We start from the raw sequence: 112,920 nt of genomic DNA, 5'->3' as shown, positions 1-112,920 counted from the left end.
AATGCGTAGGCATGACTGATGGCGACCCGGCCAGCAAGGCCCAGCGCCCGCGTGCGCGCGGCGATCCTCGCAATCTCTTCTACGCCCTGCTCGCCCGGCTCGTGCAGATGGATGTCTATCCTCGCGCCCAATCTTTCGGCGATGCCGAACACGCAATCGAGCTGCCCTTCTGCATCCCCGTCCAGGGTGGAAGGATCAATCCCGCCCACGACCTCGGCGCCTTCGCGCACGGCTGCTTCCAGCCATTGCGGCGTGCCGGGACAGGACATCACACCGGCCTGCGGAAACGCCACCAGTTCGATATCGACGATGCCGCGCCACTTCTCGCGCGCCGCCATAACGGCTTGCAGATTGCCCAATCCGGTGGTGGCGTCGACGTCCACGTGGCAGCGCATCGCCACCGTGCCGAACGCCGCGGCTTGCGCGATGAGCGCATCGGCGCGCCCCTCGATGGGCGGCGCGGCGGCCAGTTCCTGCTTCTCGATGGCGAGCCGTTCGCGCAGGCTGGCCGCGGGCCGGTGCGGCCGCCAGCGGTCGCCGACGAAGCTCTTGTCCAGGTGGATATGGCCATCGACAAAGCCTGGCAGCACCAGGTGTCCGCGCAGGTCGGTCACCTGCGCCGCGCCAGCGATGGGCAGTTCGCTGCTCAGCGCCAGGATGCGGCCATCGCGCACGTGCAGGGATAGGGGTTTGCCGTCCGCGCCGACGGCATTGATGTATACGCGGTCTGTCATGTTTCGCCTTGGTATTGCGCGCAACCATGCCGCCGGCATGGTCGCTTGTGTGAACCCTGCCACCTTATCGAAGCGCGCCCGCCACGGCCAATTAAGTGTTGCGATGCTTGCCAATGCGAATCGCGATAGCGCGGCCCGATGACTCGCGCCGCGTGTACGCCTGATGAACGCATGCTGGACTAGAGCGGGGTATGTCCCTATACTTGGCCGCTGTTGTAGTTCATTACGCATGCAGCCAGACGATGCACGTCGCCTGGAAGCATCCATCACAAGGCCGCGCACAGCGGCCCGGCGTGCAACGCCGAAACACCCAAACCCAGCTGTAAAGGCTGCGGAACAATTTTTCCTGCTTACCAGGCAGGACCATCGCTCGCCGCATCGGGCAACGTCTAAAACAACCAGCGTTCTGCGCAATGCGGCAGCAAGACACCTATACGGTGTGCCTTTTTGCTGTCCGTCCGAGGGCTGCGCTTGTCGCGCCCTTGCCGGGCAGGCATGCGATCGCGCCTACGGCCGCTCGCCTGGTGTTTCGGCTACGTCATCGGGGTTTGCCGCCCTGCGCATCCCGCGAAAAACGGCCTTCATGCAGCCATGACTGTCCGTCATGAACACGCTGTCAAGGAGAGAGGACGAAGACGATGCAAGAGACAGAATTCTTTCAGCTATCCGGCACCACCGCCATCCTGCTGCTCGTGGGCTTCTATGGCGCCACGTTCCTCATGTCGCTGCTGATCAGCCAGAAGAATGAGAACGTGGACGGCTACATGGTGTCGAACAACGCGGTCGGTTTCGGCCTGTCCACCGCCAGCATGATCGCCACCTGGATCTGGGCCGCATCGTTCTACGCCAGCGCCACCTCGGGCTACAAGTACGGCCTGTCGGGCCCGCTGCACTACGGCTTCTGGGGCGCGCTGATGATTCTCTTCATCTATCCCTTCGGCAAACGCTTCCGCCAGGTAGCCCCCAAGGCCCACACGCTGGCCGAGGTCATCCATGCGCGGCATGGCACCTCCAGCCAGATGATCATGGCGGTTTCCAACATCGTGGGCAGCTGCATCAGCCTGATGGTGAACTTCACCGCGGCCGGCGCGCTGGTCTCTATCCTGAGCCCGCTGACCTTCATCCAGGGCGTGCTCATCGCCGGCCTGGGCGTGCTGTCCTACACGCTGTGGTCGGGATTCCGCACCTCGGTAATGACGGACTTCGCGCAGCTGGCCGCCATGATCATCGCGGCGGTCATCATCATTCCGCTCATCTTCTTCAATGCGGGCGGACCCGACCTGCTGTCGGAAAACATGTGGCGCCTGAGCGCCGACCAGGCGGACTTCTATTCCACCCGCGCCATCCTGGAACAGGGCGCCCCCTACTTCGTGGCCGTGCTGGCCTACGCCATCGGCAACCAGACCATCGCCCAGCGCCTGTTCGCGGTGCGCGAAGACCTGATCAAACCCACCTTCCTCACCGCCACCGCCGGTTACGGCGCCGTCGTGATCGGCCTGGGCATGCTGGGACTGCTGGCGCTCTTCGTCGGCCTGGAACCCGCCAACGGCGACATGAACAACATCATCCCGCAGATGGCGTCCACCTACCTGCCGCCCTTCGGCATCGCGCTGTTCTTCCTGCTGGTGGTGGGCTCGCTGTCCTCGACCGCGGATTCCGATCTGGCCGCGCTGTCGGCCATCGTCATGACCGACGTGTACGCCAAGAACCTGGCCGGCGGCCGCCCCGATCCGCGCCGCATGCTGTGGTGGGGCCGCTGCACCATGATCGTCGCAACAATGATAGGCGTCATCTTCGCCAGCCTGCGCCTGGACATCCTGGTGATGCTGGTGTTCGTCGGCGCGCTGTGGGGCGCCATCGTCTTTCCCGTCATCGCCAGCTTCTACTGGGACCGCGTCGACAACCGCGCCTTCGTCTGCGCGGTGCTCAGCGCCGTGGTCCTGTTCACCATCGTGCGCTTCGAGCTGCTGCCCATCACCGGGGCGGTGGCTGTGTTCTTCGAAATCTGCTCGGCCATCGGCGGTGGCGTGGTGCTGGGCCTCATGACGTTCGGCTTCTTCGGCCGCACCGCGGCCCTCGCCGTGGGCGCGGCGGGCATGCTCGTCATGCTGCCCGTTTTCGTGGGCACCTTGCGCGAGTACATCGTCCTGATGGGCTCGCTGACCGCCTATGGCGTCAGCGCCACGGTCTGCGCCGGCCTGAGCCTGCTCAGCAAGCAACGCTTCGATTTCAGCTTGCTCGCGGAGCGCGTGACGTCCTTCCAGGAAGCGCAGGAAGCCATGCCGGCAGCGCCTGCCCGACAGCCCGGCATCCAGCCAGCCCAAGGCTGAACACCCCTCAAACGACAAGGAGACTGACATGTGGTTGACGTTCTACTTCCTGGTGTGGCCCGCCATTTCCGCCCTCATCCTGGCGCTGCTGTGCGCGACGTTGTGGCAGGACATGCGCGCGGCCAGACGCAGCGGAAAATCGATGGTCTGACGCTTCCTGGTCAGCGGCCGTTGCCTTTCAAGCCAGCCGCAACGGACGCTGGGCCTGCGCCAGCGCTTCCAGGTAGACCGCATGCGTGTCCGCCACGAAACGCGACAAGGCGAAGTCCCGCACAGCCTTTTCCCGGGCCGCGCGCCCCATCGGCCCCAACAGCTGCGGCTGCGCCAGGATCTCGCGCAGCACATCCGCCACGGCCTCCGGCGCCCGCGCCGGAACCACCCAGCCGTCCAATCCCGCGTGCACGTTCTCGGCCAGCCCGCCGGCATTGCTGACGATGACCGGCACGCCCATGGCCATCATCTCCCGGCAGGCGAACGAGATGGTCTCCATCTCGGAGGACAGCACGAATCCCAGGTCCAGCGCGGCCACGAACGACCGGACATCGTCCAGCAAGCCCGCGAAGATCACCTGATCTTCCATGCCCAGTTCGCGCACGCGCCGGCGTTGCGGCTCATCAGGTAGCTGTCCTGCGATCATGACGACGATGCGTTCGCGCTGGCCGGCCGGCAGCAACGACACGGCCTCGACCATGTCCATCCAGCGCTTGTAATCCGCGGTGCCGGCGTTGCTGCCGACCACCAGACGGCCCGCATGCGCGTCGGACAGCCAGCGGCGCCGGGCCTGCGCCACGGCGTCCCCTGCCTGCGGCCTGAACCTTTCCACGTCCACGCCATTGCGCACGGTGCGCAAACCGCAGCGCCCGAATGCGCTGCCCATCAGCCTGCGGCGCGTGTGCTCGCACACGCAGATGACGCGGTCCGTCGCCATGCGCGCGCGCAGCATCGCGCCGATGCTGTTGGCGGGCCGGTCATTGTGCTGCGTGTACACCACCGCGGGGCTGTCCGCCCCGAGCCCCAGGCCCGCCAGCATGCACAGGCGATGGTCGGCTGAACCGTTGACGTGCGCAACATCGAAGCGCTCCTGCTGCAGCAGCTGTCGCAGACGGCGCGCGTTGGGCCACGCGGCCAACATCCCTCCGTGGAAATCCAGTGCTTCGGCCCGCACGCCAGGCATCGCCGAGGCCGCCTTGAACAAGCGGCTTCCCGGCGGCGCCGCCACGACGATATCGTGCGCGTCGCGCAGCGCGCGCGCCAGCGACAGCACGTAGGTGGTATGCCCGCCGCCATCGCCGCGATGGAAATTGGTGTAGAGGATTCTCATCGCGGAGCACCCGTTCAGGCGCCAGACGGGCCGGCTGCATCGGCCGGCATCCGCTTGATCTGCCGCGCACATTTCGACGCGCAGGGTGCATAATGCGCCGCAACGGCGATTTCATCGTTGGCCGTTTCAAAGCTCTTCGAGATAGATTTTCGAGCACTCACGGATCGTTCCTTGTGTTTCGGCGTCGCCAAGCGGGAACTTGGCTGACACGCTGAACTCTACGCAGTCGGTAATTACAGAAGCCGGACCGACTCATTACATTTGTGCAAGGAAAGCGAGGCGCCCCATGCGTATCCTCTTGATCGAAGATGAAAGAAAGCTCGCGGACTACGTCCGCAAAGGACTGACCGAACACAACTACGTGGTCGACATCGCCCGCGACGGCATAGACGGGCGGCACGCCGCCATCGAAGGCGACTACGACGTAGTGGTGCTGGACGTGATGCTGCCCGGCGTCGACGGCTTCGGCGTGCTGGCGGACCTGCGCAAGCACAAGCAGACGCCCGTCCTGATGCTGACCGCCCGCGACAAGGTGGAAGACCGGGTCCGCGGCCTGGAGGGCGGCGCGGACGACTACCTCGTCAAGCCCTTCGCCTTCTCCGAACTGCTGGCGCGGATCCAGGCGCTGCTGCGCCGCGGCCGCGGGCAGGAATCCACGCTGCTCAAACTCGCCGACCTGGAGATGGACCTGGCGCGGCGCAAGGCGCAAAGAGGCGGCATGCGCCTGGACCTGACCGCCAAGGAGTTCACGCTGCTGACGCTGATGCTGCGGCGCCATGGCCAGGTATTGTCCAGGACCGTGCTTGCGGAGCAGGTCTGGGACATGAACTTCGATAGCGACACCAACGTCATCGAGGTAGCCGTGCGGCGCCTGCGGGCGAAGATCGACGACCCGTTCGAGACCAAGCTGCTGCATACCGTGCGCGGCATGGGCTATGTGCTGGAGCTGCGCGAGAAATGAGGCTGCCCCGCATCGCGTCCATCGAAATCCGGCTCACGCTGCTGCTCGGCGTCATCGCCCTGGTGGTGTCCAGCATTGCCGGATGCACCTTGTTCTGGGCGCTGAAGCGCGAGGTGCAGCGCCAGGAAATGACTGAGGTGGCAGGCAAGCTGGAGCTCATCAACCATCTCATCGGCATGCAGGCCACGCTCGCGCAGATGCAGGATCTGCGCGGCGCGCTGGACAACATCATGGTCGGCCACGGCAACCTCAAGACCTGGATCACGCTCGCCGACGGCAGCGTGTTCTACGGCGACGCGCCACCCGTGGATATTCGGCCGCTCTCCGGGAACGAGATCAGACTGCATACGCAGGACGGCTGGAACATGCGCGGACTGCGCGTGCCGCTGGAAGGCTCGCTGCTGCCCGGCGCCGAGCTCACCGTGGCCGTGAACCTGCGTCCCGGCACGCAGTTCCTGTATGCCTTCGCCACCGCGCTGGTCCTGATCTGCGCGGTCTGGGTCGGCGCCACCGTGGTGCTGTCTGCATGGGCGGTGCGGCGCTCCCTCTCGCCGATCCGCCGCCTGTCCCAACAGGCGTCCCGCATCCAGCCGGATAATCTTGCGGTGCGCCTGCCGGAACAGGGCATCGACCGGGAGCTGCGCGAGTTCACCCATACCTTCAACGGCATGCTGGGCCGGGTGCAGACGGCCTACCAGCAGATGGAGGGCTTCAACGCCGACGTGGCCCATGAACTGCGCACGCCGCTGGCGACGCTGATCAGCGGCGCCGAGGTCAGCCTGTCATCTCCGCGTTCCGAGCAAGAACTGCGCGAGGTGCTGGAATCCAATCTGGAAGAGCTGGAAGGCTTGAAGGCCCTGGTCAACGACATGCTGTTCCTGGCCCGTGCCGACGGCGGCGAACCGGCGGGAGACCTGCAAGAGGTGAACGTGCGCCAGGAGGTCGCCCGCGTGGCCGAGTACTACGAGGCCGCCTTGGACGATGCCGGCGTATCCCTGGCGGCGCACGGCGGCGCCGTCCTGATGGCCAACCCGCGGCTACTGCGGCGCGCCATCGCGAACCTGCTCAGCAACGCCATCCGGGCCACCCCTCGGGGACGCGGCATCGACCTTTATTGCGTCACCCGGCAGGATGAGATCGAAATCAGGGTGCGGAACCCCGGCGCGCCGATAGCGGCCCAGGCATTGCCGCGCATCTTCGACCGCTTCTACCGGGGCGACGATGCGCGCAGCCGGCGCACCGACGGACACGGCCTGGGCCTGGCCATCGTCCGGGCCATCGCCCGCATGCACGGCGGCAACGCGTTCGCCCGCTGCGGCGGACAGGGCACCGAAGTCGGCTTCACCCTGTCCCGGGCGCCGAACATTGCAGGAAAGTAATCCTCCCGACAGGTTGCGGTGTGGAGCGCGTCACTAAAGTGGCGCCTCCACCCCCAATTCGAGTCTAGAGGATACGCATGAAGAAACTGGTGAAACTCGCGCAGGGCGCCGTCGCCGCAGGCGCCTTTTTGCTTTCCTTCGGCGCCATGGCCGCCCCCGGCCACGGCGCGGGCCACGGCGGCGGGCATGATGCCGTCGCCGCCATCGGCAAGCCTGGCAACCCCGCCAAAGTCTCGCGCACGGTCGCCGTCGACATGACGGACGCCATGCGCTTCACCCCGGACAGGATCGACGTCAAGGCGGGCGAAACCATCCGCTTCAAGGTCACCAACTCCGGCAAGATCCGCCACGAAATGGTGCTGGGCACCCCCGCGGACCTGGACGGCCACTACCAGATGATGCTCAAGGATCCGGGCATGCGCCATGAAGAGCCGAACTCCGTGTCCCTGGAAGCAGGCAAGGCCGGCGACATCGTCTGGACCTTCGACAAGGCGGGCAGCGTCGCCTTTGCCTGCCTTGAGCCCGGACACTATCCCGCCGGCATGAAGGGCGCGGTTTCCGTCAAGTAATCCACTGCCGGGATGCCGGTCCGGCTACCGGGGAGATAGAGCATGAGTAGAGCAGTTTCGAATCCGCGCCGCCGGTTTGTGCAGGGCCTGGCCACGGGCGGCGCGCTGGCCGGCATGGGCTTGTGGAGTCCGTCGTCGTGGGCGCAGGCCGCCCCGGCGCGGCAGAGCGTGCTGTCGGGCACCGAGTTCGACCTGGAGATCGGCGAGAGCCCCGCCAACTTCACCGGCGCGCCCCGCATCGCGACCACGGTCAACGGCATGCTGCCCGCGCCCACGCTGCGCTGGCGCGAGGGCGACCGCGTCACGCTGCGCGTCACCAACCGCCTGCGCGAGGACACCTCGATCCACTGGCACGGCATCATCCTGCCCACCGGCATGGACGGCGTCCCCGGCCTGAGCTTTCCCGGCATCGCCCCCGGCGAGACCTTCACCTACCAGTTCGACGTGGGCCAGAGCGGCACGTACTGGTATCACAGCCATTCCGGCTTCCAGGAGCAGACGGGGCTGTATGGCGCCATCGTGATCGATCCCAAGCGCCCCGACCCGGTGCGGGCCGACCGCGACTATGTCGTCCTGCTGTCCGACTGGACCGACGAAGATCCCATGAGTGTGTTCCGCAAGCTCAAGGTGATGCCCGACTACTACAACTACATCCAGCCCACCGTCGGCAGCCTGATGGACGACGCGGAGAAGTCCGGCTGGAAGAACGCGCTGAACGAACGTCTCATGTGGCAGAAGATGCGCATGAACCAGACCGATCTGGCCGACGTCTCGGGCGCCACCTACACCTTCCTCACCAACGGCAAATCCCCTGCGGGCAATTGGACCGGCCTGTTCCGTCCGGGCGAACGCATCCGCCTGCGCTTCATCAACGGGTCGGCCATGACCTACTTCGATGTGCGCATCCCCGGCCTGAAGATGACGGTGGTGGCCGCCGACGGCCTGGCCGTGCGGCCCGTGGAAGTGGAAGAGTTCCGCATCGCCGTGGCCGAGACCTATGACGTCATCGTCGAACCGCAGGACGAGCGCGCCTACACCATCTTTTCGCAGGCCATGGACCGCTCCGGCTATGCCCGCGGCACGCTGGCGCCGCGCGAAGGCATGCAGGCCGAGATCCCGGCGCTGGACCCGGTGCAGGTGCTGACCATGATGGACATGGGCATGGCGCACGACATGCCCGGCATGGACATGGGCGGGGGGCAGGCAGGGGGCATGGACCACGGCGCTCAAGGCGCGATGAACCATGGCGCGCAGGGCAACATGAGTCAAGGCGCCATGGGTGGGATGAACCACGCCGGTATGGCTGGAATGGCGGGCATGAATCACGGCGGCATGGACCATGGCGCCATGCCTGGCAGCCCAGGCGGCAACGAAGGCGGCATGGTCGAGGTCAAGCATCCCTACCCCGCCGAGCGCAGTCCCGCCAACTCCATGCTGCCTGACATCGTCTCGACCCGGCTGGATGATCCCGGCGTGGGCCTGCGCAACAACGGCCGCCGCGTGCTGACCTATGCCGACCTGCACTCGATGGTCGAACCCGCCGACAACCGGCCGCCGACCCGAGAAATCGAGCTGCACCTGACCGGCAACATGGACCGCTACATGTGGTCGTTCAACGGACTGAAGTTCACCGAGGCCAAGCCCATCGTGCTCAAGTACGGCGAGCGCGTGCGCTTCGTGCTGGTCAACGACACCATGATGACGCACCCCATCCACCTGCACGGCTTGTGGAGCGACCTCGAGTCCGCCGACGGCAATTTCCAGGTGCGCAAGCACACGATCAGCCTCAACCCGGCGCAACGCCTGAGCTACCGCGTCAGCGCGGACGCGCGCGGCAACTGGGCCTATCACTGCCACTTGCTGTTCCACATGGAGGCCGGCATGTTCCGCGCGGTCGTCGTGGAATAGGGGGAATAATGAGAACAACCACATCCAGAAAGCACTGGCCCGGGCTCGTCGCGGGCGCCGCCCTCCTTTCCGCCGCATCCGGGCTGGCCCTGGCGCAAACGCCGGCCGGCACGATGAACGGCATGGACCACGGTTCGATGCCGGGGATGGATCACGGTGCCATGCAGGGAATGGATCACAGTTCGATGCCTGGCATGGATCATGGCTCGATGCAGGGCAAGGCTCCGGCCTCGCAAAAGGGCATGGACCATGGTTCCATGAAAGGCATGGATCACAGCTCCATGCCTGGCATGGACCACGGCTCGATGCCAGGCATGGACGAATCCCCGCGCAAAGGCCCGCCGGTGGGTTCCCTGCCCTCCAGCGACGGCAGCACCGAGCAGCGCTACGCCGCCTACCGCATCCATCCGCACATGATGGACAACGTCGTCACCAGCCATCTGCTGTTCGACAAGCTCGGCGTCGCTTATGACCGCAACGAACAGACCAGCCTGCAATGGGACGGCCAGTTCTGGATCGGCCGCGACCTGAACAAGCTGTGGATCAAGAGCGAGGGCGATCGCCTCAATGGCAACACGGATGCCAAGATCGAAGCCTTCTGGAGCCACACGATCTCGCCGTTCTGGGACCTGCAGCTGGGCGCGCGGCGCGATTTCGGCACCGGACCCAAACGCAACTGGGCTGCGTTCGGCGTGCAGGGCGTCGCGCCCTACGGCATCGAAACCGAGATCACCGGCTATGTCGGCGGTTCGGGCAGGACCGCGCTGGCGCTGAAGGCGGAATACGATCTGCTGCTCACGCAGCGCCTGATCCTTACGCCCGAGATCGAAGCCAGCCTGAATGGCAAGAATGACGAGGCGCGCGGCGTGGGCTCCGGCCTGTCCGACGCATCGTTCTCCTTGCGGCTGCGCTACGAGGTCACGCGCGAATTTGCGCCATATATCGGCGTGTCGTTCGGACGCAAGTTCGGCAAGACCGCGAGCTACGCCAGCGAAGCGGGTGAAAGCCGCTCCGAGCGCGCCATCCTGGCGGGCGTGCGCATCTGGTTCTGAGCCTGGCCGGCGCCCCCCTTTTTAGGGTGCCGGCCTAAGCGCGTCCCCATTTTAGAAACCACCGGCTGCAACAACTGCGGCCGCTATTTTTTCCCTTGGACGACCCGCGGCAATCAAACGCTTGACCTTGACATCATTGGAATCTTTATAGTGCAGCCATCAGCATGAAATTCCAAGTTTTCAAGGAGCGGATATGAGTGCCATCCCAGCAAACAGCGTCGCGGTCAGCCTGCCCATCGAGGGAATGACCTGCGCCTCCTGCGTGGGTCGGGTCGAAAAGGCCTTGAAGGCCGTGCCGGGCGTCAATCAGGCCAGCGTCAATCTGGCGACCGAACGCGCCGACATCACGTTTGCAGGCGCGCCGGACGTCGCCGCCGCGGTACAGGCGGTACAGAAAGCGGGTTACGCCGTCGCTGAAACCACGATAGAACTGTCGGTCTCCGGCATGACCTGCGCCTCCTGCGTGGGCCGCGTCGAGAAAGCCCTGAAGGCCGTACCCGGCGTCAGCAACGCCAGCGTCAACCTCGCCACCGAGCGCGCCAGCATCACCGCGGCCGGCGGCGTGCCCGCCAACGCCCTGATCCAGGCCGTGGCCAAGGCCGGCTATGAAGCGAAAACCCTCTCGGCCGAATCCAGCGACACCGACGCCGTGGCCGAACGCCAGGCCGCCGAACTGAAGTCGCTCAAGCGCGCCCTGACCATCGCCACGATCTTCGCGCTGCCCGTGTTCATCCTGGAAATGGGCGCCCACATCGTGCCGGCGTTCCACCACGTCATCGCTGAAACCATCGGCACGCAGAACAGCTGGTACCTGCAATTCGTGCTGGCCAGCATCGTGCTGTTCGGCCCCGGGCTGCGCTTCTTCAAGAAAGGCATCCCCGCGCTGCTGCGCGGCGCGCCCGACATGAACTCGCTGGTGGCGGTGGGTACGTCCGCCGCCTACGCTTATTCGGTGGTCGCCACCTTCGCGGCCCAACTGCTGCCCGCCGGCACCGTCAACGTCTACTACGAGGCCGCCGCGGTCATCGTGGCGCTGATCCTCCTGGGCCGCTACATGGAAGCCCGCGCCAAGGGCAACACATCCGAAGCCATCAAGCGCCTGCTCGGCCTGCAGGCCAAGACCGCGCGCGTGGTGCGCAACGGCGCAACGCTGGAACTCGCCATCGAGGAAGTCGTGGCGGGCGACCTGATCGAAGTCCGCCCGGGCGAGCGCATCCCGGTGGACGGCGAAGTCGTGGAAGGCAACAGCTACATCGACGAGTCCATGATCAGCGGCGAGCCCGTGCCGGTCGAGAAGCAGCCCGGCTCGGAAGTGGTCGGCGGCACCGTCAACCAGAACGGCGCGCTGACGTTCCGCGCCACCAAGGTCGGCGGCGACACGCTGCTGGCGCAGATCATCCGCATGGTCGAACAGGCGCAAGGATCCAAGCTGCCGATCCAGGCCATGGTGGACCGCATCACGATGTGGTTCGTGCCTGCCGTGATGGCGGCCGCGGTCGTGACCTTCATCATCTGGCTGACGTTCGGACCCGAGCCCGCCCTGACCTTCGCGCTGGTCAATGCCGTGGCTGTGTTGATCATCGCCTGCCCCTGCGCCATGGGCCTGGCCACGCCGACCTCGATCATGGTGGGCACCGGCCGCGCCGCGCAGATGGGCGTGCTGTTCCGCAAGGGCGAAGCGCTGCAGTCGCTGAAGGATGCCCAGGTCGTGGCGGTGGACAAGACCGGCACGCTGACCAAGGGCCGTCCCGAACTCACCGACCTGATCGTCGCGCCGGGCTTCGAACGCGCTGTCGTGCTGGGCAAGGTCGCCACCGTCGAAGCCAAGTCCGAACACCCGATCGCGCAAGCCATCGTGGACGCGGCGCGCGGCGAGGGCATCGCGCTGGGCACGATCTCGCAGTTCGAATCGATTACCGGCTTCGGCGTAAGCGCCCGGGTGGACGGCGATCTGGTGGAAATCGGCGCCGACCGTTACATGCGTGAGCTGGGCCTGAGCGTCGAGTCTTTCGGTTCGGACGCCGTGCGTCTGGGCGACGAGGGCAAGAGCCCGCTGTACGCCGCCATCAACGGCAAGCTGGCCGCCATGATCGCCGTGGCCGACCCCATCAAGGAAACCACTGCCGCCGCCATCCGCGCCCTGCATGACCTGGGCCTGAAGGTCGCCATGATCACCGGAGACAACCGCCGCACCGGCGAGGCCATCGCCCGCCAGCTCGGCATCGACGAAGTGGTCGCCGAAGTGCTGCCCGACGGCAAGGTCGCAGCCGTGCAACGCCTGAAGCAGCAATACGGCCCCATCGCCTACGTCGGCGACGGCATCAACGACGCGCCGGCCCTGGCCGAAGCGGACGTGGGCCTGGCCATCGGCACCGGCACGGACATCGCCATCGAGGCTGCGGACGTGGTGCTGATGTCGGGCGACCTGGGCGGCGTACCCAACGCCATCGCCCTGTCCAAGGCCACCATCCGCAACATCAAGCAGAACCTGTTCTGGGCCTTCGCCTACAACGTGGCCTTGATTCCCGTGGCGGCAGGCCTGCTGTATCCGGTCAACGGCAGCCTGCTGTCGCCGGTGTTCGCGGCGGGCGCGATGGCCCTGTCCAGCGTCTTCGTCCTGAGCAACGCGCTGCGGCTGCGCCGCTTCGCGGCGCCCTTCCCGGCCCGCGGCTGAGGTCCGCTCCGCGTTTCCGGCCCAGGCCGCAAGCACGGGCTGCCAGCGGCCTGGCGACAGGCCGCCATGACCCGGCCCCTACTGGCCCTTCTCTTTCGGCGCGCTGGCAACCAGCGCGCCGAATCTCTCGTCCAGGTCCGCCAGCGCATCGTTGATGTGGGCGCGGCGCGCCTTGATCCAGGCATCCTGTTCAGCCAGCTGCGCGCGCGCCTCCTTCAGCATGCGCTCCATTTCCGCCGGCTGCGGACCACCCGAAGTGGCGCGGTTCTTGACGATGGCGACCGGGTCCAGCGTCGAGCGGAACTCCGCCTCGCTCATCGGCAGTTCGTTGCCGTACTTCGAGTCCTTCATGGCATCGGCATAGATGCGGCGCGCCTGCTCATACGGGAAGTCCAGCGGCTTGATGTTGTTGGTCTTGGCGTAGCTCACGACCTCGGACGCGAAGTGATGCCCGTCGCGGAACGGCAGCTTGTACTTGCGCATCAGCACGTCGGCCAGTTCCTGCGACGCCGTCCAGTCGCTGTTCAGTTCTTCCAGCGCCCGGTCGGGGCTGATGACCATGGCTTTCAGCACCCGGTCCCAGCGTTTGAGCGCCGAGATGCCGGCGTCGACCATGGCGGAGTTCTGCTTCACGTCCTTGGGATCGCTCATGCCCGGCGTGATGTTGTGCGTCTGCACCACCGGCCCCATGGCCAGCGTCACGGCGGTCGACGCGTCGCTGCGGGTGTCGTTGAGCAGGCCGGGGTTGCGCTTCTGCGGCATGGCGCTGGACACGTAGGTGTTGCCGCCGCCCTCTTCCAGCAGGATCCAGGGACGCGGCTGGGCGTACTGGGTCATCACGTCCTCGACGAAGTTGCCGGTGCGCAGCGCGATGCTGGTGACGATGGATGCAACTTCCACGGGCTGGTCCATGGATGAAATCTGCGAGGCGTCATAGGCATTGTCCACCAGCGCGGCAAAGCCCAGATACTGTGCCATGCGCTTGCGGTCCAGCGGCCAGCTGGTGCCGTTGAGCACCGTGGTGCCCATCGGCGAACGGTCGATGCGCACATAGGCTTCGCGGATGCGCTGGGCGTCGCGCGCCATGCCGGCGGCCTGCCCCAGCAGATAGTGTCCGTAGCTGTTGGGCTGGGCCGCCACGCCGTTGGTGTAGTTCGGCACGATGGTCGCGGCATGCTTGCCCGCCAGTTCCACCAGGGTGGTGGACGTGGCGTTCAGCTGGGCCGCCAGATCCAGCAGCTTGTCGCGCAGGATGGCGCTGCGGTAGGTCGCGTGCATGTCCTGGCTGGAACGCCCCGCGTGCAGCAACGTCACGTCCTCGCCCGCCGCCTTGATCAACAACGGTTCGAAGGTGATGACGCTGGACGGGCGCTTGGCGCCAGGCTGGTTGCCGTCGCTGATCACCTTGGCCACGCCGGCGGCCAGGCGCGGCGCCATGGACTTGTCCAGCAACCCCTCGTCGGTGTTGATGACGGCGGTGGCCTTGTTGATCTCGCCCAGCCAGAAGAACGGATCGCGCGGCACGGAGGCCGGGGGCTGGGCTTGCTGGGCCGACGCCTGGGCGCCGAACGTGAAGGCAAGCGCGGCGCCCAGGGCGGGAAGTAGTTGTCTCATGGCTGTCTCGTTTGGATGGCGATCGGCCAGTGTATCGGCGGGCCAGGCGGCCGGAAATGGCGGATTTCACCGAGCCTGCGGCCGACCCGCGCGGGCCGGGTCTTCAGGACTTGGTCAGCCTGACCAGCATCTTGCCGGTGTTGGCGCCCTTGAACAGGCCGATGAATGCCTCCGGCGCGCGCTCCAGTCCGTCCACCACCGTTTCACGCAACTGCACCTGTCCGGCCTTGATCCACGCGCTCATGCGGGGGATGAACTCCGGCAGCACGTCGATGTGGTCGGAGGCGATCAGGCCCTGGAGCTTGATGCGCTTTTCGATAGCCGAGAACAGATTGCGCACGCCGATGGCCGGCTTGCCCTCGTTGTAGCCCGAGATCATGCCGCACAGCACGAAACGCGCATGGTCATTGGCCAACGCCAACGCGCTGTCCAGATGGTCGCCGCCGACATTGTCGAAGTAGATGTCGATGCCCTGCGGCGCGGCCTGGGCCAGCGCCGCGGTGAGATCGGGCGCGCTGCGGTAATCGATGACCGCATCCGCCCCGGCAACGTCGCGCAGCCAGCGCGCCTTGTCCTCCGAACCGGCGGACGCCACGACGCGCAACCCCATCTGCTTCGCCATCTGGACCACCACGCTGCCGACCGCGCCGCTGGCTGCGGACACGAAGATGGTTTCGCCCGCTTGCGCGTTGGCAATCCGAGTCAACCCCACGTACGCCGTCAGGCCAGGAAAGCCCAGGGCGCCCAGGTAGGTCTGCAAGGCGATGCCGTCGTCGGCGACGGCGGTGGCATGCGCGGCGTCGATCAACGCATGCTCGCGCCAGCCGGCGAAGTGCACCACTCGATCGCCCGCGGCAAAACGCGGATCGGCGCTCTGCTCGACCACGCCGACCGCCGCGCCTTCGAGCACCTGGTCCAGCGCGAAGGGCGCGATGTAGCTCTTGCGCTCATCCATGCGGCCGCGCATGTACGGATCAACCGACATCCACAGATTGCGCACCAGGATCTGCCCTGGCCGGGGCGCGGGCAGCGTGGTTTCGACCAACGCGAAGTCGTCTGACGTGGGCAGCCCCGTGGGGCGGTTTTTCAGGTGGATTTCCCGCGTGGTGATGGACATGGCGAACCTCATTGAGAAGAGTAGGGAAGGAAATGTTCAGCGCGCGGGAGGAGTCCCGGCGCCTGTCGCGGCAAGCGAAAGGCCGAACCCGTACGCATCGGACAGGTTGCGATGCCGCGCGTCCTCGTCGCCGCTCTCGACGTCGAGGAACAGGTGCGTGCGCAGGTCGCTCACGCCGCTGTAATAGAGGATTCCGTGTTCGATCTGGGTGGAAATGGCGGCGCGGTAGCCGTACTCGTCATAGGCATGCGGGCCGGCGCCGCCGGTCGCGATCAGGCGCACGCGCTTGCCGGCCAATCGACCCGGCTGTCCCCCGGCGGCGCCGAAGGCCCATCCCTTGGTGAAGACACGGTCGATCCAGCCCTTGGCCAGCGCCGGCATGGCCCACCAGTAGATCGGGAACGCCAGCACGACCAGGTCAGCAGCCTCCACGCGCAACTGTTCGCGCCGCACGTCGCCGGGCAAGGGTCCCTTGCCGCGGTAGAAATCCAGGTCGGCTTCGGTCATGCGCGGATCGAACGCCTCGGCGCGCAGATCGGCCCATATGACCCGCGCGTGGCCGCCGGACTGCACGCCGTTCACATAGCGCTCGGCAAGCGCCGCTGAGAATGTATCGGCCGGCGCGCCGGCGGTGATGACCAGGATGTTCATCTGGGTTCCTTCTGTCTTGATGACGATGAACCCATTGAATCATCTATAAAACAGATAAAATAGTTCAATATTTCGCAGAAATTTATCTAATTGATAGATATATATGCCACCCAGAATCTCGCTGGAGCAATGGCAGGCCCTGGTCGCCGTGGTGGACGCGGGCGGCTACGCCCAGGCCGCCGAGGCGCTCAGCAAGTCGCAGTCGACCATCAGCTATGCCATCCGCCAGATCGAGGAACGGCTGGGCGTGGCGGCGTTCGCCATGGACGGACGCAAGGCCCTTCTGACGGACGACGGCAAGATCCTCTACCGGCGCGGCAAGTCTCTGGTGAACGAGGCCCAGCGCCTGGAACGGGCGGCCGGCAATCTCGCCAAGGGGCGCGAACAGATGCTGACGCTGGCCGTCGAAAGCCTGTTCCCTACGGACCTGCTGCTGCGCTGCCTGGACAAGATTGCCGGCGAATTCCCCGAGACCCGCATCGAACTTCACGAATCGGTGGTCGGCGGCACCGACGAGCTGTTGCTCTCGGGCGAGGTCGACCTCGCCATCTGCGCCGACCACATCCCGGCCGGCCATGTCGGCGACGCGCTACTGCGCTACTGCGCGGTCGCCGCCGCCGCGCCCTCGCATGCCCTGCACCTGATGAACCGGCCGCTGTCGCTCGAAGACCTCAAGGCGCACCGCCATCTGGTGATCCGCGACAGCGGGCGGCAGCGCTTGCGGCCCAGCGTCTGGGACGTTACCGAGCAGCGCATCACCTTCAGCCACAAGAGCACGTCGATACGCGCCGCGTGCATGGGCATGGGCTTCGCCTGGTATCCGGAAGACTGGATCCGCGAGCAGTTGGCCTCGGGCGAATTGAAGCCGCTGCCGCTGCAGGACGGCGCGCAACGCTGGGGCGCTCTGTACCTCGTCTACCCCGATCCCGACGCGGCAGGGCCTGGCGCGCGCCGCCTGGGCCAGATACTGCGCGAGGAGAGCCAGAAATCCGCGTGAAACCGCGGCGCCGACAGTTTGCCCGCGTCCTTTAGCCTTAACATACGGCCCAAAAACCACTACATGCGCCCATGCCTCGTCCGAATCTGACCAACGCCGAAACCCTGTGCCAGATCGCCAAGCTGGGCAGCTTCCGCGCCGCGGCCGAGCGGCTGCACACCTCCCAACCCGCCGTCTCGGCGCGCATGAAGGAACTGGAGCAGTCGCTGGGTTTTCCTCTCTTCGAAAAGCGCGGCCGCCGGCTGGAACTGACGGTGCCCGCGCGCCGCTTCGTCGAGCGCGTGGAACCGCTGCTGCTGGCGGTGGAAGACGCCTTCACCGACGCGGAGGCCGTCAACAACGCGGCCGGCACGGTACGCATCGGCATGGGCGAGATTTCCATGACCTGGTTTTCACGCGTGGTGCCCGAATTGCGCCGCGCCCTGCCGCGCATCTCCTACGAGATCGAGCTGGACCTCGCGGTCAAGCTGCAGGAGCATCTGACGTCCGGCGCGCTGGACATCGCGATCATGGCCAATCATCTGCGCGACGACCAGTTCATCTGCGAATCGCTGGGCAAGACCCGCATGTCGTGGATGGTCTCGTCCCGGCTGCTGCACGACGCTGACGGCCAGCCGCGCACCATGCAATCGCTACTGCAAACAGAGCCGCTGTGGTGCGTGTCGCGCCCGTCGGGCTTCTTCGGCCCGGCGCAGGACGAACTGCGCGACATGGGCGCCAACCTGGACAATATCTGCAGCTGCAATCGCCTGAACAGCCTGATCGAAGTCGTCGAAGCCGGCGGCGGCATCGCGCAATTGCCGGAAATGATGGTGGCCGAACAAGTTCGCGCCGGCTCCCTGGCACTGGTGGACCCGACGCTGACCCCGCTGACGCTGGAGTTCACCATCGCCATCCACCGCAACCAAGGCCAGGCCATCGTCCATCAGGTCGCCGAAGCCCTGACCCGGCTGGGCAAGGCCGCCACCGGCCAGGCCTGACGACCCTCGCGGCGTTCAGGCATCTAGCAGCGCCCGTTTCTGCACCTTGCCGCTGGCGTTGCGCGGCAGCTCCGCCATGAACTGCACGTGTTCGGGCACCTTGAAGTACGCCAGCCGCTGGGCGCAAAAGGCCTTGATGGCATCCGCATCCGCCTGATGCCCGGCGCGCAGCACGATGAAGGCCTTGACCGACTGGTCCCGCACCGGATCCGGTACGCCCACCACGGCCACGTCGCGCACGGCGGGATGCCCCATCAAGGCCTCTTCCACCTCCGCGGCCGAGATGTTCTCGCCGGCCCGCTTGATCACTTCCTTCTTGCGGCCGAAGAAAAAGAAGTTGCCCTTGGCATCCTGATAGCCCAGATCTCCCGTGTGCAGCCAGCCGCCGTCAAACACGGCCTGCGTAGCCGCCGGGTCGCGATAGTAGCCCAGGGTCAGCGTGCGCCCTGGACGCCCGCGCACCACGATCTCGCCCACGGCGCCCGCGGCCACCGGCTGGTTGTCGTCGTCGACCACGAACACTTCGCGGTCGGGCGTGACGCGCCCGATGGACGGGTAGGCGGACGGCGAGGCATGCGGCTGCAAAGTGATGTAGAGCATGGTCTCGGATTGCCCGTAGCCGTTGCGCAGGGGAATGCGGAAGCGCTCGATGAACGCCGCGATCTCGGCTTCCGAAATGTTGATGGCATAACCCGCGTAGCGCACCCGGTGCGCCGTATCGAACGGCGTGGGCGGCTGGTTCAGCAAGGTGCGGCAGAGCATGCCGGACAGGCTGCATATCGTGATGCGGTGCTCGATGAGCTGGCGCAGGTAGCGCGTCGCGCTATAGCGTTCGCCGATCACCGCGGTGGCGCCTGCCGTGAGGCAGGACAGCACCGTCTCCTGGCAATTGGCGTGGAACAGCGGCTTGTTGTTGAACACGCGGTCGCTGCGGCTCAGGCCGCTGTTGGCCGCACCCGCCTGGCCGCACCAGAGCAGGTTCGCCTGTGTCAGCATCACGCCCTTGGGCCGCGCCGACGTGCCAGAGGTGTACAGGATCTGCGCCAGGTCGTCGCTACCCTGGTCGGGCGCCTGGCAATCCGCCGGCGCCCCCGCCAGCGCGCCGCTCAGGCCTTCCGGTCCCAGGCTGCCGCGCGCAACCGCCACGATGTCCGGCGGCTGCACCATGCCGGCGCAGACTTCGCGTATCAGGGCCTCGTGCGTCGGCTCCACCAGCGCCAGCGCGGGCTGGCAATGCTCAAGCTGGTAGGCCACTTCCGGCGCGGTGAGATAGATGTTGCCCGCCACGATGACGGCGCCCGCCAGCATCAGGCCCATCCACAGCGGCACATACTCCGCGGTGTTGCCCATGAACACGAACACGCGATCACCCGGCTTCACGCCGCGCGCCTGCAGGCCCGCGGCAAATCCGCGGGCCGCCTCACGCAACTGGATGTAGCTCAACTGGCTGATGTCGCCGTTCTGGTACTCATGCACAATCGCCAGCCGATGCCCGTGGCATAGCGCCTGTTCATCGAGCAAATCCGTGATCGTGCGGTTTCCTGCAGCGTCCATCCAGCCTCCAGCTTTTCTGATTTTTCAATGGCGCGCAGACTTGTTGCAGGCGCGCCCATGGGTAGGAAAATCAGTATAGGCAGCGGTTTTTCGCCGCACTAGCCAAACGTTTTTATGCATATCCATCAAGGTTTTTCATGCATGCCGGCATGGCTGAATGATTGATGGGATTTATGCGTTTCCATCAAAACGTTTGCTTAGTCGGAAGCGGTCGGAAAACCTATACTCCGGTTGAAACAGGCCACGCGGCAAAAGCGCGGGCCAGACCAAGAAGAATGCAAAACCGGAGGAGTCGCCGTGCAAGAGGCATCGATCAAGGACCAGGTTTCAGCCGGGGAATGGGCAGTGCGGGTGGACCTCGCCGCGGCCTACAACCTGGCCGTCGAGATGCGCATGACGGACCACATCTACACACATATCTCGGCCCGGGTTCCCGGCGCCGAGCCGCATTTCCTGATCAATGCCTACGGCCTGATGTTCAATGAGATCACCGCGTCCAACCTGGTCAAGGTGGACATCGATGGCGGCATCCTGCTGGACCAGACCGGCCTGGGCATCAACCCCGCCGGCTTCGTCATCCATAGCGCCATCCACCGCGTCCGCCACGACGCGGCCTGTGTCATGCACACGCACACCGCCGCCGGCATCGCCGTGTCCGCGCAAGCGGCCGGGCTGCTCATGATTTCGCAGCATGCCATGCGCTTTCACGACCGCATCGGCTATCACGACTACGAAGGCGTCGCGCTGGACATGGACGAACAGCAACGCCTGATCGCCGACCTGGGTCCGCACAGCGCGATGATCCTGCGCAATCACGGCCTGCTGGTCTGCGGCGCCAGCGTGCCTGACGCTTTCGACGCCATGTTCTACCTGGAGCGCGCCTGCCAGGCGCAGGTCGCGGCGCTGGCCGGCGGCCTGCCGCTGGTGACGCCCGCCGCCGAAGTCGCCGAGAAGGTCGGCCGCCAGTTCGACCGTCTCGACCGCCCCTCCCGCCACAAGCACTGGCCTCCCCTGCTCCGGCTGCTGCAACGCATCCGGCCCGAATACCAGGAATAGCGGCAACCGCGCCGCCCTCCCGGCGGCCCCTTTTTCGCAGAGTAGAAATGGAAGATGCTCATCAATGCCGCGTCGCGGTATATGGTGCGGGTGCGATCGGCTGTCTGCTCGCCGCGCGCCTGGCCCAGGCAGGCTGCGAGGTGACCATGATCGCCCGCGGACAGACGCTGGCCGCCTTGCGGCAGCATGGCGTCGGGTTGACGGCTGACGGCGTCACGCGCCACTACCCGGTGCGCGCCACCGACGATCCGCGCCAGGTGCGCGACGCGGACTACCTGATTCTTGCGGTCAAGCAACAGGCGCTGGACGATATCGCCGCGCACCTGGCGCCGATGCTCGCGCCGCAAGGCGCCGTGGTGCCGGCCGTGAACGGCATCCCCTGGTGGTATCTGGCCACACTGGACAACCCGCTGGGCGATGCGCCGCTGCAATCGGTCGACGGCCGCGGCATCCTCAGGCGCGCACTGCCGTTGGACCGGGTGCTGGGCGCGGTGGTGTACATCGCGGCGAATTCCACCGCGCCCGGCATCGCGGCGCAGAACGCCCGCAACCACCTCATCCTCGGCGAGCCTGACGGCCACGTGTCGGCCCGAGCCAGCAGGCTGGCTGGCCTGCTGCGGGCGTCGGGCCTGCAATGCGAGGTCAGCGCCGGGATCCACCAGGCTGTCTGGATCAAGGCGATGGGCAACGCCACCTTCAATCCCTTGAGCGTGCTTGCCAACGCCACCATGGAAGCCATGGTCCGCGATCCCTACCTCGGCAAGCTGGCGCGCGCCATGCTGGGCGAATACCTGGCGCTAGGCCAAGCGCTCGGACTTGCGCTGCCGGTAACGGTGGAGCAACGCATGCAGGCCGCCGCCAGCGCGGGGGCCGCCCAGACCTCGATGCTGCAGGACGCCCAACAAGGCAAGCCGCTGGAAATCGACGCCCTGGTCGGCGCCATGATCGAAATCGCAGCAAAGCTGAACCTGGACATGCCCTATGCCAACACGGTGTGGGGGCTGATCCGGCACCGGAACCTCAGCGCAGGCTCCACCTGAACGCCACACCTAGAAAACCACAGGAGACAAACCATGAAATGGCTATCGAACTGCCTGGCCGCAACCCTGATCTGCGCGGGTGCAACCGCTCACGCCCAGGACTATCCCAACAAGCCGATCAACATCGTGGTGCCCTTTACGCCTGGCGGCGTCACCGACGTGATGACCCGTCAGATCGCGGCCAAGCTGCAAAGCGATCTGGGCCAGCCGGTGGTGGTGGTCAACAAGCCCGGCGCCGGCACCATGATCGCCTCGGCCTATGTGGCCAAGGCGCCGGCCGATGGCTACACGCTGCTGATGGCGGCGTCGTCCCTCGGCATCGCTCCCAGCCTGTACAAGAACACCGCGAACTACGACCCGGTCAAGGACTTCCAGCCCGTGTCGCTCATCGCCAGCGTGCCGCACGTGCTGGTGACGGGCAGGCAGGTGCAGGCGTCCAACGTTAAGGACCTGATAGCCGCGCTCAAGAAAGATGGCAAGTCTGCCACCTTCGCTTCCTCCGGCAATGGCACTTCCAACCATCTGGAGGGCGAGCTGTTCGCCGCGCTGACCGGCCTGAAGATGACCCACATCCCCTACAAGGGCAGCGTACCGGCGCTGACCTCCCTGGCCGGCGGCGAAGTCGACATGCTGTTCGTGGACATCGCGGCCGCTCAGCCCTTCCTCGACAGCGGCAAGGTGCGCCCGTTGGCCGTGACCACCAAGACCCGGTCCTCGGTGCTGCCCGACCTGCCTACCGTGGAGGAATCCGGCTTGCCCGGCTACGACGCCATGCCCTGGCTGGGCATCGTGGCCCCGGCCGGTACGCCGCCCGCGGTCGTCGAGAAGCTGCAGGCAGCCTTGCAGAAAATGAAGACGGCGCCGGACGTGCAGGAGCAATTCAAGAAGATGGGCCTGGACGCCCTGTTCACCAAGCCTGCCGACTTTGGCGCTTTCATCGTCAGCGACAGCGCCAAATGGGCCGAGCTGATCAAGAAGTCCGGCGCAACCGCCGAATAGGCCGCAACCCCATACCCCACGCCATTCCTGCAAGGACCCTTACATGCATCGCGATACCCCGGCCCCGGCAAAACCGCTAGGCAACGACGTGTGGGAGACCACGCTCAAGCGTGCGCTGACCAGCGCCAACATTCCCACGCTGCTCATGGTGCTGGTGCACCTGACGGGCGACACGCAATGGCTGTCCGGGCGCTACCAGTGCTCGCGCATCCGCGGCCTCGAAGACAACGATCCCGGCGGCCTGCCCGAAACCGTGCAGGAAGAGATCCGTGAAGCCGCGTACTCGGCCATTCTGCTCAACCGCCGCGGCCAGCCGCCCAAGCTGCCCGCACCCACGCATGAAGAGTTGGTCTCCATGCTGCGCACCAGCATCGGAGAAGCGGTTCCTGACTCTTACGGCCCCATGATCGCCGCCTGGCTGGGGCTGGATCCGGACTTCGCACTGGAGCAACGCCATGCGTTCCCGGTGCCGCGAGGCTATCGGGTCCTGGTCATCGGCGCAGGCGTGGCCGGCCTGTGCGCCGCGATCCGCCTGCAAGGCGCGGGCATTCCTTATGTGGTGATCGAGAAGAACGCCGAGGTCGGCGGCACCTGGTACGAGAACCGCTACCCCGGCGCGGGCGTGGACACACCCAACCATATCTACTCATACTCCTTCGCCAAGCACGACTGGTCGCGCTACTTTGCCCTGCAGGGCGAGATCCAGGGCTATTTCGAAAGCGTCGCCGACCAGCATGGCGTGCGCGCCAACATCCGCTTCAATACGCGCGTGGAGTCCGCCCGCTACGACGAAGCCGCGCTATGCTGGAACGTACGCATGGTCAGACAGGACGGCCAGATCGAGGACTATGCGGCGGACATCGTCATCAGCGCGGTAGGCCTGCTGAACGTGCCCAAGTTGCCCCCCATACCCGGCCTGGAGAGTTTCAAGGGCCCCTGCTTCCATACGGCGAACTGGCCGGAAGGCCTGGACCTGCGCGGCAAGAACGTGGGCATCATCGGCAACGGCGCCAGCTCCATGCAGGTCGTGCCAGCCATCGCCGACGACGTCCGCTCCCTGACCGTTTTCCAGCGCTCCAAGCAATGGGCCGCGCCGTTCGAGAAATTCCAGAAGCCCGTGCCGCAGGACGTCCGCTTCCTGCTGCGCGACGTGCCGTACTACCAGGAGTGGTATCGCCAGCGCCTGGCCTGGATCTTCAACGACCGGGTCCACGCGACCCTGCAGATCGATCCCCACTGGCCGCATCCCGATCGCGCCATCAATGAGATCAACGACAAGCATCGCGAGCACTTCACCCGCTACATCAAGACGGAACTCGGCGAACGCCAGGATCTGCTGCCGGAGGTGTTGCCCGACTACCCGCCCTTCGGCAAGCGCATGTTGATGGACAACGGCTGGTTCCGCACCATGGCGCGGGACCACGTCAAGCTGGTCACGGGCGGCATCGCCCGGGTCACGGAAAGCGCGGTGGTGGGCGACAACGGCAATGCACATGAACTGGACGTGCTGGTGGTCGCGACCGGCTTCGACGCGATCAACCTGTTGTCCTCGTTCAAGCTCTACGGCCGCGGCGGACGCTCGATCCGCGAGGCCTGGGACGAAAAGGGCGCCGAAGCCTTCATGGGCGTGGCCGCCCCGGGCTTTCCCAACCTGTTCATCCTGGCCGGCCCCAACACGGCGCTGGGCCACGGCGGCAGCGTCGTCGCCCTGCTGGAGACCCAGGTACGCTACGTCATGGGCCTGTTGCGGCAAGGCCTGGAGCGGGCAGGAGGACGCTTCGAGATCGAGGTGCGCAAGGACCGCCATGACGCCTACAACGCGCGCGTCCAGGCCGCGCATGACCGCATGATCTGGACCCACAAGGGCATGAGCAACTGGTATCGCAACGCGCATGGCAAGGTGGTCGCGCCCACGCCGTTCCGCAATGACGACTACTGGCACATGCTGCGCAAGACGGACATGGGCGACTACCACTATCGTCCGGCGCCCACGGTTGGCGAGGCCGAACCGTCCGCCGCCACCCGCGTCGAGACGGCCTGAATGCCGTACGCGCAAATGAGGCGCTGCCTGGTACTGGGCTGCGGCGGCGTGACCGGGCTGGCCTGGGAGATCGGCATCCTGGCGGGCTTGGCACGCCAGGACATCGACCTCGCCGCCGCGGACCTGTTCATCGGTTGCTCCGCGGGTTCCGTCGCCAGCGCGCAACTGGCGCTGGGCGTCCCGCCCATGCAGCTGCTGGCGACGCAACTGGGCGGAACAGGCGCCGAACAATTCCGGCCTTATTCCCAACAAGCAGCCGACGACAAGAACCACGCGCTGTACGGCAAAGTGGGCGCCGACCTGCAGCTGGCACGGCGGCGCATCGGCGCCTATGCTTTGCGCAGCGCCACGCCCACGCTGGCCGAACGCCGCGCCATCATCGCCGCCCGCCTCGGCGCAAGCGATTGGCCAAGCCGCCCCTTGCGTGTCGTTGCCGTCGACGCGCATAGCGGCGAGGGGCGCAGCTTCAGCGCCGCCGACCAGGTGGATTTCATCGACGCCATCGCCGCCAGCTGCGCCGTGCCGGGCGCCTGGCCGGCCGTACCCATCGATGGCTCGGCCTACATGGACGGCGGCATCCGCTCCATGACCAACGCCGACATGGCTGCCGGCTACAGCCAAGTCGTGGTACTGGCGCCGCTGGGGTTTCGCGACGGCAATCCGGTCAGCGGGCATCTGCGGCGCGAACTGCAGGCGCTGCGCGAGGCCGGCAGCCAGGTCCGAGCCGTGCTACCGGATGAGGCCAGCGTACAGGCCATCGGCGACAACGTACTGGACCCGGTGCGCCGTGCCGAGGCCGCCCAGGCCGGGCTGCGCCAAGCCACCGCAATCGCGCAAGCGGTGCGGGAGGCGTGGCGCTGATCCTGCCCCGCATTCAAGGCAGGCACCGTGGGTCCAGCCAGAAAGCGGTCTGCCCATGACTCTCAATGTGGCAGGTATCAACATACCGCAAGCAACCTAGACTCCTCGTTCAAGCCTGGCCGCGCGGCCAGGCCCCACCATGAACGCGGAGTGATACATGAACGCATCGCCGGCAGGCCTGAGACCCGCCGATTTCTTTTCTCCCACTGTCGCCGCCCTGATTTCGGTGCTGGTGAACTACGGCGGCACCTTCGTGCTGGTGTTCCAGGCGGCTGAGCTGGCCGGACTGTCGCCGGCCCAGACCACTTCCTGGGTATGGGCGGTTTCCGTCGGAGTGGGCGTCACGGGCGCGCTGTTGAGCTGGCGCTACAAGGCGCCGATCATCACGGCCTGGTCCACGCCCGGCGTGGCGTTTCTTGCGACCGTGATGCCTTTCACACCCTACGGCGAGGTCATCGGCGCCTATATCCTGTCGGCGCTGGGCTTCATAGTGCTGGGCCTGTCCGGCGCTTTCGAAAAGCTGGTGCGCATGATTCCGGGCGGCATCGCCGCCGGCCTGCTGGCCGGCATCCTGCTGCAGTTCGGCGTCAATGCCTTCGGCGGCGCCAGCGCCGATCCGCTGCTGGTCATCGTGCTGGTCATATCCTATGCGTTACTCAAACGCTTTACCTCGCGCTTCGCGGTGGTCGGCATCCTGGTCATCGGCCTGGGGCTCCTCATCGCGCAAGGCCGAATCGACTTCTCGGCCGTCCACCTCAGCCTGGCCGCGCCGGTCTTCCAGATGCCGCAGTTCTCGCTGCAGGCCTTGCTGGGCGTGGCCCTGCCCCTCTTCATCATCACGCTGACGGGGCAGTACATGCCCGGCATGCTGGTGCTGCGCAACGACGGCTACAAGACCAGCGCGAGCCCCATCCTGACCGTGACCGGACTGGGCTCGCTTGTCATGGCGCCGTTCGGCGCGCACGCCTTCAACGTGGCGGCGATCACCGCCGCGATCTGCACCGGCCGCGACGCGCATGCGGACCCCGCCAAGCGCTACATCGCTGGCTTGGCCTGCGGCGTGTTCTACATCCTGGTCGGCACGTTCGGCGTCACACTGGCGACCTTGTTCATGGTTCTGCCCAAGGCCTTCATCACCACGCTGGCGGGACTAGCCCTGCTGGGCGCCATCGGCGGCAGCCTGGCCAATGCGATGGCCGACGCCCGCACTCGGGAGACCGCCCTCATCACCTTCCTGGCCACCGCCGCCAACGTCACCCTGCTGGGCGTGGGCGGCGCGTTCTGGGGCCTGGTTGCCGGCCTGACCGCGCACCTGCTGATCCACGGTGGCCAGCGGACCCTGGCCGCCAACGCCTGACGCTTCTCATTGCCACATCATGCTCATCCAACCAGGAACCTCCGTGACGAACATTGCCCCGCCCGACAGCCTCGCGCTGCCTGCCATCAGCGCCCTGCCCCTGTCACAAGCCGATCCCGGCATCTGGGGCGCCATCGACGCCGAACGGCGCCGCCAGATGCACTCGATCGAGCTGATCGCCTCCGAAAACTTCGTCAGCCGCGCGGTGCTGGAAGTCCAGGGCTCGGTGCTGACGAACAAGTATGCCGAGGGCTACCCAGGCCGCCGCTACTATGGCGGCTGCGTCAACGCCGACATGGCCGAGGAGATCGCCATCGAGCGCGCCACGCGCCTGTTCGGCGCCCGCTACGCCAACGTGCAGCCCCACTCCGGCAGCCAGGCGAACCAGGCAGTCTATCTGGCGCTGCTGGCGCCGGGGGACAAGATCCTCGGCCTGGACCTGAAGGCAGGCGGCCACCTGACCCACGGCTCCAAGGTCAACATGTCGGGACGCTGGCTGCAGGCGTTGAGTTATGGCGTCGATGCGGCCACGCATCTGGTGGACATGGATGAGGTCGAGCGCATTGCGCGCCAGGAAAGGCCCAAGCTCATCATCGCCGGCGGCTCGGCCTACTCGCGCACGCTGGACTTCGCGCGCTTTCGCGCCATCGCCGACGACGTGGGCGCGATCTTCATGGCGGACATGGCGCATTTTGCCGGATTGGCCGCGGCCGAAGCGTACCCCTCGCCGGTGCCGCACGCGCATGTCACCACCACCACCACGCACAAGACGCTGCGCGGCCCGCGCGGCGGCATGATCCTGACCAACGACGCCGAACTCGCCCGCAAGATCGATTCGGCAGTCTTCCCCGGTCTGCAAGGCGGTCCGCTGATGCACATCATCGCCGCCAAGGCCGTGGCCCTGGGCGAGGCGCTGCAGCCCGCGTTCCGGACCTATGCCCACGCGGTGGTCGAGAACGCCCGTGTCCTGTGCCGCCGGCTGGCGGAAGGCGGGCTTTCCATCGTGTCGGGCGGCACCGATTGCCACCTTGGTGTGGTCGACCTGAGGCCCTGGGGACTCGCCGGCAACACGGCGGAACAAGCCCTGGAACAGGTGGGCATCACCCTGAACAAGAACGCCGTTCCCAACGACGCCGCCAAGCCCGCCGTCACCTCCGGCATACGCGTGGGCAGCGCCGCCTGCACATCCCGCGGCATGGGTCCGGCTGAATTCCAGGAGATCGGCGACATGATCCTGGCCCTGCTGGGCGGCGTGCGCGCCGGGGCCGTCGACGCCCGCACGGAAAGCGCCATCCGCGAGGGCGTGGCCGGGCTGGCAAGGCGCTTCCCCCTGCCCTACTGAGGTGTTCTAGGCCCGCCTCAGCGCGTTCGACAGCCGCAGCACGGCGGCTTCGATTTCGTAGGCTGTCAGGGAGGCATAGCCCAGCAGCCAGCCCTGCTGTTTGTACTCGCCTGCGTACAGCCTGCTCAATCCGGGCAGGCGCAGCCCAGCGGCCTCGGCCTGGCGGATGGTCTTTTCCTCGGACCATCCGCGTTCGAGCAGACACGGGATCTGCAAGCCGCCGGGAGGCCTGACGGCCTGCACAATGCCATCCAGATGCCTGCCCAACGATTCCAGCAGCACCTGCCGACGGCCGGCGTACAGCTTGCGCATGGCCCGCACGTGCGAGTTGTAATGGCCGTCTTCCATGAAGCGCGCCAGCGTCAGTTGCAGGATCTGCGGAGTATGTCCGTCCATGATGCTGCGCGCGCGGGCAAAGGCCTCGACCAGACCCGGCGGCAGCGCCATGTATCCCATCCTGAGCCCTGGATACAGCGTCTTGCTGAACGTGCCCAGGTAGATGGTGCGCTGATGCAGGTCCAGACCCTGCACGCAGGCGGTGGGCACGCCGTCGTAATGGAATTCGCTGTCGTAGTCGTCCTCGATGATCCACTTGCCGTGTTCCACGGCCCAGTTGATCAGTTCCAGCCTGCGTTCGAGCGACAGCGTCACGCCCGTGGGGTACTGGTGCGACGGCGTCACGTACACGCAATTGGCGCCGCTGCGGTCCGCGCGCAGCAGGTCCATGCGCAAGCCCTGCGCGTCGACGTCGATGGGCGCGATGCGCGTCTCCGCTGCTTCAAAGGCCTTGCGGGCGCCAAAGTAGCCGGGGTTCTCCATCAGGATGGGCTTGCCGACGTCCGCCAGCAATTGCGCGCACAGGAACAGGGCCTGGCGGGTGCTGCTCAGCACCAGGACCTGTTCGGGCAAGACCTTGGCGCCGCGTTCCAGGTTCAGGTAGGCGGCGATGGCGCGGCGCAGCGGTTCGGCGCCCTGCGGGTCGCCATGCAGCAGCACATGGGCGCGGTAGTCCTTCATTACCTGGCGTTGCAGCCGTTCCCAGATATCGATGGGAAACGTGCGGGTTTCCGGCAGGCCCGTGGCGAACGCCCTGATGACTTGTTGATCGGCGACGCCGCCGCTGTCCAGGATCATGCGTCCGCGCCGGCTCAGGCCCGCCCCGGGCTGCGCCACGGCCGGCCTCTGATCCAGCTTCGCCCGCCTGCGCGCGGCGCCGCGCAGCTCGGCGCCCACCGTCTCGGACACATAGCTGCCCGAGCCCTCGCGGCGCACGATGTAGCCGTCACGATGCAACTGCACGTAGGCGTTTTCCACCGTGTCGCGCGCCACCCCCAGCGACTTCGCCAGGCCGCGGGTCGCGGGCAGCCTGAGGCCCGGCCCCAGCGCGCCGTCCAGGATCAGGGCGCGCAGCGCCCGCTGGATACGCTGATGCAGGTCCAGCCGCTGGAGTTCCGCATCGTTCATGCGCATCTTCAGCGTATCCAGCTCGAATGTCTTTGCCATGTGGTCTGCTCACAGTAGGAAAACTGGCCTGTCCGGCCCGGCCATTCTATCCGTAGACTCACTCGCTCGCCGCAGGGCCCTACCGATACACGCACTGGGAGACGACCATGGATTTCAGGCAGCTCAGACAGTTCGTCGTCCTGGCGACGGAATTGAACTATCGCAAGGCCGCCGCGCGGCTGCACATGACCCAGCCGCCGCTCAGCGTCGCCATCAAGCGGCTCGAAACCGAGATCGGCGCGGACCTGTTTGAACGCGACCGCCTGGGCGTGCGTCTCACGGTCGCCGGAGGCGCCTTCCTGGGCGAAGCCAAGCGCTTGCTGGAAGGCGCCGACGCCGCGCTGCAAACCGCGCGCGACGCGGCAGAGGGGCGCATGGGCGCCCTGCGCGTGTGCGCAGTACCCAGTGCCGCCTTGAACCTGCTGCCGCGCATCCTGCCGGAATTCGCGCAGCGTTTTCCACATATACGGCTGCGCCTGACCAGCGGCAGCACCGTCGGCATCCTGGCGGGATTGCAGCGCGGCGAACTGGACGCGGCATTCCTGGTGCCGCCCGCTTCCGGCGTGCCGGGCATCGCGATCACCGCCTTGCAGCGGGAACGGCTGGTGCTGGCCGTGCCGGCGGGCCATCGACTGGCCGGTGTGAAAAGCGCCAGGCTCTCGGACCTGACGGACGACGCCCTCGTGACCCTGGCGCATTCGGACAGCCCCGGCTTCGCCGGCGAAATCGTCGCGGCCTGCCAGCGGGCCGGATTCCATCCGCGGGTCTTGCAGGAGTCGTCCCACGCCCTCATCAGCTTGCCGCTCATCGCCGGCGGCCTGGGGGTCGCCATCGTTCCGTCGGCACTGCGCAGGATCGCCATCGACAACGTGGCCTACGTGGACCTCGCGGACGTCGCGGGCGAACCGCTGACCTATGCCATGGCGCTGGCGGCGCCCGCGCAGTCCGTGAACCCTGCCGTTCGCTGGTTCATCGAGACTGCGCGCGAGGTGCTGGGCGCGCAAGCGCCCTGAAACCCCGGACTTACTGCTGCGGACGGGAAAGAATGCCCGTCCACTTCTTCTGTTCGGCGACGACTTTCTGCTCGAACGCGGTCTGGGTGCCGTCCACGGGTTCGCTGCCCCGCGCGTAGATCTTGTCCTGCACCGACGGGCTCTTGGCGACTGCGGCGATGGCTGTGTTCAAGCGCGCGACGACATCGGCCGGCGTGCCTTTGGGAACGGCAATGCCCGACAACGAACCGCCTTCCACGTCCTTGCCCAGCACTTCCTTGACCGTGGGAATGTCGGGCAGGTTGGCCAGGCGTCGCGACGACGTCACCGCGTAGGGACGAATCTGCTTCGCCTCGACGAAACCCACCGCGGTGACAGCGGAAACGGCCGTCAAGTCCGTGTTGCGGCTCATCACCGCCGTCATGGATTCCGATCCGCTCTTATAGGGCACGTGCAACATCTTCACCCCTGTCGCCTGTTGCAGCAGCTCCAGGACCTGGTAGTTGTCGGAGCCTTCGCCCGCGGTGGAGAACGCGATCTTGTCGGCCTGGACCGACGCGGCCTTGATGATTTCCGGCAGCGACGCATATGGGCTGTCCACGCCCACGGCCAAGACCGTGGGTGTGTTCGCCAGCATGGCAACGTAGGTGAAGTCCTTGTTCGGGTCGTAGGGCAGCTTCTTGTAGATCAGCGGGTTGACGGCGACCATGCCATTGGTGATCACCAGCAGCGTGTAGCCATCGGCCGGCGACTTCGCCACCGCCCCCGCGGCGATCGAGCCGCCCGCGCCGCCGCGGTTCTCCACCACGACCGGCTGGCCCAGCTCCCGCGTGAGCCCCTCGGCGAACACCCGCGCCGTGGTGTCGGTCACGCCGCCAGCGCCGAACGGCACGATCAGGCGTATGGGTTGGTCAGGGTACGGACCCGCCCAGGACGCCGCGGCCGGCAGCATCACACCCAGCAAAGCCGCCATGCAGCGGCGCAATCCCTTGTTCATCCGGCTATCTCCATTTTCTTGAGGATTTCTAGAAGTTGTTGCTGCAGGTCCGCCGGCAACGGCGCCAAGGGCGCGCGCAAGCATCCGCTGTCGAAGCCACGCAATTGCAGGCCCGCCGCGACAGTCCTGGGCAGGCCATGGTCCATGAGGAAATTCAACAGATCGATCTGCCGGCCAAACCACTCGTCCGCGCCGCGCGCGTCCCCGGCCATGGCGCAGCGGTAGAGGTTCAGGGCGTAGGACGCGCTGACGTTGGCCGACGCCGTGCACCAACCCGCCGCGCCCTCCGCGAATCCGGTGCGCGCCATGCAGTTCAGGCCGATGTACACGGCCGTGCGGGCCGGGCAGGCCGCACGCAGCCTCGGGATCTTGGTGGGGTCGGGACTGCTTTCCTTGATCATGCTGACGTTGGGCAGCTCCGCCAGCCGGGCCAGGAACTCGACGGGCAGGTCCATGCCCGTGGTGAACGGGTTGTTGTAGACCATTACCGGCGTGGCGACCGACTCGCAGACCTCGCGGTAGTAGGCGTGGATCTCCTCCTGGGTAAGTTTCCAGTAGGTGCTGGGCAATAGCTGCAAGGCCGCGGCACCCGCGCGTTCGGCGTAGCGTGCATGGCGCACGGTGCTGGCCGTGCTCAGGCTGGACACGCCCGCCAGCACGGGCAGACGCCCGCGCGCCGCGCCGATGACGGTGTCGATGACAGCCTCGCGTTCGCCATCGTCCAGGTAGGGCAGGCAGCCGACGCTGCCCAGGGGCGCCAAGGCATGCACGCCCTCGCCGATCAGCCGTTCGACGTGCGCTTCCAACAGCGCGAGGTCCACCCGCCCGCGCTCATCGCAAGGCGTCAGCAGGTAACCGATGATTCCCTTCAAATGCATAGCTCGCTTCTCCATGACGGCTTGCAGTCTAGGGAGGCCGCGCGGGGCGGTCCAATACCTATTTCCTGGGCGCCTGATATCTCCCGCCCGCGCTGCCGCCAGGCGAATCTTGTATCCAGTAATTCGGGCGCAAGGCCGATAGACTTTCCCGGCCAATTCACCAAGGAGCAAGCCATGAGCAGCAACGTCGTGCCCGAACAGCCGCAGACCCACCACATGCCCCAATACCGCAGGCCGGAAGATATGGAATGGGAGATGGGCCGGTTCAAGAACAAGACGAAGTTCCTCTTCCACACGCGGGAAGAGCGCCCCACCGAACCCAATGCCGGCTTTCTGCGCTATGAGCCGGGCGCGGGCTTCCGCCTGCACAAGCACGATTTCGCCCAGGTCTGGTACGTGATCGACGGGGAGTTCAACATGGGCGGAAAGATGTACGGCCCGGGTACCGTGGTGTTCCATCCGGACCCGCACATCGAGGAAGCGCTCAGCACCGAGACAGGCGGCACCTTGTTCTTCGTCCAGTACCAGGGGCCCACGACCGGCGCGCGGCCGGTGTACGAAGGCCGCATGAACATCCAGGGCGAACCGCCCGCGATTACCGAGCAGGACCTCGAACACTGATACCCGCGGTTCCACGGACGGCCGCCGCCATTCGCCGCCGTCCGTGGCAGACCCGGCCCTGCCGGACCTGCACACAAAAAAATAGAAGATTCCAAGGAGACAATCATCATGCACGCCCCCTTTCTGCGCGCCTGCGTCGCGTCGTTGACGCTTTCGCTTCCGCTCACGCTGGCCAGCCCGTCCCAGGCCGCCGACGCCTGGCCCGAGCGGCCCATCACGCTGGTCGTGCCCTTCGGCGCCGGCGGCATCACCGATGTCACGGCGCGCACGGTAGCCAGGCAGCTGCAGGCCGAGCTCGGCAAGCCGGTAGTCGTGGAAAACAAGCCCGGCGCGGGCGGGAATATCGCCGCCGACATCGTGGCCCGGGCCAAGCCCGACGGCTATACGCTGATGGTGATCACCAACGGCATGGTCGCGGTCAATCCTCTCATCCACAAGCAGCTGAACTACGACGCGCTCAAGGATTTCGCCTATGTGTCCATGATCGCCAGTACGCCACTGGCCCTGGTCGTGCCCGAAGCCTCGCCGATCCGGGACCTGCCAGCGTTGGTCGCCCGGGCCCGCAGCCGGCCCGACGCGGTCTCCTTCGCCAGCTCGGGACAAGGCACCTCGATCCACCAGGTGTTCGCCCTGATGCAGCAGCAAACCAGCGCCACGCTCATGCACGTGCCCTACAAGAGCGGCGCCGAGGCGGCCACCGCCTTGCTCTCCGGCGTGGTGGACGTGACTGCGGTCGAGACCGTGGTGGTCGGCCCGTTCATCCAGTCCGGCAAGATGCGGGCGCTGGGCGTAACCTCGGCACAGCGGGTGTCGAATCTGCCGGACGTTCCCGCGGCCCGCGAGACCCTGGGCGGCGATTTCGATGTAGGCTCGATATCGGGACTGGTCGCGCCTGCCGCGACGCCCAAGGCCATACTCGACAAGCTGGAAGGCGCCATGCAGGCGGTGGCACTGAGCGAGGGCATGGCGCAGCTGTATGCGCAAGGCAGCCAGCCCATGCCCACGGGATCAGAGGTCTTCCTGGCACGCATGCTCCAGGAGCAAAAAAAGTGGCGGCTGGTATTCTCCGCGGACGCCGGAAAATAGCCGCATAACCGTCAAGGACGTGGGAGTCAGGCCATGGATCGCACATATCCCGCCGCGGAAGAACTGGTGCAACACCTGGTGGAGTCGATCTCCGCAAAGATCTTCAATGGCGCCTATGCGCCCGGGCAGAAGCTGCGGCAAGAGACGCTGGCGGAAGAATACGACGTCAGCCGCACACCGGTGCGCGAAGCGTTCCGGCAGCTGGAGACCAAGGGCCTGATCGTGCAGCAGCCGCGCTACGGCGCCACGGTGGTGGCGCCGACCATCAAGGACATCGGCGCCAACTACTGGCTGCGCGGCGAACTGGAAGGCATGGCGGCCGAGCTTGCGGCGCGCTGGATCTCCGACGCCGATCTGCAAAAGCTGCAGGCCACCCACGCCGAATGCGCGCAGGCTGTCGGCGCGCTGTACGCCGAGGTCAACGCGGGCGGCGGGGCCACGCCGCGTCAGGCTGCCGCGCCCATGCAACACTGGGTCATCAAGAACCAGGAATTCCACGCCCTGATCTTCCGCGCTGCCGGCAATGCGTCGCTGGAACGCATCATCAAGGACCTGCACACTGACTACACCAAGAACATCCTCAACATGACCGTGCTGGGCATGTACGAGGCCCGCATGAGGAAGAACATCGAACACCATGCGGCCATCGTCCAGGCGCTGACGGCGCGCGATGCCGACGCCTCGCGTGCCGCCATGCGTTCGCACATCCATGAGTCAGGAGAGTTCGTGGTGGATTGGCTGCAAAAGCGCCCGGAGGGGCGCAAGCGACCGAGATAGCGCAGTACTGCCTCAGATCCCGTCCAACCATCGCTCCATCGCCGCGCGCGCACGACGTTCGAGCTCGGGGCCGTAAAGCCGGGCATCCTCGCGGATGACGGCGGGATTGATCTGCCGCAGGCTCAACTCGCAGGCGTGACCGATGAGCCAACGTTCGATCTGCGTAGAATCCGCCTCCAGGTGGAACTGCAGGCCCAGTATCCGGCGCCCCAGCGCGTACGCCTGGTTCGGGAAACCCGGCGTTTCGGCCAGACGCGCCGCGCCCTCGGGAATGGCGAACTGGTCCCCGTGCCAATGCAGCACGGGCACGTCCTGAACCACGCTCAGCACGGAATCCTGCCCTTGCGGCGTGAGCGTCAGCGGCGCATAGCCGATCTCGGCGCGGCCGGTGGATGTCACCTCCGCGCCCAGCGCCGCCGCCATGAGCTGCGCACCCAGGCAGATGCCCAGCGTCGGCTTGTCCTGACGCAGCCGGTGCGCAATGGCGCGCAATTCCTGCTCCAGGAAGGGATAGCGCCCGGTTTCATAGACGCCTATGGGGCCGCCCAGGATCACGACGAGGTCGGCATTGCCGAGGGTGGCGGCGTCGATGGTGTCGACGCCCGCTTCCAGGTATCGCACGCTGTAGCCACGCTCTGCCAGGACCGGCGCCAGGATGCCCAGGTCTTCGAAGGGAACGTGGCGGATCGCCAATGCGCCGAGGCTCATGCCGGATACTCCTATTGCGGGCTCGGATGGCGGTCCAATCCGCCCAGCAAGCCTTCGGGGGTTGAGACGAACACGTGTTCCGCAGCCAGCAGCCGGATGCCTTGCGGTGTGCTTTCCAGCAAACGTCGCTCGCCGTCGGCGACCATCAGGCTGAGCTGAAAGCCGTCCTTGGCGGGCAGGCGCGCCGCGATATCGCGGCTGTCGTCGAGAGCCGACGCCGCGGTGGATTCGAAATGGCCGATCAGGCGGCCGTCGCGTTTGATGATGAGTCGATACACCGGCATGCGCGCTACTCCTGTCCGCCGGACTCGCGCGATTCCGCGCCGCTGTCGGCAGGCCAGTAATAGGAATCGGGCGTGTTGCGCGCGCCGAAGATGGCCTGTCCGACACGGACCACGGTGGCGCCTTCCTCGATGGCGATCTCGTAGTCGCCGGACATGCCCATGGACAGTTCATCCAGGCCTATCCCCGCGGGCGCTTCCTGGCGCAACCGATCGCGCAGCGTGCGCAGCAGGACGAAGCACTCGCGCACGCGCGCCGCTTCGGCCGAGAACAGCGCCAGGGTCATCAGGCCGCGCACCCGCAGCCCCGAAAACGCCGGCAGTTCGCGCAGGAAGGCCGCCGTCTCCTCCGGCTGCAGTCCGTACTTGCTTGCCTCGCCGGAGGTATTGACCTGCACGAACACATCCAGCTGGCGGCCTTCCGCCTGTAGCCGCCGGTCCAGCGCTTCAGCCACCCGCAGGCTGTCGAGCGCCTGGAACTCGGCCGCATAGCGGGCCACGAGCTTAGCCTTGTTGGTCTGCAGGTGGCCGATGACCGACCATCTCAAGTCGGTCAGGTCTGCCATGGCTTCCCATTTCCTGGACACTTCCTGCAGCTTGTTCTCGCCGAGGTAGCGGCAGCCGGCCTCGTAGGCCAGCCGGATGCGCGCCTCTTCCACGGTCTTGCTCACCGGCAGCAGGCGCACTGTCGCCGGATCACGGCCGGCGCGCAGGGCCGCATCGGCAATTCGCCCGTTGACCGCGGCCAGATTGCAGCGGAAATCCTCGACCGACTGCGCCTGCGGCCAGCGGCCATGCTGGTCGTGCTGTGTCTGGGTGCCGTTGTCTTGCCCTGGGCCTTGCTCGCTCATGCCTGAACCTCGCGTAGGAGTGGCGGCCGGCGTGTCCCACAACGCTTATGCCGTCCGCAGTTTTGTCATAGGTCAATATTATCATGATGGCGACGAGACTTGCCGGCTACTGCTGCTAGGCGTTGGCGGCCAGCCATTCGCGCGGTGAAACGCCCATCCGCTGCCGGAACGCCTTGGACAGCGACGAGGCACTGGAAAATCCCAATTCCGCGGCCACCAGCTTGACCGCGCGGCCAGAGCGCATCATGGACGCCGCCAGGCTCAAGCGCCAGTCGGTCAGGTAGGCCGCGGGCGTGGCGCCGGTGGCGTCCTTGAAGGCCGCCGCGAAGGCGCTGCGCGACATGCCCGCCATCGCTGCCATCCTGGCCAGGGACCAGTCTTCATAAGGCGAGCGATGCAACGCCACCAGCGCCCTGGCCAAGCGGGGATCCGACAGGCCCATCACCAGGCCGCTGGTCACGCCTACCTCCTCCGGATGGTCGAGTATCCATCTGAGCAGCTGGATCAGCACCACCTCGAACAGGCGGTCTGCCAGCAGGCGCGAGCCGCAGCGCACGTGATCGGCCTCGGCAAACAACAGATCCAGCGCGGGCCGCAAGCCTTCGACCGCGTCCAGCGGGATCCGCACCACGGACGGCAGCGACTGCACGATGGGATTGCGTTCGCCACCATCGAAATCCAGCGCCGCGCAGGTGAAGTCCGAACCGTCCCGGGGGGGATTCACGAACTCGTGATGCACCGCGCGTGGATAAAACAGCAGCGTCGGCTCGGACAGGCGCAGCCGCGGCGTGGCGGTCTCGCCTGGGCGATGCCGCACTTCCATCTCGCCCCGGCGCAACACGTGCAGAAAGCCGCGCCCCGGCACGGCTTCGAAGGCCTGGGTGCCGCATAGCGCGCCCGTGTGGAACAGCGTCGCGCGCACCCGGAAGCGGTCCAGCAGCGCCGATAGCCGGTCAACCTGACGAGGAACAGGATCACTCATATATTGGACGTAAAGACAATTTCCATGGATTAAACAACACCTTACGTCCAATCATTCTACGTACGATTTCTCCAGCCCGTCCGATATCGGCGGCCTTTTTTTCATTTCCAGGAGTTACCGACATGTCCCGAGTTCCTCTTATCGATGCCAGCAGCGCCAGCGCCGACCGCAAGGCGCTGCTTACGCAGATCCACGGCGCCTTTGGCGCCACGCCGAACATGTTCAAGGCCGTCGCCAATTCGCCGGCGGCGCTGCAAAGCATGTGGGGCGCTTTTGGCGCCTTGGGCGGTGGCGTGATCCCGGCCAAGCTCGGCGAGCAGATCGCGGTGGCGGTGGCCGACCGCAATGCTTGCGAATACTGCCTTGCGGCCCATACGGCCCTGGGCCGCAAGGCCGGCGCCAGCGCCGAAGAAATGTCGGCCGCCCAAGGCGGCGACGCCGCCGATCCCAAGACCGCCACGGCGCTGCGCTTCGCGCTGAAGCTGGTGGAAGCGCGTGGGCAAGTGAGCGAAGCCGACGTGCAGGCCGTGCGCGCGGCAGGCTATAGCGACCAGGAGATCGTCGAGATCCTGGCGCACGTCGCGCTCAACCTTTTCACCAACTATGTCAACGTGGCCTTTGCCGTGCCGGTGGACTTCCCGGGCGTGAAGCTGCGCCGGGCCGCGTAATCCAGTCCCCCCAGTGCGGGCGGGGCGAGACCGCTCCGCCCGACACGCTACAGGAGCCTTCAGATGTCCCGATCCGACGCCATTGCCGACGCATTGCCCCCACCCTTGCTGGTGGACGAATGGCTGAATGCGGACGGCCCCATCGAGCTCACCGCGCTGCGCGGCAAGGTCGTGCTGCTGCATGCGTTCCAGATGCTGTGCCCCGGGTGCCTGTCGCATGGGCTGCCGCAAGCCGAACGCGTGCACAGGCTGTTCCGCGGCAAGGATGTCGCGGTCATCGGCCTGCACACTGTTTTCGAGCACCACGACGTCATGAGTCCAGCGGCGCTGCGCGCCTTCAATCACGAGTATCGATGGAGCTTTCCCATCGGCATCGACCGCCCCGCCGCGTCCGACGCCATCCCGATGACCATGCAGGCCTACGGGCTGCGCGGCACGCCTAGCCTGGTCCTGCTGGACCGCCAGGGACGCGTGCGCCTGCAGCACTTCGGCAGCATCGACGATTTGGCCCTGGGCGCCGCCATCGGCGGGTTGCTGGCCGAGGACGATGTCCTTCCGAGCGGCGCTGCGGCGCCTGGAGAGCCCGCCCGCCAGGCCTGCGACACGGAGAGTTGTCGCGCGCCGACCCCGCGATAGGCGCATGCCATCCGCGCGCGTAGTGCAACGGCACACATTTGTCCTATGCCATAATAAATAATAATTCAGGACAATAATCACCTCACCGCCCGAGCATCGCGTCCGCGGCAACCACGAGCTTCATGTCTACGTCTCCCTCCCTGTTGTTCCAGCGCGTTGCGCCCAAGCTCTGGCTGACGCGCTGCGCCGGCCGGCTGGCCTCATGCCGCCAAGCCTGGGTGGCCCAGCCGCTGATCCGCGGCTACGCCAAGTGGTATGGCATCGATCTCGACGAAGCCCTGCTCGCCGACCCGAAGGCCTATGGCAGTTTCAATGCCTTCTTCACCCGGGCCTTGAAGCCGGGCGCCCGCAGGCTGGCCGACGCGGACTGGACTAGTCCCGCGGATGGCACCGTGAGCCAGTTCGGCCGTATCAGCCTGGGGCAACTGATACAGGCCAAGCAGCGCCAGTACAGCGCCGCCGCGCTGCTGGGCGATGCGGATCTGGCGCGGGCATTGGGCGGCGGCTGGTTCACCACGATCTATCTGAGTCCGCGCGACTACCATCGCGTGCACATGCCTTGCGAGGGCCGGCTGCTGGGCATGCGCCATGTGCCGGGGACGCTCTACTCCGTCAAGCCGGAGGTCGTGCAAGGCATGGACGGCTTACTGGCGCGCAACGAACGGCTGGTCTGCTGGTTCGAGCATCCCCGCCATGGCGTCTACGCCATGGTGCTGGTGGGAGCCGCCATCGTCGGCAGCATCGCCACTACGTGGCATGGCCAGGTGGCGCCGCATGGGCGTCGCATCCAGCAGTGGGACTACGGCAGCCTGGTGGCGCCCTTGCGCTTGCCGCAAGGTGCCGAGATGGGGCACTTCGAGTTGGGTTCGACCGTGGTAGTGCTGATGCCCGGCAGCGCCTGGCGCTTCCATCCGGACTGGAAAACGGGGCGGACGGTCAAGCTGGGACAAGCCATGGCCGACCGGCGTTGAAACCGGTGCCGGCTAACCCATGCTTTCCCGGATATCCCGCGCCAGCTTGCGGCACTGGCCGGGCTCGATCGCGGAGAGGGTGATGCGCAGGCCACGGACCGGTTCCTGGACCCCGAAGGCATCGCCATGGCGCACCAGCCAGCCGCGATGGGCCAGGGCCAGCGCGACCGCCTGGTCATCGGTATCCAACGGCACCCAGAGGTTGAGGCCGTCACCGTCCGCCGCGTACGCCACGCCCTGATCCAGCAAGGCGTTCTCCAAGGCCTTGCGACGCTGCGCGTAATCCTTGCGGGCCAGCCCCATCTGCTTGGCGACCTCGGGCCGGCCCAGCGTGACCTCGACCATGTCTTGCAGCAGATGGCTGACCCAGCTGGTACCGGAGGCCAGCCGCAGCCGCAGTTGCCGCGACGTCGCGGAATCGCTGGCCACCATCGCCAGGCGCACGTCGGGGCCCAGCGTCTTGGAGAACGAGCGCACCAGGGCCCACCGCTGCGCGCCGGACGGCAGCACCGAGTGGTACGCCTTGCCCGACAGCAAGGCGTAGTGATCGTCCACGATGACCATGGCGTGGGGATACCTGGCCAACACCCGCGCCAGCGCTTTGGCCCGCTTTTCGCTCAGGCTGCAGCCCGTCGGATTGTGGGCCCGCGGCGTCAGGATGACGGCCTGCGCGCCCTTGGCCAGCGCCGCCTCCAGGGCCGCCGCCTGCATGCCTTCGGCGTCGACGGGCACGCCCAGCGCTTGCAAGCCGGCGATGCGCAGCATGTTGATGCTGCTCAGGAAGCATGGGTTCTCGACCGCCACCTTGTCGCCGGCCACCAGGTGCGAGCTGAGCAGCCGCTCGATGGCGTCCACCGCCCCATGGGTCAGGTTGATCTCGAAGGGCGTCGGGCAGTCCGGCGCGAACCAGGCGCGGGCATAGCTTTCCAGCCCCGCATTGACGGTGGGCTCGCCGTACAGCCGCGGTTGATAGGGCCGGATGGCGAGGGCCGCGCTCAGGTCCGGCAGCCAGGCCGGGTTTGGATTGCCGCTGGCCAGGTCCGCCAGTGGCGAGTCCGACAGCGCGCCTTCCTGTTCCCCAGGGCCGGACTGGTCGCGGATGATGGTGCCCAGGCGGCCCTGGGTCAGGGCGATGCCGGCCGTCACCAGCCGCTTGTAGGCGGCGGCGACAGTATTGCGGTTGATATCCAGTTCGACCGCCAGATCCCGCACCGGCGGCAGCGCCTGGCCCGGCGGCAGCTGCCCCGACTGAGCCATCGCGCGCACGCAATCGAAGATCTCCGCGGCGGTCTTTCCTTGTATTTTCATAGAGTCCTAAGACAATCCCGTTCCTGGCACGGACAGCGGCCGGGCCGCGTCAAGTCAATGCGGGCCAACTCCTGGCCGGACCGACTACTGGCCGGGCCGACTCCTGGCCGGACCAACTCCTGGCCGAGTCAATTCCCGGCGTAAGTTTGACACGGATTCCCCGTACGCATAAAGCGGGCTCACCGCACGCAATCCACGTAGTACCGCAGGTTTCCGTCCGCGTCGCGCAGCTCCACGAAACCATGGATATCCGTGCCGAATCCCGGACATTCCCGGCTCAGTTCGCGGGAGAACTTCAGATAATCGACGATGGTCCGGTTGAATACCTCGCCCGGGACCAAAACGGGTATGCCCGGGGGATAGGGCGTGATCAGGCTGGTGGTGATGCGGCCTTCCAGATGATCGATCTCCACCCTCTCGGTGCGCCGCTGCGCGATGCAGGCGTAGGCGTCGCAGGGCTTCATCGCCGGGACGACGTCGGTCAGGTACATGTCCGTGGTCAACCGGGCAATGTCATGCCGGGCATAGGTCGCATGCACATGCTGGCACAGGTCGCGCAGGCCCATGCTCTCGTAGCGGGGGAACTTGCGGCAGAACTCCGGCAGGATCCGCCACATGGGCTGATTGCGCCCGTAGTCATCCTTGAACTGCTGCAGCGCGGTCAGCAGCGAACTCCAGCGCCCCTTGGTGATGCCTATCGTGAACATGATGAAGAAGCTGTACAGGCCGGTCTTCTCCACGATCACGCCATGTTCAGCCAGGAATTTGGTGACGATGGAAGCCGGAATGCCGCTGTCCGCGAAGTTGCCGTCCAGGTCCAGCCCGGGCGTCACGATGGTGGACTTGATCGGGTCCAGCATGTTGAAGCCGTCGGCCAGTTCCCCGAATCCGTGCCACGACGCCTCGCCGTCGCCAGCGCGGATGATCCAGTCCTCGGGCGAGCCTATGCCCTCCGGCGCCAGCGTCTCGGGTCCCCAGACCTTGAACCACCAGTCGTCGCCGGCAAAATGCGTGCCGACCTCTTGCATCGCGCGCCGGAAATCCAGCGCCTCGGCAATGCTCTCCTCCACCAGCACCGTGCCTCCCGGCGGCTCCATCATGGCCGCGGCGACGTCGCAGCTGGCGATGATGGCGTACTGCGGACTGGTGCTGGTGTGCATCAGATAGGACTCGTTGAAGAGGTGCCGGTCCAGTTGCCGCGTCATGGAGTCCTGCGCCAGCACGTGGCTGGCCTGGCTGATGCCGGCCAGCAGCTTGTGCGTGGACTGCGTGGAGAACACCAGGGATTCCCTGGGCCGAGCGCGCTGCTTGCCCATGCAGTGGTAGGCGCCATAGAACGGATGGAACACCGCGTGCGGCATCCAGGCCTCGTCGAAATGCAAGGCGTCCACATAGCCGTCCAGCGCGGCCTTGATCGTCTCGGTTTCGTAGATGATGCCGTCGTAGGTGGACTGCGTCAGCGCCATCACGCGCGGCCGGACCGCGTCGGCGTCCAAGTGCTTGAGCAGAGGATGGGCGCGGATCTTCTCGCGGATGGTCTCGACTTCGAACTCGCTGCGCGGGATCGGGCCGATGATGCCGAAATGGTTGCGCGTGGGGCGCAGGAAGACGGGGATGGCTCCGGTCATGACGATGCTGTGCAAAATCGACTTGTGGCAATTGCGGTCCACCAGCACCACATCCCCCGGCGCGACCATGTGATGCCACACGATCTTGTTGCTGGTGCTGGTTCCATTCGTCACGAAGTAGCAGTGATCCGCATTGAAGATGCGCGCCGCGTTGCGCTCGCTAGCGCCGATGGCGCCGTTGTGGTCCAGCAGCTGGCCCAACTCCTCCACCGCATTGCAGACGTCCGCGCGCAGCATGTTCTCGCCAAAGAATTGGTGGAACATCTGGCCCACCGGACTCTTCAGGAACGCCACGCCGCCGGAATGCCCCGGGCAATGCCAGGAATAGGAGCCGTCCTCGGCGTAGTCCAGCAAGGCTTTCAGGAACGGCGGCTTGACGCCTTCCAGGTAGGCCCGGGCCTCGCGGATCAGGTGCCGCGCCACGAATTCCGGCGTGTCCTCGTACATGTGGATCACGCCTTGCAGTTCGCGCAGGATGTCGTTCGGAATGTGCCGCGCGGTCTTGGTTTCGCCGTAGACGTAGATCGGCACATCGGCGTTGCGCCGCCGCACTTCGCTGATGAATTCCCGCAAGGCCAGCAACGCCGGCGCCACGCCCTCGCCATGCGCGAGTTCCTCGTCGTCGATGGACAGGATGAAGGCGCTGGCGCGGCTTTGCTGCTGCGCGAACAGGCTGAGATCGCCGTAGCTGGTCGTGCCCAGCACATCGAATCCCTCGGCCCTGATGGCCTCGGCCAATACCCGGATGCTCAGGCCGGAGGTGTTTTCCGAGCGGAAGTCCTCGTCGATGATGACGATGGGAAACTGGAACTGCATTGCTGTCCTCGATCGAATCCGGGCCGCCCCCATGGCGGCCCGGCAGCAAGGACAGCCGCGCTGCCCGTTTTACCGGTGGCCGCGCAAAACAGCAGTCCGTCCGCCCCCAGACGCTTGCAATTTATTTTGTCCTCGAACACAATTATATATGTCTTAGGACAAAAAAATTGGCGCGGTGGCAGAGTGGCTATGCAGCAGGATTGCAAATCCGCATAGGTTGGTTCGATTCCAGCCCGCGCCTCCACTCTCCTGGCTAGTGGACGGGGGCCGGCCGCGCTAGACCGCGTGATCGCGCAGGTGTTCCCGCAATGCGTCCGCGAAGGACAGCGCGATGACTGACGACGGCCAATGCTCCGGCCATACCAGGCTCAGGTCAAAAGAGGCGCCCGGTTCCAGCGGCCGCAGTTGATCCAGTCCGCCCGGGATGCGCGCGGCGGTCAGCCGGTCGACCAGCGCGATGCCCACGCCTCGCATCACCAGTTCCATCGCCACCGAGGTCCAGAACACCTGCACGCGCCGCCGCGCATAGACCTTCTGCTGCTCCAGCAGCGCTTCCAGCCAGAAGCGGGTGTGATCCAGGTTGTCGTAGATGATGAGATCGCGGCCGGCCAGTTGTTCGACGCGTATGGTGTCGAACTTTTCCAGCGGGTCGCCGGGGGGAATGGCGCAATAGAGCTGCAGGCTGACCAGCGGCTCGGCCACGACGCCCGGGTGCTGCCCCCCGTAGAAGCACACGCCCATGTCCACCTGGCGCGCGGCCACCCATTCGACGATGCGCGCCGAACTGCGCGTCTGCAAGGCCACGGAAATATTAGGCCGGTCCGCCATGAAGCTGGCCAGCACGTCCGGCATGACGGTCAGAGACAGCAGCGGCAAGGACGCGACGGTCAGGTGGCCCTGTTTTTCGCTGCCCAGGTCCTTGATGAAGCTGTCCAACTGCGAAAGACCGGAAAAAAGCCGGTCGACCTGGCCATACAGCGCCCTGCCTTCGGGCGTGGGCAGCAGACGTCCGCCCTTGCGCACGAACAGCGCCACGCCCACGCGGCGCTCCAGCTGGGCGATGTACTTGCTGGCGGCAGGCTGCGAAATCAGCAGCACCTGCGCCGCCCGCGACACCGAGCCTTCCCGCATTACCGCCCTGAAGATTTCTATCTCTCGCACGTTCATGCGCTGACTATAACTATTTAGCTATAGGCATGGCAATTATTGGTATTAGGCAGTTATGTAGATTGTTCCTAGGATGATCGCTCGACTTTCATCCAGGACCCATCGTGTCGGAAAACTATGCACCCATGGAATTGCCGTTCGGCCCGGACGTCTATGCCGCGAACCTCGCGCTGCTTGCGCGGGACATCCAAGCCCAGGGCCTGGCGGCGGCCATCCTGTTCGACCCCGAGAACATCTACTGGCTGACCGGCTACCGTTCCATCGGCTACTTCACGTTCCAGTGCCTGGTGGTCACGGCCGACGGCGGCATCGCCATGGTCTCGCGCCAGGTCAACCACGCCGTGGCAACCGGCAATCGCAACATCGCGCGCTTTATCGCCATCGATGACATCAGCGATCCGGTCGAGGTGCTGGCCGGCTATCTGCGAGACATCCTGCCCCGCGGCCGCGTAGGCCTGGAAACGGCCTCCGGCTACCTCAGCGTGTCCGCCTACAAGCAGTTGCAGGCCCGCCTGGGCGAACGTCTGGCCGACTGGCAAGGGCCGATGGAAGAGGCGCGCAAGATCAAGACCCCGGCGCAGCTGGGATTCATGCGCCAGGCCGCGGATGCGGCGGTCGCCGGCATTGATGCGGCGGTACGCGCCATCGCCGTGGGCGCCACCGAGAACGATCTCGCCGCCGCCATGCTGCACGGCGCCACCAAGGCCGGAAGCGAATACACCCGCGTGCCGCTGGTGGCCGCAGGCCGCGCCAGCGGGGTCTGCTTCACCACCTGGCAGCGCCGCGAGCTCAAGCAGGGCGATCTGGTGTTCCTGGAGGCCGCGGCCAACATCAACCGCTATCACGCCATGATCTCGCGCAACTGCGTCGTGGGACGCGCCACCGAACGGCAGCGGTTCCTGGCCGGCACCGTCATCGCCGCGCTGGACGCGGCCATCGACGCCATCCGCCCCGGCGTCACGTCCGCCCAGGTGGACCAGGCCTGCCGGGCGGTATTCGAACGCGCCGGGCTGGCGCATTACTTCGACCACCGCACCGCCTACGGCATAGGCATCGGCTTTCCGCCCAACTGGGCCGAAGGGCGCTTCCTGGCGCTACGCCCGGGAGATCCCACCGTGCTGGAACCCGGCATGACCTTTCACCTCGTGCCTTCGCTGTTCATGCCCGAAGGCGGCTTCATGGCCAGCGAAAGCGTGGCCGTCTCCGAGGACGGCTGCGAAGTGCTCACCCGCTATCCGCGAGAGCTGATCGAAATCGACACCTGACTACCAAAAGCGGCGCGCCAACAACATACAAGGGGAATTGCCGTGTTGAAGAACTGGATGTATCCAACCATCGCGGTCATCGGGGTGCTGCTGTTGTGGCACGTCTCGATACCGCTGTTCGGCCTGCCGGCCTATCTGTTGCCGCCGCCGCTGAGCGTGCTCGAACGGCTGTGGACTGACTCGGCGTTCCTGGGCCATCACAGCTGGGTCACCTCCGTCGAAACGCTGGGCGGCTTTCTGCTGAGCATCGCCGTCGGCATACCGCTGGGCATCCTGCTGGTGTGGTCGCGCCCGCTGGAGCGCGCCATCATGCCGCTGCTGGTGGTTTCGCAGGCGTTTCCCAAGGTGGCGGTCGCGCCGCTCATCATCATCTGGTTCGGCCTGGGCCTGTTCCCCAAGATCCTGATCGCCTTCTCGGTGGCCTTCTTCCCCATCGTGGTCAGCACTGTGGCGGGCATGCGTTCGGTGGACGCGGACCTGAACGACCTGGCCCGCTCGATGCGGGCCGGCGCCCTGCGGACCTTTCTGCGCATTCGGCTGCCGTATGCGCTGCCGCAGATCTTCTCCGGCCTGAAGGTCGCCATCGCCTTCGCCACCGTGGGCGCGGTGGTGGGCGAATGGGTGGGCGCGGAAAGCGGGCTGGGCTACGTGCTGCTGTCGGCCAACGCCAACCTGGACACCACGCTGCTATTCGCCGTGCTGGTCGCGCTCATGCTCATCGGCCTGGTCTTCTACTACCTGGTCGAGTTTTCCGAACGCTTCCTGATCCCCTGGCACATCAGCGTGCGCAGCGACGCCCTGCCCGCTGTCTGACCCCGCCCTCCGGAGACACCATCATGAAATTCACGACCCGACTTGGCTGGACCCTGGCCTGCCTGCTGGCCGCAGGCGCAGCCAACGCACAAGAGAAATTGAGCCTGCGCCTGGACTACAGCATCTACGGCACGCACGCGCCGCTGTACTACGGCATCGACAAAGGCCTCTACAAGGCCGAAGGCATAGACCTGAGCATCGGCGAAGGCAGCGGCTCCAGCAATACCGCCAAGCTGGTGGCGCAAGGCATCGATCCCATCGGCTTCATGGATTACGGCACCATGCTCAAGGGCGTCGCCGCGGGCATGCCGCTGAAAGCCGTTTTCGCCGTGCACCAGCGCTCCCCCATGGTCATCATCAGCCATGCGGACGCGCCGGTGCGCGCGCCCAAGGACCTGGAAGGAAAAGTGCTGGGCATGAGCGCGGCCGAATCGACGGCGCAGATGTTCCCGGTGCTGGCCGCCCTGAACGGAGTGGACCAGAAGAAGATCACCGTCATCGCGCCCGCCGTGGGCACCAAGACCGCCCTGTTCCTGCAACGGCGCGCGGACGCCATCACCGGCGTGACCTACTTCCACATCCCCCCGCTGGAAGCGCAGGGCGCCAAGGTGCATTACTTCTTCTATGCCGACTTCGGCGTCAACGCGCTGGAAGGCGGGCTGGCAGCCAATACCAAATGGCTGGCGGCCAACCCCGACACCGCGCGCCGCTTCCTGCGCGCCACGCGCAAGGCCTATGAGGCGGCCCAGGCTGATCCGGCCGCCGCGGTCGACGCCCTGGTGCGCCAGCGGCCGGAACAGGCGCGCAACCGCGATCAACTGGTGCGCCAGCTGCAGCTTTCGCTGCAAGCAGCCGGCACGCCCAACACCAAAGGGCTGCCGTTCGGCGTCTCTTCGGAAAAAGACTGGCAGGCCATGGTCGACCAGTTCGTGCAGTCGAACCAGATCGCCAGCCCGCTCCCGACCAGCGCGCTCTACACCAACGACTACAACAGGGAATAGACATGGCACACCACGCAGCCCTGGCGCTCGCCCCGGAAGCGGGCGCGCCCGATACCGCCATCGACATCCGCGGCATGGTCCAGCGTTTCGGTTCCTACGTCGCGGTCGACGGCATCGACCTTGCCATACCCGAAGGCCAGTTCCTGTCCGTGCTCGGCCCGTCCGGCTGCGGCAAGAGCACGCTGATGCGGGCGGTCGCCGGCCTGACGCCGCCCTCCGCCGGCGAGATCCGCGTGCTGGGCGAGCGCGTGACGGAACCAGGCGCCAACGTCGGCATCGTGTTCCAGCGCGCAGCGCTATTGCCGTGGCGCGACGTCGCCCGGAACATCTCGCTGCAGCTGGAGATGCGCAAGCTGCCCGCGGCGCGCTACGAGGCCCGGCTGCGCGAACTGATCAGACTCAGCGGGCTGGAAGGCTTTGAGCAATGCCTGCCGCACCAGCTGTCCGGTGGCATGCAGCAGCGCGTGGCGCTGTGCCGCGCGCTTATCCACAACCCCGACATCCTGCTGATGGACGAGCCCTTCGGCGCCCTGGACGCCATGACGCGCGAAGCCATGAACCTGGAACTGCAACGGGTCTGGCTGGAAAGCAAGAAGACCGTCATGTTCATTACCCACAGCATCTCGGAGGCGGTGTTCCTGTCCGACCGCGTGGTGGTGATGAGCAAGCGCCCGGGCCGCGTGGCGCTGTCCGTCGACATCGACCTGCCGCGGCCGCGCGACTACACCATGGTCGGCCACCCCAACTTCGTCAAGGCGACCACGACCATACGCGAGTGCTTCGATGCCGCGGGGATGACGGAATGAACCCCGTCCGCTATGACGCTGGCCCCTACCCCCGGGCACGCATCGCCTTCCTGTGCGTGGCCAACGCCGGCCTGACCGAGGGAGAAATGCACGCCATGGCGCCCAAGGGCGTGGGCCTGAGCTTCGGCCGCGTGCCGATGGCGACGGCCTGCTCCGTGCAAAGCCTGGCCGGCATGGAAGGCGGGTTGCGCCAGGCCCTGGACAGCCTGGTTCCGGGCCGCCGCGATATCGATGTGCTCTGCTACAACTGCACCGCCGGCAGCTTCGTGATCGGCAACGACAAAGTGCGCACGCTGCTGGCGCAGGCCCGGCCCGGCTCGACCGCGACCACGCTGCTGGATGGCGTCGCGGCGGCGCTGGCCGCGGTCGGCGCCCGCCGCCTGGCCATTGCGACCGCGTATGACGACGAGGTCAACGCGCTGGAGCGCGCCTGCTTCGAAGGCGCCGGCCACGAAGTCGTTTCGCTGCAGGGCCTGGCCCTGCCCGATGACGAAACCATGAACCGCGTCTCGCCCGACTATCTGTACGAATTCGCCTGCGCCGTGGACCGGCCCGATGCGGACGCCGTCTTCATCAGCTGCGGCGCGCTGCGCTCCACCGCCGTCATCGAACGCCTGGAGGCCAGGCTGGGCAAGCCCGTCATCGGCAGCAATCAGGCCAGCATGTGGCATTGCTTGCGGCTGGCGGGGATCGACGACCGGATGGACGGCTACGGCCGGCTGTTCCGGGAACATTGAAATCCGGACCTGCCATGGATGAAATCGATACCCGCCTGATCGGCATCCTGCTCCCGGCGCACCGCTGAACGCGGCCCCGCCGGCAAGACGCTACGCCGGCTCGGGAGCGCCGCGCAGCCGGATCTGTGCGACGGTTCTTTCCCCCCGCTGTTCCAGCAGAAATTCGTGCCTGTCCGGATACCTCAGCGCCAAGCGGCGGCACAGATTCCCCAGTCCGCTCCCGCCCTTGGCCAGATCGAAGGGCGCGTGCAGCCGGCCGGGATTATCCACTTCAATGAGCAACTCCTCGCCCTGCAAGCGCGTGCGTATGCCGATCGGGAAATGCCCACGCTCCGAGCGCATGCCGTGTTTGATCGCATTTTCCACCAAGCCCTGCAGCGTCATGTGCGGCAGGCTGATCGCCAGCGTGGCCGGATCGATCTGGCAGCGCAGTTCGAGCTGCTTGTCGAAACGCAGCGCCTGTATGCGTACGTAGGCCTCGGCAGCTTCGATCTCCTCTTCCAATCTGGACAGGCCGCGTCCGCGCCGGTCCAGCGAATAGCGCAGGTATTCGGCCAGGCTGCGGGTCATTTCCTCCGCGATGGCGGGACGTTCCGCGATCTCGGCCACGATGGTGTTGAGCGAGTTGAACAGGAAATGCGGCTCGATCTGCATTTGCAGATGTTCCAGTTCCAACTTCAGGGAGCGCGTTTCCGCCTTCATCTTCGACAGGCGTTCGGTACGCGCGCTCAGCTCGGCCGATACGCCGAAGTAGATCAGCGTCCAGATCGACAGCATGCCCATGTAATAGAGAAAACCCAGGCGGTACTGGTTACCCGGCAGCACCCGGATCGCGCCGGGCAGGAACAGGCCGTGAATGCCGTAGGCGATCGACGCCAGCAGGGCCGAGGCAGTCAGGCAGAACAGCACCGCGCAGACCAGGACCAGCAGGGGCGGATCGCCCTTGCCCGCACGGCGGCCGTGCAGCACGGCCGCCGCGCTGGTCAGGACGTATGCCAGCGGCTCCAGCGCCACCGTCAGCCAGAAGGCCGCATTGGCATTGGCGAATATCGCCAGCCGGATGAAAAAGCCCACCACCGCCAGAAACAGCCACCCCAAGGTCTGCGCCCGCCAGAAGCCGAGCGAGGACTCGCCGGGACTCAAGCCCTGGCTGATGGGAATGAACTTCATGGACGCGCCCTCCGGAGGGGCAAAGGGTTCTCTGGAAACTGCATAGGCCTTATATTTACCCGCGTGCCAGACCGGACGACTATACCCGCCACACCACGGCGCCAAGGAGGAAAATGCTGCGCGTGCTTGTCATTGACGATGAAGCCCCGGCGCGGCGCTACTTGCGCCGGCTGCTCGAAGCCTCGGCCGACGTTCAGGTCGCGGGCGAAGCTGCCACCCTTGAACAGGCGCGGGCCCTGATCCGCGAGCATCGCCCCGATGCCCTGTTCCTGGACATCGAACTGACTGCCGGTACCGGCTTCGATCTGCTGAACGAACTGGACGCCCCGCCCGCCGTCGTCTTCGTCACCGCGCACAGCGATTACGCGGCCCGCGCCTTCGACGTCCAGGCTGTCGACTACCTGCTCAAGCCGGTACGGCCGGACCGGCTCGAACAGACGCTGGCAAGGCTGCGCCCGCGCGCCAGCGGCCACCTGACGCTGCGCACGCGTAATGGCACCAGGCTCATCAAGGTCCAGGAACTGACCTTGGCGCAGGCCCAGGGCGACTACGTGCTGCTTTGCAGCGCCACCCACGCGAACGAGCTGATGCATATCACCTTCAAGCGCCTCGCGGCCCAGTTGCCTTGCCCGCCCTTCTGCGCCCTGTCCCGGTCCGTCATCATGAATCTGGAGCACGTCTCTCATCTGTCGCAGCTTCCCGGCGCGCAGACAGAGGTGGCGTTCAACAACGGCGTCGCTTCCGTCGTGCTGGGTAGGGTCGCTACGCAGCGGCTGCGGCGCGCGGTGGCTATGCGCTGACGCGCTCGGCGCGGCCTTCAGGCCGGCGCCGGGGTTGGGCCGCTCTGCCGCGCCGACTCAAATCGGAAACGAGCCGATTGTCGTCGGCGACTGGGGAGATATCACGCCTTTTTCGACGAAACGCGGATTTGCGTCGACCAAACGCCGGTCAAGCGGGCGGCGTCAATAGCCTGTCGGGTAGCCGTCCTTGCGATGGTCCGACGCGGCCAGATATCCCCCTTGCTCCAGCCGCATGGCCATCTGCGCGCTGCCGAACTCCAGATCGAAGCGCGGCGCAACGTCTACCTTGTGGCCGAAGGCGCGCAGCTGCTCGATGGCTTCGGGCGGGCAATTCCATTCCACCGCCACGCCGACGTTGTCGTCCTTGATGCGCCAGCGCGGCGCGTCGCTGGCAGCCTGCGGGTTCTGGCCAAAATCGGCCAGCCGGCTGGTGACTTGAAGATGACCCTGCGCCTGCATGGAACCGCCCATCAAGCCAAAGCTCATCAAGGGCTGCCCACCCTTCATCAGGAAACCGGGAATGATGGTGTGGAACGGCCGCTTGCCCGGCGCCACCACGTTGGGATGCCCAGCCTTCGTGGAAAAGCCCCAGCCCCGGTTCTGCATGGCGATGCCCGTTCCCGGCACCACCACGCCGGAACCGAATCCCTTGAAGTTGGACTGGATGAACGACACCATGGTGCCATGCCGGTCGGCAGCGGTCAGATACACCGTACCGCCGCTGTGCGGATTGCCGGGCCGCGGTTCGCCCGCCCGGCCCGGATCGATCAGCTTGGCTCTTTCGGCCAGATAGGCGGGATCCAGCAGTTGGGCGCAGGACACCTTCATGTGGGCCGGATCCCCGACGTGCTCGTACAGGTCGGCGAAGGCCAGCCGCATGGCTTCGATCTGCAAGTGCAGCGCGCGGCCGCTGTCGCGGCCGCAGGCCGCCAGGTCGAAGTGCTCCAACATGCCCAGGGCCATCAATGCGCCGATACCCTGGCCATTGGGACCGATCTCGAACAGTTCCAGGTCGCGGTAGCGCATGCCTATCGGCTCGACCCAGTCTGCCGTATGACTCGCCATGTCGGCCTCGGTGATGTAACCGCCCGTGTTGCGCGCATGGGCGGCGATCGCCGCGGCCAATTCGCCGCGATAGAAGCTTTCGCCCTTGCTGCGGGCGATGCTCTCCAGCGTGGCGGCCTGGCCCGGACTGTGGAAGCGCTCTCCCGGCAAGGGCGCGCGGCCGCCTGGCGCAAAGGACTCGGCGAAGCCCGGCTGCCCGCTCAGGCGCGGCACCTGTTTTTGCCACTGGCGATGCACCGTGGGTGAGACCAGGTAGCCGTCCCGCGCATAGCGTATGGCGGGCTCGAACAGGTCCTCGAACGGCAGTGAACCGAATTTCTCCCAGATCGCGCGCCAACCGGATACGACGCCGGGCACCGTCACGCTACCCCAGCCGATGGAGTCCATGCCATCCAGATGCGCGAACCTGGCCGTCTCCCAGGCGCCCGGCGCGCGCCCGGACGCGTTCAGCCCATGCAGGCGGCCGCCATGCCAGACGATCGCAAACATATCGCCGCCGATGCCATTCATGCACGGCTCCACGACCGTCAGCGCAATGGCGGTAGCCAGCGCCGCGTCGATGGCGTTGCCACCGCGCGCGTACATCTGCAGGCCGGCTGAACTGGCCAGCGGCTGCGACGTGCTGACCACGTTGTCCGCCAGCACCGGCATGCGTTGCGATGAGTAGGGAAGCTGCCAGAAGGGATCGTTGGGTATGGGCATGGGAGTCCGATCATTTGCCTGCGGTGATGTTCAAGGCCTTGACCTTGTCGCGCCAGAATGCCTGCTGGTCCAGGATGAACTGCGGCAGGGTCTTGGCCGGGATCTCGCTGATCTGAAAGCCCTGTGCCTCGATGGCCTTGCGGAACCCTGCATCGGCCTGCGCCCGGGCCAGCGCGCGCGCCACGACGTCCAGCCTGTCCTTGGGGGTCCCCTTGGGCGCCATCAGCGCGAACAAATTCTCGGCCTCCAGGCCCTGCACACCCAGCTCCTTGAGCGTGGGCACGTCAGGCATGACGGGCAGGCGCTTGGCGGAAGCCACCCCCAGCACGTCGATGCGGCCGCCCTGCTTGTGCGGCAGCGAGCTCGTCACGCTGTCGAACATGAATACCGACGCGCCCGAAATCACCTCGGGCAGGGCCTGGCTGCTGCCCTTGTAAGGGATCTGCAACGCATCCACCCCGGCCTGCTCCTTGAAGATCTCGCCCTCGAGGTTCGACAGCGTACCCGCGCCCATCGACGCGTAGTTGTACTTGCCCGGCGCCGCCTTCAGATAGGCCACCAGGCTGGCATAGTCCTTGATACCCAGCGTCGCCGGCGTAACCAGGATGTGCGGAGCGCTCGCTATCGCGCCCACCGCGTCGAAATCGCCGTCCAGCGACACCTGCTGCTTGCCGTTGAGGGCCTCGTAGATGGAATTGGACATCACCGACGAGATATACAGCGTGTAGCCGTCGGCCTCGGAACGCGCGGCTGCCTGCATGCCGATCAAACCGCCCGCACCGGGCCGGTTCAACACCACCACGGACTGGCCCAGCGTGTCTCCCAGCTTCTGGCTCAGCTCGCGCGCCAGGACGTCGGTGGCGCCGCCGGGCGGGAATGACAGGATCAGCTGGAGCGAACGCTGCGGAAAATCCGCCGCCCCCGCTCCCGCCGCCGCCGACAGCGCAAGCGCGGCGAAGGCACCCTTCAGAAAGCCCAGTCCTTGCGGGCGCGTGACGGCGCGGCCCGATTTGCAAACAACAGTAGCCATGCGATTCCCCTTGGTTGAAGAGCCGCCGGCCGGGTCTGTAGCCCTTGTGTCCTGGCGGCCCTGGTCGGCCCATTCTATGAATTGCTTTTGAGGCAATCAATATCAATAATTAGCACGCCAATTGTCATTTTGAGAATCCTCACATGCTCAGCGCCGCGCACCGCTATTTCCTCGAAGTCGTACGCGCAGGCAGCATCAAGGACGCCGCCGCAACCCTGCACGTAGCGCCCTCGGCAATCAGCCGGCAAGTCGCCAAACTGGAGGATGACTGCGGCGCTGCCCTGTTCGAGCGCCGCCCGCACGGCATGGAACTGACCCGGGCTGGTGAAATGCTGGCCGACCATGTGCGCCGTGTCGCCATGGATGCCGAACACGTGCTGCGCGATATCCGCAGCCTGCGTCGCGCGGAACTGACCACCATCCGCATCGGCTCCAACGAGGCCGTGGCACGCAACGTGTTGCCCGCCATCCTGGGCGCTTACCGCGCCCTATGCCCCGACGTCGCGTTCCAGGTGCACATTGCGTCGCCCGGCGTGGTAACGCAACGCCTGCGCGACGGCAGTATCGACCTGGGCCTGGCCTTCAGCCTGAACGCGGGCAGCGGCATCGCCGTGCGCTACGAAATCGTCTCGCCCGTGCGCGCCATCATGGTCCCTGGCCATCCCCTGGCCAGGCGCGCCAGCGTGTCGCTGGATGACCTGCGCCGCTACCCGATCGCGCTGACGGACTCCGGCACCACCGTGCGCCTGCTGTTCGACAACTCGGCGGCCGGCGGCGACGGGCCGCCCTTCGATATTGCCTATTCCAGCAACTCGTCATCGGTCATCCGCGCCATCGTCGAGGCTGGACACGCCGTCACGCTTGCGGGCGAGATCACGCTCGCCGAACCGCTGCGCAGCGGCGCGCTGGTGGCCGTGGCGTTGCAGCAAGCCGTGTTCGCCGAACGCACGCTGCAGGTGCAGACCGCCAGCAACGCCCGGCTGCCCGAGGCGACGGACGCCTTCATACTGCACCTGATCGAAGCGCTATCGGCAGCCCCCCACCCACGCGATTCTTGACTTGCCGCAGGCTAGCCGCAAAACTGAAGTTCCGTACGCGCGCAGGCATGGCCGGGCGCAGCAGGCCCCGATTCAATGGTCAGAGAATTATTGAAGGAGCTCCGCATTGACCCCTGCAGCGATGCCCAGACTGAAGTTGCGCCGGTTGGTCACCGTGCTGGCGCTCGCCAGCGGAATCATTGCCTTCGTCAACACGCTGTATGCGGCCTACCTGGTCCAGCGCGAACAGCTCATCGCCAACACCCTCGAGGCCAACCGGGCCTACGCGGTCAAGCTGGCCGAGGTCACCGACCTTTACATCGAATCCATACAGCGGCAGCTGATCCTCTCCGCCGAACGCGCGCCCGGCCTGCTGGGGTCCAAGTCCGCCATGGAGGACGAACTGACCCGCCTCGTCCATCAGACCGACGGGGCCATGACCGCTGCCATCGCCGACAAGAACGGCACCGTCCTGGCCACCGCCCCGGCCAATCCGGACTTCGAGGGCAAGCCGCTGGCCCGGCAGCAACTGGCAGCCGGTCCGCAAAGGCTGACGGGACAGATCTCGACGCCCTATGTGGGCATGGCGGGCAACCTGATACTGGCCTTTTCAGAACCCTACCAGGATGCCGCTGGCGCCTTTGCCGGCACCATCATCACCGCCCTGCCCCTGCGGCAAGGCAATGAGTTCGACAAGCTGGTGGGCGATCATTTCTACCGCGACGGCTCCTACCTGTATGTCATCGATGGCGACGGGAACATCATTTATCACAAGGACAAGGAACGCATCGGCACCAGCGAAAGGAGCAACCCGGCGGTCGAAGCGGTGCTGCGAGGCGAGACCGGGGCGATGCCCGTGGTCAACACCCGCGGCACGCACCTGCTGGCCGGATACGCCGCGCTCAAGCATGGCGGCTGGGGCGTAGTGGCGCAGCGCCCGCTGGACGAAACGCTGCGCCCGCTGCAGAGCCTGACCAGCAGGATCGTGCTCTACGCCCTGCCGGTGGGGCTGATCATGTTCCTGGTCATCTATCTGTTGGGTCGCTGGATCTCCAGGCCCCTGGAGGAACTGGCGCAGGTCATCGAACGGGACCAGCCCGGCGCCTCGGGTAGCGACCTCGGCAAGATCAAGGGCTGGTACTACGAGGCGGCACGGCTCAGAAACGCTGTAACCATGAGCCAGAATTCCCAGACCAGGCGCATCGACAAGCTGAGTTCCGACACCATCACCGACCCCATGACCGGCCTCATCAATCGAAGGGGCCTGGCGCTGCAGGTCGCCGCGCTGCTGCGGACACAACAGCCTTTCGCGGCGCTCGCGCTGGACCTGGACCACTTCAAGCTCGTGAACGACACCTTCGGGCATGCGGCCGGCGATCAGGTGCTGATCGCGCTGGCCGGCATCCTCAGGACCTGCATCCGGGCGGAAGACGCACCGTGCCGCGTCGGCGGCGAAGAGTTCCTGGTCCTGATGCCGGACGCCTCGCGCAATACCGCTGCAAAGGTGGCCGAACGCATCCGGTCAGCGACGGCAAGCCATGTCATGCCGCAAGGAGTGGGCCAAGTCACGGTGTCCATCGGCATCGCGCTATGGCCGTCCGATGATCCCGACATCGACAAAGTCATGGCCAAGGCCGATCAGGCCCTATACCGGGCGAAGCATTCGGGGCGCAATCGGGTGGAGGCGTGGTCGGCCGTTGAGGCCAGCCCCGAAGATACGCGGAATTGAAATTCCTATTGGTTTTCACCCGATGACGAATCTTCATCAGACGGTTTTCACCAGGCATCTACAATCCTGGCCAGGGTCAGCTCAAATAAAAAGACCGTGGAGACAAGATGAAGACAGCCATGCCTGGTGGGACCTCCTTTCTCACCCGACTCAAGTACCTGGCGCTGGCCGGCCTGTTCATGGCGGCTTCGGGCCATGCGCAGCAGCAGCCCGCCAAGCTCGTTGTCGGCCTGCCCGCCGGCGGATCGTTCGACACCATCGCCAGGATCGTGGCGGAGAAGCTACCCAGCCATGTGGACCGGCCCGTGGTGGTGGAGAACCGCCCCGGCGCACAGACGCGCATCGCCATTCAGGCGGTAAAGAGCGCGGCGCCGGACGGCAACAGCCTGCTGGTTGCGCCGGGCGTGGCCATCTTCCTCTACCCGCACCTGTTCCGCCAGCTCAGCTACGCCCCTTTCACCGACCTCAAGCCGGTCACTCAGCTGGTGAGCTGGGACATCGTGCTCGCCGTCGCGGCGGACAGTCCCATCACCTCGTTCCAGGATTTCCAAACCTGGACCAGACAGAATCCGGGCAAGACGTTCTACGGCACATCCGGCACCGGCAGCCTGCAGCATTTCCTGGGCGTATCGCTGGCCAAGCGTCTGGACACGCCGCTTGAGCACATCGCCTTCAAAGGCGGCAAGGACGCCGTCACGGCGCTGCTGGGCGGCCATATCAATGCCATTGTGATGGACGCGGGCGAAGTGGTCCCGCTGGCGCAGGCGGGCAAGCTGCGCGTCCTGGCGACTTTCAGCGCGCAGCGCGAACCGGCGCTGCCGCAAACCCCGACCATGCGCGAATTGGGGCTGGGCGAGTTGGAGACCTCGGGCTGGGCGGGGCTGTATGCGCCGGCTGGCACGCCGGAGCCGGTCATCGACAAGCTGAATTCAGCAGTCAACGAAATTCTCGCGCTCCCGGATGTGGCCAGACGTATCGCCGAGCTCGGCATGCGGCCGGCCGGCGGCACGCCTCAAGCGGTCGATACGCTGGCGCGCGAACAGCTCGACCAATGGCGCGAGACGGTGGCTCAGTCCGGCTTCGTAGTCGATTGAGCGACGCCCCCCCTCTCTCCCTTATCACCGGACCAACACCCATGTTTGCATTGACCACTCTCGACGTCGCCTCGCGTCCCGTTGCCTGCCTGGAGATCGATGGCAGCCACTATCCGCTGGCCACTTGCGCGCGGGTCCTGGACTTGCCGGCGCTGGATGCATCCGTGCGGGAACTCTTCGAGGACTGGACGCGCTCGCTGGCGCTGCTGGAACTGGCGGCCGCGCGCCGCGCCGCGCTCGCGGGCCACGAAGTCGCCGGGCCGGTCCGCCACCTGGCGCCGCTGCAGTATCCCGGCAAGGTGCTCTGCGCCGGGGCCAACTACCATGATCACCTGGCGGAAATGAATGTGCCGAATGCCGCGGACAAATCCGCGCAGCGCCTGTTTTTCTTCTTCAAGCCGCCCCGCCAGGCCGTGGTCGGCGAGGGCGCGACGGTACACATGCCCATAGGCTGCCAGCGCCTGGACTGGGAAATCGAGCTGGCGCTGGTGATAGGCAAGACCGCCAGGAACGTGAGCCTGGAAGACGCGCTCGACCATGTGGCGGCGTATACGGTAGCCGTGGACATGTCGGCCCGTGACCTCAACAAAGCGCCCGACACCTTCTACAAGCTGGACTGGGTGGCAGGAAAGGCGCATGACACCAGTTGCCCGCTCGGCCCCAGGCTGGTGCCCGCGGCGTTCATCCCCAATCCCATGGACCTGGGCATGAAGCTCAGCGTCAATGGCCAGCTCAAACAAGACGCCCGCAGCAGCGGCATGGTCTTCGACATCCGCGAACAGCTGGTGACCCTGAGCCGCATCATGACGCTGGAGCCCGGCGATCTGGTGCTGACCGGCACGCCCGCCGGCGTGGGCGCGCCACAAGGCACTTTCCTGCAGATCAGCGACGAAATCAGCGCAACGATCGAGGGCATCGGCACCCTGGTGGTGCAGATTCAGGCATCGCGCTGACATCCTGGCCGGCCACGGCCGCATCTTCCTCATGAGGCAGTTCCATGCAGTCTCTATTCTCTCCCCTGCCCGTTGCGGCCGGCGACACGATCTTCGCCCTGGTTGAAGCCTTCCAGAACGACCCCGCTCCCCACAAGGTCAGTCTCAGCATCGGCACCTACTTTGACGCGGACGGCAGTATCCCCGTCATGCGCGCCGTGCGCCAGGCGCGCGCAGCGCTCATCCAGGCGGGCAAGCCGCATCCCTACCTGCCCATTCCCGGCTCGGCGTCATACCGCAACGCCGCCAGATCGCTGGTTCTCGGCGCCGATGGCCCGTCGCCGGAGCGCGTCGTGACGGCGCAAAGTGTAGGCGGCACCGGCGCCTTGAGGCTCGGCGCCGACCTGCTGCGCCGTACCTGCCCCGACGCAGCGGTCTGGGTCAGCGATCCGACCTGGGAGAACCACGACCAGATCTTTCGCCAGGCCGGCTTCACGGTGCATGAATACCCCTACTACGACGCCGCGACCGCCACCGTGCGCTTCGCGCAGATGCATGCCGCGTTGCAGGCCCTGCCGGCCGGCGCCATCGTCGTGCTGCACGCCAGCTGCCACAACCCCACGGGCGTGGACCTGTCTCCAGATCAGTGGCAGGTACTGACCGAGCTGTTTGCGCGCCGAGGGCTGATTCCATTTTTCGACCTGGCGTACCAGGGATTCGGACTAGGCTTGGACGAGGACGCCGAGCCCATCCGGGCGATGGCGCGCGCCGGCGTGGAGTGCCTGGTCGCCAGTTCCTTCTCGAAGAACTTCTCCCTGTACGGCGAACGCTGCGGCGCGCTGAGTATCGTGTGCCACGACGAAGCCGCCGCGGATCGCGCGCTGGGCCAACTCAAACTGCTGATACGCAGCAACTACTCAACACCTCCCACTTTTGGCGCTGCTCTGGTTGCTTCCGTCCTGAACGATCCCGAGCTGCGGCAACTCTGGGCCGAAGAGCTTGAACAGATGCGCGTGCGGCTTGTGGGCCTGCGCGCGCGCCTGTCCGACACGCTGGCGCAACTGACTGGCGAACCCGATGTCTGGAACTATATCGAGCGGCAGCAAGGATTGTTCAGCTACATGCGGCTCAGCCCTCAGCAGGTGGAATCGCTGCGCCGCGAGCATGCCGTGTACCTGCTGAAGTCCGGCAGGCTATGCGTCGCCGGCCTGACCGACGGCAATATCGATCACGTCGCACGCGCCATCGCGGCCTGCGCGCGAAGCTGAGCATTCCTCCCCTCGCCCGGGTCCGAGGCGACCACTCGATTGGAGCAAGGCATGACCGTACCCTCCCGGCTTCTCGCCACCTGTTTCGGATTGACGCTAGGCATGGTCTTGGCCTCGCCCGTCTCCGCCTCCGGCGCCGACCTGCTGCAGAACGGCCTGCAACGGGCCGACCAGACCGAGCCCGACGTGATCGCATGGCGGCGCCACATCCACCAGCATCCAGAGCTGTCGTACCAGGAGACCGAAACGGCGAAGTACATCGCCGATGCCTTGCGCGCCATGCCCGGCATCACCATCGAGACCGGGATAGCGCGCACTGGAATAAAAGCGGTGCTCAAGGGCGGCAAGCCGGGGCCCGTGGTGGCGCTGCGCGCCGACATGGACGCCCTGCCCGTCGAGGAACGCAATGACCTGCCGTTCCGCTCCCAAGCCAAGGCTACCTGGCGCGGGGAGCAGGTGTCGGTGTCCCATGCCTGCGGCCACGACACACACGTGGCGATGCTGCTGGGCGCGGCCAAGGCCTTGTCGGCCATGCGCGAGGAACTGCCCGGCACCATCGTCTTCCTGTTCCAGCCGGCCGAGGAATGGGGGCCGGACAAGGAGCCCAGTGGCGCGCAGGCCATGATTGCGCAGGGCGTGCTGGAGAATCCTAAAGTGGATGTGGTCTTCGGCCAGCACATAGGCGCTGGCGCCCCCAATGGCACCATCTCCTACCGGGCCGGCCCCACCATGGCCAGCGGCGACCGCTTTGAAATCTCGCTGCATGGCAAGGGCGGTCATGGCGGCAGGCCATGGACGGCCAATCCGGCGCTTGTGCCGGCAGCCGAACTGACGCTGGCGCTGCAAGGCATCACCAGCAGCAAGGTGGACCAATCCGACGGCGTCACAGTGCTGTCCATCGGCATGCTGCAAAGCGGGCGGCGCCCGAACATCCTGCCCGAAAACGCCGAGCTGGCAGGCACCGTGCGCTCGCTGTCGTCGCGGAACCAGCGCATCGTGCACGAGGCCATCCGCGCGCGGGCCGAGCATATCGCGCAAGCCTACGGCCTGAACGCGAAGGTAAACATATACACGGGCTACGAAGTCGTGGACAACGACAAGTCCCTCACCCGCGACCTGATACCGGCATGGCAACAGGCCGCGGGGACAGACAAGGTGACGGAATTGCCAGCCCCCTCGACCGGCAGCGAGGACTTCGGCGCCTATGGCGTCAGCGGCAAGGTGCCGTCGGTCTTCTGGTTCATCAACGCTTCGCCATTCGGCGACAAGAGCGGCGCGCCCAACCATTCGCCGGAATTCGCCATTGATGAAAGCGCGCTGCGCGTTGGCGTGCGGGCACTGGTGGCGTCCGCGCTGACGTATATGGGCAAGCAGTAAGCCAAAGAGACCCCAACCCTGGACTGCCGGCTCATCACGCCAACGACCGTGCCGCGACTCAAAACCGCGGCGCGCGCTTTTCAATGAAGGCAGTGACTGCCTCGCGGTGTTCCGCAGTCTTGTGTGCCAGTGCCTGATAACTGGCGGACAGTTCCAGCAAGGATGCCAAGCTACTTTGCTGGCCTTCACGCAGCAAACGCTTGGTCATGCGCATGGCGCCGCCCGGATTGGCGGCGATCTTCGCGGCAAGCGTCTTGGCGGTCGGCAGCAGCTCCGCCGCGGGCACCACCCGGCTGACCAGACCGAAGGCCAGCGCATCCTGCGCGCTGATGGCCTCGCCCGTGTAGGCCATTTCGCTAGCCCGGGCCATGCCCACCGCGCGCGGCAGCAGCCAGGCGCCGCCATCACCCGGCACGATGCCGACGCGCACGAAGCTCTCGGCGAAGGTGGCCGTGTCGGCGGCGATGCGGATGTCGCACATGCAGGCGATATCCAGGCCAGCGCCGATGGCCGGACCGTTGACGGCGCAGATCACAGGTACGTCCAGGCCGTGCAGCGCCAGCGGAATGCGCTGGATGCCCTGGCGATATTCTTCGCAGATGCGCTCGGGCGTCAGCGCGTCGTCGAAGAAACGGCGCATGTCCTTGACGTTGCCGCCCGAACTGAAGATCGGTCCCGCGGCCGTCAGGATCAGCACCTTCACGCCCGCGTCCTGGCGTATGTCGGCGCACAGCTGCACGATCTCTTCGATGGCGGTGTTACCGGTCAGCGCATTGCGTGTCTCCGGCTGGTTCATGGTGGCGACGACGATACCGCCGTCGCGTTCTATCTGCAGGAATGCCATGCAAGAATCTCCTCTAAGCCAGCTTAAGCCGGAACGTCGGTAATCGCGCGCACCAGGTCCAGGGTCGGCCCTGCGTGCGCGAACAGCGCCTCTCCGGCCACGTCCTGCCAATACGCTTCGCTGCCTGCGGTCTGGCGCCAGGCATGCAGGCGGCGCGTGTAGAGCTGCAAATCATATTCTTCCGTAAAGCCAATCGCGCCGTGCACCGCGTGCGCCAGCTCGGCCACCACCAGCGCCGCCTCGCTGCAGCGCGCCTTGGCGACCGCGACCCGCAGCCGGTCCGGCGCCACGCCCTCGGCATGGGTGCCCAGCTGCGCCGCCATGCGCGCGGCGCAGACATGCTCACTCATGACGGCCAGTTGATGCTGGATGGCCTGGAACTTTCCGATGGGCCGGCCGAACTGCTGGCGTTCATTGGCGTACTGCAAGGTGCGTTCCAGCACGCTGCCCAGCGCGCCGGCCATCTGCGGCGCGACCACGCAGGCCTGCAAGGTCCGGACGTCGATGGCTGCGTCGATCGCCCCCAGCGACGCGGTCGCGACCTGGGCCGGCTCCCAGCGCATGGCGGCGTCCAGCGCGAGCGCGTGCGGCTCCCGGCGCGCCTGCCCGGCGTCGAGCAGGCGCCAGGCGCCATCAGCCTGCACCAAGACACTGTCTGCCACCCGGCCGCCACGCACCAGCGCACACTGCCACGCGCCGTCAGCCTGTTGCCGCCCGCTCGCCAGGCCGATGCTGCCTGCCGGCCGCTGCGTGGCAGGCAGCAGCGCTCGTGCGATCATGGTTTCACCCAGCAGCAAGGGCAGCGCGTGGGCGCCGCATTGCTCCAGCACGCCGAACACCTGTTCCAGGTTCAGCCCGGAGCCGCCGTCGTCTTCACCGAGCAGTGCATCGGCCAGGCCGGCGGCCTCCAACTGCTGCCAGAGCCGGCGGGCCGACGCTCCGCCCGCCTCGATATCGCGCACCGCCTGCGGCGTGCAATGGTCCGCCAGCACCTGGCGCGCGGCATCGGCGTACAGATCGTTATCGCTCATGTCATGCTCCTTCAACGCAGGCCCAGGCCGCGCGCGATCATGCCGCGCAGGATCTCGCGGGTGCCGCCCCGCAAGGAAAACGAGGGTGAGGCCTCCGTCACGTACTTCAGCGTCATCAGCAATTCCACCGGTATGTCCTCCGCCTCGCGCGAGTACAGGTCTTCCGCGATCCACGCCGGGATCATCTGCTCCAGCGTGGTGCCCAGTTCCTTGACCAGCGCCGCCTCCACGATGGGGCTGGCGCCGCGCGTCAGTTTCTCCTGCACCGATACCGACATGGCCCGCAGCGGCGTCAGTTGGCCCAGCACCTTGCCGGCCAGCCGCTGGGCCGAGGGCGTGCGATTGGCCGGCAGGCGCGCATAGTCCAGCCATTGATCGAACAGCACGATGCTGGAGTACAGCCGTTCCGGACCGCTGCGCTCGAACGCCAGTTCGGCCGTCACCTGCTCCCAGCCCTGCCCTTCGGCGCCCACCAGCGCATCGGCGCCCAACTGCACGTCTTCGAAGAACACTTCGCAAAAGTGGCTGTCGCCCGACAAGTCCTCGATAGGCCGGACCGTCACGCCGGGCAGGGACAGGTCGACGATGACCTGGGACAGGCCCTTGTGCCGGTCCTCCGGCCCGCCCGAGGTGCGCACCAGGGCGATCATGTATTGGCAGTGATGGGCGTTGGTGGTCCAGATCTTCTGGCCATTGAGCAGCCAGCCACGGTCGTTCGGCACGGCGCGCGTGCGCACGCTGGCCAAGTCCGACCCGGAGTTGGGTTCGCTCATGCCTATGCAGAAGAAAGACTCGCCGCGGCAGATGCGGGGAACATGGAAGCGCTTCTGCGCCTCCGTGCCGTACTTGAGAATGAGCGGTGCGCTTTGCCGGTCCGCGATCCAGTGCGACCCGACCGGCGCGCCAGCGTTGAGGAACTCTTCCACCAGCACATAGCGCGCGAAAGCGCTGCGTCCGCCGCCGCCGTACTCGCGCGGCAGGGTCAGGCCGATCCAGCCGCGTTCGCCGACGCTGCGGCTGAAGGCGGTGTCGTAGCCGCCCCAGGAACGCGCCCGGATATGCGCCGGCATATTGCGCACAGCATCCTGGAGGAAAGCGCGCACGGCGGGACGCAAGGCCTCGTCTTCGGGCGGAATCCGCGTCAGCGGCAACGCAAGTGAATTCAGACTGCTCATCCCAGGACTCCATTGATTCGATGCGTTTGGAGGGCCTCTGCGCTCAGGCCCAGCACACGGGCCAGCACGGCATCGGTATGCTGGCCCAGCTGCGGCGGCGCGTGGCGGTAGCTCACCGGCGTATCCGACAGGCGGATGGGGCTGGCGACCAGCGGCACTTCACCGGCCAGCGGGTGCTGCATGCTCATCTTCAGGCCACGCGCCTGGACCTGGGGATCCTCGAACACGTCCGCGACGGTATTGATGGGGCCGCAAGGCACGCCATGCTGTTCCAGCAGGTCGATCCACTCGCGCGTGCTGCGAGTGACGGTGATGGCGCGCAAGCCTTCGATCAACGCATCGCGATGCGCGATCCGCGCCGCATTGCGCGCAAAGCGCTCGTCCTCGGCCCATTGCGGCCGTTCGATGGCGACGCACAGCCGCGCGAATTGCCCATCGTTGCCCACGGCCAGGATCATGTGCCCGTCCGCCGTCGGGAAATCCTGATAAGGCAGGGTGTTGGGATGCGCATTGCCCATGCGACGCGGCGCCTGCTGGCTGTACAGGTAGTTCATGGCCTGGTTGCCCAGGCACGCCACGCCCACGTCCAGCAGGGCCAGATCGATATGCTGGCCGCGCCCGGTGTGCTCGCGCGCCTGCAACGCGGCCAGAATGGCGGTGCTGGCATACAACCCAGTCAGAATGTCGGTCAGCGCCACGCCCACTTTCATGGGCCCGCCACCGGGCATGCCATCGGGATGGCCGGTGATGCTCATCAGCCCGCCCATGCCTTGAATCAGGAAATCGTAGCCGGCGCGGTGCGCGTATGGACCATCCTGGCCGAAGCCCGTGACCGAGCAATACACCAGCCTGGGATTCAGCTGGCTCAGCGCGGCATAGTCCAGGCCGTACTGCGCAAGCCCGCCGGTCTTGAAGTTCTCGATCAGCACGTCGCATTGCTGCGCCAGCCGCCGCACCAGCTCCTGCCCCTCCGGCTTGGTGAAATCAATGCTGACCGACTGCTTGTTGCGGTTGGCGCACATGTAATAGGCGGACTCACCGGTGGGCTGCCCCGCCGGATCGGTCACGTAAGGCGGTCCCCAGGCGCGGGTGTCGTCGCCCGTACCCGGCCGCTCCACCTTGATCACTTCGGCGCCCAGGTCGCCCAGCGTCTGGGCGGCCCAGGGGCCGGCCAGCACGCGCGACAGATCGAGTACCTTCACATTCTGCAGGGCTGGTGCCGTCATGGCCGCCTCTTCCTTCATTGTTGGGGAACGTTCGCCTTCTTGACGATGCGCTGCCAGAGCGCGATCTCCTTCTGCTGGAACTCGCGCATCTGCGAGGGGCCTCCCGTCATCGGCGTGGCGCCCAGGCGTTCATAGAAGGCGCGGGTTTCTGGCATCTTGGAAATGCGGGTGAACAGCTCAGCCAGGCGTTCGGTCTGCTCGGCAGGCGTCTTGGCGCTGACCATCGCGCCGACCCAGGTATAGGCCTCGAACCCCGGCAAGCCGGCCTCCGCCGCCGTCGGCACGTCGGGCGAGGTCCCGACACGCTGGTCCGAGGCCACCGCCACCACCTTCACGCGGCCGTCCTTGGCCAGTTCCTGCACTGCGGTGACCTCGGCGAAGGTGTAGTCCACCGTGCCCGCGGCCACCGCCATGATGGCGTCGCCGGCGCCCTTGAAAGGCACATGGACCGTCTTCAGGCTGGCGCTGTCATTCAACAATTCGCCCATCAGCTGGTAGCCCGCCGACCCCGCGCCGAAATTCACCTTGCCCGGATTGGCCTGGGCATAGGCGATCAGGTCCTTCAGGGTGCCGTACGGCGCCTGGGGGCTGACGGCCAGCATGGCGGGCGAGCGCATCATCATGGTCAGCGGCGCGAAATCCTTGACCGGGTCATAGGGCAACGCCTTGAACAGCGCCGCATTGACCGCCAGCGTCGAATTGCTGCCGATGAAAACCGTGTACCCGTCCGCCGGTGCCGACAGCGCGTTCTTCACCGCGATGAATCCATTGGCGCCCGGCTTGTTCTCCACCACCACCGGCTGCCCGGTCAGTTCCTGCAGTTGACGAGCGAAGTAGCGGGCCGAGGTATCGGTGCCGCTGCCCGGGCCGAACGGCACCACGAACTTGATCGGCCGCGAGGGAAAAGTTTCAGCGTGCGCCACGGCCTGATGGCCGGCGGCGCCAACCAACGCGACGGCCAACATGGCCGTCAACATTTGTCTGCGGTGCAGCATGGAAGTCTCCTTGGTGGATGGCCGGCCGCTCTAGACGGCGGTCCTGGCCTTGTGGTCCAGCGGATGACTTTAGGCGTGCTTGATGGGGCTGTCCAATATTAAGAATTTGATATTTGATATCGAATACGTATCAGCAGGCCTGATATTCCGAAAGCGTCCGATGATCAATCCGCTGCCACGCCAAGCTCCTTGATCAGCCCCGGCACCACCGCATATTCCTCCCGGTACTCCCGCAGGAATTCCTCGGGAGAATTGCCCACGGCATCGAAGCCGATGTTTGCCAGATACTTGCCGAACTCCGGATCGTGCACCACCTGCTGCGCCGCCGTCGCGAGCCTTTGCACTACATCCGCGGGCATGCCTGCCGGGCCGCTCAAGCCGACCCAGGCCTTGTTCTTGAATATGAAGGCGTCGTATCCCGCTTCGACGAAGGTCTGGACCTCCGGCAGCAGCGCCGAGCGCCTGTCGCCGATGACGGCGATGGCCTTGACCTTGCCGTCCGCGATCATGGGCGCGGCAATGCTGGTGGAAGTAAAGGTAAACGCCAACTGCCCGCCCAGCAGATCGGTCAGCGCCGGCGGCGATCCCTTGTATGGGACTTCGATAAACTTTACCGAAGACTGCCTGGCCAAGCTCTCCATGATCAGCTGCGGGTACGAGCCTGGACCATACGAACCATAGGCCAGGGGAACCTCCGCGGCCCGAGCCTCCTTGAGCGCACCGGCCAGATCGCCGGCCTGCAAGTTTTTGTTCGCGATGAGCACCGGACCGGACGCGGCAATCTTGCTGATCAGCGTGAAGTCGCGCTGCGGGTCATAGGGCACCTTCATGGTGACGACCGAAGAGATGAGCGCGTCGCCCACGCTCAGCATCAAGGTATAGCCGTCCGGCTTGGCGCGCGCGACTTCGGTCGCACCGATGGTGCTGCCGGCGCCGGGCTTGTTTTCAATCACGACGGGCGCGCCGAGCCGCGCGGACATGAGTTCGCCAAGCTTGCGTCCGATGGCGTCGATAGGCGCGCCGGCCGGCGAGGGAACGATCCAGCGGATGGGCCGGTCCGGATAGCCAGCCTGCGCCATGGCGGCGAAGCTGGCCAGCGTCATGGCGCACGCCAGCCCGAGTCTCAGTGTTTTTTTGATGGCAAGCATTTGGTCTCCTCCTTGCGGAACCAGGAACTAGTTATGCGCATCCAGGAACTCAAGCACCACACGATTGAATTCGTCCGGCGTTTCGAAATACGGAGAATGGCCTGAATCTACAAAGGTGTATTCCCGGCTGTTGGGCAACAGCCTCGCGACCAGATGGTGGCTTTCCGGCGTAAGGAAATTGTCGTGGCTGCCGCCCGTCATCAAGGTCGGCACGCGGTAGCCTTCGAACTCGGCGGGATGGATCTTGACGTCGTCGGCCTGCATGGTCAGCGCCAGGAAGCCCTTGGGATTGAGCGCCTTGATGCAGCCATACAGGTGCAGCATCTCGGGCCGGGCGTCGACGTTCTTCCGGTTCCAGCCTATGCTCTTGCTGCGCAGGTCGTTGCGACCGTCATCGAAGGTCTTGCCGGCCTTGCGCAGGATTTCCCAGGTCTCGGGCGAATAGGCGGGTGTCGGCGAGCCGCTGATGAACAGCGTCTGGACGCGCTCCGGATGCTTCACGGCCAGCGGCAGGCCGGCCCATGCGCCCAGCGACTGGCACACAAGGTTGACCTTGCCTATGCCTTCCTGATCCAGTATGGCCAGCACGTCCGCGGGGTAATGGCGCGGATGGTTGCGCTCCGGCGCGCAGGGAGAGTTCTTGAACCCCCTCAGGTCCATCACGATGACCTTGTATGTGCCGGCGAAGAATGGCACTTGCTGGTACCAGCATAGGGTGTTGCCGCCGCCACCGTGGATGAACAGGACCGGCGCGCCGTCGCCATAGGTTTCGTAGTAGATGCGGGTATCGTCGGGTGCGGTTGCGTAAGGCAAGTAGGGCTCCTTGGAGGGGTCGGTTGATCTAATATTTGCGTGTTGATTTTGTTCGATCCTCTGCGGAAAGACCGCGCTCCAAACAGACATCATGGGTGCCGCTCCAGACAACTACCCTCTGCACGTGGATCTGCTGCAGCCTGCCGGCAGGCTGAATGGCCCCATCCATGCCGCGATAGATACTTTCCGCACCGCGAACGGCATCGCCCGCAGCCGTAGCGGGCAGTCCTCCGGGCATGTCGTGACCTGGCGCTGCGTTTACGAACCTTTGATGGCGGCGCGGGAACCGGAGGCAGAACACCTGTGCTTCATGCCGCCGGGCGCGCCGGATCTGGCCATGGAGCTCGCCATCTTCGTGCCGCCACTGGAAACGGTCTCGGTGCCTCAGCTGCGCGCCAGCGTGACAACCAACGAAGCCGTGCTGCGCGAAATCCGCAGCGCGGTGGCCGACAAGCGCTACGTCTGCGCTATCGGCACCGGCGTCTGGCTGGTTGCGGCGGCAGGCGTCCTGGACAAGATGCAAGCGCCGGTGCAGTGGGCGTACCAGTCGGGCTTCGCCCGCGCCCATCCGGACCTGGCCATCGCCAACGAACCAATTGTCTGGGCCAACGAGCGCATCCTGCTGGCCGGGACGCCTTCATTGGCCTATGACTGCGTGCTTGAGCTGATGGAACGCACCGGGATTGCCGGACTGGCCGGCGCGTCGCGCGACAAGCTCGTCTTCGATCCCGCGCGGCAGTTCATCGCCTCGACGCTGCCGATCGAGAAAGTCAGCGGCCTCACGCGCGACAGCCCGCTATATCGCGCCGCGCAATGGCTGCTGGCGCATGCACAGGAAGCGGTGACGATCGGCGACGCCGCGCAGCATGCGGCCGTCAGCGAAAGAACCCTGGCGCGCCTGTTCCGGCTGCACCTGGCGATCACGCCTCATGAATTTCTTACCGACATACGGATGCGGAAAAGCCAGATGTGGCTGGAGGTGACGCTGCGCTCGGTGGAGGACATTGCCAATGACTGCGGCTATCTGGATGTCGCGGCCTTCCGCCGCGCCTTCAAGCGCAAGTTCGGCCTGACGCCGGCGGATTACCGGCGCGAGTACACGCAGCGGGGACCGCGGGCGCGGTGGAAAATGGAGCGGTATGGGAGCTAGGCTGATCATCCTGCATCCATCCGCATTCCGTCCTAAAATGCGCGGTTTGCCGAAAGAACCGTCATGGCCATCGCCATGAAGGGCTTTCATCCTTTACAAATAAGTGTGGTGAAGATGAACAAGCCTTTCATTTCGCTGTGCCCGGAAATTACCCGGACACACGCGCTGACGCTGATGGATTGGTTGGAAGATGAGCGCGTAACCTGCTACCTGAGCGATTCGCGCCATGTCTCCCGCTTCATCGAGCAAGCCATCGATCGGACTCAACTGCCGATCCTGACCCATCTGTTCAACCAGGGCGGCCGGTTCTTCATGGCCTATGACCGGCATGACGTCCCGGTGGGCTTTGTCCGCCTCGTCAAGACCGGCACGGACTGCGAGATCGTCCTGGTCATCGGAGACTGCGACAACTGGGGTCGGAACCTCGGCGCCAGCACGATCCGCGAAGGCATGAAACTGGCCTTCCTCGATATGCGGGCCCAGAAGCTCATCGCCAAGATCCACCCGGACAACGCGCGCTCGCTGAAGACCTTTCTGCGCACCGGCTTTCTGCTTGAAAGCGAAACGCCGACACTGAAGTCGTTTTCCATGACCGCGGGGCGCTATCTCCGGCTCTTGCGCGAGGGCGCCGTTGGCGACTCCACCGATATCTACATCACTGAAATCGACAAGGCCCGGCTCAAGAGCCTGATAGAGCTCGAGCAAGGGCCGACTATTGTCGAACTCGAGCATGAACTTGAGCGAGCCATCGTCGTCGCGCCGCAGCAGGTGGCGCGGAACGTGGTCACGATGAACTCCCGGGCCTTGCTGCAGCTGGACGGTGAAGAAATGGAAGTGGCCCTGGTCTACCCTGACGACGCAGACAGCAGCGCCGGAAAGTTCTCCGTTTGTTCCGACGTCGGCGCCGCCATCCTGGGCTATCAGGAGGGGGATGCCATCGACTGGAGGATTTCGGACCGGACTCGCCGGATCGGGATCAGAAAAGTGCTTTACCAGCCGGAAGCCGCGGGCGATTTCCACCTGTAGATCGGCGTATGCCTGTCAGGAGTGTCCTGGATTGAGTCGGCATGCTACCTTCGGAAGCGCTCAATCGTGAGTCCCTCAAGGTCGATTTCAGGCTTGCGACCGCACACCAGATCCGCGACGACTCGGGAGGTTCCGCAAGCCTGGGTCCAGCCGTTCGAGCCATGCCCGCTATTGAGAAACAGCCCGTCCCAACCAGAGATTCCGAGTATTGGGGGACCATCCGGCGTCATGGGGCGCAGGCCCGCCCAGAAAGTGGCGTTCGCGTAGTCGATGCCATTTGGGAACAGGCTACGCACCGCTCGGACCAGCACATCCTTGCGCCCTGCCTTCAATGACAAGTCGTGGCCGACCAGTTCGGCCATGCCCGCCGCGCGGATTCTGTTGCCCAGTCGGGAAATCATTACCTTATTGTGTTCATCCATGACCGACATATTGGGCGCTTGATCAGTATCGGTCACCCGCGCGGTAATGGAATAGCCCTTGAGCGGATAGATGGGAAGCTTGATCCCCAGCGGCGCAAGCAATGCCGGAGCCTGGTTGCCCAAGGCGACAACCGTGGCATCGGCCTTCAATATGCCGCCTGAGGACTCGGCGCCCACCACCCGCCCGCCCTCATGCAGCAATCGCCGCACATCGGTATCGAAGCGGAACTTCACGCCTGCACGCTGAAGCCAAGAGGTCAATGCCTGGCAGAAAATGTGGCTATCACCAGAGGCATCGGACGGCAAATGAAGGCCGCCCGCGATCCTGGCGGTGGCGTCTCGCAAAGCTGGCTCGATCGCCAGCGCATCGCGTCCGTTCAACACACCGTGGGGAATGCCGAATTCCTTCAGCGCGCTGGCGGCAATATTGCCGTACTGGCACTCCGCTTCGGTCTGGAATAGCTGCAACACGCCGCCCGCATGAAAATCGAACGCGATCTGCGTTTCGGCCATAAGCTGTTTCAGACAAGCGAGGCTATAGTGGGCCACGCGCTGCATGCGCAGTTTGTTGATGCGAAATCGCGGCGCATTGCATTCCATCAGCCATCGCCTGGTCCAACGGAGCCTTTCAAATTCCGGCCAAAGCGAAAAGCGCACCGGAGCATCGGCCTTCAACGCCATCTTCAATACCTTGATCGGCATTCCCGGCGCGGCCCACGGCGCCGCAAAGCTCGGGCACAAGCCACCCGCATTGCCGAAGCTTGTTTCCATTCCTGCCGCCGAGTGGCGCTCTACGACTTCGACTTCGAGGCCTTCGCGGCAAAGATAGTAGGCCGTTGCGGCACCGACTACGCCGGCTCCGAGGATGAGAACTTTCATGGACGTGGTTGTCTTGGTCTATCGTGATATCTGGGCGAAATCGGAAGGGGGAGCCCGGCGGCGCCACGCCTGACCGGATTCAAGAATAAAGGGGGCCGAAGTGAAATTTATTTCATTGTTCGGACGCCAATCCGCGCGAATGGAAAAAAAATTCACCGGCGGTGTTGTTAGCATTAATGGCGCGTTGAATATCCGCAATCGGTCCCGATGCTTGAAATGCGCGAGCCTCGGGCCAGAACCTCGTCAAATCATGACTGAACAGATTCGCCGCTTCCCCTCGCTCTCACACTGGGGCGCCTTCACCGCGGTCACACAAGGCGGCCGGCTGATCGATTGCGAGCCGTTCGCCCATGACAGCGCGCCCTCGGGCATCCTGCAATCGATGCCTGCCATGGTCCACTCGCCGCTACGGGTGAATCGGCCAGCCATCCGGAAGGGATGGCTGCGCGATCGGCACTTGTGCGACGGGAGCGAGCGCGGACGTGACGACTACGTCGAGGTCAGTTGGGACGAAGCCCTTGCAGCGGTCCATTCGGAACTCCAGCGCGTGAGGACGGAGCATGGCAGCGAGGCCATCTTTGGCGGCTCATATGGCTGGTCATCGGCGGGCCGCTTGCACCATGCGCGCACCCAGACGCACCGGTTCCTGAATGCCGGCGGCGGCTTTACGAATCAGGCGGGGAACTACAGCTGGGGCACTGCGCAGTTCCTGCTGCCCCATGTGATCGGCACCTATACGCCGGTGACCGGCCGTGTGACAGACTGGAACAGTGTCACGAGCCATACGCGGCTATTGATCGCATTCGGCGGCATGCCGTTACGCAACACTCAGATCACGTCAGGCGGCGCCGGCGACCATCCCGTGCCCGGGCAGCTCGAACGGGCGGTGGCGGCGGGCATGGAGCTTGTGGTCATCAGCCCAACCAGGGGGGATGTTCCTGCCGGCATGCGCGCGCGCTGGATTCCCATTCGTCCCAACACGGACGCCGCCCTGATGCTGGCCATGATGCAGGCGCTGATCGCCGATGGCATCCAGGACGAGGAGTTCCTCCAGCTCCATTGCGTTGGATTTCCGGCCTTGCGCGACTATCTCGAAGGCAAGACAGACGGGACCCCCAAGACGCCCGAATGGGCCCAGGCGATCTGCGATGTCCCGGCCGACACGATCCGCACGCTCGCGCGCCAGGCACGCAACGTTCGCACGATGCTGACTTGCGCATGGTCATTGCAACGCGCTCATCGCGGCGAACAGCCGTACTGGGCAAGCATTGCGCTTGCCGCGGCGTTGGGGCATATCGGGCTGCCCGGCGGGGGCTTTGCATTTGGGCATGCCTCCATGAATGGCGCCGGAAACCCGCGCATGGAAATTGCGGGACCCACCATGGAATCGGGGCGCAATCCGACCGGCTCGGTGATTCCTGTTGCCCGGGTCACCGACATGCTGCTGCATCCTGGCCAGCGCTACGAATTCAATGGGCGCGAAGGCACTTATCCGGACATCAAGATGGTGTACTGGGCCGGCGGCAATCCCTTCCATCATCAGCAGGACCTGAATCGATTCAGCCGGGCATGGAGCCGGCCGCAAACGATAGTTGCTCACGAGATTTGGTGGACACCCATGGCGCGCCGCTCGGACATCGTGCTGCCGGCGACCACCACGCTGGAAAGAAATGACATCGGCGGATCGACCCGCGATCGCCACGTATTCGCCATGCACCAGGCCCTGGCGCCGATCGGCTCCAGCCGCAATGACTTCGACATATACCGGGAACTGGCGGCGCTGGGCGGCTATGAAAATGGTTTTACCGAAGGCCGTGGCGAGATGGAGTGGGTGCGGCATATCTACGAAGCCATGGCTGAGGAATGGCGCGGCAGTGGCTATATGGCCCCTGAGTTCGACGCTTTCTGGAGCCGGGGCTTCGTGGACATACCCGAGCCTGAAAGACCATTTGTGCTGTTCGAAGAGTTCCGTCGCGATCCCGGGGCAAACCCGCTGCGTACGCCGTCGGGTCGCATCGAGCTGTATTCCGAGAAAATCGCCGGATTCGGTTATGCCGACTGTCCGCCCCACCCCTGCTGGCTGACGCCGGACGAATGGCTTGGATCACCCAAGGCAGCCCGGTGGCCGCTGCACCTGCTCACCCCGCAGCCCGCGGGCAAGCTCCATTCCCAAATGGATGGCGGCAAGACATCGGTGGATCTCAAGATCAATGGCCGGGAAGCGCTGCGCATCTCGCCGTCGGATGCGCAAGCGCGGCGCATCGGCCAACATGATCTCGTCAAGGTCTACAACGACCGTGGCGCGTGCCTTGCAACCGCGGTTATCGACGCCGACCTCAAGCCTGGCGTGGTGGCCCTGCCTACGGGAGCATGGTTTGACGCTGCCGACGCGAATCTGGAGATACACGGCAACCCCAACGTGCTGACCATCGACGTGGGCACTTCCCGCTTGACTCAGGGAAGCAGCGCCCAGTCCGCGCTGGTCGAGGTAATGCGTTGGGAAGAAGCCGCGCCTTTGGTCCGGGCTCTGGAGATACCGGCAATCGTCAAATCGGATCGCGCCGCATAGCCATCTGGTCCAAGGCCGGACGCGGCGTTGGACCAGCGCTCAGAGCGCCCCTCGATGGGGCGCTCCGGTTCATGGGAAATAGCCTCAGTCCGCGGTGATATTGGCCTGCTTGATGATGGCGCTGTATTTGGCCGTCTCGGCTTGGATGTACTGCGCGAAGTCCGCGCTGTTCCTGTAGGAGCTTTCAAAGCCGAGGTTGTCGAGCTGCTCCTTCATGCTGGCGGAAGTCATGATTTTCTGCGTGGCGACCTCCAGCTTCTTGAGTATCGGCTCCGGCAGCTTGGCGGGCGCCCACAAGCCATACCAGGAATAAAACTCGAAATTCTTCAGCCCGGCTTCACGCATCGTCGGTACGTCCGGGAGCAAGGGGCTGCGCTTGTCGCCGGTTACCGCCAACGCGCGTATCTTGCCTGACTTGACCATGGGCAGCGAGGAGAGCATCGGATCGGCCAAAGCGTGAACTTGCCCGCCAATCAAATCGGTCAAGGCAGGGCCGCCGCCCTTGTAGAGCACGATCGGGATCTGCAGATCTGAAAGACCGGCTTCATATGCGAACTGCGCGATGGCGAGGTGCCCCGCCGAGCCAAAGCCCGTGGTTGCGAAATTGTATTTATTGGGGGCTGCCTTCAACGCGCCGACGAATTCCTGCACGGTCTTCGCAGGGACATCGTTATTCACGCTGAATATCAGTGCGCCCTGGGCGAGACCGCTGATGGGAGTGAAGTCCTTCACTGCATCGAAGGTCATCTTCTTCCCATAAAGCAACGGGTTGATGTTGTGGATCGAAGCATTCAGGTACAGCGTATAGCCATCCGGCCCCGCACGCGCGACCACGCCTGCACCCACCATCCCGGACGCCCCCGCCCTGTTGTCGATGATGACCGATTGCTTCAGCTCCTCGCCGAGCTTCACGGCAAATATGCGGGCGAGGCCGTCGACGGAACCGCCAGGAGGATGCGGCACCACGATGGTGATCGGGCGGCTGGGATAGGAAGCGTCCGGCTTCGACTGCGCCTGTACCGAACCCAGCACGGCCAAGCCACCGACAACAGCCGCAATACCTTTCATGCAAAAGCGGCGAGAACGAAATGGGGTATTACGCATGACGAACGATCTCATTGAAAATGGTTGGGCAACGAGTACCGCTCCCCTCCCCGGACCCGCAATCCATGAAGGAGGGGGTGTGGAAAGCGGGGATGATCGTAGGCGAATCAGTAGGTGCCTGGATAGGCGGCGCCGTCTATTAAGATATTCTGTCCGCATATATAGCCGGATTGGGCCGCACAGATGTATGCGCAAAGCGCGCCCAATTCCTCGGGCTCACCGTAGCGTCCGGCAGGATTGTTGGATCCGCGCTCCGTCCACAACTGTTCAAAACTCTTGCCGCCTGGCTCCAGCATTCCTTCTATGTGATGCCGCTGCGCATCAGTGGCGAAGACGCCCGGAAGCAGGTTGTTGATGGTGACGTTGTGCCGCACCGTCTGGCGGGCCAGGCCCGCAACAAAACCCACCAGGCAGGAGCGCGCACCGTTGGAAAGCCCGAGTTCAAGCTGCGGCGTTTTGACGCTGCGAGAAACGATATTCACAATGCGGCCGAAGCGGCGTTCCATCATGCCGTCAACGACCCGCCGGATCATGTCGATCGGCCCGAGGGCCATGGCATCAAGGGCTGCATGCCAATCAGACTGGGTCCACTGGCGAAAATCACCGGGCGGCGCCCCGTCCGCATTGTTGACCAGGATATCGGGCGCGGGGCACACCGCAAGCGCTGCCTCCCGCCCTTCATCCGTGGCGATATTGGCGACCGCATAGCGGACCCGGGTTCCCGTGGCTGCCGCAATTTCATCAGCTGCCTTGGCCAGCGTGCTTTCCGTGCGCGCCGCGATGGTCACGTTGACGCCTTCGCTCGCCAACTGATGGGCGCAGGCGCGGCCCATTCCCTTGCTGCCGCCGAAAACCAGCGCGTGGCGGCCTCGAATTCCCAAATCCATAGCGTTTCCTATTGCAAAGGCGCAGCCCGAGCCATGCCATCAAATGGCCGGAAAGGCGTTCCGTCAGCAAGAAGCCGCAGGGCGGACAATCTTCCGACGCAGGTCCTTTCCGGACTCGTCCAGCAACGGATCACGCGGCCTTCAGCTGCAGCGAATTCCAGCCGTACTTCTTGTCGAGGCCCAGCGCCTTGACCGCGCGCAGGCCCTTGAGCAAGGGCTCTCCTTCCAGTGCGCGCAGCGGCTTGCGCAGTTCGCCGGCAGGCAGGCCCACGGCCTTCATCAATGATTTGATGGCGACCGGGTTGATGGCCGAGTACGAGTAGTGCAGCAATTGCAGATTGCGCAAATAGGACTCGCGGAAGCTGAAGCTGACCTCGGGCGACGTCCAGGGCTGGGAAATCTCGGTCAACTCTGCCGGCGCAATATTGCCGGTCATATTGGCCGTGCCATGGCCGCCCAGGCTCATCGTCGGCACGACCAGGCCCAGGTTGGGCGAATCGCAGCACATCACGGATACGTCAGGCGCGCCATACAGCACCTGCGCCACCTGGCCCACGCGCGTGGTGGATTCCTTGTGGACCACGTAGTTCGGGTGCTTGAAGATGCGCAGCAGCTGGTCCCAGTGCAGGTCGCTCTTGACGCGCGGCGGATTGTTGTAGATGCCCAGCGGCAGGTCGGTGGCGTCGGCGATTTCGAGGAAATAGCTTTCGATGTCCGATTCGGAGGCGCAGATGTAGGCGGGCGCGGCCAGGATGGCGCCATCCGCGCCGTTGGCCTTCGCAAAGCGCAGGTAATCCATGGTCGCCTCGGTGTTGTTGCCGGTGCAGCCATAGAAGAGTTTCATCTTGCCGGTCTTCATCTTCGCGGTTTCCACGATGATGTCCTGACGCTCTTTTTGCGACAGCATGGAAACCTCGCCCGTGGACCCCATGATGAGCACGGCGCTGGTGCCGTTGTCTTCCTGGAATTTCAGCAGCTCGCGGAAAGCTTCGTAATCGGGGCTGCCGTCCTTGTTGAACGGGGTAATCAGGGCCACGAAGGACCCGGTGATCTTCATCTTGCTCATGTATATCTCCAATAATGGCCGAGTCAAAAATGGGTGAGGCTCAAGCCGAGCGGGCGACTTCTTTCCGATTATCTTGCTGCTGCGCCTCCTGGCAGGCAACCATCGCAGCCAAACCCTGTTTCAGGTCGGCGATCAGGTCTTCCGGATCCTCCAGCCCCACATGCATGCGTACAGCCTTGCCCTTGTGAGGCCAGCGATCGCCGTGGTGCTTACCCGGACTGAACGGTATGGCCAGGCTCTCATATCCACCCCAGGACACACCGATTCCGAAATGATGCAGCGTATCGACAAAGGCGGTCACTGATTCGTCATCGCTTGCGCGCAGGACCACTGTGAATAGGCCGCTCGCCCCTTTGAAATCGCGCTTCCAGATGGCGTGACCCGGATGCGACGGCAGCGCTGGATGCACCACGGCCTCGACCTCGGCCTGCTGCTCCAGCCATTGGGCCACGCGGATTCCCGACGCCATATGCTTTTGCAGCCGCACGCCCAAGGTGCGCAGACCGCGCAGCGCCAGGAAGATATCGTCGGGGCTGGCCGTCTGGCCCATCTCCTGTGTCGTCTCCTTGACCTTGGGCCAGGTGGCTTGGTTGCAGGTCACCACGCCTAGCATGGCATCCGAATGGCCTACGATGTACTTGGTCGCGGCGTGGATGGACACATCGACGCCATGCTCGAAGGCCTTGAAGAACAAGGGCGTGGCCCAGGTATTGTCCATGACGACGAAGGCGCCGTGCGCGTGCGCGACTGCCGCGATGGCAGGAATGTCCTGGATTTCGAGTGTTTCGGAACCCGGCGATTCGACAAATACGACGCGTGTATTGGGCCGCATGAGCGATTCAATACTCTTGCCGCAAGCAGGGTCGTAGACCTGTACGTCCACCCCGAAACGGCTAAGCACGCGATCGAGGAAAGAGCGGGTCGGGGAATAGGCGCTATATGACACCAGGATATGGTCGCCGGCCTTGAGCAATGCGGTAAGTGCCGTGGCAATGGCCGCCAGGCCCGAGGGAAAGACCAGCGAGCGGTGGCCGCCTTCCAGGGCGGCCATGGCCTCCTCGAACGCGTGGGTAGTGGCGGTTCCATAGCGGCCATAGGTGGTCGCGCCCGGCTCTTGCGCGGCGCGAGCGCGCTTCATGCCTTCCCATTCCGCCATGCTCCCCGCGAGTATCGTCGATGCCCTGCAGATGGGGGTATTCACCAGGCCACCAAAACGTTCCGGATGCCGGCCTGCGCTGACGAGTTGAGTGCTTTCCCTCATGAACTTCAATCTCCGTGGATGCACGGCCAGCGCTTCCACGGGAAGTCGATGACCACTGATGACGTGATCAAGTCTATGAGGAGAATGGGTGAAAACTCTTCGATTTTCTACCCCTTCCGGAGGCAAAAAGAGAAAAATAATCACCGCCGAATCCTGACAATCTGACGCGGGCGGACTGGCTATGCCGGGTAAGGCCCGGCACGGATGAAAAGCCTCAGCTTCGGACGGCGGAGCGCGCGCGTTTCGGCCTGCTTGCGTTGAGGGAGCTCCACCGGCCCGCGCGCTCTTCGATGGTGGTGGGAAAAATCTCCAGGCAAAGCTTGTGCAGCGTACGGACGAACGGATTCGATTTCAGGAACATGGCTTCGCCGAAATAAATGGGAATCCTCGGCGCGTTGGGAAGCGCGATGCAGTTCAAGCGCCGATCCGACTCGTCGATGCACCAGGTGGGCAGCAATGCGAATCCCAAGCCTTCATCGACGCAACGCTTGACGCTCATGCTGGTCGAGGTGGACACCGCGACCTTGGGCTGCTCGTTTCCGACCGACAAATAGTCCAGTGCGATATTGCGGAGCATCTGGCCGGGTTCATATGTCACCAGCGGCCGTCCAAGCGCCCATTCCGGAACCGCCTTTTCATCGGCTGGCGCGGGCCAGCTCGACGGGAACGCCAGCGCCGGCTGATAGTCGCAGATCACGCGCTGCGGAATCACGGCGTCGCCAAAATAGCGTTCGCTCAAACAGACATCCAGCGAGCCGTTGCGGATCAGTTCCGGCAGGGAGACGTCCTTTTCGTAGCCGACGATCTCGACGTTGGGATACATCCGCCGAAACTTCGTCAGCACCGGCGGCAGCAGGTAGTAAAAGATGGCGTGCGGCATACCGATACGGATGACCGGCCGCTCCTTATCGATCAGGCTGCCCAGGCGCGTCAGCATGACATCGAATTCCGGCGCCAGCAGCCGGTAAAGGCTGGTGCCGCGCGGCGTGAGCTTGATCGACTTGGCGCCGCGCCCAGCGATCACCAGCTTCTCGCCGACGCGCTGCTCGAGGCGCCGGATGTGATTGGCCACCGACTGGTAGGTGATGTTCAGCCGGCGCGCCGCGGCGGAATAGGTCCCCTCCTGTGCGACGAGGAAAAAAGTCTGCGTGAGAGTAAGGTCCACCTCTTGCATCGCGCCTCCTGCTTGCCGGCTCAAATATAAAATTTCTTGTAGGTTTGGCTCGATGAATTGTATCGCCCCAAGCCGGGGCGATCTATAACATCGGCCTCAGGTTTGGCCTCCGAACCGCGCGGCAGCACCGGCATCCTGGATATGCTTGCCGCGCAAGAGTGAGGGTAAGTTGAGTGAGCCATGGACAAGAAAGATCGGTGCATCCTCGCGTTGCTTCAGACAGATGCGCGCCTCTCGAACAATGAAATCGCGGAACAGGTCCACCTGTCGCCGACCGCGTGCTGGAAGCGGATTCAGCACTTGCAGGCGTCCGGCCTGATTCGCCGCCAGGTTTGCCTGTTGGACAACAACAAGGCGGGGCTGGGTGTGACGGTATTCGTCTCGATAAAGACGAATCGCCATGACCTCAATTGGCTTGAAAAATTCTCGCTCGGCGTCAAGGATATGCCGGAGGTCATGGAGTTCTATCGGATGACCGGCGACACCGACTACCTGCTCAAGGTGGTGGTGCCCGATATCGCGGGGTTCGATTTCGTCTACAAGAAGCTCATCCAGGTCGCTGAACTGTTTGACGTCAGTTCGAGTTTTGCCATGGAGGAACTCAAGTACACCACGGCGTTGCCGCTAGACCATCTTTGATTCGCAAGCGTGGCAAGTTCCATCCTGAGGGAACTACATCTCAAAAAGAGGAATTGGATGTCGCGCGGAACTGCGGTTTTCGGATAGCGCGAGCGGCCTCTGCGCCCGAAGAACAAGAGTGCCAATATTCTTACACTATTCAGCCAAAATGGATGAAATATTGGCATTATTGGTGTGCAAAAACAGCAGAAACTCGCGCCAAGCTAGTGGACCCACTCACCTTGAAGCGCTAATATTCTTACTCTTTCTATGTGAAAACGCAGGAATATTAGCGTCATGGCAAAGAAGACCGCCCCACTCATGCCCACGACGGAGAAGCTCCTTGCTGAATTTGGGGAGCGGCTCAAGCTTGCGCGTCTACGCCGCAAGATCACGGCCAAGCAAGTGGCAGAGCGCGCCGGAATGTCGCCAATGACACTGCGCTCTCTGGAATCGGGGGGAGCGGGAGTAACCATGGGCGCCTATCTTTCAGTGATGCAGGTGCTTGGCATCGAACGAGACCTCGCCTTGCTCGCAGCCGAGGATGAGCTTGGTCGCCGGCTTCAGGACTCCCGCCTGGTAAAGGCCAGCGTTCTTAAGCAGGTTCCACCCAAGACCAGCAAGAATGGGGGGGGCTGGAAATCTCGTTCACGCACGAAATCCAGCAACCCGCAGACGCACAAAACTGACGGGCAGGTGATGGCCTACGTCGACCCAACAATCGCATCTGCCAAGCCCTCTGCAACCACTTCGACAAGCCTTGCCTCACTCTTGAAGCCTTCTACTAAGAAACGCGACAAGGGCGAGAAGAAATGACGATGATCGCAGTGTACGCAGATTGGGAAGGCCTACAGCAACCTCGGCGCTTGGGCTTCCTGAACTCCCGCAGGACGCGCGCGCACGAGACATTTGAGTTTCAGTACGACCCTGCAGCGCTAGCCGACCCCGTCATTGGCCAACTAGTACTCGACCCAAAGATTTTTCTCTTCGAAGGTCCACAGTATCCGTCCGCACCTCAAGACCGGTTCGGCGTATTTTCCGATTCCAGCCCCGATCGCTGGGGCCGTCTGCTCATGGATCGCCGCCTCGAACGCGATATCCGCGCAGGTGCCAAACCGGTTGGTACACGGCTGTACGAGACGGACTACTTACTGGGCGTACACGACCTCTATCGCGTGGGTGCTTTGCGCTACAAGCGAGAAGATCAAGGAGAATTCCTCGATAATTCCAATGGGCTCGCCGCCCCACCCTTTAGCGAGATTCGGGCCTTGGAGCGAGCAAGTCGAGCACTGGAAGAAGATCCAAACAACGTGTCTCAGCAGGGCCAGCAGTGGCTCAGGATGCTTATCGCTCCGGGTGGCTCCCTTGGCGGCGCCAGGCCCAAGGCGAGCGTGGCCGATGAACAGGGACATCTGTACATCGCCAAGTTCCCGAGCTCGCGTGATGACTACGACATCGGTGGCTGGGAAATGGTCGTCAACGCCTTAGCTGTTGGTTGCGGACTGAATGTTGCTGCTGCCGAAGCGCGAAAATTTGCCAGCGACTACCACTGCTTCATGGTTCGACGGTTTGATCGCACCGATGATGGGAAACGCCTGCACTTTGCCTCAGCCATGACCATGACCGGCCATGTTGATGGTGATGACGCCTCGACGGGTGTCAGCTACCTGGAACTGGCCGAGGTGCTGATCAGGCATGGCTCGCAAACCAATGCCGATCTTCGCGAACTATGGTCGAGAATCGTCTTCAACATTCTTGTCTCCAACACGGATGATCACCTGAGAAATCACGGCTTCATCCTGGTACCCGGATCGGGTTGGCGCCTCTCGGAGGCATATGACATGAACCCAGTGCCCATTGCGGACGGCCTGAAGCTCAACATCACTGAAGCGGACAATGCCCTAGATCTGGAGCTCGCTCGCGAAGTCGCTGCATATTTCCGATTGAGTCTGGATGAGGCCGACGAAATCATCGACGAGTTCCAAGGGATTGTCCGCCAGTGGCGAACGCTAGCCAGAGAGCTGGGACTTCCAGCGCGTGAACAAGATCAGATGGCTGGAGCTTTTCATCTCGCGGACAACTAGCCCAGAAAGACGCATCTAGCACAGGGCATTAGCAACGAACGCCGCCTAATGTTTATGCTGCCTGGCGCAAAGTTGATGTCCGCTCACATCCAGCCACGCAGCCGCCTTGAGCGCCATGCTCCAGCGCCTGAGATTGGGTCAGGAACCAGATGCGATCTCAAAGAAACCAAGCGCCGAGCAACAATCCGAAAGCCGCGCTGCCCGAAAGTTTGGACAACATTCAGGACAACACATACACAGCTCAGAGTGGATTTATGCAGTGGAGCGGGTGATGGGAATCGAACCCACGCTTGAGGCTTGGGAAGCCGCCGTTCTACCATTGAACTACACCCGCTCGGGTGTCGTGCCCTCGGCGCAAAGCCGAAGCAGAGGCGGCGATTATAGCGCGCCTTTTTTCATTGCCGGATGCCTGCCGCCGCCGTACTCCGGAGGGCCTCGACCTGCACGGATTAAATACGTCCCCAATTTAGTGCATCCGGACGACAGCGGCGCGCCGGACCTGCCACTACAATCCGGGCTATGAATACGAACACCCCCGAAAACAACCCTGCGACCGCCCCGGCCCCGGCTGCCGCAAGCACCCCCGCAACGCCTGGCGGCGAGGCCGCGCCGGCCGCCGTTTCCCCGGAAACCCAAGCGGCGCTGGCCAGTACCGCGCACGCCCCCAACAGCCCCGGCGCGACCCATATCCGCAGCTTTGTGCATCGCCGCGGCCACATCACCCAGGGCCAGTTGGCCGCGCTCGAGCGCCTGATGGGCCAGTGGTCCATCGCGTATGCGCCGCGCCGCCTGGATCCCGCCGCCGCCTTCGGCCGGCAGGCGCCGACGGTGCTGGAGATCGGCTTCGGCATGGGCGAGACCACCGAGAAGATCGCGCTGGCGCGTCCGGGCGACAACTTCCTGGGCGTGGAGGTGTTCAACGCCGGCGTCGGCTCGTTGCTGCGCCGCATTGAAGACTCCAGCATTCCGAACCTGCGCATCATCCAGCACGACGCGGTGGAAGTGGTGCGCGACATGATCGCCCCGGACTCGCTGGCCGGCGTGCATATCTATTTCCCGGATCCGTGGCCCAAGAAACGCCACCACAAGCGCCGCCTGATCCAGCCCGCGTTCATTTCGCTGCTTGCCAGCCGCATCGCGCCGGGCGGCTACATCCATTGCGCCACCGACTGGGAAGACTACGCGGTGCAGATGCTGGAAGTGCTGGGCAACGAGCCGCAACTTGCCAATACCGCGGACGGCTACGCGCCGCGCCCTGATTACCGCCCTCTGACCAAATTCGAGAACCGCGGCCTGCGCCTGGGCCACGGCGTCTGGGACCTTATCTTCAAGCGAGTCGCCTGATGCTATACCCGCCCATCGAACCGTACCGCCAAGGCACGCTGGACACTGGCGACGGCCACCAGATCTATTGGGAACTCTGCGGCAATCCTCAGGGTAAGCCCGCCGTGTTTCTGCATGGCGGACCCGGCAGCGGCTGCTCGCCCGTGCATCGCCAGCTGTTCGATCCGCAGCGCTATAACGTGCTGCTGTTCGATCAACGCGGCTGCGGTCGTTCGCTGCCCCATGCCAGCCTGGAGAACAACACGACCTGGGATCTGGTGTCCGACATCGAGCGCCTGCGCTCCGAGGTCATGGGCGCGGAAAAATGGCTGGTGTTCGGCGGCTCCTGGGGGTCGACGCTGGCGCTGGCCTATGCGGAAACGCACGTGTCCCACGTCAGCGAGCTGGTGCTGCGCGGCATCTTCAGCCTGCGCCGCTCGGAGATCCACTGGTTCTATCAGGAAGGCGCGTCGTGGCTGTTCCCCGACCGCTGGGAAGAGTACCTGGCGCCGATTCCGGAAAACGAGCGCGGCGATCTGGTGGCGGCATATCACAAGCGTCTGACCGGCGACGATCCGGCGGAGCAGTTGCGCGCGGCCAAGGCCTGGAGCAAATGGGAAGACAGCACCATCACGCTGCTGCCCAGCCCGCGCCATCAGCAAAGCCATGCCGCCGACCGCGCCGCGCTGGCTTTCGCCCGCATCGAGAACCACTACTTCGTGAACCGCGGCTTCATGGAAGAAGGCCAATTGCTTCGCGACGCGCATAAGCTGCGCGGTATACCCGGCACCATCGTGCAGGGCCGCTACGACGTCTGCACGCCGGCGCGCACCGCCTGGGATCTGCACCGCGCCTGGCCCGAGGCCGAATTCCACCTGGTCCCGGACGCGGGCCATGCGTTTGACGAACCCGGCACGTTGGCGCGGCTGATCGCCGCCACCGACGGCTATGCGCGATAACTGAGGAGACCTGCATGCACATCACCCTGAACGGAGACGCACGGGAGTTCCCCCTGGACACGACCGTGAACGAACTGCTGGAGGCCCTGGGCTATGCCGGCAAGCGCGTGGCGGTGGAACGCAATGGCGAAATCGTACCCAAGAGCCAACATGAGCAGACCGCGCTGACGGACGGCGACCAGATCGAGATCGTCGTGGCCGTGGGCGGCGGCTGACACCAGCGCCGCACTGAAAAGCTGTACAGACAAGGGCCGCTGCGATAGCGGCCCTTGTCGCATGAAGCCGCGCGCCGGATGCGGTTTAGACCCGCCGCGGTGCGTTCCCTGCAAACTGACCAGCATTCTTGCGTAGTCTGCCAACAGGCTAGCAACCTGTTACACGTTAACCCCTCGTCGCGCGGGGAATGTGCGAGTCATAATCGTTCCTGCTGGTTTCGTACTCTTGTCTTGCAGTTGTTCTAGCGTTGCACATCGCCCTCATGGGCAGAGGAGGCATCATGAACACCGCAGTCATCATCAACCTGATCATCCAGCTTGTCGCCGGCGCAGCCGGGGGCAATGGCTTGGGAAAGATGCTCCAGCAGTTCAATCTGGGTCCATTGGGCAACACCATTGCGGGCGCCATCGGCGGCCTGGCGGGCGGTTCCTGGCTGGCCCCGATGATCACCGCGGGAGCCGACGCGGTTGCAGCGAGCAATACGGGACTGGATCTTTCCGCGATCGCCAGCAGCGTGGTCGGCGGCGGCGTGGGTGGCGCCGTGCTGACCTTGATCGCCGGCATCGTGCGCAAAATGTTCATGGGCCAAAAGCCCTGAAGGCACTGGTTTTCTCACCGCAACATAGATAAAGGAAACACTATGGGTCTGCTCAATTTCATCAAGGACGTTGGAGAAAAGCTCTTCGGCGCCAGCGAGGCCAAGGCCGCGACGGCGGACGAACTGAAGAAAGAGCTGGATAAGCACGGCCTGAACGCCGACGGCTTGCAGATCTCGGTCGATGGCGACAAGGTCACGGTGGCGGGCGAGGCCCTCAGCACGGAAGCGGCGGAGAAGATCACTCTGGCGCTGGGCAACACCGTGGGCGTGGCCCAGGTGGACAACCAACTGAAGGTGAAACAGGCCGCGCCGGAAGCCAAGATGTACACGGTGCAGAAGGGCGACAACCTGTGGAAGATTGCCGAAGCGCAGTATGGCAAGGGCCAGGGAGCCAAGAACAACCTGATCTTCGAAGCCAACAAGCCCATGCTGACCAGCCCCGACAAGATCTACCCGGGCCAGGTGCTGCGCATCCCGCCCCTGTCCTGATCACTGACGAAAATCGGACAAGCTGGAAAGCACCCATGCGCTTTCCGGCTTGCATCGCGGCAGGCGCCCCCTGCTAGCCGCGATTACTTGGCCAGACGCAATGTCTGGCCATTTTTTTGCGTCCATATTTCCAATGGGAAATGCCCCCATTGGGGGCATTCCGGTCACGATGCAAGCAGGCGCCCCTCGGGGGAAGGAGGCGCGCGCCGTGGGGGCATCACTTCATCAAGCGGCCCATTCCCTTCATGCCGCCCATGGCGCGCATCATCTTGGCCATGCCGCCCTTCTTCATCTGCTTCATCATGCCCTGCATCTGCTCGAACTGCGCCAGCAGGCGGTTGACCTCTTGCACCGGCACGCCGGAACCGGCCGCGATGCGGCGCTTGCGCGAGGCCTTGATGAGTTCGGGCTTGGCGCGTTCGGCCGCCGTCATGGAATTCAGGATGCCTTCGGTGCGGCGCAGCTGTTTTTCAGCCTGCCCGCCCTGCAGCTGGCCGGCGGCCTGCTGGAACTGGGCCGGCAGCTTTTCGAGCAGCGAGCCCATGTCGCCCAGCTTCTTCACCTGGCCGAGCTGGTCGCGGAAGTCGTTCAGATCGAACTTGTTGCCCGACTTGATCTTCGCGGCCAGCTTCTGGGCTTCGGCGATGTCGATGTTCTTCTGCGCTTGCTCGACCAGCGAGACGATGTCGCCCATGCCCAGCACGCGCTGCGCCATGCGCTCGGGGTAGAACGGCTCCAGGCCGTCCAGCTTTTCCGAGACGCCGACGAACTTCAGGGGCTTGCCGGTGACGTGGCGCACCGACAGGGCCGCGCCGCCGCGGGCGTCGCCGTCCAGCTTGGTCAGCACCACGCCGGTCAGCGGCAGCGCTTCCGCAAAGGCGCGCGCGGTGTTGACCGCGTCCTGGCCCTGCATGGCGTCGACCACGAACAGCGTTTCAACCGGCTTGACCAGGTCATGTAGCGCGCGGATTTCGCGCATCATGGCCTCGTCGATGCCCAGGCGGCCGGCCGTGTCCAGGATCAGCACGTCATAGTGATGGCGGCGCGCGTGGTCCACCGCGTTGCGGGCGATGTCCTCGGGCTTCTGGCTGGGGTCGGACGGCAGGAAGTCCACGCCGACCTGCGCCGCCACGCTCTTCAACTGGTCGATAGCGGCCGGGCGATACACGTCAGCCGACACCACCAGCACTTTCTTCTTGCCGGTCTTGCGGCCGTGCTGGGTATGCTGGCCTTCCGAGAGCCAGCGCGCCAGCTTGCCGGTGGTGGTGGTCTTGCCGGCGCCCTGCAGGCCGGCCATCAGGATGACGGCGGGCGGCTGCACGGCCAGCGACAGTTCGCCGGAGTCGGCGCCCAGGTCGCCGCCCATGAGGGAGGTCAGTTCCTTGTGGACCACGCCCACCAGGGCCTGGCCGGGGCTGAGGCTGCTGGCGACTTCTTCGCCCAGCGCCTTTTCCTTCACCCGCGCGACGAACTCGCGCACGACGGGCAACGCCACGTCGGCTTCCAGCAGCGCCATGCGCACTTCGCGCAGCATCTCCTGGGTGTTGGCCTCGGTCAGGCGGGCTTCCCCTCGCAGCGTCTTGACGACGCGCGACAGGCGTTGAGTTAGGTTATCGAGCATGAGAGGCGTTTCCGCTTAAACTAGTTGATTGAACGGTGGCCGCAGGCGCGGATTCTGCGCTTTCGGGCGGCATGCGCCCCAAGGCCCCATCCAGACAACGGTTTCTATGTCACTAGGCATTGTATTTCACACGGCGGCTGCCTTGGCGTACGCAGTGCTGGGAGGATCGCTTTGGATCCGCCTGGCCCGCGGCGCCGGCGTGGAACAGACCGGCAAAATCGCCCGCCTGTGCCTGCTGGGTGCCCTGGTTCTGCATGGAATCGGGCTGCAACAATCGATGCTGGGAGCCCAGCATCTGTTCATCGGGTGGGCGCTGGCCCTGTCCGCGGCCATCTGGCTGGGCATGGTGGTGTTCTGGCTGGAAAGCCTGCTGGTGCGCATAGACGGCCTGCAATTGCTGCTGCTGCCCGCCGCCACCATCGCCAGCGGCCTGGCCGCGCTCTTCCCGCAGGGGCAGTTCGTGCCCCATGCCAATGACGCCTGGCTGCGCGTCCACCTGCTGATCGCGCTGGCGGCCTATGGCCTGATTACCATCGCCGCGCTGCACGCCATGATGATGGCGCTGCTGGACCGTCACCTGCATCGCCCGCTGGAAGCTCCCGCCGAGCGCAGCATCATCGGCCGGGTGCTGGATTCCCAGCCGCCGTTGCTGGTGCAGGAACAGCTGCTGTTCCGCATCATCTGGATCGGCTTCGTCGTACTGACGCTGGCCGTGGGCACGGGTTCGGTGGCTTCCATGAAGCTGACGGGCAAGATCCTGCCATTCGACCACAAGACCGTCTTCACCCTGCTGTCCTGGCTGACCTTCGGCGTGCTGCTGGCGGGGCGCCACATCTGGGGCTGGCGCGGCCGCGTCGCCCTGCGCTGGACGCTGACGGGTTTCGGGTTCCTGATTCTGGCCTATACCGGCAGCCGGTTCGTGCTGGAAATGATTCTGCATCGAGGTTGAAGTGGGCAAGTTGCTGTTCTGGATCGTTCTGATCATCCTGGTGCTGTTCGTGGCCCGCCTGGCCGGACGCATGGCGGCCGCGCGCCAGGCCGGCGCGCAGGACGCCAAAAAGGCCAAGACTGGCGCGGGCGGACCCAAACCGCTGGAATCCATGGTGCGTTGCGCCCACTGCGGCATCCATCTGCCCCGCTCCGAGGCCTTGCAGCAGAACGGCCAGACCTGGTGCAGCGCGGAACACGCGCGCCTGGGCCCCGCCAGGCACTGAGCGCCCCCCCCGATTAGAGGCTTGCCGCCCCGCACGGCATAATGCGTGTTGGAAACCACACGCATGCTCTCTTCCCATGGCCTTGCTTCTGGATCGTCATGGCTGGCTGGCGCCGGCCCCGGGTGTTTCGCTCATGCCCTCCCCCAACCGCGACGCGCGCCCCGCCGGCGCACAGGTGTCGCTGCTGGTGCTGCACAACATCAGCCTGCCGCCCGGGCAATTCGGCGGTCCTGAAGTTGCCGGGCTGTTCCTGAATACGCTGGACTACGGTTCACACCCCTGGCTGGAACGGCTGCGCGGCCTGCGCGTGTCGGCGCATTTCTTCATCCGCCGCGACGGCAGCATCATCCAGTTCGTCGCCACCGACGAGCGCGCCTGGCACGCAGGCGTGTCGCGCCATGCCGGCCGCGAACGCTGCAACGACTTCTCCATCGGCATAGAGCTTGAAGGCACGGATACCCTGCCCTATGCCGAATCGCAGTACCTGGCGCTGCGCAAGCTGACACCGGCGCTGCGCGCGCGCTATCCCCTTGCCGCCGCCTGGGGCCACGAGCACATCGCCCCGGGGCGCAAGACCGACCCCGGCCCCGCTTTCAACTGGACGCGCTTTGCGCGCGACAGCGGCTTTGCACGGCGGCAGCTGCCGCCCGTCTGACACTACAAGGAATGGTTATGTTGAAGATTTGGGGACGCCTGACTTCCGTCAACGTTCAGAAAGTCATGCTGGCGGTGCGCGAACTGGCCCTGCCGCATTCCTTCACGCAGGCGGGCGGCCCGTTCGGCGTGGTCGACACGCCCGAGTTCGCCAAGCTGAATCCCAACCGGACGGTGCCCGTCATCGACGACGGCGGCTTCGTGCTGTGGGAATCGAACGCTATCGTGCGTTACCTGGCCGCGCGCTACGGCGCGGGCAGCCTGTGGCCGGAAGACGCGTGCATGCGCGCGGACGCCGACCGCTGGATGGACTGGCAGGCCACCGAATGGCAGGGCGTCATGGGGCCCGCCTTCCTGGGCCTGATCCGCACGCCCGAGGCCAAGCGCGATCAGGCCGCGATTGAAAACTCGGTCAAGCGTTCCAATGCGCGCGCCCTGATCCTGGACCAAGCCCTGCAAGGCCGCGAGTTCATCGCCGGGCGCCACCTGACCATGGGCGACATCGCCCTGGTCTGCTCCGCCCACCGCTGGCTGGCCTTGCCCATCGAGCGCCCCGACACGCCGGCGCTGTCGGCCTGGTATCGCCGCGTCATGATGCGTCCGGCCCCGCAGGGCGTGCTGACGCTGCCGCTGGAATAAGGCGCGGGGCCGCAGCCTCAGCCGCGGTCCACCTTCCACCCCAGTTCCGCTGAAATCCCCGCCGCCGCGCCCTGCACGACGGCGACCATGTCGCGCATGCGCTCCAGCGACATGTAGGGCACCGTGCTGGATACGCTGATCGCGGCGACGATGCCGCTGGAGGCGTCGCGCACCGGCGCCGCCACGCAGCGGATGGACGGTTCATTGTCTTCGAGGTCGAAGGCATAGCCGTTGGCGGCATAGTCGCGCATGCGGTCGCGGAAGATCTCCCAGGTCTGGCTGCCGCCGGGCGCGCGCGACGACACCGGCGCGCCGACGCGGTACAGCGCCTTCCATTGCGGCTCTTCGGTATCCAGCAGCAGCGCCTTGCCCACGCCGGTGGCGGCCAGCGGCATGCGGTGGCCCACGCGCGAGCGCATTTCCAGCCCTTTCTTGCCGGGGATCTTTTCCAGGTACAGGACCTCGTCGTTGTCGCGCACGGCGAGATGGATGGTGTCGCCCGTCTGTTCCGCCAGGCCGTCCAGGTAGGGACGCGCCAGCGTCGCCATGGGAAAGGCCTCGCGCGCCTGGAAACCCAGTTCGATCAGCTTAGGCCCCAGCACATAGCCCACGCCAGGCAAGGAACGCAGATAGCGTTCCTGCACCAGGCAGCTGGCCAAGCGGTGCGTGGTGCTGCGCGCCACGCCGATGCGGGCGCAGATTTCCTTCAGGTCGCGCGCGCCGGCTGCCACCGCCTGCACCACCGCCAGGCCGCGCATCAGCGTCTGCGTGCCTGCGGGCGCGGCAGCATCGGGATCCAGGGTGGGCGTGCGGTCAGGGGTCTGCGAGGTAATCATGAAAACGGAGCCGGGCGACAAAGAGAACGAGTGCAAGCATAACCGCCGCGATCGCGGCGGGATGAGGGGAAAAGACGCGTTTTCCGGGCGATCCGCCAGTAGGCGTGCAGAACGGCGAAGCGCGTTTCATCGTCTTAAATTCCCTCTATATGGGATTTAATTCTATATTTTGAGATTTTTCAAGCACTGATCTAGAATTTTTCCCATCGCCCGCCGCGCGCTCCCAACGTCCTGCGGGCATCAGACAACAAGGTCCGCAGAACCCTGCCCCGCGCCAGCCTCTCCGCGCGTCCGCAGCCGGATTTGCGGCCGGAAACGAGACAGCTTCTGATGACTACCGGATCTCCCGCCCGCGCGGCGCTCATCGCGCTGGATTGGGGTACTTCCTCGCTGCGCGCCTACCGGCTGGATGCCGCGGGCCGCACGCTGGACACGCGCCACCTGCCCTGGGGCATCATGCGCCTGCCGCAGCCGCTGCAGGACGGCGCCGCCACCACCGCCCTGTCGGGCTTCGAGCTGGCCTTTGAGCAGGCTTGCGGCGACTGGCTGCGGGCCGAGCCCAATCTGCCGGTGATCGCCTGCGGCATGGTCGGCAGCGCCCAGGGCTGGAAGGAAGCCGCCTACCTGGACGTGCCCGTCGACCTGCAGCGCATCGGCACGCTGCTGACCAAGGTCGAACGCGAGGCCGGCCCTTCCCTGCATATCGTGCCCGGCCTGATCCAACGCCACGGTCTGCCCAACGTGATACGCGGCGAAGAGACCCAGGTCGTCGGCGTGATGGCGGACCCGGCGACCCGCAGCGCCGACAGCGTCCTGATCGGCCTGCCCGGCACCCACTCGAAGTGGGTCAGCGCCCGCCGCGGCCGCGTCACGCACTTCGACACCTTCATGACCGGCGAGGTCTATGCCGCGCTGCGCGGCCACACCATCCTGGGCCGGACCATGGCCGACGCCGCCAGCGCCGACATGGCCGCCTTCGAGCGCGGCCTGAAAGTGGCCGGCGCACCCGCCGGCCGCGCCGGCGTGCTGTCCACCATCTTCAGCACGCGCGCGCTCGGCCTGACCGGCGAGCTGGCGCCCGAATCGCAGGCCGACTATCTGTCGGGCCTGCTCATTGGCCATGAAATCGCCGCGCTGGCCGACATGCTGCAACAGCAGGGCGAACTGCCCCGCATCGTGCTCTGCGGCGATCCCGCACTGTGCCGCCGCTACATCCAGGCCATGCAGCACTACGGCCTGGGCACGCCCGAGCAGGCGCAAAACGCCACCGAGCGCGGCCTCTGGCACCTGGCCGTCTGCGCCGGGCTGGTCGCCTCGCCCTCCAAGGAATAGGAACCGAACATGAACCATCCCGGTCTGCAAACCGCCATGGCCCACTGCGGCCTGATCGCCATCCTGCGCGGCATCACGCCCGCCGAAGCCGAAGCCATAGGGCTGGAACTCTATGCCGCGGGCTTCCGCCTGATCGAAGTGCCGCTGAATTCGCCCGACCCGCTGGACAGCATCCGCGCCATGCGCGCGGCGCTCCCTACCGACTGCCTGATCGGCGCCGGCACCGTGCTGGATCCCGCGGACTGCGCCCGGGTCCAGCAGGCAGGCGGCGAACTGATCGTCATGCCGCACAGCGACGCCGCCGTGATCCGCGCGGCCAAAGCGCTAGGCATGGCTTCCTGCCCCGGCGTGGCCACGCCCACCGAAGCCTACGCCGCCCTGGCGGCCGGCGCCGACGTGCTGAAGATGTTCCCGGCCGAACAGCTCGGCCCTGCCGTGCTGAAGGCTTGGCGCGCCGTGCTGCGCCCGCCGATCGCGCTGGCGCCGGTGGGCGGCATCACGCCCGACAACATTGCCATTTACGCCCAGGCGGGCGCCAGCGGCTTCGGCCTGGGCTCCGCCTTGTACAAACCCGGCCTGTCGGCCGCCGCAGTCGGCCAGAACGCGCGCGCATTCATCGCGGCCTGGCAACGCGCCTATCCCGCCCAGGAGACCCAAGCATGAAGATCACCAAGCTCACCACCTACATCGTGCCGCCGCGGTGGTGCTTCCTGAAGATTGAAACGGACGAAGGCATCGTCGGCTGGGGCGAGCCCGTCGTCGAAGGCCGCGCGCATTCCGTGGCCGCCGCCGTCGAGGAACTGTCCGACTACCTGATCGGCAAGGATCCCCGCAACATCGAAGACCACTGGACCGTGCTGTACCGCGGCGGCTTCTACCGCGGCGGCGCCATCCATATGAGCGCGCTGGCCGGCATCGACCAGGCCTTGTGGGACATCAAGGGCAAGCATCTGGGCGTGCCGGTATCGCAACTGCTGGGCGGCAACGTGCGCGACCGCATCCGCGTGTACTCGTGGATCGGCGGCGACCGCCCCGCCGACACCGCCGCCGCCGCCAAGAGCGCCGTGGAACGCGGCTTCACCGCCGTGAAGATGAACGGCACCGAAGAGCTGCAGTACATCGATTCCTTCGACAAGGTCGAGAAGTGCCTGGAGAACGTGGCCGCCGTGCGCGACGCGGTCGGCCCCAACGTCGGCATAGGCGTGGACTTCCACGGCCGCGTGCACAAGCCCATGGCCAAGGTGCTGATGAAGGAGCTGGACCCGTTCAAGCTCATGTTCATCGAAGAGCCGGTACTGAGCGAACACTACGAGGCGCTGAAGGAACTGGCGCCGCTGACCTCCACCCCGATCGCGCTGGGCGAACGCCTGTTCTCGCGCTGGGACTTCAAGCGCGTGCTGTCCGAAGGCTATGTGGACATCATCCAGCCCGATCCCTCGCACGCCGGCGGCATCACCGAAACCCGCAAGATCGCAGCCATGGCCGAAGCCTACGACGTGGCGCTGGCGCTGCACTGCCCGCTGGGCCCGATCGCGCTGGCCACCTGCCTGCAGATCGACGCCGGTTGCTATAACGCCTTCATCCAGGAACAGAGTCTGGGCATCCACTACAACGCCGCCAACGACCTGCTGGACTACGTCAGCAACCGCGAAGTCTTCGCCTACGAAGACGGCATGGTTGCGATTCCGCAAGGCCCCGGCCTGGGCATCGAAGTCAACGAGGAATACGTGAAGGAACGCGCCGCCGTGGGCCACCGCTGGCGCAACCCGGTCTGGCGCCACGCCGACGGCAGCTTCGCCGAATGGTAGGCCGTCCGCCATCCGTCGATAGATAAAGAGAAAGAGGAGACATCCCTTGTCCACAGCCACCCACGCCGGCCTGCAAAGCGCCCAGCGCCCCACGCGCAGCCGGTACCTCATCATGGTGATGCTGTTCATCACCGTCGTCATTAACTACCTGGACCGCAGCAACCTGTCCATCGCCGCGCCGGCGCTGAAGGACGAGTTCGGCCTGGACACCGTGCATGAAGGCCTGATCCTGTCGGCCTTCGGCTGGACCTACGCCGCCATGCAGATCCCCGGCGGCTGGCTGGTGGACCGCGTGTCGCCGCGCGTGCTGTACGCGGCCGCGCTGATCCTGTGGTCGGCAGCCACGTTCTTCATGGGTTTTGCCGGCAGCTTCGTCATCCTGTTCGTGCTGCGCCTGGCCGTGGGCGCGCTGGAAGCGCCCGCCTATCCGATCAACAACCGCGTCGTTACCACCTGGTTCCCGGAACGCGAACGCGCCACCGCCATCGGCTTCTATACCTCGGGCCAGTTCGTCGGCCTGGCGTTCCTGACGCCGGTGCTGGCCTGGCTGCAGCACCACTACGGTTGGCACATGGTGTTCGTCAGCACCGGCCTGCTGGGCATCGTGTGGGGCGTGCTCTGGTTCATGATCTACCGCGAGCCGCGCCAGTTCAAGGGCGCCAACGCGGCGGAAATCGAACTGATCCAGAAAGGTGGCGGCGTGGTCGACCTGGACCGCAACGTCAAGGAAAAGAAGGCGCCCTTCAACTGGAACGACCTGGGCCTGGTCATGAGCAAGCGCAAGCTGTGGGGCGTGTACCTGGGCCAGTTCTGCCTGACGTCCACGCTGTGGTTCTTCCTGACCTGGTTCCCCACCTACCTGGTCAAGTACCGCGGCATGGACTTCATCAAGTCCGGCTTCCTGGCGTCGGTGCCGTTCCTCGCGGCCTTCGTCGGCGTACTGTGCTCGGGCGTGCTGTCGGACTTCCTGATCCGCCGCGGCGCCACCATCGGCCTGGCGCGCAAGCTGCCCATCATCCTGGGACTCTTGATCTCCACCTCGATGATCGGCGCCAACTTCACCGATTCCACGCCCTGGGTGATCTTCTTCCTGGCGGTGGCTTTCTTCGGCAACGGGCTGGCGTCCATCACTTGGTCGCTGGTGTCGACGCTGGCGCCCGTGCGCCTCTTGGGACTGACGGGCGGCGTGTTCAACTTCGTCGGCAACCTGTCGTCGATCTGCACGCCCATCGTGATCGGCTTCCTGGTGACCAAGGACAGCTTCGCGCCGGCCATCGTCTATGTGTCATCGCTGGCCTTGCTGGGCGCGCTGTCGTACATCCTGCTGGTGGGCAAGGTGGAACGGATCGAGGCTTGATCGCTCCGGTTTCCCGGCATGGAAAAAGGGCGCCTGCATGCACAGGCGCCCTTTTTACTTGGCGTGTATCGCGGATTCAGCAGCCCTGCATCGCCAGCTTCCGCTGGCGCTGGTTGCTGGCGCGCTGGCACAGCACCAGGCCCAGGCCGGCCGCGGCGATCAGGGCGCCGACCACGGGCACCGCGGCATAGCCCATGCCCGCCGAGATCACGCCCCCGCCAGCCGCCGCGCCCACCGCGTTGCCCAGGTTGAAGGCGCCCACGTTCACCGACGAGGCCAGGCCCGGCGCGTCGGTGGCGGCGCGCATGACACGCATCTGCAGCGGCGGCACCACGGCGAACGTGCCGAAGCCGAAGATCAGCAGTGCAATGGCGGCGCCGACCGGCGTGGCCGCCAGCCACGGGAACGCCAGCAGATCCGCGATGATCAGCACCAGGAAAGCGATCAGGCTGCCGTCCAGCGAACGGTCGGCGAAGCGCCCGCCCACCGTATTGCCGATGGTGAAACCGACGCCGATCAGCACCAGCATCGCCGTGACGAAGTTGGGCGAGGCGCCCGTCAGTTCGGCCAGGGTCGGCGCCACATAGGTGTAGAGCGTGAACATCGCGCCCGCGCCCAGCACCGTGGTCAGCAAGGCCACCAGCACCACCGGGCTTTTCAGCACGGCCAGCTCGCGGCGGATGTCGGGACGGCGTCCGGCCTCGCCCGCCGGCAACGCGAACCACAGCGACAACATCGCGATCAGGCCCAGTACCGAAGTCGCGGCGAATGACATGCGCCAGCCGATGACCTGCCCGAGCCAGGTAGCCGCCGGCACCCCGCCCACGTTGGCGATGGTCAACCCCAGGAACATGGTAGCGACGGCGCTGGCCTGCTTGTGGCGCGGCACCACGCTGGCGGCCACCAGCGAACCCAGACCGAAGAACGCGCCGTGGTTCAGGCTGGTGACCAGGCGCGCCAGCAGCAGGGTCGTGTAGTTAGGCGACAGCGCGGACAGCACATTGCCCACCGTGAAGATCGCCATCAGCACCAGCAGCGCGTTGCGGCGCGACCAGCGCGACAGGGCCAGCGTCATCAGCGGCGCGCCTACCATCACGCCGATGGCGTAGGCGCTGATCAACATGCCGGCGCTGGGGATGGACACGTCCACCCCTTCGGCGATGACGGGCAACAGGCCCATGGGAGAAAACTCGGTCACGCCGATGCCGAAGGCACCGACGGCGAGCGCCAACAATGGCAGGCCGGCCTTCACCGGCTGGGAGTCCTGGGGATGCATGTGGTTTCCTTGGGTTCGATTGCGCCGACCGGGGCGTTTCGGGAGCGGGCCGGCGCGGATGGCCGGGGCGCGGGAAAGGCCCGATCGGAAGGCAGGCGCCCAGTATGCCGCTGCGATCCTTGCGGAAAAAGGCAGGAAACAGCGAAACACTTTTGACTTGGAGTCATGAATCCCGGACGCCAGCTGGCTGGGCGCCCCAGGAACGCTAGGCCAGTCCCAACAGCCGTTCCGTTTCGCGGGCCAAGGCGACCAGCCGCGGGCCGATGTCGGCCGCGCGCTCGCGGTAAGGACCGTCGCCCGCCGGCACGCCGCAATTGAAGACATACAGCAGCGACTGGTAGGGCCGCCCCAACGGCGCGGCAAAACCGTAGGCGTCCGGACGCCACTCCAGGTTATTGCCGCAATAGCCCTTGCGTTCCAGGTCGCGGCGCGCGGCCGCCAGATTGGGAACGTGGGTCTCGTAGTGGCGTGCATCCGCCACGCGCAGCTGGTTCAGCACGGTGGCCCGCTCTTCGTCCGAGACCCGCGCCAGCCACGCCTTGCCGGCGGCGCTGGACAGCAAGGGCAGCGAAGCGCCGATGTCCGGCCGGGTTTGCAAGGCCTCGTTGGACCTTGCCGTTTCCACGTACACCATCTGCAGGCGGTCGCGCACCACCAAAGACACGGCGCCTCGCGCATGGTCGGCCAACTGCTTCATCAGCGGCCGCGCCAACTGCCGGATCTGCATGCTGGCCAGCAGCGGATAGCTCAGCGCCAGCACCGACGCGCCCAGCCGGTAGCGCGCCGGGTCGCCCTCGCATTGCAAAAAGCCCAGCTCGACCAGCGTGTGGGTCAGGCGCGCCACGGCGCTGCGCGACAGGCCGGTCTGCTGCGCGAAGTCCTTATTGGCCAGCACCGGCCGGTCGGCCCGGAAACAGGCCAGGATATCGATGCCGCGCGCCAGCGTGGTGGTGAACTCGCGGTCCTGGTCACTCGTCATTCTGCCGCTCCAGCATTTTTTCGACGCGCGCCACCAGCGTCAGCAGGCGCGGCGCGATACGGCCACGCAGGTCGCCCGGGCGCAGCCGCGTGACGGGCACGCCGCAGTTGAACACCAGCGCCTGGCCATCGACGCGCGTGCGCATGGGCACGGCCACCGCATGCACGTCCGAGTGCCAATCGCCCTGCCCCACGCAATAGCCGTGCTCGGCGTAGTCGCGCCGCGCCTGCTCCCAGTCCGGCGCGTGGCGGCGCCACACGGCCGGGTCCTGGCGCCGCAGCGCCGCCAGCACGGGTTCGGCCTCGTCGGCCGGCGCCTGCGCCAGCCAGGCGCGCCCCATGGCCGAAGGCAGCAGCGGCAGCAAGGCGCCGATGTCCGGCCGGAACGACACGGCGTCATGGCCGCGGCAGGTTTCCACATACACCATGCTCAAGCCATGATGCATGCCCAGCGATGCCGAGCCGCCCGCCGCGTCAGCCAAACGCTTCATCAGCGGACGCGCCAGTTGCCGGACCTTGATACTGGCCAGAAGCGGATAGCTCAGCGACAGCACCGCGGTACCCAGCCGGTAGCGGCGCAGGCCCGCGTCGTAGCGCAGCAGGCCGCGCTGCATCAGGGTGGTGGTCAGCCGTGAAATCGTGGCCTTGGACAGGCCGGTGCGGTCCGCCAGTTCGCGGTTGCTGAGCGCGGGTTCGCCGTGCCGAAAGGCCTGCAGCACCGACAAGCCGTGCGCCAGGGTGGTGGCGAAGGCGGGGTCGGCATGGCGCTCGCCTGGGCTGGTGGTCATGGTCGCGATCCTGAGCCCGGAACACGCGGAATGCGCGGCCCGTTCCTGAGAATCATAGAGCAGCGGTCGCCCCGCCGGCACGCGTGGCGTTCAAGATATCGAAACACTTGTCTCAAATCCCGCAGCCTTTTGCTAGCCTGGATTCAACAAGGCGCGGCACGGATCAGCGCCCATGATGAAACGGAGACTAGCCATGATCAGGGACCCCGACGGTTTCCCGCAATTCCTCGAATCACTGCGCCGCTACGTGCGCGAACAACTGGCGCCGCGCGAAGCCGAGGTCGCCCGCCTGGACGAGGTGCCGCAGGACCTGGTCGCCAGCATGGCCGCGCAAGGGCTATTCGGCTACTCCATCCCGGAGCAATACGGCGGCGCGGGCATGACGACCGAAGAGCTGATCCTGGCGGCCATGGAGCTGTCGCAATGCTCGGTGGCGTTTCGCGCCCGGGTCGGCACCAATACCGGCATCGGCTCCGAAGCGCTGGTGGCCGACGGCACCGATGCACAGAAAGCCCGCTACCTGCCGTTGCTGGCGTCCGGCGAATTGACCGGCTGCTTCGCCCTGACCGAACCGCAGGCGGGATCCGACGCCACCGCCCTGCTCACCACCGCCGTGCGCGACGGCGACCATTACGTGCTGAACGGCGAGAAGTGCTTCATCACCAATGCCCCGCTGGCGGGCCTGTTCACCGTCATGGCGCGCACCGATCCGCAGGCGCCCGGCGCCAAAGGCATCACCGCCTTCATCGTGGAGCGCGGCACGCCGGGCCTGTCCACCGGCCAGCCCTACGACAAGATGGGCCAGGCCGGATCGCCTGTGTCCGCCGTGCATTTCCAGGACTGCCGCGTGCCGGCCGCCAATATCATCGGCGGCCAGGAAGGCCTGGGCTTCAAGACGGCGATGAAGGTGCTGAACAAGCAGCGCATCCATCTGGCGGCGCTGTGCATAGGCCCGGCCATGCGCATGCTGGACGACACGCTGCGCTTCGTGGCCGAGCGCCAACAGTTCGGCAAACCGCTGATGGACTTCCAGCTGATCCAGGCCATGCTGGCCGACTGCCAGACCGAGATCCAGGCCGCCCGCGCGCTGGTGCTGCAAACCGCGCGTGAACGCGACGCGGGCGCGGACGTGACGCTGAACGCATCGATCTGCAAATACTTCGCGTCGGAAATGTGCGGCCGCGTGGCTGACCGCTGCGTGCAGATGCATGGCGGCTACGGCTACATCGCCGACCATGGCATCGAACGCTTCTATCGCGATGTGCGCCTGTTCCGCCTGTACGAAGGCACCAGCCAGATCCATCAACTGAACATCGCCCGCCATACGCTGACCCAGGCGGGCTACACGCCCGGCCGCTAGGGCACTACCGGGACCGCAGCCGCAAGAAGCCGGCGGCCCATCAAACCAAAGGAGACTTCCATCATGCTGCACAAGCACCTGCCGAAGTGGATCGGCGCCATGGCCGCCGCCCTCACCTGCGCCGCGCTGCCGCCGCAAGCCGCGGCCGCCTACCCCGACAAGCCCGTGAGACTGATCGTGCCGTTCGCCCCGGGCGGCTCGACCGACATCCTGGGACGCCTGCTGGCCGAGGCCTTGCACCCCATCCTGGGCCAGCCCGTCATCGTCGAGAACAAGCCCGGCGCCGGCGGCAACATCGGCGGCGACTTCGTGGCGCGCGCGGCACCCGACGGCTACACGCTGCTGCTGGCGGCGGCTGGACCCACCGTCGTCAACCCCAGCCTGTACGCCAACATGCCGTTCAACCCGGCCAAGGACCTGGCGCCCATCACCTGCCTGGAGCGCGAGCACAACCTGATGGTGGTGACGAAATCGATGCCGGTGAAGACGCTGCAGGAGTTCCTGCAATACGCGCGCAACAACCCCGGCAAGCTGTCCTTCGGCTCGCCGGGCAACGGCTCGCCCGCCCAGCTGGCCGGGGAACTGCTGAAGCAGCAGACCGGCATCCAGGCCGAGCACGTGCCGTACAAAGGCTCGGGCCCCGCCATCACCGACCTGGTGGCCGGCCACATCGATTTCATGATCGACAACATGCCGGCCCTGCTGCCGCAGGTCAAGGCCGGCGGGTTGCGCGCGCTGGCCGTGCCCAGCGACCAGCGCGCCACGGCCGCGCCCGACATCCCCACCTTCGACGAGGCCGGCCAGAAGGGCTTCGTGGTGATGGCCTGGAAGGGCCTGATGGCGCCCGCCGGCACCGATCCGGCGGTGATCGAGCGCCTGCACGCGGCCGTGGTCAAGGCGCTGCAGGACCCGCAGCTGCGCGCCCGCTTCCAGGAGCTGGGCGCCGAACCCCTGGCCAGCACGCCGGCCGAATTCGCCAAACAGATCGCGGACGAAACCGAATGGTGGGCCAAGCTGGTGCAGTCCACCGGCACCCGCATCCAATAGTCCATCGTCCCATCGCGGAGAGATTGCCATGCCCTCCTTCATCCGAACGCTGCACGCCTTATGCGCGGCTGCCGTACTGACCACGGCCGGGAACGCGCAGGCCGCCGCCTATCCCGACAAGCCGGTGCGCCTGATCGTGCCCTACGCGGCCGGCTGCGGCACCGACACCGCGGCGCGCATGATTGCGCGCAAGCTGGCGCCCTTGTTGGGCCAGCCCGTGGTGGTCGAAAACAAGCCCGGCGGCGCCACGCAGATCGGCACCGCCTATGTCGTCAGCGCCGCGCCCGACGGCTATACCTTGCTGATGGGCACGGCCAACCTGGCGACCAATAACGTGCTATACGCCAAGTTGCCCTACGACGTGAAGAAGGATCTTGCGCCGGTCGCGTGGGCCACGGACGTGCCGGTCTACCTGCTGTTGCCGGCCGCCAGCTCCTGGCGCACGCTGGAAGACCTGAAGCGCGCCGCCGCGCAGCAACAGGGCCTGACCTACGCCACGGCCGGCACCGGCAGCATTCCGCATCTGGCGGGCGAACAGTTCGCGCACCAGACCGGCATCGCGCTGCGGCATATCCCCTACAAAGGCAGCAGCGAAGCCGCCACCGCGCTGGTCGGCGGACAGGTCCAGCTGAGCTTCGACAATCTGGCGCCGGTCCTTGCGCAGGTCAAGGCCGGCCGCCTGCGGGCCGTCGCCATTGCCGCGCAGGCGCGCAATCCCGAGATGCCCGACGTACCCACGCTGGCCGAGCTGGGCGTGCCGCTGTCGGCCTCGTCCTGGTGGGGCGTGATGGCGCCGGCGCGCACGCCGAAGGACGTTATCGCCCTGCTGAACCGGCAGATCAACAGCGTGCTGGCCGATCCTGAAGTGCGCAGCTACTTCGCCGGGCTGGGCATGCAAGCCACCGGCGGCACGCCCGAAGCCTTTGGCCAGCACATCGCCGACGAAACCGACAGATGGCGCGCCGTGGTCAAGCAGGCCGGCGTGAAGATCGAGGAATAAGCCATGCAGTCCAAGCAAGAACATGCCGGCGGCGACGCCCTGCAAGACCTGTGCGCGCGCGTGCGCCGCTTCGTGGACGAGGTCGCAATACCGGCCGAGTCCCCCGCCATCGCCCGCGACGTAAACGCACTGGACAGCTGCGTCGCCCGCTTGCGTACCCAGGCCCGCGAGGCCGGCCTGTATGCGCCGCAGTTGCCCGAGGAATGGGGCGGGCTGGGGCTGGGCTGGCGCGCGCTGGCGCAGGTGTTGGAGGAAGCGGGACGCGGATTCCTGGGGCCCGCCGCGCTGAACTGCGCCGCGCCCGACCAGCCCAACATGCTGACGCTGCTGCGCCTGGGCGACCCTGCCCAACAGGAACGCTTCCTCGCGCCGCTGGTGCGCGGCGAGCAACGGGCCTGCTTCGCCATGACCGAGCCCGCGCCCGGCGCCGGCTCCGATCCGTCCATGCTGCGCACCCGCGCCGAGCGGCGCGGCACGCGCTGGGTGCTGAACGGCCACAAGCAATTCATCAGCGGCGGCGTGGGCGCGGACTTCGCGCTGGTGCTGGCGCGCGCGGAAGCCGGCGTCACGCTGTTCCTGGTGCCCGCCGACACGCCGGGCTATCGCGTGGTGCGCGACATCGGCATGGTCACGGGCTACCAGATCGGCGGCCACGCCGAGATCTTGCTGCAGGACTGCGAGGTCGGCGACGAGGCCGTGCTGGGCGAGCCCGGCCGTGGCCTGGAATATGCACAGCTGCGGTTGGAACCCGCACGCCTGTCCCATTGCATGCGCTACATCGGCCGCGCGCGGCGCGCGCTGGAGACGGCGCAAGCCTATGTGGTGCAGCGCGACTCCTTCGGCTCGCGCCTGGCGGACCTGCAGCAGATCCAGGCCATGGTCGCGGATTCGCACATCGACCTGCACGCCGCCCGCCTCATGACGCTGGACTGCGCCGGCCGCATGGACGAAGGCCTGTCGGTGAAGCAGCACAGCGCCATGGCCAAGGTCTTCGTGTCCGAAGCCGTGAACCGCGTGGCCGACCGCGCCGTGCAGATGATGGGCGCGTCGGGCCTGTCCGACGACACGCCCGTGGCCATGGTCTGGCAGGAAATGCGCCCCTTCCGCATCTACGACGGCGCCAATGAACTGCACCGCGCCACGCTGGCGCGCCGGCTGCTGGCGCAAGCCTGAGCCCCCAAGGAGACGAATATGGAAAACCCCGAATTCCAAGCCTACCGCCTGCACGCGGGCGCAACGAGCCAGCCCCCGCAAGGCCGCTACGACACCCTGACCGCGGACCAGCTGTCTGCGGGCGACACGCTCATCAAGGTGGCTTACGCCGGCCTCAACTACAAGGACGCGCTGGCCCAGGCCGGGCGCGGCGGCATCGTCCGCGAGTATCCGCGCATCGGCGGCATCGACCTCTCGGGTACCGTGGTGCATTCCGCCGACCCGGCTCTCGCGCCCGGCCAGGAGGTCGTGGTGCACGGCTTCGGCATCGGCGTGGATTGCGACGGCGGCTATGCCGAGTACGCGCGGGTGCGCCATGACTGGGTGCTGCCGCTGCCCGCCGGCATCGGGCTGCGCGACGCCGCCGTGCTGGGCGCCGCGGGCTATACCGCCGCGCTGTCGCTGCATTGGATGGAGCACTGCGGACTGACGCCGGAGCAAGGCGAGGTGCTGGTCACCGGCGCCACCGGCGGCGTCGCCGGCGTCGCCATCGACATCCTGAGCCGGCGCGGCTACCGCGTCTGCGCCATGTCCGGCAAGCCGGATGCGGAGAACTATCTGCGCTCGCTGGGCGCGCAGGAGGTGATGGCCCCACCCGACCTGTCCGCCGGCATCAAGCCGCTCATGAGCGCACGCTGGGCCGGCGTGGTCGACTCCGTGGGCGGCCCGCTGCTGGCGCACGCCCTGGCCAGCCTGAAACCGGACGGCGTGGCCGCCGCCTTCGGCAATGCGGGCGGGGCGGAACTGCCCACCTCGGTCATCCCCTTCATCCTACGCGGCGTCAAGCTGTTGGGCATCAACGCCAACAGCCCCATGCCGCTGCGGCGCCAGGTATGGAACAAGCTTGCCGCCGAATACCGCCCCGCGCATCTCGACCTGATCGCGCGCGTCATCGAACCCCGCGAACTGCCCCAGGCGCTGGCCGCCATGCTCGAACGCGGCAGCACCGGCCGCAGCGTCGTGCGTTTCTCCTGATCCTTCATCGCCACATCATGACCGACACTTCCCTGTCCCGCCTCTTCGATCCGCAAGCGATCGCCATCGTCGGCGCCTCGGCCACGCCGGGCAAGATCGGCGCGATGCCGATCAGCCTGCTGCTGCAGCACGGCTACGGCGGCCGCATCATTCCCGTCAACCCGCGCGCGGACATCATCGCCGGGCTCCCCGCCATACCCGGCCTGGACGCGCTGGACGTGGACGTGGACCTGGCCATCCTGGCCGTGCCGGCCGCCCACGCAGCACAGGCGCTGGAGCGCGCCCGGCCCGGCCAGGTCGGCGCGGCGGTAGTGTTCACGTCCGGTTTCTCCGAGACCGGCGCGGACGGCGCTGCGCAACAGGAACGCCTCTGCGCCATCGCGCGCGAGCGCGGCATCCGGCTGCTAGGCCCCAATTGCCTGGGCTTCATGAACGTGCGGCGCAATGTCTATGCCACCTTCTCGCCCGCGCCGGCCAACGGCGTCGTCGCCCCAGGCGGCATCGGCATGGTGTCGCAGAGCGGCGCATTCGGCGCCTATGCCTACAGCATGGCGCGCGAACGCGGCCTGGGCCTGTCGCACTGGATCAGCACCGGCAACGAGGCCGACATCGACGTCGCCGACTGCATCGAATGGCTGGCGCGCGACGCCGATACCCGCGTCATCATGGCCTACATGGAAGGCTGCCGCGACGGCGCCAAGCTGCGCCGCGCGCTGGCCGCGGCGCGCGCGGCCGGCAAGCCCGTGGTGGTCACCAAGATCGGCCGCACCCTGGCTGGCGCGCAAGCCGCGGCTTCGCACACCGCTGCCCTGGCCGGCGACGACGCCGTGTACGACGCGCTATTCCGCCAGTACGGCGCTCTGCGCGCGCGCACCATCGAGGAGTTCTTCAACCTGGGCTATGCGCTGGACACCTGGAAACAGCCGCCGCAAGGCCGGCGTCTGGGGATTTTCACCATCTCCGGCGGAGTCGGCGCGTTGATGGCCGACGAAGCCGCCGACACTGGCCTGGCGCTGCCCGAGCCCGCCGCCGATGCGCAAGCGCGGCTGCTGGAGCGCGTGCCCTTCGCCAGCGGCCGCAACCCGGTGGACGTCACCGGCCAGGCGGTGTCCGAACCGGGGCTGCTGCTGGCCACCGCCGACGACATGCTGGCCGATGGCCGCTATGACGCCCTGGCCGTCTTCCTGGCCGCCGCAGGATCCTCCGAGATCCTGTGGCCCACCTTCGAAGCCTTCGCGCGGCAGATGCAGGCCCGCCATCCGGGCGTGCCGCTGGCAATCAGCGCGTTGTTCCCGCCCGCCCGCCGCCGTGAACTGGAGCAACTGGGCTGCCTGGTGTTCCCCGATCCCAGCGCCGCCATCCGCACGATAGGCGCGGTGGCCGGGCTGGCAGCCAACGCAGGCCACGACATTGCTGAAGAAGATGCCGCAACCAGGCCAGCCGACACGCCGCCACTGCTGGACGCCTATAACGAAGTTCAGGCAATGGAGCTGCTGCGCCAAGCCGGCTTGCCCGCCTCTCCCTGCACGCTGGCCACCGACGCCGACGCCGCAGTGCGCGCCGTCGCCGCCATGAGCGCAACCGGCCGCGATGCCTCGGGCGATAGCGTCCCCGTGGTGCTTAAGGTGGTCTCGCCCGACATCACGCACAAGAGCGACGTGGGCGGCGTGAAACTCAACATCCGCGGCGAAGACGCCGTGCGGCGCGCCTACGCCGACATCATGGCCTCGGTGCGTCAGCACCGGCCCGACGCCCGCATCGATGGCGTGCTCGTCGCGCCCATGGCGCCCAAAGGCGTGGAATGCATCGCCGGCGTGCATTGCGATCCGGTGTTCGGGCCGGTCGTCATGTTCGGGTTGGGTGGCGTCTTCGTCGAAGTGCTCAAGGACGTGAGCTTCCGCCTCGCGCCCTTCGGCCGCGACGAGGCCATGGCGATGATCCGCGAGATCAAGGGCTACGCGCTGCTGCAAGGCGCGCGCGGCGCGCCCCCTTGCGACATCGATGCGCTGGCCGACGCGCTGGCGGCTCTGTCCCGCTTCGCCCACGCGCGTAGCGCGGACTTCAGTTCGGTGGAGATCAATCCCTTGCTGGCCTTGCCTGAGGGGCAAGGCGCCATGGCGCTGGATGCAGTGGTGATACGGGGCGGAGGAGTTGCCCAGGCGGTCTAACCTACGCGCCCATTGCCCACCGCTTGGCATGCTTGCGGGTGTTGGCCTTGATCCAGCGCCCCAAGCGCTCGATCAGCGTGCGCTCCGCGCCCCCCGACACCTGCGCCATCAGCGCTGCCTGCACCTCGTCCAATGCAGCGGGGAGCGCAACCACCAAGGACTCCCCTACCGCTCTGACGTAGCGCAGGGCAAAGCCCAGCTCCTTGGCCATGGCCGCGATATGTTCCGCGTCGATGCTGCCCGGCTTCATTTCGCCGCCAATCGCAAACGCGAAATTGCGAGCCAGCCCGGAGTACATGCCCGTGCACATCAGGTCATAAAAGGGAGCCAGCCGGTACAGGCCATCCGACGTCTGCAGCACGGACAGGTTCTTGGCATGGCTATCGTTGTTGCCGACGCACAAGTTGAAGAATATCCATTGCAGGAAACGCTTCAAGTCCGCGGCGCCGATGCCCATGCCTCCCAACAACTCCCGACATTGCTGCAGCGATGGACCGCCGTCGGACTCATACTTCACGTCGGACGGCTTGCCGGCCAGCTGGCAGAGATCCAACTGATGAAGCCGCAGCAAACCGCCCTTGCCGTCAGGCTTGCGGTCATACCGCGTAATCAGGCATGCGTGCGTATCGGGCTGATAGCGGACTTCCGCCACGCCCAGGCCCATTCTGGCGGCCAGCTGCATGACCAGCGTCTCGTTCAAGGCCGACGACCACACTCCGTCCAGGCCGCGAATATCCGGCTTCAGAATATGCGTGGACGGCGCCGCCCCCTCGGGGATCGCCGGCGAACCATCGGGCATGACCGTCAATAGGAGCTTGTCTTGCGCCCCGGCCAGAGAAATGCGGGCGCCCTCGGCGTTCTCTGCCGCCAACGCGGGTACAACCACGTCCTGCAAGCGCACTGCCACGTCCTGCCACGTCGCAGGCCGGTGGCGCGCCGGCGCGGGCCGCTCGCCTTGCGGCAATATGGTCAACCCACTGGCGGTGTCCCCGCCCACGCTGCGCAACAGACCGAAGACCGTGGTGGCATGGCGGCTGACCTGCAAGAACTTGCGCACATGCCCTTCGGGCAACAGGTTTTCAAAGAATGCATGCACCGCATCGTCCGCATGATCGCCGCTGCGCAAAGGCACCGATGGCGAAATGGCGTGCGCGCCAGCCCAATTCAGCCAGGCGTCGTCATACACGAAGCGCAACGGCCGTTCGTCGAACAAGCGACCGACCTTGCGGTCCGCGTGATAGATGTCCAGCGCATCGGCGGCGGTCATGGCAGCCTCGGGCGCTTGGGCGCCACCTGCACTTCCAGGCCCAGCAGATCCAGCATGTCCAGCACCTTCTGCAATTGCAGCGTGGGTTTGCCGCGCTCCAGATCCACCACATAGCGGTTGCCGGTGCCGGACAGGCCGGCCAAGTCAGCTTGCAGCAACCCCTGCGAGCGCCGGACGGCCTTCACCAGCTCGCCCAGTTCGGTCGAGGTGCGGATCGTTACGCCGGCCCCGCCAGCAAGCGCGGCAGGAATATCGTTCGCGGGCATGATCGCCTCCAAAATTACCGTTCGGTAATTTTAGGACAATAATATGATCAGCGTGGCAAAAAATTACCGAGCGGGAAAAATTTACCGCAGCACGATTTTCTTAGCCCGCAAAATTACCGAACGGGAATAATTTTTTCGATCCAGGCCTGATTTTCACACAAAATTACCGATCGGTATTTTTTTTGATCGTCGTCCATGGCGCGGTGCCTCAAACGAAAAAAGGCGCCCAAGGCGCCTTTTCGTCTTCAAGCTCGCGCCCCGCTTACTTCAGCAGCAACGCATTCAACCGCTTCACAAACGCAGCCGGGTCGGCAATCTGCGCGCCTTCGGCCAGCAGCGCCTGATCCAGCAGCAGACGCGCCCACTGGTCGAACTCCCCGTCTTCGGCGGCGCGGATGCGGGCCAGCAACGGGTGCTCGGGATTGATTTCCAGCACCGGCTTGACGTTGGGGGCTTCCTGGCCGGCGGCCTTCAGCATGCGCAGCAGGTGCGGGCTGAGTTCGTTCTGGCCCACCACCACGCAAGCCGGCGAATCGACCAGACGCAGGGTCACGCGCACTTCCTTGACCTGATCTTCCAGCGTCTTCTGCAGACGCTCGACCAGCGGCTTGAAGTCCTCGGCCACTTCGGCCTGGTGCTTCTTTTCTTCCTCGTCGGCCAGCTCGGCCAGGTCCAGGCCGCCCTTGGCCACCGAGACCAGCGACTTGCCGTCGAATTCGCGCAGGTAGGACAGCATCCATTCGTCCACGCGGTCCGACAGCAGCAGGACTTCAATGCCCTTCTTGCGGAAGATTTCCAGATGCGGGCTGTTGCTGGCCGCGGCGAAGGTATCCGCCGTGACGTAGTAGATCTTGTCCTGGCCTTCCTTCATGCGCGACACGTAGTCGGCGAAGGACACGGTCTGGGCCTGGTCGCCCGTCTGCGTCGACGCAAAGCGCATGAGCTTGGCAATGCGTTCCAGGTTGGCCGAGTCCTCGCCCGCACCTTCCTTCAGCACCTGGCCGAACTCCGACCAGAACGTGGCGTAGTCTTCCGGCTTGTTCTCCGCCATGTCTTCCAGCAGCGACAGGATGCGCTTGGCCGAACCTTCGCGGATGGCGCGCACGTCGCGGCTTTCCTGCAGGATTTCACGCGACACGTTCAGCGGCAGGTCGGCGGAATCGATCACGCCGCGCACGAAGCGCAAATACGAGGGCAGCAGCTGGTCGGCATCGTCCATGATGAAGACGCGCTTCACGTACAGCTTCACGCCATGGCGGCCGTCGCGGTCCCACATGTCCATGGGCGCATGCTTGGGCACGTACAGCAACTGGGTGTATTCGCTGCGGCCTTCCACGCGGTTATGAGTCCAGGCCAGCGGGTCGTCGTAGTCGTGCGACACCGTCTTGTAGAACTCGCGGTACTGCTCTTCCGTGACGTCGGACTTGCTGCGGGCCCACAGCGCATTGGCCTGGTTCACCGTTTCCAGTTCTTCGGTCTTGACCTGCTCGCCCTTTTCCTGGTCCCACTCTTCCTTGGCCATGCGGATGGGCAGGGAGATGTGGTCCGAATAGCGGCGCAGGATCTCGCGCAGCTTCCAGCCGTTGAGCAATTCGTCTTCGTCGGCGCGCAGATGCAGCGTGACGTCCGTGCCGCGCGAGGCTTTTTCAGCGGCGGCAATGGTGAATTCGCCCTGGCCGTCGGATTCCCACTGGATCGCGTCCGTGGCGCCCGCGCGGCGGCTGACCACCGTGACCTTGTCGGCCACGATGAAGGAGGAATAGAAGCCCACGCCGAACTGGCCGATCAGCTGGGCGTCCTTTTGCTTGTCGCCGGTCAGCTGCGAGAAGAATTCCCGCGTGCCGGAACGCGCGATCGTGCCCAGGTTGGCCACGGCCTCATCGCGCGACAGGCCGATGCCGTTGTCGGAGATGGTGATGGTGCGCGCGGCCTTGTCGTAGCTGACCGTGATGGCCAGTTCGCCATTGCCTTCCAGCAGTTCGGGCTGGTCGATGGCCTCGAAGCGCAGCTTGTCGCAGGCGTCCGATGCGTTCGATACCAGCTCGCGCAGGAAGATTTCCTTGTTGCTGTACAGCGAATGGATCATCAGGTGCAGCAGCTGCTTCACCTCTGCCTGGAACCCCAGGGTTTCGGACGTGGAAGGCGTGGCGGTTTGGCTCATAGTTCTACGTGGCTAGGTAAGTAAATTGGGGACAGTGATTGGCTGCCGGGACATCTGGCCCGCGCGGCCGCCGGGAAACCCTATTGATGTGGGGGCCAATGGCGCGCTTTCAAGGGCGGGCGAAAATTCCCCCAGCCGGTCGTAGCCCCCCATTTCGGGGAGGGGCGGTGCCTCAGAAAATCGAGAACACCTTGCGGTAGCGTGTTTTCGCCTCCAGCACGGTTTCATGCTGCGGGACCGCCAGCTTGCCGGCCCGGATCAGCTTGCGGATGTCGGCGGCCGTGATCTGCCGCGTCTCTTGCGAGCGCAGCAGGAAATCCGCCGTGCTGCGGTCCAGGATCTGGTAGATCGGGTTGGAGACGAGCTGCGTGGGGCCCAGCTCGTCCAGATAGTAGAGCGTGTCCCCCTTTTGCCAGACCGTGCCGAAGCCGTGATAAACCGCGCCCAGCTTTTTCCATTCCCCGTCCGGCGCGGCCTCCAGCCGATTGATCAGCGTGGACCGGGAGACCAGCCCGCCGCCGCTGCCCCGCGAGTTGCGGGCCCAAGCTTCCTGCGCCCGCAGGAACAGCGCCTGCCTGCCATCCGTGTACACGTAGGGCGACAACTCGATGTATGCGCCCGAGGCAAAGGGGTCGTCTCCAGCCCGCTCCACCTGCCGCGTCTGCGTGTTGTAGAAATAGATACCGTCCTTGGTCGCGAACAGCGCGTGGTACACGTGCCGCCCCTGCTCGTTCAGCAGCCGGTACGGCGCATGCGCCGCATCGAAGGGCTGCGCGCCCACGTACACCATGCCGTCGCGCGGATCGCGGAGATAGGGCTGGCGGTACAGATCGCCCACCATGAAGGCGTACAGCGCCGGATCGTCCGACAGCGGCAGCAACTGCTCGTGGAAATAAACGCGGCGGCCATCGGCGAAGAAATCGTCGCTGGGCCGCACGTCTCCATCCCTGCCCGCCGGCAGACGGCGCAGCGAGGCCGGCTCCGCCTGCGGCATTTCACGGCCCCGGTAGTACACGCGCACATCGTCGGTGGCCAACTCGCGGTCCAGCAGCGGCCGGTAGGGCCGGGCGCTGGCCGGCAGCGCCACGAACGGATACAGGTAGGTCTGCGGCTTGGGGCCGGCGTCCGCCTGGTACAGGACCTTCTGCCAGAACTCGTCCAGCATGCCCAGTTCCTCGTTGCGCACACTGTGCATCGAACAGAAATACGTGACCGCGCCATCGCTGAAATAGCTGTTGCCCAGGTAGCGCGCCGGCACAGGCTTCATGTCCGGCAGGACCTGATTGCCGCAATACACGTGGCGCTGGTCCCTGGCCGCCTGCCTGCCATCGAAAGCCCCGGTATCGAAGGCCGCGAAGCTGGCCGGATCGGCCTCGCCCATGCGGTAGTAGCCGTTGCTGGGAACGGCGGCATAGACGCCGCCCTGATAATTCTTATAGATGCTGCTGCCGTAGGACTGCCCGCGATCCACCGCCGCGAAATCGTCGCCGTCCATCAGCCAGAACAACAGGAACATCGGCAGCGCGGCGATGATCAAGACCAGCGCGATCACGGCCCATTTGACGCGTTTTTGCATGGAGAGGCAGAGGCTGACGGCCCTTGATTGGCGACCAGGGATTCTAACCAGCGGCCGCGATCCCGGCCCCAATCCAGCCCCACCCCTGCGGGTCC

102 protein-coding genes and 2 tRNA genes (1 of these 104 only partly in view) are annotated in these 112,920 nt (G+C 65.6%); 62 read left to right on the top strand and 42 right to left on the bottom strand.

The window, feature by feature from the left end:
• Nucleotides 1–734, bottom strand: the 5' portion of a protein-coding gene (locus IPU70_RS19975) for an amidohydrolase family protein (protein ID WP_207469624.1). It extends 469 nt beyond the left edge of the window; the window shows 734 of its 1,203 coding nt (coding positions 1–734); its start codon is at nt 732–734; its stop codon lies beyond the left edge, outside the window.
• 638 nt (nt 735–1,372) lie between these two features.
• On the opposite strand from IPU70_RS19975, the gene IPU70_RS19970 reads away from it, so the two are divergent.
• Nucleotides 1,373–3,064, top strand: coding sequence for a sodium:solute symporter family protein (locus IPU70_RS19970; protein WP_207469623.1), 1,692 nt, complete (start codon nt 1,373–1,375; stop codon nt 3,062–3,064).
• 28 nt (nt 3,065–3,092) lie between these two features.
• Nucleotides 3,093–3,215 carry a putative transporter small subunit gene (locus IPU70_RS32830; protein WP_242702601.1) on the top strand — a complete coding sequence of 41 codons (123 nt, stop codon included), beginning with the start codon at nt 3,093–3,095 and terminating at the stop codon, nt 3,213–3,215.
• Nucleotides 3,216–3,242: 27 nt separating this feature from the next.
• Here the strand turns inward: IPU70_RS32830 and IPU70_RS19965 are convergent, their stop codons facing one another.
• Entirely contained in the window at nt 3,243–4,385 is a 1,143-nt protein-coding gene (locus IPU70_RS19965; RefSeq protein ID WP_207469622.1) for a glycosyltransferase, read from the bottom strand.
• A 286-nt stretch (nt 4,386–4,671) separates the two neighbouring features.
• On the opposite strand from IPU70_RS19965, the gene IPU70_RS19960 reads away from it, so the two are divergent.
• The 6 genes from IPU70_RS19960 (at nt 4,672) to IPU70_RS19935 (ending at nt 12,928) form a co-directional block, all read left to right on the top strand.
• Entirely contained in the window at nt 4,672–5,346 is a 675-nt protein-coding gene (locus tag IPU70_RS19960; protein ID WP_207469621.1) for a heavy metal response regulator transcription factor, read from the top strand.
• Complete coding sequence (locus IPU70_RS19955) at nt 5,343–6,725, top strand: heavy metal sensor histidine kinase (protein WP_207469620.1); 1,383 nt, start codon at nt 5,343–5,345, stop codon at nt 6,723–6,725. Before IPU70_RS19960 ends, IPU70_RS19955 begins: the two co-directional genes overlap by 4 nt.
• A gap of 77 nt (nt 6,726–6,802) precedes the next feature.
• Nucleotides 6,803–7,294 (top strand): plastocyanin/azurin family copper-binding protein, encoded by a 492-nt coding sequence (locus IPU70_RS19950; RefSeq protein ID WP_207469619.1) that lies wholly within the window; start codon nt 6,803–6,805, stop codon nt 7,292–7,294.
• A gap of 42 nt (nt 7,295–7,336) precedes the next feature.
• Complete coding sequence (locus IPU70_RS19945; protein WP_207469618.1) at nt 7,337–9,202, top strand: copper resistance system multicopper oxidase; 1,866 nt, start codon at nt 7,337–7,339, stop codon at nt 9,200–9,202.
• A gap of 8 nt (nt 9,203–9,210) precedes the next feature.
• Entirely contained in the window at nt 9,211–10,254 is a 1,044-nt protein-coding gene (locus IPU70_RS19940; RefSeq protein ID WP_371819018.1) for a copper resistance protein B, read from the top strand.
• A gap of 193 nt (nt 10,255–10,447) precedes the next feature.
• Complete coding sequence (locus tag IPU70_RS19935; protein ID WP_207469617.1) at nt 10,448–12,928, top strand: heavy metal translocating P-type ATPase; 2,481 nt, start codon at nt 10,448–10,450, stop codon at nt 12,926–12,928.
• Between the two features lie 78 nt (nt 12,929–13,006).
• Here the strand turns inward: IPU70_RS19935 and IPU70_RS19930 are convergent, their stop codons facing one another.
• The 3 genes from IPU70_RS19930 to IPU70_RS19920 form a co-directional block, all read right to left on the bottom strand.
• Nucleotides 13,007–14,542, bottom strand: coding sequence for an argininosuccinate lyase (locus tag IPU70_RS19930; RefSeq protein WP_207469616.1), 1,536 nt, complete (start codon nt 14,540–14,542; stop codon nt 13,007–13,009).
• 103 nt (nt 14,543–14,645) lie between these two features.
• The gene (locus IPU70_RS19925) at nt 14,646–15,659 is read right to left on the bottom strand and encodes an NADP-dependent oxidoreductase (RefSeq protein WP_207469614.1); all 1,014 of its coding nucleotides are present in this window, start codon (nt 15,657–15,659) and stop codon (nt 14,646–14,648) included.
• Between the two features lie 36 nt (nt 15,660–15,695).
• Nucleotides 15,696–16,310, bottom strand: coding sequence for an NAD(P)H-dependent oxidoreductase (locus IPU70_RS19920; protein ID WP_013396347.1), 615 nt, complete (start codon nt 16,308–16,310; stop codon nt 15,696–15,698).
• Nucleotides 16,311–16,413: 103 nt separating this feature from the next.
• Between IPU70_RS19920 and IPU70_RS19915 the strand changes: the two genes are divergently transcribed.
• Nucleotides 16,414–17,307 carry a LysR family transcriptional regulator gene (locus IPU70_RS19915; RefSeq protein ID WP_207469613.1) on the top strand — a complete coding sequence of 298 codons (894 nt, stop codon included), beginning with the start codon at nt 16,414–16,416 and terminating at the stop codon, nt 17,305–17,307.
• Between the two features lie 71 nt (nt 17,308–17,378).
• On the top strand, nt 17,379–18,287 hold the full coding sequence (locus IPU70_RS19910) for a LysR family transcriptional regulator (protein ID WP_207469612.1): 909 nt from the start codon (nt 17,379–17,381) through the stop codon (nt 18,285–18,287).
• Nucleotides 18,288–18,302: 15 nt separating this feature from the next.
• Here the strand turns inward: IPU70_RS19910 and IPU70_RS19905 are convergent, their stop codons facing one another.
• A complete protein-coding gene (locus tag IPU70_RS19905) occupies nt 18,303–19,841 on the bottom strand; it encodes an AMP-binding protein (protein WP_207469611.1) in 1,539 nt (512 codons plus the stop codon).
• Between the two features lie 297 nt (nt 19,842–20,138).
• On the opposite strand from IPU70_RS19905, the gene IPU70_RS19900 reads away from it, so the two are divergent.
• The 7 genes from IPU70_RS19900 (at nt 20,139) to IPU70_RS19870 (ending at nt 28,537) form a co-directional block, all read left to right on the top strand.
• A complete protein-coding gene (locus tag IPU70_RS19900) occupies nt 20,139–20,897 on the top strand; it encodes a class II aldolase/adducin family protein (RefSeq protein WP_207469610.1) in 759 nt (252 codons plus the stop codon).
• Between the two features lie 47 nt (nt 20,898–20,944).
• Nucleotides 20,945–21,937, top strand: a complete 993-nt coding sequence (locus IPU70_RS19895) for a ketopantoate reductase family protein (protein WP_207469609.1) — start codon at nt 20,945–20,947, stop codon at nt 21,935–21,937.
• 33 nt (nt 21,938–21,970) lie between these two features.
• Complete coding sequence (locus IPU70_RS19890) at nt 21,971–22,936, top strand: tripartite tricarboxylate transporter substrate binding protein (protein ID WP_207469607.1); 966 nt, start codon at nt 21,971–21,973, stop codon at nt 22,934–22,936.
• A gap of 43 nt (nt 22,937–22,979) precedes the next feature.
• Entirely contained in the window at nt 22,980–24,977 is a 1,998-nt protein-coding gene (locus tag IPU70_RS19885; protein ID WP_207469605.1) for an NAD(P)/FAD-dependent oxidoreductase, read from the top strand.
• Nucleotides 24,978–25,838, top strand: coding sequence for a patatin-like phospholipase family protein (locus tag IPU70_RS19880; protein ID WP_207469603.1), 861 nt, complete (start codon nt 24,978–24,980; stop codon nt 25,836–25,838).
• 157 nt (nt 25,839–25,995) lie between these two features.
• Nucleotides 25,996–27,195 (top strand): benzoate/H(+) symporter BenE family transporter, encoded by a 1,200-nt coding sequence (locus IPU70_RS19875; protein ID WP_041654392.1) that lies wholly within the window; start codon nt 25,996–25,998, stop codon nt 27,193–27,195.
• 19 nt (nt 27,196–27,214) lie between these two features.
• A complete protein-coding gene (locus IPU70_RS19870; protein ID WP_242702600.1) occupies nt 27,215–28,537 on the top strand; it encodes a serine hydroxymethyltransferase in 1,323 nt (440 codons plus the stop codon).
• 6 nt (nt 28,538–28,543) lie between these two features.
• Here IPU70_RS19870 and IPU70_RS19865 read toward each other — a convergent pair whose 3' ends face one another.
• Nucleotides 28,544–30,040, bottom strand: coding sequence for a PLP-dependent aminotransferase family protein (locus IPU70_RS19865; protein WP_207469601.1), 1,497 nt, complete (start codon nt 30,038–30,040; stop codon nt 28,544–28,546).
• A 107-nt stretch (nt 30,041–30,147) separates the two neighbouring features.
• Here IPU70_RS19865 and IPU70_RS19860 point away from each other — a divergent pair, with 107 nt between their 5' ends.
• Entirely contained in the window at nt 30,148–31,053 is a 906-nt protein-coding gene (locus IPU70_RS19860; protein WP_207469599.1) for a LysR family transcriptional regulator, read from the top strand.
• Nucleotides 31,054–31,063: 10 nt separating this feature from the next.
• Here the strand turns inward: IPU70_RS19860 and IPU70_RS19855 are convergent, their stop codons facing one another.
• A complete protein-coding gene (locus IPU70_RS19855; protein ID WP_207469597.1) occupies nt 31,064–32,029 on the bottom strand; it encodes a tripartite tricarboxylate transporter substrate binding protein in 966 nt (321 codons plus the stop codon).
• Nucleotides 32,026–32,907: a dihydrodipicolinate synthase family protein gene (locus IPU70_RS19850; RefSeq protein WP_207469595.1), complete on the bottom strand. Its 882-nt coding sequence runs from the start codon at nt 32,905–32,907 to the stop codon at nt 32,026–32,028. The genes IPU70_RS19855 and IPU70_RS19850 overlap by 4 nt, the downstream gene beginning before the upstream one ends.
• 174 nt (nt 32,908–33,081) lie before the next feature.
• Between IPU70_RS19850 and IPU70_RS19845 the strand changes: the two genes are divergently transcribed.
• The 3 genes from IPU70_RS19845 to IPU70_RS19835 all read left to right on the top strand — a co-directional run bounded on the left by IPU70_RS19845 (nt 33,082) and on the right by IPU70_RS19835 (nt 35,391).
• Nucleotides 33,082–33,528: a cupin domain-containing protein gene (locus IPU70_RS19845; RefSeq protein WP_207469593.1), complete on the top strand. Its 447-nt coding sequence runs from the start codon at nt 33,082–33,084 to the stop codon at nt 33,526–33,528.
• A 108-nt stretch (nt 33,529–33,636) separates the two neighbouring features.
• Nucleotides 33,637–34,614 carry a tripartite tricarboxylate transporter substrate binding protein gene (locus tag IPU70_RS19840; RefSeq protein WP_207469591.1) on the top strand — a complete coding sequence of 326 codons (978 nt, stop codon included), beginning with the start codon at nt 33,637–33,639 and terminating at the stop codon, nt 34,612–34,614.
• Nucleotides 34,615–34,647: 33 nt separating this feature from the next.
• Nucleotides 34,648–35,391, top strand: coding sequence for a GntR family transcriptional regulator (locus tag IPU70_RS19835; protein ID WP_207469589.1), 744 nt, complete (start codon nt 34,648–34,650; stop codon nt 35,389–35,391).
• A gap of 12 nt (nt 35,392–35,403) precedes the next feature.
• Here IPU70_RS19835 and IPU70_RS19830 read toward each other — a convergent pair whose 3' ends face one another.
• From IPU70_RS19830 to IPU70_RS19815, 4 genes are all read right to left on the bottom strand, one after another.
• Nucleotides 35,404–36,099, bottom strand: a complete 696-nt coding sequence (locus tag IPU70_RS19830) for a glutamine amidotransferase (protein WP_207469587.1) — start codon at nt 36,097–36,099, stop codon at nt 35,404–35,406.
• A gap of 11 nt (nt 36,100–36,110) precedes the next feature.
• Nucleotides 36,111–36,383 (bottom strand): cytoplasmic protein, encoded by a 273-nt coding sequence (locus IPU70_RS19825; protein WP_207469585.1) that lies wholly within the window; start codon nt 36,381–36,383, stop codon nt 36,111–36,113.
• 5 nt (nt 36,384–36,388) lie between these two features.
• Entirely contained in the window at nt 36,389–37,231 is an 843-nt protein-coding gene (locus IPU70_RS19820) for a YggS family pyridoxal phosphate-dependent enzyme (RefSeq protein ID WP_207469583.1), read from the bottom strand.
• A gap of 115 nt (nt 37,232–37,346) precedes the next feature.
• Entirely contained in the window at nt 37,347–38,213 is an 867-nt protein-coding gene (locus IPU70_RS19815) for an AraC family transcriptional regulator (RefSeq protein ID WP_207469581.1), read from the bottom strand.
• A 122-nt stretch (nt 38,214–38,335) separates the two neighbouring features.
• Here IPU70_RS19815 and IPU70_RS19810 point away from each other — a divergent pair, with 122 nt between their 5' ends.
• The 3 genes from IPU70_RS19810 to asd all read left to right on the top strand — a co-directional run bounded on the left by IPU70_RS19810 (nt 38,336) and on the right by asd (nt 40,488).
• The gene (locus tag IPU70_RS19810; RefSeq protein ID WP_207469579.1) at nt 38,336–38,881 is read left to right on the top strand and encodes a carboxymuconolactone decarboxylase family protein; all 546 of its coding nucleotides are present in this window, start codon (nt 38,336–38,338) and stop codon (nt 38,879–38,881) included.
• A gap of 63 nt (nt 38,882–38,944) precedes the next feature.
• Nucleotides 38,945–39,517 carry a redoxin domain-containing protein gene (locus IPU70_RS19805; protein ID WP_207469575.1) on the top strand — a complete coding sequence of 191 codons (573 nt, stop codon included), beginning with the start codon at nt 38,945–38,947 and terminating at the stop codon, nt 39,515–39,517.
• A gap of 122 nt (nt 39,518–39,639) precedes the next feature.
• Nucleotides 39,640–40,488 carry an archaetidylserine decarboxylase gene (asd, locus tag IPU70_RS19800; protein WP_207469574.1) on the top strand — a complete coding sequence of 283 codons (849 nt, stop codon included), beginning with the start codon at nt 39,640–39,642 and terminating at the stop codon, nt 40,486–40,488.
• 12 nt (nt 40,489–40,500) lie between these two features.
• Here asd and ptsJ read toward each other — a convergent pair whose 3' ends face one another.
• Both ptsJ and IPU70_RS19790 read right to left on the bottom strand, forming a co-directional pair.
• A complete protein-coding gene (gene ptsJ, locus IPU70_RS19795; RefSeq protein WP_207469572.1) occupies nt 40,501–41,796 on the bottom strand; it encodes a transcriptional regulator PtsJ in 1,296 nt (431 codons plus the stop codon).
• Between the two features lie 179 nt (nt 41,797–41,975).
• Nucleotides 41,976–44,240, bottom strand: coding sequence for an Orn/Lys/Arg decarboxylase N-terminal domain-containing protein (locus IPU70_RS19790; RefSeq protein ID WP_207469567.1), 2,265 nt, complete (start codon nt 44,238–44,240; stop codon nt 41,976–41,978).
• Between the two features lie 169 nt (nt 44,241–44,409).
• Here IPU70_RS19790 and IPU70_RS19785 point away from each other — a divergent pair.
• Nucleotides 44,410–44,484, top strand: a tRNA-Cys gene (locus tag IPU70_RS19785).
• Nucleotides 44,485–44,516: 32 nt separating this feature from the next.
• On the opposite strand, the gene IPU70_RS19780 is transcribed toward IPU70_RS19785, so the two are convergent.
• Nucleotides 44,517–45,407, bottom strand: coding sequence for a LysR family transcriptional regulator (locus IPU70_RS19780; RefSeq protein ID WP_118931531.1), 891 nt, complete (start codon nt 45,405–45,407; stop codon nt 44,517–44,519).
• 104 nt (nt 45,408–45,511) lie between these two features.
• On the opposite strand from IPU70_RS19780, the gene IPU70_RS19775 reads away from it, so the two are divergent.
• Genes IPU70_RS19775 through IPU70_RS19755 form a run of 5 tightly spaced genes read left to right on the top strand, consistent with a single transcriptional unit; the run spans nt 45,512 to nt 50,029 of the window.
• Nucleotides 45,512–46,672 (top strand): Xaa-Pro peptidase family protein, encoded by a 1,161-nt coding sequence (locus tag IPU70_RS19775; protein WP_207469565.1) that lies wholly within the window; start codon nt 45,512–45,514, stop codon nt 46,670–46,672.
• A 42-nt stretch (nt 46,673–46,714) separates the two neighbouring features.
• Entirely contained in the window at nt 46,715–47,485 is a 771-nt protein-coding gene (locus IPU70_RS19770; protein ID WP_207469563.1) for an ABC transporter permease, read from the top strand.
• Between the two features lie 23 nt (nt 47,486–47,508).
• Nucleotides 47,509–48,486 (top strand): ABC transporter substrate-binding protein, encoded by a 978-nt coding sequence (locus tag IPU70_RS19765; protein WP_207469562.1) that lies wholly within the window; start codon nt 47,509–47,511, stop codon nt 48,484–48,486.
• 2 nt (nt 48,487–48,488) lie between these two features.
• The gene (locus IPU70_RS19760; RefSeq protein ID WP_207469561.1) at nt 48,489–49,292 is read left to right on the top strand and encodes an ABC transporter ATP-binding protein; all 804 of its coding nucleotides are present in this window, start codon (nt 48,489–48,491) and stop codon (nt 49,290–49,292) included.
• Complete coding sequence (locus tag IPU70_RS19755; RefSeq protein WP_207469560.1) at nt 49,289–50,029, top strand: arylmalonate decarboxylase; 741 nt, start codon at nt 49,289–49,291, stop codon at nt 50,027–50,029. Before IPU70_RS19760 ends, IPU70_RS19755 begins: the two co-directional genes overlap by 4 nt.
• 90 nt (nt 50,030–50,119) lie before the next feature.
• On the opposite strand, the gene IPU70_RS19750 is transcribed toward IPU70_RS19755, so the two are convergent.
• Nucleotides 50,120–51,199, bottom strand: a complete 1,080-nt coding sequence (locus tag IPU70_RS19750; RefSeq protein WP_207469559.1) for a sensor histidine kinase — start codon at nt 51,197–51,199, stop codon at nt 50,120–50,122.
• Between the two features lie 113 nt (nt 51,200–51,312).
• Between IPU70_RS19750 and IPU70_RS19745 the strand changes: the two genes are divergently transcribed.
• Nucleotides 51,313–51,999: a LytTR family DNA-binding domain-containing protein gene (locus IPU70_RS19745; RefSeq protein WP_207469554.1), complete on the top strand. Its 687-nt coding sequence runs from the start codon at nt 51,313–51,315 to the stop codon at nt 51,997–51,999.
• Between the two features lie 162 nt (nt 52,000–52,161).
• On the opposite strand, the gene IPU70_RS19740 is transcribed toward IPU70_RS19745, so the two are convergent.
• Both IPU70_RS19740 and IPU70_RS19735 read right to left on the bottom strand, forming a co-directional pair.
• Nucleotides 52,162–53,766, bottom strand: coding sequence for a gamma-glutamyltransferase family protein (locus IPU70_RS19740; protein WP_207469551.1), 1,605 nt, complete (start codon nt 53,764–53,766; stop codon nt 52,162–52,164).
• Nucleotides 53,767–53,776: 10 nt separating this feature from the next.
• On the bottom strand, nt 53,777–54,796 hold the full coding sequence (locus IPU70_RS19735) for a tripartite tricarboxylate transporter substrate binding protein (RefSeq protein ID WP_207469549.1): 1,020 nt from the start codon (nt 54,794–54,796) through the stop codon (nt 53,777–53,779).
• Nucleotides 54,797–54,939: 143 nt separating this feature from the next.
• Here IPU70_RS19735 and IPU70_RS19730 point away from each other — a divergent pair, with 143 nt between their 5' ends.
• From IPU70_RS19730 to IPU70_RS19705, 6 genes are all read left to right on the top strand, one after another.
• The gene (locus tag IPU70_RS19730) at nt 54,940–55,854 is read left to right on the top strand and encodes a LysR family transcriptional regulator (protein WP_207469547.1); all 915 of its coding nucleotides are present in this window, start codon (nt 54,940–54,942) and stop codon (nt 55,852–55,854) included.
• Nucleotides 55,855–55,960: 106 nt separating this feature from the next.
• Nucleotides 55,961–57,562 (top strand): sensor domain-containing diguanylate cyclase, encoded by a 1,602-nt coding sequence (locus IPU70_RS19725; RefSeq protein WP_207469545.1) that lies wholly within the window; start codon nt 55,961–55,963, stop codon nt 57,560–57,562.
• Between the two features lie 107 nt (nt 57,563–57,669).
• Nucleotides 57,670–58,656: a tripartite tricarboxylate transporter substrate binding protein gene (locus IPU70_RS19720; RefSeq protein WP_207469543.1), complete on the top strand. Its 987-nt coding sequence runs from the start codon at nt 57,670–57,672 to the stop codon at nt 58,654–58,656.
• A gap of 41 nt (nt 58,657–58,697) precedes the next feature.
• The gene (locus IPU70_RS19715; protein ID WP_207469541.1) at nt 58,698–59,609 is read left to right on the top strand and encodes a fumarylacetoacetate hydrolase family protein; all 912 of its coding nucleotides are present in this window, start codon (nt 58,698–58,700) and stop codon (nt 59,607–59,609) included.
• 44 nt (nt 59,610–59,653) lie between these two features.
• Entirely contained in the window at nt 59,654–60,856 is a 1,203-nt protein-coding gene (locus IPU70_RS19710) for an amino acid aminotransferase (protein ID WP_207469539.1), read from the top strand.
• Between the two features lie 51 nt (nt 60,857–60,907).
• On the top strand, nt 60,908–62,233 hold the full coding sequence (locus tag IPU70_RS19705; RefSeq protein ID WP_242702599.1) for a M20 family metallopeptidase: 1,326 nt from the start codon (nt 60,908–60,910) through the stop codon (nt 62,231–62,233).
• A gap of 58 nt (nt 62,234–62,291) precedes the next feature.
• Here IPU70_RS19705 and IPU70_RS19700 read toward each other — a convergent pair whose 3' ends face one another.
• The 7 genes from IPU70_RS19700 to IPU70_RS19670 all read right to left on the bottom strand — a co-directional run bounded on the left by IPU70_RS19700 (nt 62,292) and on the right by IPU70_RS19670 (nt 69,465).
• Nucleotides 62,292–63,077 carry a crotonase/enoyl-CoA hydratase family protein gene (locus IPU70_RS19700; RefSeq protein WP_207469537.1) on the bottom strand — a complete coding sequence of 262 codons (786 nt, stop codon included), beginning with the start codon at nt 63,075–63,077 and terminating at the stop codon, nt 62,292–62,294.
• A gap of 23 nt (nt 63,078–63,100) precedes the next feature.
• The gene (locus IPU70_RS19695; protein WP_207469535.1) at nt 63,101–64,108 is read right to left on the bottom strand and encodes an acyl-CoA dehydrogenase family protein; all 1,008 of its coding nucleotides are present in this window, start codon (nt 64,106–64,108) and stop codon (nt 63,101–63,103) included.
• Nucleotides 64,109–64,119: 11 nt separating this feature from the next.
• Nucleotides 64,120–65,283 carry an acyl-CoA dehydrogenase family protein gene (locus IPU70_RS19690; RefSeq protein WP_207469534.1) on the bottom strand — a complete coding sequence of 388 codons (1,164 nt, stop codon included), beginning with the start codon at nt 65,281–65,283 and terminating at the stop codon, nt 64,120–64,122.
• Nucleotides 65,280–66,527: a CaiB/BaiF CoA-transferase family protein gene (locus IPU70_RS19685; RefSeq protein WP_207469532.1), complete on the bottom strand. Its 1,248-nt coding sequence runs from the start codon at nt 66,525–66,527 to the stop codon at nt 65,280–65,282. The genes IPU70_RS19690 and IPU70_RS19685 overlap by 4 nt, the downstream gene beginning before the upstream one ends.
• The gene (locus IPU70_RS19680; RefSeq protein WP_207469529.1) at nt 66,524–67,504 is read right to left on the bottom strand and encodes a tripartite tricarboxylate transporter substrate binding protein; all 981 of its coding nucleotides are present in this window, start codon (nt 67,502–67,504) and stop codon (nt 66,524–66,526) included. The genes IPU70_RS19685 and IPU70_RS19680 overlap by 4 nt, the downstream gene beginning before the upstream one ends.
• A gap of 164 nt (nt 67,505–67,668) precedes the next feature.
• Nucleotides 67,669–68,652 carry a tripartite tricarboxylate transporter substrate binding protein gene (locus IPU70_RS19675; protein ID WP_207469528.1) on the bottom strand — a complete coding sequence of 328 codons (984 nt, stop codon included), beginning with the start codon at nt 68,650–68,652 and terminating at the stop codon, nt 67,669–67,671.
• A 27-nt stretch (nt 68,653–68,679) separates the two neighbouring features.
• Entirely contained in the window at nt 68,680–69,465 is a 786-nt protein-coding gene (locus IPU70_RS19670; RefSeq protein ID WP_207469527.1) for an alpha/beta fold hydrolase, read from the bottom strand.
• A gap of 91 nt (nt 69,466–69,556) precedes the next feature.
• Here IPU70_RS19670 and IPU70_RS19665 point away from each other — a divergent pair, with 91 nt between their 5' ends.
• Entirely contained in the window at nt 69,557–70,615 is a 1,059-nt protein-coding gene (locus IPU70_RS19665) for a GlxA family transcriptional regulator (RefSeq protein WP_207469526.1), read from the top strand.
• Nucleotides 70,616–70,678: 63 nt separating this feature from the next.
• A complete protein-coding gene (locus IPU70_RS19660) occupies nt 70,679–71,641 on the top strand; it encodes a bifunctional GNAT family N-acetyltransferase/nucleoside diphosphate kinase regulator (protein WP_207469525.1) in 963 nt (320 codons plus the stop codon).
• A gap of 44 nt (nt 71,642–71,685) precedes the next feature.
• Here the strand turns inward: IPU70_RS19660 and IPU70_RS19655 are convergent, their stop codons facing one another.
• On the bottom strand, nt 71,686–72,942 hold the full coding sequence (locus IPU70_RS19655) for a D-amino acid dehydrogenase (protein WP_207469524.1): 1,257 nt from the start codon (nt 72,940–72,942) through the stop codon (nt 71,686–71,688).
• 250 nt (nt 72,943–73,192) lie between these two features.
• Here IPU70_RS19655 and IPU70_RS19650 point away from each other — a divergent pair, with 250 nt between their 5' ends.
• Nucleotides 73,193–75,511 (top strand): molybdopterin-dependent oxidoreductase, encoded by a 2,319-nt coding sequence (locus tag IPU70_RS19650; protein ID WP_207469734.1) that lies wholly within the window; start codon nt 73,193–73,195, stop codon nt 75,509–75,511.
• 84 nt (nt 75,512–75,595) lie between these two features.
• Here the strand turns inward: IPU70_RS19650 and IPU70_RS19645 are convergent, their stop codons facing one another.
• From IPU70_RS19645 to IPU70_RS19625, 5 genes are all read right to left on the bottom strand, one after another.
• Nucleotides 75,596–76,615, bottom strand: coding sequence for a tripartite tricarboxylate transporter substrate binding protein (locus tag IPU70_RS19645; RefSeq protein WP_207469523.1), 1,020 nt, complete (start codon nt 76,613–76,615; stop codon nt 75,596–75,598).
• A gap of 107 nt (nt 76,616–76,722) precedes the next feature.
• Complete coding sequence (locus tag IPU70_RS19640) at nt 76,723–77,502, bottom strand: SDR family NAD(P)-dependent oxidoreductase (protein WP_207469522.1); 780 nt, start codon at nt 77,500–77,502, stop codon at nt 76,723–76,725.
• A gap of 130 nt (nt 77,503–77,632) precedes the next feature.
• Complete coding sequence (locus IPU70_RS19635) at nt 77,633–78,568, bottom strand: 4-hydroxy-tetrahydrodipicolinate synthase (RefSeq protein WP_013396406.1); 936 nt, start codon at nt 78,566–78,568, stop codon at nt 77,633–77,635.
• Nucleotides 78,569–78,608: 40 nt separating this feature from the next.
• A complete protein-coding gene (gene metC, locus IPU70_RS19630; protein WP_207469520.1) occupies nt 78,609–79,829 on the bottom strand; it encodes a cystathionine beta-lyase in 1,221 nt (406 codons plus the stop codon).
• Between the two features lie 214 nt (nt 79,830–80,043).
• Nucleotides 80,044–81,003, bottom strand: a complete 960-nt coding sequence (locus tag IPU70_RS19625) for a LysR family transcriptional regulator (protein ID WP_207469518.1) — start codon at nt 81,001–81,003, stop codon at nt 80,044–80,046.
• A 180-nt stretch (nt 81,004–81,183) separates the two neighbouring features.
• Here IPU70_RS19625 and IPU70_RS19620 point away from each other — a divergent pair, with 180 nt between their 5' ends.
• The 3 genes from IPU70_RS19620 (at nt 81,184) to IPU70_RS19610 (ending at nt 83,705) form a co-directional block, all read left to right on the top strand.
• On the top strand, nt 81,184–81,642 hold the full coding sequence (locus IPU70_RS19620) for an Lrp/AsnC family transcriptional regulator (RefSeq protein WP_013396409.1): 459 nt from the start codon (nt 81,184–81,186) through the stop codon (nt 81,640–81,642).
• Between the two features lie 276 nt (nt 81,643–81,918).
• Complete coding sequence (locus IPU70_RS19615) at nt 81,919–82,437, top strand: helix-turn-helix domain-containing protein (RefSeq protein ID WP_207469516.1); 519 nt, start codon at nt 81,919–81,921, stop codon at nt 82,435–82,437.
• Entirely contained in the window at nt 82,434–83,705 is a 1,272-nt protein-coding gene (locus tag IPU70_RS19610; RefSeq protein ID WP_207469514.1) for a type II toxin-antitoxin system HipA family toxin, read from the top strand. Before IPU70_RS19615 ends, IPU70_RS19610 begins: the two co-directional genes overlap by 4 nt.
• A 260-nt stretch (nt 83,706–83,965) precedes the next feature.
• On the opposite strand, the gene IPU70_RS19605 is transcribed toward IPU70_RS19610, so the two are convergent.
• Nucleotides 83,966–84,039: transfer RNA gene (locus IPU70_RS19605), tRNA-Gly, on the bottom strand.
• Between the two features lie 185 nt (nt 84,040–84,224).
• Between IPU70_RS19605 and trmB the strand changes: the two genes are divergently transcribed.
• The 5 genes from trmB (at nt 84,225) to lysM (ending at nt 87,290) form a co-directional block, all read left to right on the top strand.
• Nucleotides 84,225–85,049 carry a tRNA (guanosine(46)-N7)-methyltransferase TrmB gene (trmB, locus tag IPU70_RS19600; protein WP_207469512.1) on the top strand — a complete coding sequence of 275 codons (825 nt, stop codon included), beginning with the start codon at nt 84,225–84,227 and terminating at the stop codon, nt 85,047–85,049.
• On the top strand, nt 85,049–85,987 hold the full coding sequence (gene pip, locus IPU70_RS19595; protein WP_207469510.1) for a prolyl aminopeptidase: 939 nt from the start codon (nt 85,049–85,051) through the stop codon (nt 85,985–85,987). The genes trmB and pip overlap by 1 nt, the downstream gene beginning before the upstream one ends.
• A 14-nt stretch (nt 85,988–86,001) precedes the next feature.
• Entirely contained in the window at nt 86,002–86,202 is a 201-nt protein-coding gene (thiS, locus tag IPU70_RS19590) for a sulfur carrier protein ThiS (protein WP_013396412.1), read from the top strand.
• Between the two features lie 281 nt (nt 86,203–86,483).
• Nucleotides 86,484–86,801 (top strand): hypothetical protein, encoded by a 318-nt coding sequence (locus IPU70_RS19585; RefSeq protein ID WP_013396413.1) that lies wholly within the window; start codon nt 86,484–86,486, stop codon nt 86,799–86,801.
• A 42-nt stretch (nt 86,802–86,843) separates the two neighbouring features.
• Nucleotides 86,844–87,290, top strand: a complete 447-nt coding sequence (gene lysM, locus IPU70_RS19580) for a peptidoglycan-binding protein LysM (RefSeq protein ID WP_013396414.1) — start codon at nt 86,844–86,846, stop codon at nt 87,288–87,290.
• A gap of 217 nt (nt 87,291–87,507) precedes the next feature.
• Here the strand turns inward: lysM and ffh are convergent, their stop codons facing one another.
• Nucleotides 87,508–88,911 carry a signal recognition particle protein gene (gene ffh / locus IPU70_RS19575; RefSeq protein WP_013396415.1) on the bottom strand — a complete coding sequence of 468 codons (1,404 nt, stop codon included), beginning with the start codon at nt 88,909–88,911 and terminating at the stop codon, nt 87,508–87,510.
• Between the two features lie 106 nt (nt 88,912–89,017).
• On the opposite strand from ffh, the gene IPU70_RS19570 reads away from it, so the two are divergent.
• The 4 genes from IPU70_RS19570 (at nt 89,018) to IPU70_RS19555 (ending at nt 91,418) form a co-directional block, all read left to right on the top strand.
• The gene (locus tag IPU70_RS19570; RefSeq protein WP_207469508.1) at nt 89,018–89,860 is read left to right on the top strand and encodes an inner membrane protein YpjD; all 843 of its coding nucleotides are present in this window, start codon (nt 89,018–89,020) and stop codon (nt 89,858–89,860) included.
• A 1-nt stretch (nt 89,861) separates the two neighbouring features.
• On the top strand, nt 89,862–90,125 hold the full coding sequence (locus IPU70_RS19565; protein ID WP_013396417.1) for a PP0621 family protein: 264 nt from the start codon (nt 89,862–89,864) through the stop codon (nt 90,123–90,125).
• A gap of 76 nt (nt 90,126–90,201) precedes the next feature.
• Nucleotides 90,202–90,780 carry a 1,6-anhydro-N-acetylmuramyl-L-alanine amidase AmpD gene (gene ampD, locus IPU70_RS19560; protein WP_207469506.1) on the top strand — a complete coding sequence of 193 codons (579 nt, stop codon included), beginning with the start codon at nt 90,202–90,204 and terminating at the stop codon, nt 90,778–90,780.
• Between the two features lie 17 nt (nt 90,781–90,797).
• The gene (locus IPU70_RS19555; RefSeq protein ID WP_207469504.1) at nt 90,798–91,418 is read left to right on the top strand and encodes a glutathione S-transferase family protein; all 621 of its coding nucleotides are present in this window, start codon (nt 90,798–90,800) and stop codon (nt 91,416–91,418) included.
• A 17-nt stretch (nt 91,419–91,435) separates the two neighbouring features.
• Here IPU70_RS19555 and IPU70_RS19550 read toward each other — a convergent pair whose 3' ends face one another.
• Complete coding sequence (locus tag IPU70_RS19550; protein ID WP_207469502.1) at nt 91,436–92,254, bottom strand: IclR family transcriptional regulator; 819 nt, start codon at nt 92,252–92,254, stop codon at nt 91,436–91,438.
• A 330-nt stretch (nt 92,255–92,584) separates the two neighbouring features.
• On the opposite strand from IPU70_RS19550, the gene IPU70_RS19545 reads away from it, so the two are divergent.
• The 4 genes from IPU70_RS19545 to IPU70_RS19530 are packed head-to-tail and all read left to right on the top strand — an operon-like array spanning nt 92,585 to nt 96,751.
• The gene (locus IPU70_RS19545; protein WP_207469500.1) at nt 92,585–93,586 is read left to right on the top strand and encodes a 2-dehydro-3-deoxygalactonokinase; all 1,002 of its coding nucleotides are present in this window, start codon (nt 92,585–92,587) and stop codon (nt 93,584–93,586) included.
• A gap of 9 nt (nt 93,587–93,595) precedes the next feature.
• Nucleotides 93,596–94,249, top strand: a complete 654-nt coding sequence (locus tag IPU70_RS19540) for a 2-dehydro-3-deoxy-6-phosphogalactonate aldolase (protein WP_207469498.1) — start codon at nt 93,596–93,598, stop codon at nt 94,247–94,249.
• Nucleotides 94,246–95,394: a galactonate dehydratase gene (gene dgoD, locus IPU70_RS19535; protein ID WP_013396423.1), complete on the top strand. Its 1,149-nt coding sequence runs from the start codon at nt 94,246–94,248 to the stop codon at nt 95,392–95,394. Before IPU70_RS19540 ends, dgoD begins: the two co-directional genes overlap by 4 nt.
• 46 nt (nt 95,395–95,440) lie before the next feature.
• Entirely contained in the window at nt 95,441–96,751 is a 1,311-nt protein-coding gene (locus IPU70_RS19530) for an MFS transporter (RefSeq protein ID WP_207469496.1), read from the top strand.
• A 76-nt stretch (nt 96,752–96,827) separates the two neighbouring features.
• Here IPU70_RS19530 and IPU70_RS19525 read toward each other — a convergent pair whose 3' ends face one another.
• From IPU70_RS19525 to IPU70_RS19515, 3 genes are all read right to left on the bottom strand, one after another.
• Nucleotides 96,828–98,027, bottom strand: a complete 1,200-nt coding sequence (locus IPU70_RS19525) for an MFS transporter (protein ID WP_207469495.1) — start codon at nt 98,025–98,027, stop codon at nt 96,828–96,830.
• Nucleotides 98,028–98,232: 205 nt separating this feature from the next.
• Complete coding sequence (locus IPU70_RS19520; protein ID WP_207469494.1) at nt 98,233–99,006, bottom strand: IclR family transcriptional regulator; 774 nt, start codon at nt 99,004–99,006, stop codon at nt 98,233–98,235.
• Nucleotides 98,996–99,793 carry an IclR family transcriptional regulator gene (locus IPU70_RS19515; protein ID WP_207469493.1) on the bottom strand — a complete coding sequence of 266 codons (798 nt, stop codon included), beginning with the start codon at nt 99,791–99,793 and terminating at the stop codon, nt 98,996–98,998. The genes IPU70_RS19520 and IPU70_RS19515 overlap by 11 nt, the downstream gene beginning before the upstream one ends.
• Nucleotides 99,794–99,986: 193 nt before the next feature.
• On the opposite strand from IPU70_RS19515, the gene IPU70_RS19510 reads away from it, so the two are divergent.
• The 6 genes from IPU70_RS19510 (at nt 99,987) to IPU70_RS19485 (ending at nt 107,555) form a co-directional block, all read left to right on the top strand.
• Nucleotides 99,987–101,153 carry an acyl-CoA dehydrogenase family protein gene (locus tag IPU70_RS19510; RefSeq protein WP_207469492.1) on the top strand — a complete coding sequence of 389 codons (1,167 nt, stop codon included), beginning with the start codon at nt 99,987–99,989 and terminating at the stop codon, nt 101,151–101,153.
• A gap of 63 nt (nt 101,154–101,216) precedes the next feature.
• Nucleotides 101,217–102,200 (top strand): tripartite tricarboxylate transporter substrate binding protein, encoded by a 984-nt coding sequence (locus IPU70_RS19505; RefSeq protein ID WP_207469491.1) that lies wholly within the window; start codon nt 101,217–101,219, stop codon nt 102,198–102,200.
• A gap of 28 nt (nt 102,201–102,228) precedes the next feature.
• Nucleotides 102,229–103,200: a tripartite tricarboxylate transporter substrate binding protein gene (locus tag IPU70_RS19500; RefSeq protein ID WP_207469490.1), complete on the top strand. Its 972-nt coding sequence runs from the start codon at nt 102,229–102,231 to the stop codon at nt 103,198–103,200.
• Between the two features lie 3 nt (nt 103,201–103,203).
• Nucleotides 103,204–104,373 carry an acyl-CoA dehydrogenase family protein gene (locus tag IPU70_RS19495; RefSeq protein WP_207469488.1) on the top strand — a complete coding sequence of 390 codons (1,170 nt, stop codon included), beginning with the start codon at nt 103,204–103,206 and terminating at the stop codon, nt 104,371–104,373.
• Nucleotides 104,374–104,391: 18 nt separating this feature from the next.
• Complete coding sequence (locus IPU70_RS19490; RefSeq protein ID WP_207469486.1) at nt 104,392–105,387, top strand: acryloyl-CoA reductase; 996 nt, start codon at nt 104,392–104,394, stop codon at nt 105,385–105,387.
• 17 nt (nt 105,388–105,404) lie between these two features.
• Nucleotides 105,405–107,555 (top strand): acetate--CoA ligase family protein, encoded by a 2,151-nt coding sequence (locus IPU70_RS19485; protein WP_207469485.1) that lies wholly within the window; start codon nt 105,405–105,407, stop codon nt 107,553–107,555.
• 1 nt (nt 107,556) lies between these two features.
• On the opposite strand, the gene IPU70_RS19480 is transcribed toward IPU70_RS19485, so the two are convergent.
• From IPU70_RS19480 to IPU70_RS19465, 4 genes are all read right to left on the bottom strand, one after another.
• Complete coding sequence (locus IPU70_RS19480) at nt 107,557–108,822, bottom strand: type II toxin-antitoxin system HipA family toxin (RefSeq protein WP_207469483.1); 1,266 nt, start codon at nt 108,820–108,822, stop codon at nt 107,557–107,559.
• Nucleotides 108,819–109,088, bottom strand: coding sequence for a helix-turn-helix domain-containing protein (locus IPU70_RS19475; protein WP_207469482.1), 270 nt, complete (start codon nt 109,086–109,088; stop codon nt 108,819–108,821). Before IPU70_RS19475 ends, IPU70_RS19480 begins: the two co-directional genes overlap by 4 nt.
• Nucleotides 109,089–109,350: 262 nt before the next feature.
• The gene (gene htpG / locus IPU70_RS19470; RefSeq protein ID WP_207469481.1) at nt 109,351–111,249 is read right to left on the bottom strand and encodes a molecular chaperone HtpG; all 1,899 of its coding nucleotides are present in this window, start codon (nt 111,247–111,249) and stop codon (nt 109,351–109,353) included.
• 172 nt (nt 111,250–111,421) lie between these two features.
• The gene (locus tag IPU70_RS19465; RefSeq protein ID WP_207469480.1) at nt 111,422–112,825 is read right to left on the bottom strand and encodes a DKNYY domain-containing protein; all 1,404 of its coding nucleotides are present in this window, start codon (nt 112,823–112,825) and stop codon (nt 111,422–111,424) included.
• Nucleotides 112,826–112,920 lie beyond the last annotated feature (95 nt).

The sequence above is a fragment of the Achromobacter sp. SD115 genome (assembly GCF_017355315.1).
Lineage (GTDB): Bacteria > Pseudomonadota > Gammaproteobacteria > Burkholderiales > Burkholderiaceae_B > Achromobacter > Achromobacter xylosoxidans_B.
This window is presented reverse-complemented; position numbering and strand designations above follow the sequence as displayed.

Coding starts and splice junctions, on each gene's coding strand:
- IPU70_RS19950 (WP_207469619.1), top strand. CDS start 6,803: ATGAAGAAACTGGTGAAACTCGCGCAGGGCGCCGTCGCCGCAGGCGCC.
- IPU70_RS19955 (WP_207469620.1), top strand. CDS start 5,343: ATGAGGCTGCCCCGCATCGCGTCCATCGAAATCCGGCTCACGCTGCTG.
- IPU70_RS32830 (WP_242702601.1), top strand. CDS start 3,093: ATGTGGTTGACGTTCTACTTCCTGGTGTGGCCCGCCATTTCCGCCCTC.
- IPU70_RS19960 (WP_207469621.1), top strand. CDS start 4,672: ATGCGTATCCTCTTGATCGAAGATGAAAGAAAGCTCGCGGACTACGTC.
- IPU70_RS19500 (WP_207469490.1), top strand. CDS start 102,229: ATGCCCTCCTTCATCCGAACGCTGCACGCCTTATGCGCGGCTGCCGTA.
- IPU70_RS19675 (WP_207469528.1), bottom strand. CDS start 68,652: ATGCTTGCCATCAAAAAAACACTGAGACTCGGGCTGGCGTGCGCCATG.
- IPU70_RS19760 (WP_207469561.1), top strand. CDS start 48,489: ATGGCACACCACGCAGCCCTGGCGCTCGCCCCGGAAGCGGGCGCGCCC.
- IPU70_RS19860 (WP_207469599.1), top strand. CDS start 30,148: ATGGATTTCAGGCAGCTCAGACAGTTCGTCGTCCTGGCGACGGAATTG.
- IPU70_RS19755 (WP_207469560.1), top strand. CDS start 49,289: ATGAACCCCGTCCGCTATGACGCTGGCCCCTACCCCCGGGCACGCATC.
- IPU70_RS19780 (WP_118931531.1), bottom strand. CDS start 45,407: ATGAACGTGCGAGAGATAGAAATCTTCAGGGCGGTAATGCGGGAAGGC.
- IPU70_RS19885 (WP_207469605.1), top strand. CDS start 22,980: ATGCATCGCGATACCCCGGCCCCGGCAAAACCGCTAGGCAACGACGTG.
- IPU70_RS19935 (WP_207469617.1), top strand. CDS start 10,448: ATGAGTGCCATCCCAGCAAACAGCGTCGCGGTCAGCCTGCCCATCGAG.
- IPU70_RS19615 (WP_207469516.1), top strand. CDS start 81,919: ATGGCAAAGAAGACCGCCCCACTCATGCCCACGACGGAGAAGCTCCTT.
- IPU70_RS19510 (WP_207469492.1), top strand. CDS start 99,987: ATGATCAGGGACCCCGACGGTTTCCCGCAATTCCTCGAATCACTGCGC.
- dgoD (WP_013396423.1), top strand. CDS start 94,246: ATGAAGATCACCAAGCTCACCACCTACATCGTGCCGCCGCGGTGGTGC.
- IPU70_RS19540 (WP_207469498.1), top strand. CDS start 93,596: ATGAACCATCCCGGTCTGCAAACCGCCATGGCCCACTGCGGCCTGATC.
- IPU70_RS19555 (WP_207469504.1), top strand. CDS start 90,798: ATGTTGAAGATTTGGGGACGCCTGACTTCCGTCAACGTTCAGAAAGTC.
- IPU70_RS19910 (WP_207469612.1), top strand. CDS start 17,379: ATGCCTCGTCCGAATCTGACCAACGCCGAAACCCTGTGCCAGATCGCC.
- IPU70_RS19520 (WP_207469494.1), bottom strand. CDS start 99,006: ATGACGAGTGACCAGGACCGCGAGTTCACCACCACGCTGGCGCGCGGC.
- IPU70_RS19745 (WP_207469554.1), top strand. CDS start 51,313: ATGCTGCGCGTGCTTGTCATTGACGATGAAGCCCCGGCGCGGCGCTAC.
- IPU70_RS19655 (WP_207469524.1), bottom strand. CDS start 72,942: ATGAAAGTTCTCATCCTCGGAGCCGGCGTAGTCGGTGCCGCAACGGCC.
- IPU70_RS19490 (WP_207469486.1), top strand. CDS start 104,392: ATGGAAAACCCCGAATTCCAAGCCTACCGCCTGCACGCGGGCGCAACG.
- IPU70_RS19830 (WP_207469587.1), bottom strand. CDS start 36,099: ATGAGCCTCGGCGCATTGGCGATCCGCCACGTTCCCTTCGAAGACCTG.
- IPU70_RS19505 (WP_207469491.1), top strand. CDS start 101,217: ATGCTGCACAAGCACCTGCCGAAGTGGATCGGCGCCATGGCCGCCGCC.
- IPU70_RS19635 (WP_013396406.1), bottom strand. CDS start 78,568: ATGAGCAAGATGAAGATCACCGGGTCCTTCGTGGCCCTGATTACCCCG.
- IPU70_RS19695 (WP_207469535.1), bottom strand. CDS start 64,108: ATGAGCGATAACGATCTGTACGCCGATGCCGCGCGCCAGGTGCTGGCG.
- IPU70_RS19720 (WP_207469543.1), top strand. CDS start 57,670: ATGAAGACAGCCATGCCTGGTGGGACCTCCTTTCTCACCCGACTCAAG.
- asd (WP_207469574.1), top strand. CDS start 39,640: ATGTCTACGTCTCCCTCCCTGTTGTTCCAGCGCGTTGCGCCCAAGCTC.
- IPU70_RS19665 (WP_207469526.1), top strand. CDS start 69,557: ATGGGTGCCGCTCCAGACAACTACCCTCTGCACGTGGATCTGCTGCAG.
- IPU70_RS19850 (WP_207469595.1), bottom strand. CDS start 32,907: ATGCATTTGAAGGGAATCATCGGTTACCTGCTGACGCCTTGCGATGAG.
- IPU70_RS19640 (WP_207469522.1), bottom strand. CDS start 77,502: ATGGATTTGGGAATTCGAGGCCGCCACGCGCTGGTTTTCGGCGGCAGC.
- thiS (WP_013396412.1), top strand. CDS start 86,002: ATGCACATCACCCTGAACGGAGACGCACGGGAGTTCCCCCTGGACACG.
- IPU70_RS19465 (WP_207469480.1), bottom strand. CDS start 112,825: ATGCAAAAACGCGTCAAATGGGCCGTGATCGCGCTGGTCTTGATCATC.
- IPU70_RS19495 (WP_207469488.1), top strand. CDS start 103,204: ATGCAGTCCAAGCAAGAACATGCCGGCGGCGACGCCCTGCAAGACCTG.
- IPU70_RS19905 (WP_207469611.1), bottom strand. CDS start 19,841: ATGGACGCTGCAGGAAACCGCACGATCACGGATTTGCTCGATGAACAG.
- IPU70_RS19480 (WP_207469483.1), bottom strand. CDS start 108,822: ATGACCGCCGCCGATGCGCTGGACATCTATCACGCGGACCGCAAGGTC.
- IPU70_RS19545 (WP_207469500.1), top strand. CDS start 92,585: ATGACTACCGGATCTCCCGCCCGCGCGGCGCTCATCGCGCTGGATTGG.
- IPU70_RS19930 (WP_207469616.1), bottom strand. CDS start 14,542: ATGAGACAACTACTTCCCGCCCTGGGCGCCGCGCTTGCCTTCACGTTC.
- IPU70_RS19870 (WP_242702600.1), top strand. CDS start 27,215: ATGCTCATCCAACCAGGAACCTCCGTGACGAACATTGCCCCGCCCGAC.
- IPU70_RS19620 (WP_013396409.1), top strand. CDS start 81,184: ATGGACAAGAAAGATCGGTGCATCCTCGCGTTGCTTCAGACAGATGCG.
- IPU70_RS19875 (WP_041654392.1), top strand. CDS start 25,996: ATGAACGCATCGCCGGCAGGCCTGAGACCCGCCGATTTCTTTTCTCCC.
- IPU70_RS19915 (WP_207469613.1), top strand. CDS start 16,414: ATGCCACCCAGAATCTCGCTGGAGCAATGGCAGGCCCTGGTCGCCGTG.
- metC (WP_207469520.1), bottom strand. CDS start 79,829: ATGAGGGAAAGCACTCAACTCGTCAGCGCAGGCCGGCATCCGGAACGT.
- IPU70_RS19945 (WP_207469618.1), top strand. CDS start 7,337: ATGAGTAGAGCAGTTTCGAATCCGCGCCGCCGGTTTGTGCAGGGCCTG.
- IPU70_RS19965 (WP_207469622.1), bottom strand. CDS start 4,385: ATGAGAATCCTCTACACCAATTTCCATCGCGGCGATGGCGGCGGGCAT.
- IPU70_RS19625 (WP_207469518.1), bottom strand. CDS start 81,003: ATGCAAGAGGTGGACCTTACTCTCACGCAGACTTTTTTCCTCGTCGCA.
- IPU70_RS19690 (WP_207469534.1), bottom strand. CDS start 65,283: ATGAGCAGTCTGAATTCACTTGCGTTGCCGCTGACGCGGATTCCGCCC.
- ffh (WP_013396415.1), bottom strand. CDS start 88,911: ATGCTCGATAACCTAACTCAACGCCTGTCGCGCGTCGTCAAGACGCTG.
- IPU70_RS19585 (WP_013396413.1), top strand. CDS start 86,484: ATGAACACCGCAGTCATCATCAACCTGATCATCCAGCTTGTCGCCGGC.
- IPU70_RS19650 (WP_207469734.1), top strand. CDS start 73,193: ATGACTGAACAGATTCGCCGCTTCCCCTCGCTCTCACACTGGGGCGCC.
- ampD (WP_207469506.1), top strand. CDS start 90,202: ATGGCCTTGCTTCTGGATCGTCATGGCTGGCTGGCGCCGGCCCCGGGT.
- IPU70_RS19810 (WP_207469579.1), top strand. CDS start 38,336: ATGTCCCGAGTTCCTCTTATCGATGCCAGCAGCGCCAGCGCCGACCGC.
- IPU70_RS19970 (WP_207469623.1), top strand. CDS start 1,373: ATGCAAGAGACAGAATTCTTTCAGCTATCCGGCACCACCGCCATCCTG.
- IPU70_RS19570 (WP_207469508.1), top strand. CDS start 89,018: ATGTCACTAGGCATTGTATTTCACACGGCGGCTGCCTTGGCGTACGCA.
- IPU70_RS19475 (WP_207469482.1), bottom strand. CDS start 109,088: ATGCCCGCGAACGATATTCCTGCCGCGCTTGCTGGCGGGGCCGGCGTA.
- IPU70_RS19660 (WP_207469525.1), top strand. CDS start 70,679: ATGGCCATCGCCATGAAGGGCTTTCATCCTTTACAAATAAGTGTGGTG.
- IPU70_RS19685 (WP_207469532.1), bottom strand. CDS start 66,527: ATGAAGGAAGAGGCGGCCATGACGGCACCAGCCCTGCAGAATGTGAAG.
- IPU70_RS19865 (WP_207469601.1), bottom strand. CDS start 30,040: ATGGCAAAGACATTCGAGCTGGATACGCTGAAGATGCGCATGAACGAT.
- IPU70_RS19645 (WP_207469523.1), bottom strand. CDS start 76,615: ATGCGTAATACCCCATTTCGTTCTCGCCGCTTTTGCATGAAAGGTATT.
- IPU70_RS19880 (WP_207469603.1), top strand. CDS start 24,978: ATGCCGTACGCGCAAATGAGGCGCTGCCTGGTACTGGGCTGCGGCGGC.
- IPU70_RS19805 (WP_207469575.1), top strand. CDS start 38,945: ATGTCCCGATCCGACGCCATTGCCGACGCATTGCCCCCACCCTTGCTG.
- IPU70_RS19515 (WP_207469493.1), bottom strand. CDS start 99,793: ATGACCACCAGCCCAGGCGAGCGCCATGCCGACCCCGCCTTCGCCACC.
- IPU70_RS19765 (WP_207469562.1), top strand. CDS start 47,509: ATGAAATTCACGACCCGACTTGGCTGGACCCTGGCCTGCCTGCTGGCC.
- trmB (WP_207469512.1), top strand. CDS start 84,225: ATGAATACGAACACCCCCGAAAACAACCCTGCGACCGCCCCGGCCCCG.
- IPU70_RS19820 (WP_207469583.1), bottom strand. CDS start 37,231: ATGAGCGAGCAAGGCCCAGGGCAAGACAACGGCACCCAGACACAGCAC.
- IPU70_RS19610 (WP_207469514.1), top strand. CDS start 82,434: ATGACGATGATCGCAGTGTACGCAGATTGGGAAGGCCTACAGCAACCT.
- IPU70_RS19845 (WP_207469593.1), top strand. CDS start 33,082: ATGAGCAGCAACGTCGTGCCCGAACAGCCGCAGACCCACCACATGCCC.
- IPU70_RS19715 (WP_207469541.1), top strand. CDS start 58,698: ATGTTTGCATTGACCACTCTCGACGTCGCCTCGCGTCCCGTTGCCTGC.
- IPU70_RS19925 (WP_207469614.1), bottom strand. CDS start 15,659: ATGTCCATCACCACGCGGGAAATCCACCTGAAAAACCGCCCCACGGGG.
- IPU70_RS19485 (WP_207469485.1), top strand. CDS start 105,405: ATGACCGACACTTCCCTGTCCCGCCTCTTCGATCCGCAAGCGATCGCC.
- IPU70_RS19730 (WP_207469547.1), top strand. CDS start 54,940: ATGCTCAGCGCCGCGCACCGCTATTTCCTCGAAGTCGTACGCGCAGGC.
- IPU70_RS19855 (WP_207469597.1), bottom strand. CDS start 32,029: ATGAACAAGGGATTGCGCCGCTGCATGGCGGCTTTGCTGGGTGTGATG.
- IPU70_RS19550 (WP_207469502.1), bottom strand. CDS start 92,254: ATGATTACCTCGCAGACCCCTGACCGCACGCCCACCCTGGATCCCGAT.
- IPU70_RS19750 (WP_207469559.1), bottom strand. CDS start 51,199: ATGAAGTTCATTCCCATCAGCCAGGGCTTGAGTCCCGGCGAGTCCTCG.
- IPU70_RS19680 (WP_207469529.1), bottom strand. CDS start 67,504: ATGCTGCACCGCAGACAAATGTTGACGGCCATGTTGGCCGTCGCGTTG.
- IPU70_RS19840 (WP_207469591.1), top strand. CDS start 33,637: ATGCACGCCCCCTTTCTGCGCGCCTGCGTCGCGTCGTTGACGCTTTCG.
- IPU70_RS19525 (WP_207469495.1), bottom strand. CDS start 98,027: ATGCATCCCCAGGACTCCCAGCCGGTGAAGGCCGGCCTGCCATTGTTG.
- IPU70_RS19705 (WP_242702599.1), top strand. CDS start 60,908: ATGACCGTACCCTCCCGGCTTCTCGCCACCTGTTTCGGATTGACGCTA.
- IPU70_RS19740 (WP_207469551.1), bottom strand. CDS start 53,766: ATGCCCATACCCAACGATCCCTTCTGGCAGCTTCCCTACTCATCGCAA.
- IPU70_RS19940 (WP_371819018.1), top strand. CDS start 9,211: ATGAGAACAACCACATCCAGAAAGCACTGGCCCGGGCTCGTCGCGGGC.
- IPU70_RS19700 (WP_207469537.1), bottom strand. CDS start 63,077: ATGGCATTCCTGCAGATAGAACGCGACGGCGGTATCGTCGTCGCCACC.
- IPU70_RS19710 (WP_207469539.1), top strand. CDS start 59,654: ATGCAGTCTCTATTCTCTCCCCTGCCCGTTGCGGCCGGCGACACGATC.
- IPU70_RS19835 (WP_207469589.1), top strand. CDS start 34,648: ATGGATCGCACATATCCCGCCGCGGAAGAACTGGTGCAACACCTGGTG.
- IPU70_RS19735 (WP_207469549.1), bottom strand. CDS start 54,796: ATGGCTACTGTTGTTTGCAAATCGGGCCGCGCCGTCACGCGCCCGCAA.
- IPU70_RS19825 (WP_207469585.1), bottom strand. CDS start 36,383: ATGCCGGTGTATCGACTCATCATCAAACGCGACGGCCGCCTGATCGGC.
- htpG (WP_207469481.1), bottom strand. CDS start 111,249: ATGAGCCAAACCGCCACGCCTTCCACGTCCGAAACCCTGGGGTTCCAG.
- IPU70_RS19895 (WP_207469609.1), top strand. CDS start 20,945: ATGGAAGATGCTCATCAATGCCGCGTCGCGGTATATGGTGCGGGTGCG.
- IPU70_RS19920 (WP_013396347.1), bottom strand. CDS start 16,310: ATGAACATCCTGGTCATCACCGCCGGCGCGCCGGCCGATACATTCTCA.
- pip (WP_207469510.1), top strand. CDS start 85,049: ATGCTATACCCGCCCATCGAACCGTACCGCCAAGGCACGCTGGACACT.
- IPU70_RS19815 (WP_207469581.1), bottom strand. CDS start 38,213: ATGAGTGATCCTGTTCCTCGTCAGGTTGACCGGCTATCGGCGCTGCTG.
- IPU70_RS19790 (WP_207469567.1), bottom strand. CDS start 44,240: ATGCAGTTCCAGTTTCCCATCGTCATCATCGACGAGGACTTCCGCTCG.
- IPU70_RS19890 (WP_207469607.1), top strand. CDS start 21,971: ATGAAATGGCTATCGAACTGCCTGGCCGCAACCCTGATCTGCGCGGGT.
- ptsJ (WP_207469572.1), bottom strand. CDS start 41,796: ATGAAAATACAAGGAAAGACCGCCGCGGAGATCTTCGATTGCGTGCGC.
- lysM (WP_013396414.1), top strand. CDS start 86,844: ATGGGTCTGCTCAATTTCATCAAGGACGTTGGAGAAAAGCTCTTCGGC.